104 protein-coding genes and 3 pseudogenes (1 of these 107 running past the window's edge) are annotated in these 111,962 nt (G+C 73.7%); 51 read left to right on the top strand and 56 right to left on the bottom strand.

What is annotated here, in order from left to right; all coding sequences use genetic code 11:
- Positions 1-48: the 3' end of a phosphocholine-specific phospholipase C gene (locus ACFYNO_RS28265; RefSeq protein WP_388018431.1), read on the top strand. It extends 2,022 nt beyond the left edge of the window; 48 of the gene's 2,070 nt are visible here — the last part of the coding sequence; the start codon falls outside the window, past its left edge; the stop codon is at positions 46-48.
- A 63-nt stretch (positions 49-111) separates the two neighbouring features.
- Here ACFYNO_RS28265 and ACFYNO_RS28260 read toward each other — a convergent pair whose 3' ends face one another.
- The 6 genes from ACFYNO_RS28260 to ACFYNO_RS28235 form a co-directional block, all read right to left on the bottom strand.
- The gene (locus tag ACFYNO_RS28260; RefSeq protein ID WP_388018550.1) at positions 112-1,365 is read right to left on the bottom strand and encodes a DUF5685 family protein; all 1,254 of its coding nucleotides are present in this window, start codon (positions 1,363-1,365) and stop codon (positions 112-114) included.
- A gap of 132 nt (positions 1,366-1,497) precedes the next feature.
- Positions 1,498-2,250: a GNAT family N-acetyltransferase gene (locus ACFYNO_RS28255; protein ID WP_388018428.1), complete on the bottom strand. Its 753-nt coding sequence runs from the start codon at positions 2,248-2,250 to the stop codon at positions 1,498-1,500.
- Positions 2,251-2,519: 269 nt separating this feature from the next.
- On the bottom strand, positions 2,520-3,200 hold the full coding sequence (locus ACFYNO_RS28250; protein ID WP_388018425.1) for a VC0807 family protein: 681 nt from the start codon (positions 3,198-3,200) through the stop codon (positions 2,520-2,522).
- Positions 3,197-3,790, bottom strand: a complete 594-nt coding sequence (locus ACFYNO_RS28245; protein WP_388018422.1) for a TetR/AcrR family transcriptional regulator — start codon at positions 3,788-3,790, stop codon at positions 3,197-3,199. The genes ACFYNO_RS28250 and ACFYNO_RS28245 overlap by 4 nt, the downstream gene beginning before the upstream one ends.
- Positions 3,791-3,844: 54 nt before the next feature.
- A complete protein-coding gene (locus tag ACFYNO_RS28240; RefSeq protein ID WP_388018419.1) occupies positions 3,845-4,537 on the bottom strand; it encodes a CHAP domain-containing protein in 693 nt (230 codons plus the stop codon).
- On the bottom strand, positions 4,534-5,160 hold the full coding sequence (locus ACFYNO_RS28235) for a hypothetical protein (RefSeq protein WP_388018416.1): 627 nt from the start codon (positions 5,158-5,160) through the stop codon (positions 4,534-4,536). The genes ACFYNO_RS28240 and ACFYNO_RS28235 overlap by 4 nt, the downstream gene beginning before the upstream one ends.
- 200 nt (positions 5,161-5,360) lie before the next feature.
- Between ACFYNO_RS28235 and ACFYNO_RS28230 the strand changes: the two genes are divergently transcribed.
- Positions 5,361-6,206 (top strand): pentapeptide repeat-containing protein, encoded by an 846-nt coding sequence (locus ACFYNO_RS28230; protein WP_388018413.1) that lies wholly within the window; start codon positions 5,361-5,363, stop codon positions 6,204-6,206.
- 22 nt (positions 6,207-6,228) lie between these two features.
- Here ACFYNO_RS28230 and ACFYNO_RS28225 read toward each other — a convergent pair whose 3' ends face one another.
- The 3 genes from ACFYNO_RS28225 to ACFYNO_RS28215 all read right to left on the bottom strand — a co-directional run bounded on the left by ACFYNO_RS28225 (position 6,229) and on the right by ACFYNO_RS28215 (position 9,207).
- The gene (locus ACFYNO_RS28225; RefSeq protein ID WP_388018547.1) at positions 6,229-6,915 is read right to left on the bottom strand and encodes a 4'-phosphopantetheinyl transferase; all 687 of its coding nucleotides are present in this window, start codon (positions 6,913-6,915) and stop codon (positions 6,229-6,231) included.
- Between the two features lie 103 nt (positions 6,916-7,018).
- On the bottom strand, positions 7,019-8,407 hold the full coding sequence (locus ACFYNO_RS28220) for an MFS transporter (protein WP_388018410.1): 1,389 nt from the start codon (positions 8,405-8,407) through the stop codon (positions 7,019-7,021).
- The gene (locus tag ACFYNO_RS28215; protein ID WP_388018407.1) at positions 8,404-9,207 is read right to left on the bottom strand and encodes a glycerophosphodiester phosphodiesterase; all 804 of its coding nucleotides are present in this window, start codon (positions 9,205-9,207) and stop codon (positions 8,404-8,406) included. Before ACFYNO_RS28215 ends, ACFYNO_RS28220 begins: the two co-directional genes overlap by 4 nt.
- A 661-nt stretch (positions 9,208-9,868) precedes the next feature.
- On the opposite strand from ACFYNO_RS28215, the pseudogene ACFYNO_RS28210 reads away from it, so the two are divergent.
- The 3 genes and pseudogenes from ACFYNO_RS28210 to ACFYNO_RS28200 all read left to right on the top strand — a co-directional run.
- Positions 9,869-10,048, top strand: a pseudogene (locus ACFYNO_RS28210) (fumarylacetoacetate hydrolase family protein); the annotation flags it as partial.
- Positions 10,045-10,815 carry an enolase C-terminal domain-like protein gene (locus tag ACFYNO_RS28205; RefSeq protein WP_388018404.1) on the top strand — a complete coding sequence of 257 codons (771 nt, stop codon included), beginning with the start codon at positions 10,045-10,047 and terminating at the stop codon, positions 10,813-10,815. The pseudogene ACFYNO_RS28210 and the gene ACFYNO_RS28205, both read left to right, overlap by 4 nt.
- A gap of 282 nt (positions 10,816-11,097) precedes the next feature.
- Positions 11,098-11,406, top strand: coding sequence for a hypothetical protein (locus ACFYNO_RS28200; RefSeq protein ID WP_388018401.1), 309 nt, complete (start codon positions 11,098-11,100; stop codon positions 11,404-11,406).
- A 78-nt stretch (positions 11,407-11,484) separates the two neighbouring features.
- Here ACFYNO_RS28200 and ACFYNO_RS28195 read toward each other — a convergent pair whose 3' ends face one another.
- Positions 11,485-11,778: a transposase family protein gene (locus ACFYNO_RS28195; protein ID WP_388018399.1), complete on the bottom strand. Its 294-nt coding sequence runs from the start codon at positions 11,776-11,778 to the stop codon at positions 11,485-11,487.
- A gap of 149 nt (positions 11,779-11,927) precedes the next feature.
- On the opposite strand from ACFYNO_RS28195, the gene ACFYNO_RS28190 reads away from it, so the two are divergent.
- The gene (locus ACFYNO_RS28190) at positions 11,928-14,372 is read left to right on the top strand and encodes a SpoIIE family protein phosphatase (RefSeq protein ID WP_388018396.1); all 2,445 of its coding nucleotides are present in this window, start codon (positions 11,928-11,930) and stop codon (positions 14,370-14,372) included.
- Between the two features lie 114 nt (positions 14,373-14,486).
- Here the strand turns inward: ACFYNO_RS28190 and ACFYNO_RS28185 are convergent, their stop codons facing one another.
- A complete protein-coding gene (locus ACFYNO_RS28185) occupies positions 14,487-15,053 on the bottom strand; it encodes a heme-binding protein (RefSeq protein WP_388018393.1) in 567 nt (188 codons plus the stop codon).
- Positions 15,054-15,368: 315 nt separating this feature from the next.
- Between ACFYNO_RS28185 and ACFYNO_RS28180 the strand changes: the two genes are divergently transcribed.
- Positions 15,369-16,529 carry a sensor histidine kinase gene (locus ACFYNO_RS28180; RefSeq protein WP_388018544.1) on the top strand — a complete coding sequence of 387 codons (1,161 nt, stop codon included), beginning with the start codon at positions 15,369-15,371 and terminating at the stop codon, positions 16,527-16,529.
- Positions 16,526-17,185: a response regulator gene (locus tag ACFYNO_RS28175; RefSeq protein ID WP_388018390.1), complete on the top strand. Its 660-nt coding sequence runs from the start codon at positions 16,526-16,528 to the stop codon at positions 17,183-17,185. Before ACFYNO_RS28180 ends, ACFYNO_RS28175 begins: the two co-directional genes overlap by 4 nt.
- Before the next feature lie 64 nt (positions 17,186-17,249).
- Here ACFYNO_RS28175 and ACFYNO_RS28170 read toward each other — a convergent pair whose 3' ends face one another.
- The gene (locus ACFYNO_RS28170) at positions 17,250-17,999 is read right to left on the bottom strand and encodes a dienelactone hydrolase family protein (protein WP_388018387.1); all 750 of its coding nucleotides are present in this window, start codon (positions 17,997-17,999) and stop codon (positions 17,250-17,252) included.
- 422 nt (positions 18,000-18,421) lie between these two features.
- On the opposite strand from ACFYNO_RS28170, the gene sigJ reads away from it, so the two are divergent.
- From sigJ to ACFYNO_RS28155, 3 genes are all read left to right on the top strand, one after another.
- Positions 18,422-19,399: an RNA polymerase sigma factor SigJ gene (sigJ, locus tag ACFYNO_RS28165; protein ID WP_388018384.1), complete on the top strand. Its 978-nt coding sequence runs from the start codon at positions 18,422-18,424 to the stop codon at positions 19,397-19,399.
- Positions 19,400-19,504: 105 nt separating this feature from the next.
- Entirely contained in the window at positions 19,505-20,467 is a 963-nt protein-coding gene (locus tag ACFYNO_RS28160; RefSeq protein WP_388018381.1) for an NAD(P)H-binding protein, read from the top strand.
- A 46-nt stretch (positions 20,468-20,513) separates the two neighbouring features.
- Positions 20,514-21,299, top strand: a complete 786-nt coding sequence (locus ACFYNO_RS28155; RefSeq protein WP_388018378.1) for an NAD(P)-dependent oxidoreductase — start codon at positions 20,514-20,516, stop codon at positions 21,297-21,299.
- A 35-nt stretch (positions 21,300-21,334) separates the two neighbouring features.
- Here the strand turns inward: ACFYNO_RS28155 and ACFYNO_RS28150 are convergent, their stop codons facing one another.
- Entirely contained in the window at positions 21,335-22,723 is a 1,389-nt protein-coding gene (locus tag ACFYNO_RS28150) for a hypothetical protein (protein ID WP_388018375.1), read from the bottom strand.
- 427 nt (positions 22,724-23,150) lie between these two features.
- On the opposite strand from ACFYNO_RS28150, the gene ACFYNO_RS28145 reads away from it, so the two are divergent.
- From ACFYNO_RS28145 to ACFYNO_RS28130, 4 genes are all read left to right on the top strand, one after another.
- A complete protein-coding gene (locus ACFYNO_RS28145; protein ID WP_388018372.1) occupies positions 23,151-24,074 on the top strand; it encodes an acyltransferase domain-containing protein in 924 nt (307 codons plus the stop codon).
- Between the two features lie 392 nt (positions 24,075-24,466).
- The gene (locus ACFYNO_RS28140) at positions 24,467-26,203 is read left to right on the top strand and encodes a hypothetical protein (protein ID WP_388018369.1); all 1,737 of its coding nucleotides are present in this window, start codon (positions 24,467-24,469) and stop codon (positions 26,201-26,203) included.
- Positions 26,200-27,318, top strand: coding sequence for a 3-oxoacyl-ACP synthase III family protein (locus tag ACFYNO_RS28135; RefSeq protein ID WP_388018366.1), 1,119 nt, complete (start codon positions 26,200-26,202; stop codon positions 27,316-27,318). Before ACFYNO_RS28140 ends, ACFYNO_RS28135 begins: the two co-directional genes overlap by 4 nt.
- On the top strand, positions 27,315-28,172 hold the full coding sequence (locus ACFYNO_RS28130) for an SDR family NAD(P)-dependent oxidoreductase (protein WP_388018363.1): 858 nt from the start codon (positions 27,315-27,317) through the stop codon (positions 28,170-28,172). The genes ACFYNO_RS28135 and ACFYNO_RS28130 overlap by 4 nt, the downstream gene beginning before the upstream one ends.
- A gap of 73 nt (positions 28,173-28,245) precedes the next feature.
- On the opposite strand, the gene ACFYNO_RS28125 is transcribed toward ACFYNO_RS28130, so the two are convergent.
- Genes ACFYNO_RS28125 through ACFYNO_RS28115 form a run of 3 tightly spaced genes read right to left on the bottom strand, consistent with a single transcriptional unit; the run spans position 28,246 to position 30,217 of the window.
- Positions 28,246-28,728: a macro domain-containing protein gene (locus tag ACFYNO_RS28125; protein WP_388018360.1), complete on the bottom strand. Its 483-nt coding sequence runs from the start codon at positions 28,726-28,728 to the stop codon at positions 28,246-28,248.
- A complete protein-coding gene (locus ACFYNO_RS28120; RefSeq protein ID WP_388018357.1) occupies positions 28,725-29,975 on the bottom strand; it encodes a beta-ketoacyl-[acyl-carrier-protein] synthase family protein in 1,251 nt (416 codons plus the stop codon). The genes ACFYNO_RS28125 and ACFYNO_RS28120 overlap by 4 nt, the downstream gene beginning before the upstream one ends.
- Positions 29,972-30,217 carry an acyl carrier protein gene (locus tag ACFYNO_RS28115; protein ID WP_388018354.1) on the bottom strand — a complete coding sequence of 82 codons (246 nt, stop codon included), beginning with the start codon at positions 30,215-30,217 and terminating at the stop codon, positions 29,972-29,974. The genes ACFYNO_RS28120 and ACFYNO_RS28115 overlap by 4 nt, the downstream gene beginning before the upstream one ends.
- A gap of 155 nt (positions 30,218-30,372) precedes the next feature.
- On the opposite strand from ACFYNO_RS28115, the gene ACFYNO_RS28110 reads away from it, so the two are divergent.
- Entirely contained in the window at positions 30,373-30,873 is a 501-nt protein-coding gene (locus ACFYNO_RS28110; protein ID WP_388018351.1) for a GNAT family N-acetyltransferase, read from the top strand.
- A gap of 79 nt (positions 30,874-30,952) precedes the next feature.
- Here the strand turns inward: ACFYNO_RS28110 and ACFYNO_RS28105 are convergent, their stop codons facing one another.
- Entirely contained in the window at positions 30,953-31,861 is a 909-nt protein-coding gene (locus tag ACFYNO_RS28105; RefSeq protein ID WP_388018348.1) for a glutaminase, read from the bottom strand.
- 33 nt (positions 31,862-31,894) lie between these two features.
- The gene (locus ACFYNO_RS28100) at positions 31,895-32,746 is read right to left on the bottom strand and encodes a MerR family transcriptional regulator (protein WP_388018345.1); all 852 of its coding nucleotides are present in this window, start codon (positions 32,744-32,746) and stop codon (positions 31,895-31,897) included.
- 393 nt (positions 32,747-33,139) lie between these two features.
- On the opposite strand from ACFYNO_RS28100, the gene ACFYNO_RS28095 reads away from it, so the two are divergent.
- The gene (locus ACFYNO_RS28095) at positions 33,140-35,128 is read left to right on the top strand and encodes an Ig domain-containing protein (protein WP_388018342.1); all 1,989 of its coding nucleotides are present in this window, start codon (positions 33,140-33,142) and stop codon (positions 35,126-35,128) included.
- A gap of 66 nt (positions 35,129-35,194) precedes the next feature.
- Here ACFYNO_RS28095 and ACFYNO_RS28090 read toward each other — a convergent pair whose 3' ends face one another.
- The 3 genes from ACFYNO_RS28090 to ACFYNO_RS28080 form a co-directional block, all read right to left on the bottom strand.
- Positions 35,195-36,430: a styrene monooxygenase/indole monooxygenase family protein gene (locus ACFYNO_RS28090; protein WP_388018339.1), complete on the bottom strand. Its 1,236-nt coding sequence runs from the start codon at positions 36,428-36,430 to the stop codon at positions 35,195-35,197.
- 204 nt (positions 36,431-36,634) lie between these two features.
- The gene (locus tag ACFYNO_RS28085; protein WP_388018336.1) at positions 36,635-38,239 is read right to left on the bottom strand and encodes a cellulose binding domain-containing protein; all 1,605 of its coding nucleotides are present in this window, start codon (positions 38,237-38,239) and stop codon (positions 36,635-36,637) included.
- A 198-nt stretch (positions 38,240-38,437) separates the two neighbouring features.
- Positions 38,438-40,846, bottom strand: coding sequence for a glycoside hydrolase family 2 protein (locus tag ACFYNO_RS28080; RefSeq protein WP_388018541.1), 2,409 nt, complete (start codon positions 40,844-40,846; stop codon positions 38,438-38,440).
- Between the two features lie 170 nt (positions 40,847-41,016).
- On the opposite strand from ACFYNO_RS28080, the gene ACFYNO_RS28075 reads away from it, so the two are divergent.
- A complete protein-coding gene (locus ACFYNO_RS28075; protein WP_388018333.1) occupies positions 41,017-42,045 on the top strand; it encodes a LacI family DNA-binding transcriptional regulator in 1,029 nt (342 codons plus the stop codon).
- A 7-nt stretch (positions 42,046-42,052) separates the two neighbouring features.
- Here ACFYNO_RS28075 and ACFYNO_RS28070 read toward each other — a convergent pair whose 3' ends face one another.
- A complete protein-coding gene (locus ACFYNO_RS28070; RefSeq protein WP_388018330.1) occupies positions 42,053-43,081 on the bottom strand; it encodes a LacI family DNA-binding transcriptional regulator in 1,029 nt (342 codons plus the stop codon).
- 379 nt (positions 43,082-43,460) lie between these two features.
- Here ACFYNO_RS28070 and ACFYNO_RS28065 point away from each other — a divergent pair, with 379 nt between their 5' ends.
- The 5 genes from ACFYNO_RS28065 (at position 43,461) to ACFYNO_RS28045 (ending at position 48,604) form a co-directional block, all read left to right on the top strand.
- Positions 43,461-44,375, top strand: a complete 915-nt coding sequence (locus ACFYNO_RS28065) for a carbohydrate ABC transporter permease (RefSeq protein ID WP_388018327.1) — start codon at positions 43,461-43,463, stop codon at positions 44,373-44,375.
- Positions 44,376-44,446: 71 nt separating this feature from the next.
- Complete coding sequence (locus ACFYNO_RS28060) at positions 44,447-45,766, top strand: extracellular solute-binding protein (RefSeq protein WP_388018323.1); 1,320 nt, start codon at positions 44,447-44,449, stop codon at positions 45,764-45,766.
- A complete protein-coding gene (locus ACFYNO_RS28055; RefSeq protein ID WP_388018320.1) occupies positions 45,763-46,620 on the top strand; it encodes a carbohydrate ABC transporter permease in 858 nt (285 codons plus the stop codon). The genes ACFYNO_RS28060 and ACFYNO_RS28055 overlap by 4 nt, the downstream gene beginning before the upstream one ends.
- On the top strand, positions 46,613-47,326 hold the full coding sequence (locus ACFYNO_RS28050; protein ID WP_388018317.1) for an HAD family hydrolase: 714 nt from the start codon (positions 46,613-46,615) through the stop codon (positions 47,324-47,326). Before ACFYNO_RS28055 ends, ACFYNO_RS28050 begins: the two co-directional genes overlap by 8 nt.
- 9 nt (positions 47,327-47,335) lie before the next feature.
- The gene (locus ACFYNO_RS28045) at positions 47,336-48,604 is read left to right on the top strand and encodes an MBL fold metallo-hydrolase (RefSeq protein ID WP_388018315.1); all 1,269 of its coding nucleotides are present in this window, start codon (positions 47,336-47,338) and stop codon (positions 48,602-48,604) included.
- A 25-nt stretch (positions 48,605-48,629) separates the two neighbouring features.
- Here ACFYNO_RS28045 and ACFYNO_RS28040 read toward each other — a convergent pair whose 3' ends face one another.
- From ACFYNO_RS28040 to ACFYNO_RS28015, 6 genes are all read right to left on the bottom strand, one after another.
- A complete protein-coding gene (locus ACFYNO_RS28040; RefSeq protein ID WP_388018313.1) occupies positions 48,630-49,661 on the bottom strand; it encodes a LacI family DNA-binding transcriptional regulator in 1,032 nt (343 codons plus the stop codon).
- 20 nt (positions 49,662-49,681) lie between these two features.
- Complete coding sequence (locus ACFYNO_RS28035) at positions 49,682-50,305, bottom strand: SGNH/GDSL hydrolase family protein (protein ID WP_388018310.1); 624 nt, start codon at positions 50,303-50,305, stop codon at positions 49,682-49,684.
- Between the two features lie 165 nt (positions 50,306-50,470).
- Positions 50,471-51,511, bottom strand: a complete 1,041-nt coding sequence (locus ACFYNO_RS28030; protein WP_388018307.1) for a LacI family DNA-binding transcriptional regulator — start codon at positions 51,509-51,511, stop codon at positions 50,471-50,473.
- Positions 51,508-52,362 carry a carbohydrate ABC transporter permease gene (locus tag ACFYNO_RS28025; protein WP_388018304.1) on the bottom strand — a complete coding sequence of 285 codons (855 nt, stop codon included), beginning with the start codon at positions 52,360-52,362 and terminating at the stop codon, positions 51,508-51,510. The genes ACFYNO_RS28030 and ACFYNO_RS28025 overlap by 4 nt, the downstream gene beginning before the upstream one ends.
- Positions 52,359-53,321, bottom strand: a complete 963-nt coding sequence (locus ACFYNO_RS28020) for a carbohydrate ABC transporter permease (protein ID WP_388018301.1) — start codon at positions 53,319-53,321, stop codon at positions 52,359-52,361. Before ACFYNO_RS28020 ends, ACFYNO_RS28025 begins: the two co-directional genes overlap by 4 nt.
- Positions 53,322-53,355: 34 nt before the next feature.
- Complete coding sequence (locus ACFYNO_RS28015; RefSeq protein WP_388018298.1) at positions 53,356-54,672, bottom strand: ABC transporter substrate-binding protein; 1,317 nt, start codon at positions 54,670-54,672, stop codon at positions 53,356-53,358.
- A gap of 322 nt (positions 54,673-54,994) precedes the next feature.
- Here ACFYNO_RS28015 and ACFYNO_RS28010 point away from each other — a divergent pair, with 322 nt between their 5' ends.
- From ACFYNO_RS28010 to ACFYNO_RS27980, 7 genes are all read left to right on the top strand, one after another.
- Positions 54,995-55,954: an ROK family protein gene (locus tag ACFYNO_RS28010; protein WP_388018295.1), complete on the top strand. Its 960-nt coding sequence runs from the start codon at positions 54,995-54,997 to the stop codon at positions 55,952-55,954.
- Positions 55,955-56,193: 239 nt separating this feature from the next.
- Positions 56,194-57,240, top strand: coding sequence for a substrate-binding domain-containing protein (locus ACFYNO_RS28005; RefSeq protein WP_388018292.1), 1,047 nt, complete (start codon positions 56,194-56,196; stop codon positions 57,238-57,240).
- A gap of 218 nt (positions 57,241-57,458) precedes the next feature.
- Positions 57,459-57,623 (top strand): hypothetical protein, encoded by a 165-nt coding sequence (locus ACFYNO_RS28000; protein WP_388018289.1) that lies wholly within the window; start codon positions 57,459-57,461, stop codon positions 57,621-57,623.
- A 123-nt stretch (positions 57,624-57,746) separates the two neighbouring features.
- Complete coding sequence (locus ACFYNO_RS27995; protein ID WP_388018286.1) at positions 57,747-57,959, top strand: hypothetical protein; 213 nt, start codon at positions 57,747-57,749, stop codon at positions 57,957-57,959.
- A gap of 45 nt (positions 57,960-58,004) precedes the next feature.
- Positions 58,005-59,474 carry an MFS transporter gene (locus ACFYNO_RS27990; RefSeq protein WP_388018283.1) on the top strand — a complete coding sequence of 490 codons (1,470 nt, stop codon included), beginning with the start codon at positions 58,005-58,007 and terminating at the stop codon, positions 59,472-59,474.
- A gap of 77 nt (positions 59,475-59,551) precedes the next feature.
- Positions 59,552-60,040: a MarR family winged helix-turn-helix transcriptional regulator gene (locus ACFYNO_RS27985; protein WP_388018281.1), complete on the top strand. Its 489-nt coding sequence runs from the start codon at positions 59,552-59,554 to the stop codon at positions 60,038-60,040.
- A gap of 2 nt (positions 60,041-60,042) precedes the next feature.
- Positions 60,043-60,483, top strand: coding sequence for a MarR family transcriptional regulator (locus tag ACFYNO_RS27980; RefSeq protein WP_388018279.1), 441 nt, complete (start codon positions 60,043-60,045; stop codon positions 60,481-60,483).
- A gap of 21 nt (positions 60,484-60,504) precedes the next feature.
- Here ACFYNO_RS27980 and ACFYNO_RS27975 read toward each other — a convergent pair whose 3' ends face one another.
- From ACFYNO_RS27975 to ACFYNO_RS27965, 3 genes are all read right to left on the bottom strand, one after another.
- Positions 60,505-61,047, bottom strand: a complete 543-nt coding sequence (locus ACFYNO_RS27975) for an MOSC domain-containing protein (protein ID WP_388018276.1) — start codon at positions 61,045-61,047, stop codon at positions 60,505-60,507.
- Complete coding sequence (locus ACFYNO_RS27970) at positions 61,044-61,574, bottom strand: GNAT family N-acetyltransferase (protein WP_388018273.1); 531 nt, start codon at positions 61,572-61,574, stop codon at positions 61,044-61,046. The genes ACFYNO_RS27975 and ACFYNO_RS27970 overlap by 4 nt, the downstream gene beginning before the upstream one ends.
- A gap of 88 nt (positions 61,575-61,662) precedes the next feature.
- Positions 61,663-62,697 (bottom strand): hypothetical protein, encoded by a 1,035-nt coding sequence (locus ACFYNO_RS27965; protein ID WP_388018270.1) that lies wholly within the window; start codon positions 62,695-62,697, stop codon positions 61,663-61,665.
- 78 nt (positions 62,698-62,775) lie between these two features.
- Here ACFYNO_RS27965 and ACFYNO_RS27960 point away from each other — a divergent pair, with 78 nt between their 5' ends.
- Together ACFYNO_RS27960 and pip are read left to right on the top strand one after the other, a co-directional pair.
- Positions 62,776-63,414, top strand: a complete 639-nt coding sequence (locus ACFYNO_RS27960; protein WP_388018267.1) for a TetR/AcrR family transcriptional regulator — start codon at positions 62,776-62,778, stop codon at positions 63,412-63,414.
- Positions 63,415-63,470: 56 nt separating this feature from the next.
- On the top strand, positions 63,471-64,439 hold the full coding sequence (gene pip / locus ACFYNO_RS27955) for a prolyl aminopeptidase (protein ID WP_388018264.1): 969 nt from the start codon (positions 63,471-63,473) through the stop codon (positions 64,437-64,439).
- A gap of 103 nt (positions 64,440-64,542) precedes the next feature.
- On the opposite strand, the gene ACFYNO_RS27950 is transcribed toward pip, so the two are convergent.
- A complete protein-coding gene (locus ACFYNO_RS27950; protein ID WP_388018261.1) occupies positions 64,543-65,271 on the bottom strand; it encodes an ArsR/SmtB family transcription factor in 729 nt (242 codons plus the stop codon).
- A 67-nt stretch (positions 65,272-65,338) separates the two neighbouring features.
- Between ACFYNO_RS27950 and ACFYNO_RS27945 the strand changes: the two are divergent.
- Positions 65,339-65,770 (top strand): annotated as a pseudogene (locus ACFYNO_RS27945) (flavin reductase family protein); the annotation flags it as partial.
- Positions 65,769-66,471 (top strand): annotated as a pseudogene (locus ACFYNO_RS27940) (IS701 family transposase); the annotation flags it as partial. The pseudogenes ACFYNO_RS27945 and ACFYNO_RS27940, both read left to right, overlap by 2 nt.
- A 24-nt stretch (positions 66,472-66,495) precedes the next feature.
- Here the strand turns inward: ACFYNO_RS27940 and ACFYNO_RS27935 are convergent.
- Positions 66,496-67,569, bottom strand: coding sequence for a VanZ family protein (locus ACFYNO_RS27935; RefSeq protein ID WP_388018538.1), 1,074 nt, complete (start codon positions 67,567-67,569; stop codon positions 66,496-66,498).
- Between the two features lie 265 nt (positions 67,570-67,834).
- Complete coding sequence (locus ACFYNO_RS27930) at positions 67,835-68,293, bottom strand: hypothetical protein (RefSeq protein ID WP_388018258.1); 459 nt, start codon at positions 68,291-68,293, stop codon at positions 67,835-67,837.
- Positions 68,294-69,228: 935 nt separating this feature from the next.
- Here ACFYNO_RS27930 and ACFYNO_RS27925 point away from each other — a divergent pair.
- Positions 69,229-69,768 (top strand): GNAT family N-acetyltransferase, encoded by a 540-nt coding sequence (locus tag ACFYNO_RS27925; RefSeq protein WP_388018255.1) that lies wholly within the window; start codon positions 69,229-69,231, stop codon positions 69,766-69,768.
- 85 nt (positions 69,769-69,853) lie between these two features.
- Here the strand turns inward: ACFYNO_RS27925 and ACFYNO_RS27920 are convergent, their stop codons facing one another.
- The 6 genes from ACFYNO_RS27920 to ACFYNO_RS27895 all read right to left on the bottom strand — a co-directional run bounded on the left by ACFYNO_RS27920 (position 69,854) and on the right by ACFYNO_RS27895 (position 74,666).
- Positions 69,854-70,183: a hypothetical protein gene (locus tag ACFYNO_RS27920; protein ID WP_388018252.1), complete on the bottom strand. Its 330-nt coding sequence runs from the start codon at positions 70,181-70,183 to the stop codon at positions 69,854-69,856.
- A 10-nt stretch (positions 70,184-70,193) separates the two neighbouring features.
- A complete protein-coding gene (mftF, locus tag ACFYNO_RS27915) occupies positions 70,194-71,627 on the bottom strand; it encodes a mycofactocin biosynthesis glycosyltransferase MftF (protein WP_388018249.1) in 1,434 nt (477 codons plus the stop codon).
- A 605-nt stretch (positions 71,628-72,232) separates the two neighbouring features.
- On the bottom strand, positions 72,233-72,829 hold the full coding sequence (locus ACFYNO_RS27910; protein WP_388018246.1) for a nucleotidyltransferase family protein: 597 nt from the start codon (positions 72,827-72,829) through the stop codon (positions 72,233-72,235).
- Between the two features lie 25 nt (positions 72,830-72,854).
- Entirely contained in the window at positions 72,855-73,703 is an 849-nt protein-coding gene (locus ACFYNO_RS27905; protein WP_388018243.1) for a GntR family transcriptional regulator, read from the bottom strand.
- On the bottom strand, positions 73,700-73,978 hold the full coding sequence (locus tag ACFYNO_RS27900) for a hypothetical protein (protein WP_388018240.1): 279 nt from the start codon (positions 73,976-73,978) through the stop codon (positions 73,700-73,702). Before ACFYNO_RS27900 ends, ACFYNO_RS27905 begins: the two co-directional genes overlap by 4 nt.
- Before the next feature lie 16 nt (positions 73,979-73,994).
- Positions 73,995-74,666 carry a DNA polymerase beta superfamily protein gene (locus tag ACFYNO_RS27895; RefSeq protein WP_388018535.1) on the bottom strand — a complete coding sequence of 224 codons (672 nt, stop codon included), beginning with the start codon at positions 74,664-74,666 and terminating at the stop codon, positions 73,995-73,997.
- A gap of 203 nt (positions 74,667-74,869) precedes the next feature.
- Here ACFYNO_RS27895 and ACFYNO_RS27890 point away from each other — a divergent pair, with 203 nt between their 5' ends.
- Positions 74,870-75,709 (top strand): hypothetical protein, encoded by an 840-nt coding sequence (locus ACFYNO_RS27890; protein ID WP_388018237.1) that lies wholly within the window; start codon positions 74,870-74,872, stop codon positions 75,707-75,709.
- Between the two features lie 18 nt (positions 75,710-75,727).
- Here the strand turns inward: ACFYNO_RS27890 and ACFYNO_RS27885 are convergent, their stop codons facing one another.
- A complete protein-coding gene (locus ACFYNO_RS27885) occupies positions 75,728-76,282 on the bottom strand; it encodes a GNAT family N-acetyltransferase (RefSeq protein ID WP_388018234.1) in 555 nt (184 codons plus the stop codon).
- A 101-nt stretch (positions 76,283-76,383) separates the two neighbouring features.
- Here ACFYNO_RS27885 and ACFYNO_RS27880 point away from each other — a divergent pair, with 101 nt between their 5' ends.
- A complete protein-coding gene (locus ACFYNO_RS27880) occupies positions 76,384-76,719 on the top strand; it encodes a YciI family protein (RefSeq protein WP_388018231.1) in 336 nt (111 codons plus the stop codon).
- The gene (locus ACFYNO_RS27875; protein WP_388018228.1) at positions 76,716-78,014 is read left to right on the top strand and encodes an RNA polymerase sigma factor; all 1,299 of its coding nucleotides are present in this window, start codon (positions 76,716-76,718) and stop codon (positions 78,012-78,014) included. Before ACFYNO_RS27880 ends, ACFYNO_RS27875 begins: the two co-directional genes overlap by 4 nt.
- Before the next feature lie 233 nt (positions 78,015-78,247).
- On the opposite strand, the gene ACFYNO_RS27870 is transcribed toward ACFYNO_RS27875, so the two are convergent.
- The 3 genes from ACFYNO_RS27870 to ACFYNO_RS27860 all read right to left on the bottom strand — a co-directional run bounded on the left by ACFYNO_RS27870 (position 78,248) and on the right by ACFYNO_RS27860 (position 80,707).
- On the bottom strand, positions 78,248-79,078 hold the full coding sequence (locus ACFYNO_RS27870) for an HAD family hydrolase (RefSeq protein ID WP_388018225.1): 831 nt from the start codon (positions 79,076-79,078) through the stop codon (positions 78,248-78,250).
- The gene (locus ACFYNO_RS27865; RefSeq protein ID WP_388018222.1) at positions 79,075-79,518 is read right to left on the bottom strand and encodes a GNAT family N-acetyltransferase; all 444 of its coding nucleotides are present in this window, start codon (positions 79,516-79,518) and stop codon (positions 79,075-79,077) included. The genes ACFYNO_RS27870 and ACFYNO_RS27865 overlap by 4 nt, the downstream gene beginning before the upstream one ends.
- 229 nt (positions 79,519-79,747) lie before the next feature.
- Positions 79,748-80,707: a patatin family protein gene (locus tag ACFYNO_RS27860; protein WP_388018219.1), complete on the bottom strand. Its 960-nt coding sequence runs from the start codon at positions 80,705-80,707 to the stop codon at positions 79,748-79,750.
- Positions 80,708-80,759: 52 nt separating this feature from the next.
- On the opposite strand from ACFYNO_RS27860, the gene ACFYNO_RS27855 reads away from it, so the two are divergent.
- Positions 80,760-81,482 carry an SDR family oxidoreductase gene (locus tag ACFYNO_RS27855; protein ID WP_388018216.1) on the top strand — a complete coding sequence of 241 codons (723 nt, stop codon included), beginning with the start codon at positions 80,760-80,762 and terminating at the stop codon, positions 81,480-81,482.
- A gap of 156 nt (positions 81,483-81,638) precedes the next feature.
- Here the strand turns inward: ACFYNO_RS27855 and ACFYNO_RS27850 are convergent, their stop codons facing one another.
- Together ACFYNO_RS27850 and ACFYNO_RS27845 are read right to left on the bottom strand one after the other, a co-directional pair.
- Positions 81,639-85,610, bottom strand: coding sequence for a Pls/PosA family non-ribosomal peptide synthetase (locus ACFYNO_RS27850; RefSeq protein WP_388018213.1), 3,972 nt, complete (start codon positions 85,608-85,610; stop codon positions 81,639-81,641).
- Positions 85,611-86,129: 519 nt separating this feature from the next.
- On the bottom strand, positions 86,130-86,873 hold the full coding sequence (locus ACFYNO_RS27845; protein WP_388018210.1) for an NUDIX hydrolase: 744 nt from the start codon (positions 86,871-86,873) through the stop codon (positions 86,130-86,132).
- Positions 86,874-87,445: 572 nt separating this feature from the next.
- Between ACFYNO_RS27845 and ACFYNO_RS27840 the strand changes: the two genes are divergently transcribed.
- The 5 genes from ACFYNO_RS27840 to ACFYNO_RS27820 all read left to right on the top strand — a co-directional run bounded on the left by ACFYNO_RS27840 (position 87,446) and on the right by ACFYNO_RS27820 (position 96,506).
- Positions 87,446-88,825, top strand: a complete 1,380-nt coding sequence (locus ACFYNO_RS27840) for an ABC transporter substrate-binding protein (RefSeq protein ID WP_388018207.1) — start codon at positions 87,446-87,448, stop codon at positions 88,823-88,825.
- A 32-nt stretch (positions 88,826-88,857) separates the two neighbouring features.
- The gene (locus ACFYNO_RS27835; RefSeq protein WP_388018204.1) at positions 88,858-90,660 is read left to right on the top strand and encodes a glycoside hydrolase family 36 protein; all 1,803 of its coding nucleotides are present in this window, start codon (positions 88,858-88,860) and stop codon (positions 90,658-90,660) included.
- A 52-nt stretch (positions 90,661-90,712) separates the two neighbouring features.
- A complete protein-coding gene (locus ACFYNO_RS27830) occupies positions 90,713-91,732 on the top strand; it encodes a LacI family DNA-binding transcriptional regulator (RefSeq protein ID WP_388018201.1) in 1,020 nt (339 codons plus the stop codon).
- Between the two features lie 42 nt (positions 91,733-91,774).
- Entirely contained in the window at positions 91,775-94,174 is a 2,400-nt protein-coding gene (locus tag ACFYNO_RS27825; RefSeq protein ID WP_388018198.1) for an RICIN domain-containing protein, read from the top strand.
- Between the two features lie 301 nt (positions 94,175-94,475).
- Complete coding sequence (locus ACFYNO_RS27820) at positions 94,476-96,506, top strand: Ig domain-containing protein (RefSeq protein ID WP_388018195.1); 2,031 nt, start codon at positions 94,476-94,478, stop codon at positions 96,504-96,506.
- Positions 96,507-96,610: 104 nt separating this feature from the next.
- Here the strand turns inward: ACFYNO_RS27820 and ACFYNO_RS27815 are convergent, their stop codons facing one another.
- From ACFYNO_RS27815 to ACFYNO_RS27805, 3 genes are all read right to left on the bottom strand, one after another.
- Positions 96,611-97,654: a methyltransferase domain-containing protein gene (locus ACFYNO_RS27815; RefSeq protein ID WP_388018192.1), complete on the bottom strand. Its 1,044-nt coding sequence runs from the start codon at positions 97,652-97,654 to the stop codon at positions 96,611-96,613.
- Between the two features lie 218 nt (positions 97,655-97,872).
- Positions 97,873-98,667 (bottom strand): class I SAM-dependent methyltransferase, encoded by a 795-nt coding sequence (locus ACFYNO_RS27810; RefSeq protein WP_388018189.1) that lies wholly within the window; start codon positions 98,665-98,667, stop codon positions 97,873-97,875.
- A 227-nt stretch (positions 98,668-98,894) separates the two neighbouring features.
- Entirely contained in the window at positions 98,895-99,521 is a 627-nt protein-coding gene (locus ACFYNO_RS27805; protein WP_388018186.1) for an MSMEG_1061 family FMN-dependent PPOX-type flavoprotein, read from the bottom strand.
- Positions 99,522-100,127: 606 nt separating this feature from the next.
- On the opposite strand from ACFYNO_RS27805, the gene ACFYNO_RS27800 reads away from it, so the two are divergent.
- Positions 100,128-100,862 (top strand): DUF4118 domain-containing protein, encoded by a 735-nt coding sequence (locus tag ACFYNO_RS27800; protein ID WP_388018183.1) that lies wholly within the window; start codon positions 100,128-100,130, stop codon positions 100,860-100,862.
- A 7-nt stretch (positions 100,863-100,869) separates the two neighbouring features.
- Here the strand turns inward: ACFYNO_RS27800 and ACFYNO_RS27795 are convergent, their stop codons facing one another.
- Complete coding sequence (locus ACFYNO_RS27795; protein WP_388018180.1) at positions 100,870-101,142, bottom strand: helix-turn-helix domain-containing protein; 273 nt, start codon at positions 101,140-101,142, stop codon at positions 100,870-100,872.
- A 78-nt stretch (positions 101,143-101,220) separates the two neighbouring features.
- On the opposite strand from ACFYNO_RS27795, the gene map reads away from it, so the two are divergent.
- On the top strand, positions 101,221-101,988 hold the full coding sequence (map, locus tag ACFYNO_RS27790; protein WP_388018177.1) for a type I methionyl aminopeptidase: 768 nt from the start codon (positions 101,221-101,223) through the stop codon (positions 101,986-101,988).
- 24 nt (positions 101,989-102,012) lie between these two features.
- The gene (locus tag ACFYNO_RS27785; RefSeq protein WP_388018174.1) at positions 102,013-103,362 is read left to right on the top strand and encodes a cytochrome P450; all 1,350 of its coding nucleotides are present in this window, start codon (positions 102,013-102,015) and stop codon (positions 103,360-103,362) included.
- On the opposite strand, the gene ACFYNO_RS27780 is transcribed toward ACFYNO_RS27785, so the two are convergent.
- Both ACFYNO_RS27780 and ACFYNO_RS27775 read right to left on the bottom strand, forming a co-directional pair.
- Positions 103,351-104,115: a nucleotidyltransferase domain-containing protein gene (locus ACFYNO_RS27780; RefSeq protein ID WP_388018171.1), complete on the bottom strand. Its 765-nt coding sequence runs from the start codon at positions 104,113-104,115 to the stop codon at positions 103,351-103,353. The two genes, ACFYNO_RS27785 and ACFYNO_RS27780, sit on opposite strands and share 12 nt — an antisense overlap.
- On the bottom strand, positions 104,112-104,969 hold the full coding sequence (locus ACFYNO_RS27775; protein ID WP_388018168.1) for a DUF3626 domain-containing protein: 858 nt from the start codon (positions 104,967-104,969) through the stop codon (positions 104,112-104,114). Before ACFYNO_RS27775 ends, ACFYNO_RS27780 begins: the two co-directional genes overlap by 4 nt.
- Before the next feature lie 92 nt (positions 104,970-105,061).
- On the opposite strand from ACFYNO_RS27775, the gene ACFYNO_RS27770 reads away from it, so the two are divergent.
- Positions 105,062-106,303, top strand: a complete 1,242-nt coding sequence (locus ACFYNO_RS27770; RefSeq protein ID WP_388018165.1) for an aromatic acid exporter family protein — start codon at positions 105,062-105,064, stop codon at positions 106,301-106,303.
- On the opposite strand, the gene ACFYNO_RS27765 is transcribed toward ACFYNO_RS27770, so the two are convergent.
- From ACFYNO_RS27765 to ACFYNO_RS27755, 3 genes are read right to left on the bottom strand one after another with little or no spacing between them, the layout of a single operon-like run.
- The gene (locus ACFYNO_RS27765; RefSeq protein WP_388018162.1) at positions 106,289-106,918 is read right to left on the bottom strand and encodes a hypothetical protein; all 630 of its coding nucleotides are present in this window, start codon (positions 106,916-106,918) and stop codon (positions 106,289-106,291) included. The two genes, ACFYNO_RS27770 and ACFYNO_RS27765, sit on opposite strands and share 15 nt — an antisense overlap.
- On the bottom strand, positions 106,911-107,648 hold the full coding sequence (locus tag ACFYNO_RS27760) for a class I SAM-dependent methyltransferase (protein ID WP_388018159.1): 738 nt from the start codon (positions 107,646-107,648) through the stop codon (positions 106,911-106,913). The genes ACFYNO_RS27765 and ACFYNO_RS27760 overlap by 8 nt, the downstream gene beginning before the upstream one ends.
- Before the next feature lie 41 nt (positions 107,649-107,689).
- Positions 107,690-108,685 (bottom strand): ArsR family transcriptional regulator, encoded by a 996-nt coding sequence (locus ACFYNO_RS27755; protein ID WP_388018156.1) that lies wholly within the window; start codon positions 108,683-108,685, stop codon positions 107,690-107,692.
- A 92-nt stretch (positions 108,686-108,777) separates the two neighbouring features.
- On the opposite strand from ACFYNO_RS27755, the gene ACFYNO_RS27750 reads away from it, so the two are divergent.
- From ACFYNO_RS27750 to ACFYNO_RS27740, 3 genes are all read left to right on the top strand, one after another.
- Positions 108,778-109,698, top strand: coding sequence for an aldo/keto reductase (locus ACFYNO_RS27750; protein WP_388018153.1), 921 nt, complete (start codon positions 108,778-108,780; stop codon positions 109,696-109,698).
- Positions 109,699-109,859: 161 nt separating this feature from the next.
- Positions 109,860-110,312, top strand: coding sequence for a hypothetical protein (locus ACFYNO_RS27745; RefSeq protein ID WP_388018150.1), 453 nt, complete (start codon positions 109,860-109,862; stop codon positions 110,310-110,312).
- A 125-nt stretch (positions 110,313-110,437) separates the two neighbouring features.
- Positions 110,438-111,103 carry a beta-glucanase gene (locus tag ACFYNO_RS27740; protein WP_388018147.1) on the top strand — a complete coding sequence of 222 codons (666 nt, stop codon included), beginning with the start codon at positions 110,438-110,440 and terminating at the stop codon, positions 111,101-111,103.
- Positions 111,104-111,155: 52 nt separating this feature from the next.
- On the opposite strand, the gene ACFYNO_RS27735 is transcribed toward ACFYNO_RS27740, so the two are convergent.
- Positions 111,156-111,962, bottom strand: an 807-nt coding sequence (locus ACFYNO_RS27735) for a carbohydrate-binding protein (RefSeq protein ID WP_388018144.1), incomplete at its 5' end; no start/stop codon positions are given.

Here is a 111,962-nt window from a genome sequence, read left to right as displayed (position 1 = left end):
CGCGCCACCGGCCACCTGGAGACCGGCAGCGCCAGCGTCAGCGGCTGACGCCCGCGGCACCGGCCGCCGCTCTCCTGACCCAGCGCCAGGAGAGCGGCGGCTCTTGCTCTTTCAGTTGCAGTCGCAGGCGTCGCAACAGCACTCGCACCCGCACTGGCAGCAGCAGTCCGACGGGTCACAGTCGCAGCACCCGTCGTGCCGCTCGCAGAAGCCCTTGCGGCGCTCGCGGGTGAACGGGTGGCTGTGCTCGCAGCAGAGCAGCTGGCAGGTGCAGGCGAGCAGCGCCCACATCGCGCAGCCGGCCAGCGGACCGCGCGGCGGCTTGCCGGGCGGCTGCGGCGGGAGCAGCGGCGGTTCGCCGTAGCCCGGCGCGCCCTGGTAGTGGTACGGGTTGCCGCCCTGCACCGGCGGCGTGCCCTGGTACGGGTTGCCGCCCTGGTACGGGTTGCCACCTTGGTACGGGTTGCTCAGCTCGGGCGTCCGGGTCGAGCAGTTCGCACCGTGGCCGCCGTGGAAGACCCGGTCCACCGCCGCCCCGGTCTCGTGCGCGAGCAGCACATGGGTCAGCGCCCGGTCGGTCAGCTCGACGTCACGCAATGCCAGCCGGATGCCGCGCACGGCGTCCCGGCAGAGCCGCTCCGCCTCGGCCCGCGAGGTGCCGGTCGCGGTGAGCGGGTTCCACGCGCCGCTCGCCTCGTCCTCGGCCTGGTCCTCGGCGGCGTCCAGCAGGTGGGCCAGCCGTCCGAACAGCCGGCCCGCCTCGGTGAGCGCTGCGACGTTGCCGGGGCGGTCGGCGAGCACCGCGGTGTGCGCGAAGGCGGCGGCGGTGGCGGTCTCGGTCGGCCCGGTGACCAGCAGCACCGAGCTGCCGAGCCCTGCCGCCCGCTCCACCTCGCCCTGCCGCTCGGCCGCGTCCAGCAGCACCGCGGTGTCGAAGCCGACCACCGCGCCGCCGCCCGCGCTCTGCCGGTCCCAGCGCCCGGCCACCCGCCGCGCGCCGGCGGCCACCGGGCGGCGGGCGAAGAGGCCGTCCGCGTCCAGCACGTGGTCGCGCATCTTCACCGAGGCGAGCGCCAGCGAGACGGCCGCGGCCAGCTTGGCGCCCTCGCCGCGGGCCACCTCGGCGCTGCGCATGCCGCGCAGCGGGCAGGGCCCTGCGGTGCGGCGGCCGGCCGCGCGGGCCTCGGCCGGGCGCTGGGCCTCGACCAGCACGGAGATGATCAGACCGTCGTAGTTGGTCGCGGTGCGGGCCAACTGCCCGTGGTCGTCCCGGAGCGCGAGGCAGAGCCCGCACAGGTGCGCCATCCAGGAGCTCCGCAGCTTCTCCGACAGCCGGTGCTGACACGGTCTGATGATGCCGAACACGATCCACCCCTCGTTCGCGCCGACGAGGGCGCCCCCATGATCGGGCGTCATCTTACTGATCGTATGCCGGTCGGATCGGACGGACGGGGGCGCCGGACCCGGCACACCCGTCACTGGCGGTTCGGTTCCGGATCAGCCTTCGAGCGAGATGTAGAGCCGGGTCCCCTTGGGCTGGAAGCCCACGCTCTCGTAGACCCGGCGGGAGCCCTCGCCCGAGTACTCCAGCCAGACCGACTCGGCCCCCTGCTCGAACATGGTCCGGGCCAGCGCGGCGGTGACGGCGCCGGCGATCCCCTGCCGGCGGTACTGCGGCCGGGTGCCCACGCCCGCCAGCTCGGCGGTGCCGACCGCCGGTGCCGAGCAGCACGCCCCGCCCGCGCACCCGCCGTCCGGCGAGCGGACGAAGCGGACGGCCCCGCCGCCGTTCTGGGTGCGCCGCAGCCGGTCCGCACCCTCGCTGGATGAGGCGAACTCCCCGGAGAAGGCCTCGGCCAGTGCGGCGTCGATCGCGGTGAACTCCTCGTCGGTGCCCGGGGTCTCCACCAGCGGGCCGCCGACCGCGGGCGCGGCCAGCGTCTGCGGCGTGCAGACCAGGTACTCGTGCGTCTCCTCCACGGTGAACCCGGCCGCGAGCAGGGCGGGCGCCACGGCCGGCGCGGTGTCGGGCGCGAACTCCAGCCGGGGCTTGAGCCCGCGCTCGCGGAACGCGGCGACCAGGGCGGCCACCTCGGCCGCGCCGGGCGCCGTCCCGGGCCGCGGGGTGGCGTAGTTGATGTAGGGGCTGGCCGTGCCCGGGTCGAACCCGATGACGAAGCCGCCGGTCTCGACGACCTCGGGGCGGCGGCGCAGGTTGGCAACGGCGAACTGCTGGACCAGGGTGTCCATGGTGATGATGACCTCAGAAGTCAGGAACGAAGACAGTGGGCTTGACGGAGCGTCAGCGGAATGGACGCGTCAAATTGCCGTCACGTGGAGCCACCGTGCGATCGGTACCGCTGTCGCCGCGACCCGGTCGGGTGCGGTTCAGTACCGGCGGCGGCCGCTGGGGGACGCCGAGGCCATAGGTCTTCAGTCCTTCGACACATCAGGGAGATCGCCCGCGAACCGCGGACCCGGTGATCTTCGCACCCGCACGGCCGGGGGCGCAAGGGCTTTCACCCGCTGACCGGCCCGGCCGGCTCCGCCTGCGCGAGCGGGGCGTAGAGCCGGGAGCGGCGGTCGTAGAGGCCGGCGCCGACGTAGTAGATGTTGGTGATCACGATCAGCACCAGGCTGGTGACCAGGTAGAGCACATTGCCGAGGGCCGGCACCAGGTTGGCCGGCAGGGTGTAGGCCATCACCACCCGGGCGGCGGAGTCGCCGAGCAGCGAGATCCCCCACAGGATGCTGCCGATCCGCCAGATCCGGCGGAACTTGGGCAGCCGCTCCCAGAGTTCGTCCCAGTCGCCCGGTATCGAGACGATCCGGGTGCGGTGCTCCAGCACCGGGCGGGTGTAGTGGAAGGCCAGCGGTCGGGTGGCCCAGGCCGAGCCGATGAACCAGAAGCCGGCGATGCCGGTCATCCAGGCGCCGCGGGCGAGCAGGAACTGCGGACTGCCGTCGATCAGCGAGACCACGGTGCTGATCAGCATCACGCTCATCATGAAGAGCGCCAGCCCCTCGATCTTGCCCGAGCGCAGCAGCCGGACCACGGCCACGGCCGCGGGCAGCACGGCGGCGATCACCAGGGTCAGGTAGATCGAGAGCCCGAAGGCGCGCAGCCCGTAGAAGAGCGCGGTCGGGATGCCGAGGTCGACCACGATCCGGATCCCCCTGACCACCCAGGGCCGCTTCACCTGGCTCTCCTGGTGGCGAAGTCGAAGAGCGAGACCAGTTCCTCGGCATAGTGGTCGAGGTCGAGCTCCGGGTCGGTGCGCAGCAGGAACGGCAGCCCGTCCAGCGCGCGCTGCACGGTGGCGGCCATCACCTGGGTGTCGAAGGTGCGGAACTCGCCGCTGCGCTGGCCGGCCCGGAGGATCCGGCCGACCGTCTCGGGTCCGGTGCGGGCCTCCCGGCTCGCGCCGCGGTGCTCCGGGAAGACCGAGAGCAGCGCCTGCATCTGCGGCCGGTGGCTGCCGCTGAAGGCCACCACGGCGCGGATGTACTCCGCCAGCGTGCTGCGGGCGTCGGCGCAGTTCGCCAGCCGGTCCCGCAGGTGGCGGGCCATGTTCGCGCGCACGTCGGCGACCACCGCTTGGATCAGCTCGCCCTTGCCGGCGAAGTGGTAGGAGATCAGCCGGGTGCTGCTCAGCCCGGCCCGCTCCGCGATCCGGGCGAACGAGGCCTGCGCGTAGCCGAGTTCGGCGATGGTCTCGACGGTGGCGGCCATGATCTGGGCACGCCGGGCGGTGGCCGTGACGGATCGGCCCGGGTCCCTTACTGGCACGGGTAAAAGTTACGGCGGCCGAGTAAGGCCGACAAGGAGCCGGCTGGCGAACTGTCAGCGTCCGTTGGGTGCCGTGACGGGAGTGACGTAGGCGGTCGCCGTGTAGTGCTGGGACTGCTGGTAGGCGCCGACCGGCACCTGGGCGGCGGGCACCGTGTTGGTGACCACCCGGGAGGTCGCGCCGAAGTGCGCCTCCTCGGCGGCGGCCGACAGGCCCTGCAGGTCCTCGCCGCCCCAGTCGCCGTTGGTGATCTCGATCGTGCCATCCGGGTCGACGGCGGTGACGATGGCCACGTGGTGCGTCGAGTAGACCACCGCGTCGCCGGGGTGCGGGCGGTAGCCGGGGTCGGTGTGCACGGTGGAGCCGTTCTGCGGGGCCGCGTCCACGAAGGTGTGCGCCCAGGCGGTCAGGCCGGTGGCGTCGGCGCCCGCGTGCCGCCAGACCCACTTGGCGAAGTCGGCGCACCAGTACTCCGGGGCGCCGGAGTTGCCGGTGCAGCTGTCGTCGAATGCGGTGCCGCCCAGGCTGTTGCGCTCGGGATCGACCTGGGAGCAGGTGCCGGCGCCCTTGCCGTCGTTGGCCCGGGCCAGCTGGGCGGCGAGCAGGCCGGTGGCGAGGTCGGGCAGACCGGGCCAGTCGGCGCCCAGCGGCGAGTCGGCGTGCGCGGCGGTCGCGCCCGTGCCGAGCGCCAGCACCGTGGCGAGCAGCACGGCCAGCCGCCGGGCTGCGGCCGTCCGGCGGCTCACGGCTGCGCCGTCCGGCGGCCGCGGATCCAGACGGCGGCAGCGACCGCGGTCAACGCGGCCAGCACCCCGCCGGTCCACCAGGGCCAGGCCGGCCGCTCGTCGTGGCCCGCCACCGCGAGCGCGCGGCGTCCGGCGGGCAGCAGGTCGAGGTGGCTGGCGCAGACCAGCGGGGTGGTGGAGTCCCCGGCGAAGGCGCAGGCGCTGCTGGAGGAGCGCAGGGTCTCCGGGCCGGTCGGACCGAGGTCGGCGGTGGAGCTGAGGGTGGTCGGGGCGCCCGGTCCGACGGTGATGTGCTCCCAGACCGGGTTGCCGTCGCGCAGCACGGCGTCGGCGGAGCCGGCGGGCTTGGCACCGTCGGGCAGCCGCTGCTCGATCCGCAGGTCGGTCACCGGTTCGCTGCCCAGGTCACGGACCGTCAGCTTCCAGGTCACCCGGTCGCCCGGGACGGCGCTGGCGCGGCCGTCGTCGATCGCGATGGCCAGGTGCGGGGCGGCGGGGGCCGGGGGCTGCGGGGCCGCGCTGCCGTCGGCGGCCTGCGCGAGCGGTGCCGCGGGAGGTGCCGCGAGCGGGAGACCGGCGAGCGCGATGCCCAGGGCTGCGGCCGCGAGCAGACGGCGGGACATGCGCACAGTGCGCCTCCGGTCGGCAGTGGGCACGGGACGGAACCAGCGGGTGACCATACGATCACCTGCGGTTCGCGGCATTGGGCCGACTGGCGCGGCCCGCGGCGGCTTTCACCCGTTCGGATGCGGGGTGGCGGTTCTGGGAGAATGGACCGTCCGACCGGCCCAGGTCCGCGGTACCCGTCAGGAGAGCACGCACGTTGTCCCAGCAGCAGCACGACCACGCCGCCCCCACCGCCCCGCGCGCCGACCGCCCGGACCTGCGGGCCGACTGTGCGAACTGCTTCGGCCTGTGCTGCGTCGCCCTGCCGTTCGCCCGCTCGGCCGACTTCGCGGCCAACAAGGCCGCCGGGCAGCCCTGCCGCAACCTGCGGACCGACTTCCGCTGCGGCATCCACGCGGAGCTGCGCCAGGAGGGCTTCGCCGGCTGCACCGTCTTCGACTGCTTCGGTGCCGGCCAGCAGGTCTCCCAGGTGGTCTTCGGCGGCACCAGCTGGCGGGAGCGCCCGGAGACCTCGGAGCGGATGTTCCAGGTCTTCCCGGTGGTCCGGCACCTGCACGAGCTGCTCTGGTACGTCGCCGAGGCGCTCGACCTGCCGCAGGCCCGCCCGGTCGAGCCCGCGCTGCGCCGCGCCCGGACCAAGGTGGAGGGGCTGGCCCAGGGCACCCCGGAGCAGATCCTGGCGGTCGACGTGACGGCGCTGCGCGGCGAGGTCAACGAGGTGCTGCTGAAGGCGAGCGAGCTGGCCCGCGCCAAGGTGCCGGGCAAGAAGCGCAACCACCGCGGCGCGGACCTGATGGGCGCCCGGCTGGCCGGCGCGGACCTGCGCGGGGCCAGCCTGCGCGGGGCACTGCTGGTGGCCGCCGACCTGAGCCGGGCCGACCTGCGCTGGGCCGACCTGATCGGCGCCGACCTGCGGGACGCCGACCTGCGCGGCGCCGACCTGACCGGCGCGATCTTCCTGACCCAGGCTCAGCTCAACGCGGCCAAGGGCGATGCGGCCACCAGGCTGCCGACCACCCTGGCCCGGCCCGCGCACTGGTGACGCGGGCCGCGCCGGGAGGCGGTCAGGCCACGGTGCCGTCCGCGTGGACGGCGATCGCGGTGCCGACCAGGCCGCCCGCCACCCGCCAGCGGCCGCGGAAGCCGGGCAGCTCCACCCCGTTCACCACCGGGCCCGGTACCAGCAGGCGGGCGGCGAAGCTGCCGTCCGCCGCCGGGATCAGCTCGCACTCCTCGAAGCCCAGCCAGCGGTCGGTCAGCGGGAACCAGGTCTTGAAGACGCTCTCCTTGGCGCTGAACAGCAGCCGGTCCCAGTGCACCTCGGGCCGCTCGGCGGCCAGCCGGGCCAGCGCCTCGCGCTCCGCGGGCAGCGTCACCACGTCCTCGACTCCCTCGGGGAGCGGGCCGTGCGGCTCGGCGTCCACACCGACCGAGGCGATCTCGCCGACCCGGGCGACCACCGCGCCCCGGTAGCCCTGGCAGTGCGTCATGCTGCCGACGATCCCGTCCGGCCAGCGCGGCGCCTTGGCCGCCCAGCCCGGGCCCTCGCCGCGGTGCAGGAGCGGCTGCGGCGGCACGCCCAGCCGGCCCAGCGCCGTGCGGGCGCACTCGCGCACCCCGGCGAACTCCTGCCGCCGCTTCTCCACCGCGTTCGCCACCTCGGCGGCCTCCTCGGGGAACAGCCCCGCCTCGGACGCCTCCCCGAATCCCTCCGCCACCTCGGTTACTCCCGGTAGCAGCCCCACCAGCAACCGCTCCACGCCCGCCTCCCGAACAGCCGTCCCCTGTCTGATGACCTGCCAAGCCTGCCGTCAGACCCCCGGTCCGATCAAGGCCGGTCCGGGGAGCGGCAGGTCAGAGCCGTTCCGGGACCGGGTTGCCGACGGCCTCGATGGCGCGCCGGACCGGCACCCGCAGCAGCACCGCGAAGCCGATCACGAAGAAGACCAGCAGCGAGATGATCGCCGAGCGGTAGCTTCCGGTGGTCTGGTAGGCGATGCCGAAGACCAGCGGGCCCATCCAGCTGGTGCCGCGGTCGCTGATCTTGTAGACGCTGAAGTACTCCGCCTCCCGGCCGGCCGGGATCAGGTGCGAGAAGAGCGAGCGGGAGAGCGCCTGGCTGCCGCCGAGCACCAGCCCGATCATGCAGGCCAGGCCGAAGAACCAGACCGGCTGGTGGGCGGGCATCAGGTAGCCGAGCGCCAGGGTGGCCACCCAGCCGACCAGCGAGCCGAGGATGGTCCGCTTGGCGCCGTACTTGCTGGCGATCCGGCCGAGCAGCAGGGCCCCGCCGATCGCCACGATCTGCACCAGCAGCACGGCCCCGATCAGTGCGGTCTTGCCCATGCCCAGCTCCTCGCTGCCGAACAGCGAGGCCTGCGAGACCACGGTCTGGATGCCGTCGTTGTAGCAGAGGAAGCCGGCCAGGAAGAGCAGGGTGAGCGGGTAGCGCCGCATGCCGCGCAGGGTGTGGGCCAGCTCGCGAAGGCTGCCGGCGGTCGGCCGGCCGGGGTCGGCGGGCTGCCTGGCGGCGATCGGTGCGGCGCCGGCCCGGGACGGCAGCCGGAAGAGCGGGACCAGGGTGAACAGCGCCCACCAGAGCCCCGCGGAGGCCAGGCAGATCCGCACCGAGGTGCCCTCGGCGAGCCCGAGCGCGCCGTGCCCCTCGAACAGCGCCAGGTTGGCGATCAGCAGCAGCCCGCCGCCGGCGTAGCCGACGGCCCAGCCCTTGGAGGAGATGGCGTCGCGCTCGTCGGCGGTGGCCAGGCCGGGCAGGAAGGCGTAGGAGAGCGCCACCGAGACCGCGTAGCAGATGTTGGCGGCCACCAGCAGCAGCCCGCCGAGCAGGTAGCGGTCGTCACGCAGGAAGAACATCCCCATGGTGGCCAGCGCGCCCAGGAAGGCGAAGCCGCACATCAGCTCCTTGTGCCGCCCGGTGCGGTCGGCGACGGTGCCGGCCACCAGCATCACGGCGACCGAGACGAGCACGGAGAAGGAGACGGTGTAAGGGAAGAAGGAGCCGGCCCGGATCGACAGGCCCAGCGGGTGGACGTCACCGTGCGCGTCCGCGGCGGCGTCGGCCACGGAGGTCAGGTAGGGGCCGAGGAAGACGGTCAGCACGGAGGCCGAGAAGGCGGCGTTGGCCCAGTCGTTGACGTACCAGCCGAAGCGCATCCGGCCGATGGCGCGGGCGTCGGCCGCGGGATCGGTCGCCTGGTCGGGCCGGTCGGTTGCGGTGCTCATGCTCGGTCACTTCCGCTGGTCGTTCCGCGGCCGCCTCCGGTCCAGCTGCCGCGCTCGGCAAGGACGTCGCGCAGGACGTCGATGCGGTCCGCCATGATGCCATCCACCCCGAGGTCGAGGAGCGCCCCGATCCGCACCGGGTCGTCGACGGTCCAGACGTGCACCTGGAGGCCGAGCCGGTGGGCGGTGCGGACGAACGCCCGGTCCACCACCCGCACGCCCCGGTGGGTCTCGGGCACCTGGGCGCAGATCCCCGGTCCGGGCGCGCGCCGCCCGCGGGCAAGCGGGCCGGCCAGCGAGCGCAGCCGCAGGCGCAGCACCTCGCGCGGGCCGAGCGAGGTGGCCAGCCGCGGGCCGGCGGCGGCGCGGACCGCGGCCAGCCGGGTGTCCGAGAAGCCGCCGACGCAGACGCGGTCCCAGGCGCCGGTGCGGCGGACGGCCGCCACCAGCGGTTCGACGGCGGGCGCGGCCTTGACGTCGATGTTGAACCGGGCCTCGGGGAAGGCGGCCAGCAGGTCCTCCAGCAGCGGGATCGGCTCGGTGCCGCCGATCCTGGCCCGGCGCACGGTCTCCCAGGGCAGCTCGGCGATGGCGCCGCCGCCGTCGGTGACCCGGTCCAGTCGCTCGTCGTGGAAGGCGATCAGCACGCCGTCGGCGGTGGCGTGGACGTCCGTCTCCAGGTACCGGTAGCCGAGTGCCACGGCCTGCTCGAAGGCCGCGAGGGAGTTCTCGGGTGCGCCGAGCAGGCCGCCGCGGTGGGCGAAGGCGAGTGGACCCGGATGGTCCAGGTAGGGGTGCATCGGGGGTACTCCGAGAGGGTAGGTCGCCCGCCAGGCCGGGGCTCCCGGGTGGGATCGGCATGATCGTCGCAACGACTGTGGGGGTCATGGTGCCAGAAGAACCTACCGAGCGGTAACGCCCGGGCGACATCCAAGTGAAGCGGCCCCCGGCCGACCAGGGGGCGTCGCGCAGCGTGGCGCGGGAGAGCCTGCGGTTCTCGGCGTTCGCCCTGGTCAGCCGCATGGCGCGGACGCACCGGCGGCCGCCCGTCCGACCCTCGCCCCAGGACGGGCGGCCACCGCCGCGGGTGCGGTGCTCCGCGGACGCGGTGACGGACGCACTGCCACATTCATCGGATGACTAGCGACAGAAGGAACCTTACGAGGCCCAGCGCAAACGGGCAAGGAGCACCCTCCGACATCCATGGATAGCCCAGTTCAAGAAGGTCAAACCGAGAACATCAGAGCAATTCCTTGTGATCACCCAGGGCCGTGCATATCATCTGAGCGGGCCACAGAGATCCGATGTATCCGCGAGGGCGCACCGCGTGCTCCGGAGCGACGGGAGTTGAGAAATGAAGCTGCTGCAGCTGGGCGCTCCGGGAGCGGAGGTGTCTGCGGTGTTGGCTGAGGCCGGGCGCACTTATGCGCTCTCCGGGCGCACAAGATCTTCGACGTGGCCCACGTGGTCTGGTACCTCAGCCAGTACATGGTCCTCGACCCCGGCGACGTGATCAACACCGGCACCCCGGCCGGCGTGGCCCTGGGCCTGCCCCACACCCCCTACCTGCGGGCGGGCGACACCGTCGAGCTGTCCATCGACGGCCTGGGCACCCAGCGCCAGACCCTCGTGACCGCGTGAAAGGCACCACGTTGTCCGTCATCACCGCCATCGACACCCACGACGTCCGCTTCCCCACCTCACGGGAGCTGGACGGGTCGGACGCGATGAACCCCGACCCCGACTACTCCGCCGCCTACCTGGTCCTGCGCACCTCCGACGACAGCCACCAGGGCCACGGCTTCACCTTCACCATCGGCCGCGGCAACGACGTACAGCTGGCCGCCTTCGACCCGTACTGGATCGAGGAGCCCACCAGCCCCGACGACATCCTCGGCCACGCCTCCATCCGCCGCGGCGTCGCCCCGGTCAAGCTCGCCACCGGCGAGCACGTACAGAACCGCATCGTCTTCAAGCAACTGCTCCAGGCCGGCGCGATCGACATCCTCCAGCTCGACTCCGCCCGCGTCGCGGGCGTCAACGAGAACCTGGCGATCCTGCTGCTGGCCGCCAAGTTCGGCATGCCGGTCTGCCCGCACGCCGGCGGCGTGGGCCTGTGCGAACTGGTCCAGCACCTGTCCATGTTCGACTACGTGGCCCTGTCCGGGACCACCGAGAACCGGGTCATCGAGTTCGTCGACCACCTCCACGAGCACTTCCTGGACCCGGTCGTGATCGAGCACGGCCACTACAAGGCGCCCACCCTGCCCGGCTTCTCCGCCGAGATGCACCCCGCCACCATCACCACCTTCGAATACCCGAACGGCGAATTCTGGACCACCGACCTGGCCGCCACCCAACTGCCCGCCCAAGCCGCCGATACCGCCGAGAAGGAGCTGACCGCGTGAGCACTCCCGAACTTCGCGGACAACAACGAGGAGCAGTGGCACCGGGTCCTGGACGTCAATGAGCGGCTTTCATCCTGAAGTTGCAGGTTACGGGGCTGGTGTGGGGCGGGGCCGGAGTGCTCGTGCCGATCAAGGGCGTGATCGCTAGCAGGTGATCGACTGTCGGCGAGCGACCTTGGCTGTTCAGCGCGAGGAGGGCCCGCAGACCTCCGCACCCCAACGGTCCCCTCCGGCATAGGTGGAGGAGAATGCTCCGGCGGCGCTGCACGAAGGGAGCAGGACGTGGACTGGTACGGGGTCCGGTGCGTGTTCGAGTGGACGACCCGGGACGGAAGGACCTACGAGGAGCGGATCACGCTTTGGCGGGCCTCATCGGCTGAGGAAGCGATCGCCCTCGCCGAGGCGGAGGCCGAGACGTATGCGGCCACCATCGGCGTCGGCTACCTGGGTTTCGCCCAGTCCTACAACCTGGCCGGCACACCGGGCTCGGGCGCCGAGGTCTTCTCCCTGCTCCGGGACAGCCCGCTGGAGCCGAGCGCCTACCTCGACGCCTTCTTCGACACCGGCACCGAACGCCAGCAGCACCACTGAGTTTCATTCTACTTTGCAGATCGCGGGGCTGGGGTGCTCGTACGGGGCGAGGCGTGATCGTCGGTAGGTCATCGTCCGTCAGCGCTGTACTTCCGCGTTGGTCAGCACGAGCACGACCCGCAGGAGCATGGTCGCGTGCCGGGCGTTCATGCGGACCTTGCTGAGGATCCGCCAGTTCTCGAGGTCGGCGAAGCCGTGCTCGTTCGCTGCGCGCTCGCGGCTGACCAGCCGGTTCGCCTCCTTCTGCGCGGCGGTCAGCGGCTTGCCCCAAGCCGGGCAGGGGCACCCAGCTCGGGCAGGTCGAGCCGGCGGCCGGGCTTCGGCTCTCCGGTCCAGCCCCGGATTCCTCGCCGAAGTCCGAGCCGCAGCCACCTCGCACTCGCCCCAGGCTCCTTACCCCCTGCTCCGACCCGACGGGCGGCCCCTCCCAGGAGCCGCCCGTCTCGCGTGGCCGGACCGGGCGCGACGCTTCGGCGGACGGGCGGGATGATTGAGGAGGGGTGCGGAAAGCGAGGAACTGTATGCCGTCGCAGCACGGGCTGCCCCTGGAGCTCCCGGTCACCGATCCCTTCCGCTCAGGCGGTCCGGTCGGCGCGGTGGCGGTACTCGATTCGGCCGGCCTGGTCAGCGGCTGGAGCCCGGCTGCCGGGGAACTCCTCGGATTCGGGCCGTCCGAGGTGCTCGGCCGGCCGGCGACGGACCTGCTCGCCGACCCGCGGGACGCGGCCAGGGCCGGCGCGGCCGCCCGGCGCTGCCGCTCCGGACGCAACTGGAGCGGCATGCTCACGCTGCGGCACCGCGACGGCCACCGGATCGACGTCGGACTCCGGTTGACCGCGCCCTTTCGGATCGACGGCCGCATCCGGATCCTGGCCGTGGCGGTCGACCTGGCCGACCAGCCGTCCTGGGCGGTCAGCGGGCCGGTGCTGGAGGCCTTCCTGACCCGGTCCCCGGTCGGCATGGCCATCCTCGGACCGGACCTGCGCTACGCATGGATCAACGACACCCTGGAGCGATTGGGCGGCGTGCCGCGCGCCCAGCGGATCGGCCGCCGGATGCGGGACTCGATGCCGGGCCTGGACACCGACGCGCTGGAGGACCAGATGCGCGCGGTGCTGGCCACCGGCGAACCGGTGATCGACTACGAGTACCAGGGCTGGACCGACGCCCACCCCGGGCAACAGCGCTCCTACTCCACCTCCTTCTTCCGCCTGACCGACGGCGACGGCAATGTGCTCGGTGTCTGCTACATGGGCATGGACGTCACGGACCGCTGGCGGGCCCGCGAGCGCCTCGCTCTGGTGACCCGGGCCGGCACCGCGATCGGCACCACTCTGGACGTTTCCCGCACCGCCCAGGAGCTGGCCGACCTGGCCGTCCCGCTGTTCGCCGACTTCGCCGCCGTGGACCTCCTCGACTCAGTACTCCGGGGGGACGAGCCCGCCCCCGCCGCCGTCTCCGCACACCCCTCGATGACCCGGGCCGGCCTCGCCTCCGTCCGGGCGGGCGTCCCGGAGGCGCTGGCGGCCGCGGGCGAACCCGTCAATGTGATCCCGCCCAACCAGGACGGGCGCTACCTGATCCACGGCGAACCCCTGCTGATTCCCGAACTCGATCCCATCGACAACGCCTGGACGGTGGAGCAGCCGGCCACCGCCGCGAAGATCCGCGAGTACGGGCTGCACTCGCTGATCGCCGTCCCGCTCCGGGCCCGAGGCGTGGTGCTGGGCCTGGCCACCTTCATCCGCTCCGCCGACCCCACCGCCTTTGAGCCCGACGACCTGCTGCTGGCAGAGGAGTTGGCGACCCGGGCCGCCGTGTGCGTGGACAACGCCCGCCGGTACACCCGGGAACACGCCGCCTCGCTCTCGCTCCAGCACAGCCTGCTGCCAACGTCCCTGGCCAGCGGCAGTGCGCTGCGCGTCGCCTCGCGCTACCTGCCGGCGGCCCAGGACGGCGTCGGCGGAGACTGGTTCGACGCCATTCCGCTCTCCGGTGCCCGGATGGCGCTGGTGGTCGGTGACGTGGCCGGGCACGGGATCACCGCCGTGGCGACCATGGGTCGGCTGCGCGCCGCCGTGCACACCCTGGCCGACATGGACCTCCCGCCCGAGGAGGTGCTGGCCCATCTGGACGACCTGGTGATCCGGCTGAGCGACGAGGAGCCGAGCGCCGCCGCGGCCGTGCTGGGCGCCACCTGCCTCTACGCGGTCTACGACCCGGTCAGCGCCCGGTGCACCATGGCCCGGGCCGGGCACCCGCTGCCCGCCCTGGTCACCCCGGAGGGCACCGTCACCTTTCCTGACCTGCCGGCCGGGCCGCCGCTCGGGCTCGGCTCGCTGCCGTTCGAGTCGGCCGAGTTCGAACTGCCGGAAGCCAGCGTGATCGCGCTCTACACCAATGGACTCCTCTCCTCCTTCGATCAGGACATCGACATCGGACTGGACCTACTCAGCCGGGCCCTCGCGCTGCCCGGGCTCACTCCGGAGGAGCAGTGCGACGCGGTGGTCGCGGGCCTGCCGCCCGGCCCACCGGCGGACGACATCGCCCTGCTGCTCGCCCGCACCCGCGTCCTGACCGGGGATCAGGTCGCGGCCTGGGACATCACCCCCGACCCGGCCCAGGTCGCCGTGGCCCGTCGACTGGCCACCGCACAACTGGAGCAGTGGGGGTTGGCCGAGCTGGCGACCACCACCGAACTGATCGTCAGCGAGCTGGTCACCAACGCGATCCGCTACGCACCCGGCCCGGTCCGGCTGCGGCTGATCCGACACTCCGTACTGATCTGCGAAGTCTGCGACAGTGGCAGCACCGCCCCTCATCTACGGCACGCCCGGACCACTGACGAGGGCGGGCGCGGCCTCTTCCTGGTCGCCCTGCTGACCCGGCGCTGGGGCACCCGGTTCACCCCCGCCGGCAAGTTGATCTGGACCGAGCAGGCTCTCCCCGCGGGCGAGGACGGGTAGCCTGCCGGACCCGGACGCCGCTGTCCGAGTGGTCCGATCCGGTTCTGCCGGGTAGGCCGGGGCGGTACCTGCCCTGCCCGCACCGGCCGGGGCGGCGCGCTCGGCCCCCGCTCCTCAGCCGCCGATGGCCGCCACCCCGGCCTGGGCGAACTGCTCGTCCTGGTCGCCGCTCGGCGCACCGGCCACGCCGATGCCCGCGATCGGCGCACCCTTGCTCTGCACCGGGGCACCGCCGGCCAGGAACAGGGTGTTCGGGATGTCCTTCAGACCGGGGGCCTGGACGGCGCGCTTGGCCAGGTCCGAGGTGGTGGCGTTCCAGGAGACCGCGGTGAAGGCCTTGCGGGTGGCGGACTCCGGGGACTGCGGGCCGGCGCCGTCGCCCTTCAGCAGGACCCGGGTGACGCCGTCGCGGTCGACCACGGCGACCGTGACGTGCTGGCCGGCCTTCTCGGCGGCGGAGAGCGTGGCCTCGGCCGCCTTGGTCGCCGCCTCGATGGTGAGCACCGGCACGGTGTTCACGTTCTTGTCCGAGGCGTTCGCCTTGGCGGCGGCGGCCACAGCCGGGGTCTCGGGCTGGTCGGCGCTGGCGGAGACGGCACCGACGGTGACCATGCCGGCGACGGCGACGGCGACCGCTCCGGCGACGATGCGGCCCCGGGTGCTCATGTTCTTGACGCTCATTTCTCGCTCCTTCTGCCTCTGCGGCTGTCTCTACGGCTCGGTATCGGCTGGCGGTCCGGCCCGTTCGCCGGCTGCCTGACTCGATCATCGGGCCGGACACCGCCCTCGCGGATCGGCGATCCGGCTGCCCTGGCCAGGCAAAATGGATGACACGAGGGTCAACCGATCGGCTGATGTGCGGGGCGGGCGTCCGGGGCAGGATGCGAGTGCACACACCTCACGAGCGCGGACAGGAAGGAGCGAGCCGTGTGGAACCCGACCGATCCGGCAGCCGATCGCGACCGCGATCCGGTGGCCGGCCGAGCCGCCGGTCCGATGACCGAGCGTGATGCCGATCCGGATGCCAAGTGGCTGGCGATCGCCCTGCAGTCGGCCTTCGTCCTGCTGCTGACGGCCTCGCTCACCCGCTTCCTGAGCCACCACGGCGGCTCGGCGCTCGCCCCCTGGGTGATCGCGCTGAGCGCCGCGCTCGCGGCCGTCCAGCTGGTCGGCGCGCAGCGCCGGAGCCCGGCCCGGCTCGCCGCCGTGGTCGTCCTCTGGGCGGTGCTGGTGCTGCTGGCGCCGAGCTTCGCCTGGTGCGCGGTCCCGCTGATCTACACCGCACTGCGCACCCTGCGGGCCCGGGCGGCCATCCCGCTGGTCGCAGCGCTCACCTCGCTGGTGGTCGTCGCCGAACTGCGGCTGGCGCACGGCTTCGACCCCACGGCGGTGCTGGTCGCGCCTGCGGTTGCGGGCCTGGCCACCGCGGTCTTCCAGTACATGGAGCGCCAGGCGCAGCGCCAGCGGCGCCTGATCACCGATCTGACGCTCACCCGCCGGGAGCTCGCGGCCACCGAGCGCCGCGAGGGCACCCTGGCCGAGCGGGAGCGCCTGGCCGGTGAGATCCACGACACCCTCGCCCAGGGCCTCTCCAGTCAGCGGATGCTGCTGCAGGCGGCCGACCGCACCTGGGACCGCGATCCGGCGGCCGCCCGGCAGCACGTCCGCACCGCCCTCCAGATCGCCGCCAGGAACCTGGCCGAGGCCCGCCGCTTCGTCCGTGACCTGGCGCCGGCCGAGCTCGCCGACGGCAGCCCGCTGGAGGCCGCGCTCCTGGCCCTGGCGGCTCGGGAGACCGCGGAGAGCGGCCTGCCTGTCCGCTTCCAGCTCGACGGGACGCCGGTGCCGCTGCCGGCGGCCGCCCGCTCCGCCCTCTTCCGAGTGGCCCAGGGCGCCCTCGCGAACGTCCGGGAGCACGCGGCTGCCTCCACCGCCGCGCTCACCCTCTCCTACCTCGGCGACCAGGCCGTGCTGGACATCATCGATGACGGCCGCGGCCTTCCCACCATCGAGGTCGGCCCTTCGGACAGGCACCGCGGGTACGGCCTCCCCGCGATGCAGGCCCGCCTCAAACAGGTGGGCGGCACCCTGGCCATCGAGAGCACGCCGGGTGACGGCACCGTTCTGTCCGCGACGATCCCGTTGGAGGTTCCATGACGATGAACTCGCCGGCCGGAGAGCCGACGACGCGTCTGCGGTTGCTGGTCTGCGACGACCACGCGGTGGTCCGGGCCGGGCTGCTGGCCCTGCTCTCCAGCGACGAGCAGATCGAGGTGGTGGGTGAGGCCAGCAACGGGGAGCAGGCCGTCAGGCTCGCCGCGCAGCTCCGCCCGCAGGTGGTGCTGATGGACCTGCAGTTGGGCCCCGGCATCGACGGGGTCGCCGCCACCCAGCAGATCACCTCCGCCCCCGACTCCCCGTACGTCCTGGTCCTCACCACCTACGACACCGACGCGGACATCGCCCGCGCCATCGCCGCCGGTGCCTCCGGCTACCTGCTCAAGGCCGAGCAGCCCGAGGAGCTGTTCAGCGCCATCCACGCCGCCGCCCGCGGCCACACCGCGCTCTTCTCCCGCCCGGTCGCCTCCCGGGTGATGGCCCAGATGCGCTCCCCGTCCCCCCAGCTCACCCACCGCGAGGAGGACATCCTCAAGCAGCTCGGCCAGGGCCTGGGCAACCGCGAGATCTCCCGGGCCCTCTACATCAGCGAGGCGACCGTCAAGACCCACTTGAGCCGGATCTACACCAAACTCGGCGTCGACACCCGCGCCGGCGCGGTCGCCGTGGCGAAGGAGCGGCGTCTGCTCCGCTGAGCCCGCGCAGCGGAGCAGACCAACCGGACCGGCCGATCGAGTCAATGGCTCAGCCCGTGCGCAGTCAGCCCTTGCGCACGGTGCGGTCGAGGAGCGGGAGCAGGCGGTCCCAGTGCCGCCGCGTCCCGGAGGGGCTGAAGGCGTCGGTGTCGGACATCGTGTAGCCGTGGATCGTGCCCGGGTAGATCTCGCTGGTGTAGGCGGTTCCCGCGTCGTCCAGGGCCTGGTGCAGTGTGTGGAGGGATTCGGCCGACATGTCCCCCTCGGAGAGACCGAGGTGGACCTCTGCGGTCAGCTCCGGGATCGAGCGGTGCGGGCTGTCAGGAGCCTTGGTGACCAGGAATCCGGGGTGGAAGCAGGCCAGGGCGGAGACCCGGTCGGGGTGGGCCGCCGCCGTGCGCAGCGCCAGGACGGCGCCGAAGCAGTAGCCGAGCACTCCGACCGGCCCGGCAGCAATCTCGGGGCGGTCGCCGAGGAAGCCGAGGTAGGCCTCGGCATCGCGCAGCACCCGCTCGGTGCCGTGCGCATCGACCAGCGGCATCAACTGGGCGATGACTGCGGGTCGGACCTCCTCTCCGATGTAGGCGGGGAGTTCGACCACCGGTGCCGGACGGTGCCGGTAGAAGATGTTGGGCACGAGGACGTAGTAGCCGTGTTCGGCCAGCTCGCGGGCCCGGGTCTCCAGCTCGGGCCGCAGGCCGAACGCATCCGGGTACAGCAGCACCCCGGGGTGCCGGCCACCGCCCGCGGGAAAGGCGGCGAAGGCATCGGCCCGGCCGTCGGCGGTGGGGATCATCAGGTTCTGGGTGGGCATGGTTCCTCCGGTCGTGGTTGACGAATCGCATGCGTTGTCAAGCACGACGGAGGCGGAGCGCGAGTGGCTGCCGAGCCACGCCCTCGGTCGGGGAGCGGGTCGGTGCCCGACCGCACGGTGCTCAGCGGAGCACCGGGTCACCCATCCGTGTGTGGCTCAAGGCCGTCCCGGTAGTCATCGCCAGACAGGCTAGCCCATCCCTTGGACCGCGGCCAATGCCAGCCAGGTCAACCACGACTGACGAATCGTCATCACCACAGTGACTCCAGCGGCGGCCCGCCCCGCCGGGCCGGCGGGGCACCGGAGCGGACACGGCCGTGCGGCGCTACTCCGGGGACCCTTCCGGGATTCTCCGTCCGCCGGATGTCACACTCTCCCGCCGCTGACACTCCCAGGATGCGCCCGCGAAAGGAGCACCACCGATGACCGACGACCACACGCCTGCCGGGACGACCCCCGTCCCTGCCTCTGCCCCTGCCACTCCCGCACCGGGCGATGGCCTCGACGAGGCGACGCGGGTCTTCACCGAGCACCGCGAACTGCTCTTCTCGATGGTCTACAACCTGCTCGGCACGGTCGCCGACACCGAGGACGTGCTCCAGGAGGCCTGGCTCTCCTGGGTGGCCCGCAACCGGGAGCCGACGGCCGGTCCGATCGAGCACCCGCGCGCCTACCTGGTCCGGGTGGCCGTCAACAAGGCGCTGTCCCGGCAGGCCGAGGTCACCCGCCGCCGGGAGAGCTACTTCGGCCCGTGGTTGCCCGAACCGCTGGTGGCCCGGCTGGACTCCGACGGGCTCGCCATGCCCGCCGAGGACCCGGTGGAGCACGCCGAGGCGGTCTCCATCGCCCTGCTGGTGGTGCTGGAGACGCTCACCCCGCTGGAGCGCGCGGTCTTCGTGCTGCACGAGGTCTTCGGCTACCAGCACACCGAGACGGCCGCGGTGCTCGGCCGCAGCCCGGCCGCCGTGCGCCAGCTCGCGCACCGCGCCCGGGAGCACGTGCAGGCCCGCCGGCCGCGGTTCCGCGCCGACCCGCAGGTGCGGCAGCAGGTGACCGAGCAGTTCGCCGCCGCGGTGGCCGGCGGCGACCTGGCCCGGCTGTTCGACCTCCTGGCGCCCGAGGTGACGCTCTGGGCCGACGGCGGCGGCAAGGCCACGGCCGCGGGCGCCCACCCGGTGATCGGCCGCGACAAGGTCGCCCGGGTGCTGGCGGGCGGAGCAAACCGCGCCCCGGAGGGTGTCCGGGTGCGCTGGGGGACGGCCAACGGCGACCCCTCGGCGGTGCTCTTCGCCGGCGACACGCCGTTCGCCGTGCTGGTCCTCGACCTGGCGCCGGATGACGGGCGGATCACCGGCGTCTACTTCGTCACCAACCCCGACAAGTTGGTCCGGGTCCGCTGAGCCGGCCTCCGGACACCTGCCCCGACCGAGAGCACAGCACGGTCCGGCAGGTGAGCACTTCAGCAGCCCAACAGCTCAGAAGATCAGCAGTTGAGAGGACGTCAGATGTACCTGATCACCGGGGCGACCGGGACGACCGGCCGCCGACTCATCGCCCACCTGCTCGACGCCGGGGTGCCCGTGCGGGCCGTCACCCGAAACCCGGGGCCGGCGGCCGCACTCGGGCTGCCGGCCGGGGTGGAGCTCGCCCGGGCGGGCGAGCCCGGCATGCTGCGGGGCGTGACCGCGCTCTTCCTCCACCCCCGGGCGGTCGGCGAGCGGTCGGCTCAGCTGGTGGCCGCGGCCCGGGAGCAGGGCGCGCGCAAGGTGGTGGCGCTGTCCGCGATCAACGTGGACGAGCCGCTGGACGAGCAGCCCTCCCGGTTCCGCGGCGACCGCAACAAGGAGGCCGAGCAGGCCGCCGTCCACAGCGGCCTGGCCTGGACCAGCCTGCGGGCGGCGACCTTCGCGAGCAACGCCGCGCTGGCCTGGGGCCCGCAGATCCGGATGGGCGACGTGGTCCGCTACCCCTATGCCCGGTTCCGGGAGGCCCCGGTGGACGAGCGCGACCTGGCCGAGGTGGCCGCCCGGGCGCTGCTCACCGATGAACTGACGGGCCGTCGGCTGGACCTGACCGGGTCGGAAGCGCTGAGCCACGAGGAGTGTGTGGCCGCCATCGGCAAGGCGCTCGGCCGGCCGCTGCGGTTCCAGGAGGTGCCGCCGCAGGCGGCGGCCGAGCAGATGATCGCCCGAGGCATGCCCGCGCCGTTCGTCACCGCGCTGATGGCGCGTTACGCCCGCCTGGTCGACGAGCCCGGGCAGGTGACCGCCGGTCAGGTGTCCGCCGTGCTCGGCAGGCCAGCGCGCGGCTTCACCGACTGGGTCACCGACCACGTCGCCGCCTTCCGCGGCCCCGTCGACCAGCTCACAACGCACCAACCCACGGCCGACCAGCCCGCAGTCGACCGGCCCACCGGCACCGGGCCCGCCGCCACCCAGCCCGCTGACCACCGCACCGCCGCGGTCTGAGGGCCGAGAGAACAGCCGAGAGTCCAGAGGAGTCCGAGGAGTCATCATGAAGCTCACCATTCTCGCCGCCAGCGGTGGAATCGGCCGCCACCTGCTCGACCAGGCCCTGGCCGCGGGGCACGAGGTGACGGCCGTGGTCCGACAGCCTGCCAAGCTCGCGGACCTGACCGGGAGCCGGGCCGTCCAGGCCGACCGGGCGGTCCAGACCGTCCCGGCCGGGCGGACCGACCGCACCCGCCGGCCCGACCCCGCGTCCCAGCCCGAGTCCCGGCCCGAGTCCCGGCTGCTGCGCGTCGTCCAGGCCGACCTGGCGACCGCCGACGCGGCCGCCCTGCTCCCGGCCGTGACCGGTGCGGACGCGGTGCTCTCGGCGCTCGGCGCCGTCGGCAAGTCCGGCATCGGCGTGGCCGAGCACGGCACGCTGGCCGTGCTGGAGGCCATGCGTACCGCCGGGATCGGCCGGATCCTCGTGGTCAGCGCCGCGCCGATCGGCACCGTCGCCTCGCCCGCGCGTCCGCACCCGCCGCGCCACGACCCGGGCGACGGCTTCCTGATGCGCCACCTGCTCAGCCCGGCGGTCAAGCGGGTGCTGCGCGCACACTACGCCGATCTGGCCAGGATGGAGGACGCGCTGCGTGCCTCCGATCTGGAGTGGACCTCGGTCCGGCCGCCGCAGCTGACGGACCGTCCGCTGACCACGACCTACCGGATCGCCCTGGACCAGAACCTGCGCGGCGGCAGCAAGATCTCCCGCGCCTCGGTGGCACACTACCTGCTGCGTGCGCTGGACGACCCGTCCACCATCGGGCACGCCGTCGGTATAGCCGACTGATCCGCCCGGCACGCCAGCCGCCACACCCGGTCCGCTCACTCGGCCCGCAGCCGCGCCAGCAGTGCGCGCGCCGCGGGCGAGTGCGGGAACCGGGTGAGCGCGGTCCGGAAGGCGGCGCGGGCGGCGTCCAGGCGGCCGGAGGAGATCCGCGGGCGGGCGTCGAGCAGGCCCTGCCAGACCTCGCAGGCGCGGTCGAGCCGGCCCTGGGAGAGCAGCAGTTCGGCCAGTCTGGCGTTGGTGATCGCGGCCGCCCGCCGCTCGCTCGCCGGGCGTTCGCGGGCGGACCGGACCAGGGCCCGGATCGCGGCGTCGGTCTCGCCCAGGGCGGCGTGCACCTCGGCGAGTTGGTGGGCGTAGGCGGCCCAGTCGTAGCCGCCGATGCCGGGGGTCGGCGGTCCGGCCCGGTCCAGCAGGTGTTCGGTGCGGGTCAGCAGCTCGAACGCGGTGGCCCGGTCGCCGCGCCCGGCCGCCGCCAGCGCCTGCTGCCCGCGGACGAAGGCGGCCTGCCGCGGCGGCAGCGAGCCGATCCGGGCCCCGGCGGCGTCCGCGAGGTCCTGGGCGTAGCGGCGGTGCCCGAGTCCGTACGCCTGCACGCTGGCGGCCCGCAGCACCAGGGCGTGCAGATGTGGATCGGCGCCCTCGGCGGCGAGTTGGGCGGCGGTCCGGTACCAGGCCTGGGCCGCGCCCTGCCGGCGCAGGTCGAAGTAGGCGAAGCCGGCCAGGTAGCAGAGTTCGGCCGCCCGGCAGAGCAGGTCGCGGCGCACCCCGGGTGCGGCGGGCGCGTCCAGCCAGCCGGCCAGCACGGTGGTCAGGTAGCCGACCAGCGCTTTGCGGCAGTGGCCCGGCCCGAGCAGGCTCTCGCCGGCGAGGACGGCACGCAGGAAGTCCTCGGCGGCGACCAGGTGGGCCGGCCCGACCCGGACCGGCCGCCCGGTCCGCGCCGTCGGGGCGGTCAGGGCGGCCGGCACCGAGAACGGCAGGATCGCGTCGCCGACCGCCGAGTAGACGAGCAACCCGGGCGCCCGTTCCACCCCGGCGAGCGCCAGGAGTCCGCTGGGCCCGGGAAACCCGGCAGCAGGCCCGGCGAGCCCGGTGCGTCCGGCCGACCCGGCTCCCCCGATGCCGCCGCTGCGCTGCTCGGGAACGCCCTCGGCCGCGGCCTGCGCCACCCCCAACCCCGTCTCCGGCACGGTGACCCGCCGGCCGAGCGCCCGGGAGAGGACCTCGGCGACGATCCTCGGCACCGGCTCGGCGGGACGCGAGCCGTTCAGCCAGTGGGCCACCGAGGTGCGGTCGTACCGGTACGCGTGGCCGTCGGCGCGGCCGGCCCGGTTGACGGCGCGGGCGAGTCGTTCACCGGTCCAGGCGGCCTCCCGCAGCAGGGCGCGCAACTGGTGGTTGGGCGCGCGGTTGTGGGCGGTCATGGTTCCCCCTTGCGGTCGGATCGTCGACGATCCACTGCTCCCCCGTGGCAAGGTAGCGGTCAGCCCCCAGGCCGCACGGGTCTTCGCCGCTGCCGGCAGGGGCTCATTTGGCTGTTCCGGTTCGTATGCGCCCGCCGCCGCGACGCTCCGGCGCCGGCGCGCGAGGCCCCGGACCCGCGCGTGTCGTGCCCACGCGCCGCCCGACCGGCAAACCCCGCCCGACCGGCAACCCCACCGGACCGGCAAGCCCCGTCCGACCGGCGAACCCCACCCGATCAGCAAGCCCCCGCCGCCGTGCTTCACCCAGCAGCGCGCGCAACACCCCGGAAGGCTCAACATCTCCCCGCCCTCGCCCGGTTACCGGCACCGCCGCCGCTCCCGTTGACTGGCCTCAGCCACCACCTCGACGCGTGAAGGGGGGATCGCCGTGGCAGGGCAGCTGGTGCACGCTTTCCCTGGTCAGGGGGACTTTTCGCCGTCGGCGCTGGCTGCCGCGCTGCCCCGGGTTCCGGGGCTGCGCGCGGCCGTGCGGGAGGTGTTCGAGGCCGTCGACCGGGCGGGGGCGGAGCTGGGGGCGGTGCCGCTCGGCCCTCGGCTGCTCGGCGCCGCGCCGCCCTCGGGTGCGGAGCTGGCCCGGGAATTGCCGGGCACTCAGCAGCTCGCCCTCTACGGTGCCGCGTTGGCCGTCCACCGGGTGTCGCCCGCTCCGGACGCGCTGCTGGCGGTGAGCTTCGGCGAGATCCCCGCTCTGGTGGCGGCCGGCTGCCTCTCCGTGCCGGACGGCGCCCGGCTGGCCGGACGGCTCGGCGCGCTGCTGCAGAGTGCGCCCGGTGCGCTGACGGTGCTGCGCTGCGGTCCCGAGCGGGCGGCGCGGCTGGCCGCGGTCGCGCCGGAGGTGGTGGTCGCCTGCGTCAACGACGACCAGGAGTGCGTGCTGGCGGGCCCGGTGACGGCGATCACCGCGGCGGAGCAGGCGGCGCGGGCGGCGGAGGTGCCGGTGGCCCGGCTTCGGCTGCCGTTCCTCGCCCACCATCCGGCGCTGGCCGGCCAGTCGGCGGAGTTCGAGCAGTACGCCAGGACGCTGCGGTTCACCGCGCCCCGGCTGCCGGTCCACTCCGCCGTCTCGGGCACCACGCACACCGCCGCCACCGACCTGCCCCGCGCCCTGGCGGACTGCCTGGTCCGGCCCGCCATCCTGCCGCCGGTGGCCCGCGCCGCACTGCGTCCGCGCGCCACCGTCCTGGAGGCGGGCACCGGGCGAGCGCTCACCGACTGCCTGCGGCGGCTCCTGCCCGGCCTGCGCGTCCGCACACCGGTGGCCGCCGCGAGCCGCCGTCAACCCCAGCACTAGCCCCTACGGCCGCTCCGCCTGCAACGTCCGCTCCGTCCCCTACGCAGCTACGTCCACTCCAACCGCTCCGTCCACGCCGTCCGCTCCGTCCACGCCGTCCGCGACACCCGGTACCGAGTCGTACCCAGCACCGAGGAGGGCCGATGCCCCCCGTTCCCCCGACCCCGCTGCCCGCCCGCGCAGCCACGCTGCTGGCCGGGCTGACCTCCGGTCAGCCCGGCCGGGCGGGCCCCCCCCCCCCCCCCCCCCCCCCCCCCCCCCCCCCGGGCCCCCCGCCCCCCCCCGGGGGGGGGGGGGGGCCCCCCCCCGGCCCCCCCGCCCGCCCCGCCCAGCCCACCCCCGCGCACCTGACGCTCCGCCGGCTGGCCGCGGCCCTGCCGCCTGCCGCCGCCGTGTACGCCGACAGCGCGCTGCTCGGCGCGCTGAGCGAGGCGGTCGCGCTGGCTGATCCCCCGCTGTACCAGACCTTCCTCTCGCACTACGTCCTCTGCGTCGGCTCGGTGGCCGAGCTGGGCAGCCCGGCTGCCGACCCGGCCGGCGGGCTGGACCACGCCCGGACCAAGGGATCGTTCATGGTGACCGAACTGGGCGATGCCAGCAGCCACCTGGGTCCGCGCACGGTGGCGACGTACGAACCGGCGACCGGCGGCTTCCTGCTCACCACCCCCGACCCGGGCGCGGCGAAGTTCTCCAGCGTCGGGACGGCGGGAGCCGCCGGCACACCGCCCCAGCAGGCCGTCGTCTGCGCGCGCCTGCAGGTCGGGGAGAGGGACGGCGGCGTCTTCTCCTTCCTCGTCGACATCACCGCCGAGTCCGGCAAGCCCGCCCCCGGTGTCGCGCTCTCCGACCCGCTCGACCTCGCCGATCTGCCGCTGCCCTACGCCGCCGTGGAGTTCGCCGAGGTCCGCCTGGACCGCGCCCGCTGGCTGGCGGACGGCGCGCGGATCGACGCGGACGGCCTGCTTCAGGACCCGGCCGGTTCCCCCGCCGCCCGCCTGCAGCGCACGCTCGGGGTGGGCCGGGCGCTCTGGGGCACACTGCCCCGGGCGATGGCGGCCACCGCCCTGCGCGGGGCCGCGCTCGCCTGCCGGTTCAGCGCCCGACGCCCCTCGCACGGCGCGCTCGCGGCGGGCGCGCCGGTGCTCGCCTACCGCACGCACTGCTATGCACTGGCGAGCGCCCTCGCCGAGGCCTACGCACTCCGCTGCGCCGCCGACCGCGCCTGGACGCGATGGGCCGCGACCCGCGAGCAGCCCGCGCCCGGCGGGACATCCGGCGGGACATCCGGCGGGTCCGCCGGGTCGCCCGGCCGGCCGGCCGGGCCGATGGCCTTCTCCCCGTGGGCGGCGGTGGACGGCACCCTGGCGGTCCACAAGGCGCTGGCCACCCGGGGCGCCGCCCGGGTCCTGACGGAGTGCCAGCACCGTTGCGGAGTCTCGGGGTTCTGGGCGGCCAACCGGCTCTCCGGCTACCTCGGCCTGGCCCGGGCCTTCGAGAATGCCGGCGGCGACAATACGCTGATCCTGCTGGACGCCGGCCGGGCCCTCGCCGAGCAGCCGCCCGGTCCGCCGCCGCCCGCCCCGCCGCAGGACCCGCTCGACCCGGCCTGGTGGCCCGCCACCGCCGCCCTGCTCCGCCACCGGCTGCACGCCGAGCTGCACCGGGCCGCGGCCGCCACGGGTGGTTCACCGCCGCCCGACCCATTCGCCCACTGGAACCCGCTGCTCCCCCAGGCACTGCGCCTGGGAGAGGTCCTGGCCCAGTGCCACGCCGCCGACGCCCTGACCGAAACGGCAGCCGACGCCACCCTCGTCCCGCCGCCCGACGCCGCCCGCCTCCTCGCCGCCCTGCACGGCATCGTGCAGGCCCGCCGCTTCGGCACCGACCTGCTCGGCGCCGGCCTGCTCGACCGGGCCGGCGTGCACCGCCTCGCCACCGCCGCGGACCGGCTCTGCGCACTCCTCGGTCCCGACCTCGCCGAGCTCGCCGCCACGCTCGACCCGGGTGTGACGCAGTGCCAGGTCCCGATGCTCGCCCGCCCCAGCGGCGCCGGTACCACGCACCCCGAAGCCGGAGCACCCGGCGCCGACGCCGGAACACCCCGCGCCGCGGCCGGAGCCCCCCGGTGACCGCCCCGCGCGCCATCGGCATCCTCGGCATGGGCAGCTACCTGCCCGCCCGGGTGCGCGGCAACGAGGAGGTCGCCCCGGCCGCCGGGGTGACCGCGGAGTGGATCGTCGAGCGGACCGGCGTCCGCCGGCGCCACGTGGCCGCGCCCGGCGAGGCCGCCTCCGACCTGGCGGCCCGCGCGGTGCTCGCCGCCTGCGAGGCCGCCGGGATCACCCCGGCCGACCTGGAGCTGCTGGTCTGCGCCGGATCCACCCCGGACGAGCTTGGCCCGGCCACCGCCTGCCGCGTCCAGGCCGCGATCGGCGCCACCAACGCCTGTGCGCTGGACGTCAGCGCCGCCTGCTCCGGCTGGCTCTTCGCCGCCCGGGTGGCCCGGGACTGGCTGCGCGCGGAGCCCGCCGTCCGGTACGCGGCGGTGGTCGGGGTGGAGGCCTACTCCAAGTTCCTCGACCCGGCCGACCGGGCCACCGCCGTGCTCTTCGCCGACGGCGCCGCCGCGGCCGTGCTCGGCGAGGTCCCGGCCGGCGGCGGCTTCCGCGACCTGCGGCTGGGGTCCGACGGCACGGGCGCGCACCACGTGCTGATCCCGGCCGGCGGCAGCCGGCTGCCGGCCGGCCCGGCGACGCTGGCCGAGGGGCAGCACCGGATCCGGATGGACGGCCGGGCGGTGCGCGACTTCATCGTCGAGGTCTTCCCTCGGCTGGTCGCCGAGCAGCTGACCCGGCACCGGCTGACGGTGGACCAGCTCGACGCGGTGGTCACCCACCAGCCCAACCCGGTGCTGCTGCGCCGCCTCGGCGCGGAGCTCGGCATCCCGGCCGACCGGCTGGTGGTGACGGGCGATCGCACCGGCAACATCGGCGCCGCCAGCGCCCCGTTCGCGCTGGCCGCCGCCGCCCGCTCGGGCCGGCTGCGGCCCGGCTCGCTGGTGCTGCTCTGCGTCTTCGGGGCGGGCCTGACCTGGGGCAGCGCGCTGCTCTCCTGGACCGGCGCGCCGAGCCTCAGCGCCGACCCACCCACCGCCGACCCCGACCCCGGCCCCCTCACCGCCGATCCCCTCACCCCCGCCGACCCCCTCACCCACCCCCCGCTGCTCAGGAGGAGCGACCGATGAACACCCTCGACACCTTCCGGCTCGACGGCGCCCGCATCCTGGTGACCGGCGCCTCCCGCGGCATCGGCCGGGCCATCGCGCTCGCCCTCGCCGAGGCGGGCGCCCGCCTGGCCCTCGGCGCGCGCACGGCCGAGGCGCTGAAGCCGGCCACCGACCAGCTCTCCGCCCTGGGCGCGGAGGCCTTCGCGGTGCCGGGCGAGCTCGCCGAGCCGGGCCGCCCGGCGGCGGTGGTGGACCGGGCGGCCGAACTGCTCGGCGGTCTGGACGCGGTGGTGGCCAACGCGGGCATCCTGCCCACCGGCCCGGACGGCGCGCCGCTGCTGGTGCCGCTGCAGGAACTGCCCGAGGCGGCGCTCGCCGAGGTGCTGGCGGTGAACCTGCACGCCACCGCCGCGCTCTGCCAGCGCGCCCACCACCACCTCCGGGCGGCGGGCGGCGGCAGCGTGCTGATCGTCTCCTCGCTCGCGGGCGTGCTCGGCACTCCACTGCTGGAGTCGTACGCCGCCACCAAGGCGGCCCAGGTCTCGCTGGCCCGCAGCCTGGCGGTCGGCTGGGCCCGCCAGGGCATCCGGGTCAACGCCCTCTGCCCGGGCTGGACCCGCACGGACATGACGGCCTTCGCCTACGACACCGCGCCGCTGAACGACTGGCTGCTGGCCCACGTGCCGCTCGGCCGCTGGGCGGAGCCGCCGGAGATCGCCGCGGCCGCCCTCTTCCTGCTCTCCCCCGCCGCCGCCTACCTGACCGGCCAGGCGGTGCTGCTGGACGGTGGCACCTCGGTGGCGGACGGCGGCCTGGCGGGCATCCCGAAGCCGCCCTCCCCCTTCGCCTCCGCCTCCGCCTCCGCCGACTGACGCGGCGTCCGCCGGCCGCGAAGCGGAGGCCGCCCCTGCTGGCGGGTCAGCGGAGGCCGCCCCCGACCGCGGGTCAGTCGAAGTCGTACACCGTGACCTCGATGCCCCGGCCCGCCAGCCGGTCGAGCAGCAGCGGCTCGATCCGCTCCCACCGCCCGCCGGCCAGTCCGCAGCCGATCCGCGGCAGGTGCACCGAGGCGCCGAGGTCCAGCACGGGTCCGGCGAGGCGGTCGAGCGCGCGGTCGATCGCCTCGTACCGCACCGGCACGCCGGAGGACCGGCCGGTGCGGATGCCGCGCTGGCCGACCAGGTTGGCCACCCAGACCTCCCGCTCGACCTGCACCAGCTGCATCGCGCCCAGCCCGAAGTCGTTCCCGGCCCGCTCCCGGTGCCAGCGGCGGTACGCGGCCTCCGGTTCGGGCCAGCGCTTGGAAAGCGCCAGCACGAAGCCCTTGCCCCAGCCGCCGAGGTCGTTGCAGACGTGGGCGATCACCTTGGGCCCCTTGGCCTGCGGACTGCTGGCATCGCCCTTGAGGTACCGGATCGCGCTCGTCATGCAGGCAGCGTATGCCCGCGATCAAATGATTGACCGACCAGCGCGGCAGGCCCGGAGGCGGGCCCGAAGAGCAGGGCGGCGTTCTGCCCGCCGAAGCCCGCCGAGGTGGAGAGCGCCAGCCTGCTGCGCACCCGGCGCTCCGTCCCCCGCACCAGGTCCAGCTCGATGGCGGGGTCCGGCCGGTCCAGGTGCGCGATGGGCGGGACGATGCCTTGAGCCACCGTCAGGACGGTGACCACCGCCTCGATCGCCCCGGCCGCGCCCAGGGTGTGCCCGAGCGCGCCCTTGGTCGCCGTGACCACCGCCTCCGGGCCGCAGACCCGCCGCAGCGCTCGGGCCTCGGCGAGGTCGCCCAGGCGGGTGCCGGTGGCGTGGGCGTTGACGTGGTCGACGTCCCCCGGCGCGGCGCCGGCCTGCTGCAGGGCCCGGCGGACGGCCAGTTCCAGCCCGCTGCCGTCGGGGTGCGGGGTGGTCAGGTGGTGGGCGTCGGCCGAGCTGCCGGCGCCGAGCAGCAGGGCGTGCGCCCGGGCGCCCCGGGCACGGGCGTCGGCGGCGCGTTCGAGGACCAGCACGGCGGCGCCCTCGCCGAGCACGAACCCGGTGCGGGCCCGGTCGAAGGGGCGGCAGGGGCCGTCCGCGAGGGCGTCCATCCGGGCGAAGGCGGCGGCCGTCAGCGGGTCGACGGGGGCCTCGGCGCCGCCGGCCAGCACCAGGTCGCAGGCGCCGGAGCGCAGCAGGTCCCGCCCGAGGGCGAGCGCGGTGGCACCGGAGGCGCAGGCGGTGCCGACGGCCAGGCTGGGTCCGCGGGCGCCGAGCAGCAGCGAGAGCTGACCGGCGGCCATGTTGGTCATCATCAGCGGGACGGCGAGCGGTCCGACCGTGCCGCCCCGGGCCAGTCGGCGGCCATGCTCGGCCCAGCCGGCCGCGCCGCCGAAGGCCGAGCCGATCAGCACGGCCACCCGGGCGCCGTCCCAGCCCTGCGGGTCGAGGCCCGCGTCCCGGACCGCCTCGGCGGCGGCGACCAGCGCGAACTGGCTGAACCGGTCCGCCCGCCGGGCCACCGCGGCGCCCAGCAGCGCGCCCGGGTCGAAGCCGGGCACCCGGCAGGAGCAGCTTGCCTGCCCGGCGAGCCGCGGGTCCGGGCGCTCCAGCCCGCGGCCCGCCCGGACCGCCGCCCAGCAGGCGGCCACGCCCGCCCCGGCCGCGGTCACCGCGCCGAGGCCGGTGACCGCCACCTCCTCGGTCATGCCACGCCCGGCTTCCCGGCCAGCAGCTCCCCCAGCTGACCGAGGGTCAGCTCGGGGGTCAGCTCCTCCTCGGGGAGGGCGAGCGCCAGGCGCTCGGCGAGGATGTCGGCCAGTTCCACCAGGGCCAGCGAGTCGAGGCCGAGCTCGTCGAGGCTGGCCTCGGCCCGCAGGTCCGGCTCGGGCACCTGGAAGGCGCCGATCAGGATCTCCGCGAGGACGGGGTGGACGACGGGACTGTTCATGGCGCGCCTCCGATTGCCGCCCGGACCGGTGGCACCTCCACGGCCCGCGCCACCATTACCCCGCACCGGCCCGCCCCGGCCGGGCGCTCCCTGGTCACGGCCCTGTTGAAGACCGGCCCGCGTTGCACACCGCCCGTCGGGGGTAGGGTCGGCCGGTGCCCGAACTGACGTCACTCCACGCCGACCACGCCCCGGCCGTGCTGGCCTTCGAGCTGGCCAACCGCGCCTACTTCGCCGACTCCGTCTCGGACCGCGGCGACGAGTACTTCGCCCGGTTCGCCGAGCGCTTCGCCGATCTGCTGGCCGAGCAGGAGGCCGGCGTCTGCGCCTTCTACCTGCTCTTCGACGCGGACGGCTCGGTGCTCGGCCGGTTCAACCTGATGGACCTCGTGGACGGCGGCGCCAGCCTCGGCTACCGGGTCGCCGAGCGGGCGACCGGGCGGGGCGTGGCGACGGCGGCCGTCCTGGAGCTCTGCCGGCTGGCGCCGCTCGCCCATGGGCTGCGCGAGCTGCGGGCAGCGGCCGCGGACACCAACCCGGCCTCCCAACGGGTGCTGGCCAAGGCCGGCTTCACCCCCGCCGGCCCGGCGGGCCCGGCCGACCTGGGCGGCCGCACCGGCAGCTGGTTCCACCGCACCCTGGTCGCCGCGCCCTGACTCCCGGTGCCTCGCGCGGGCCCGGCCACCACGCCCGGCAGGCCCCATCGCCCCACGGCCCCACGGCCCCACGGCCCTGTCAGAACACCGACCACCCGGTCGCCGTGGTGAACGCGTCCAGCGCCGCGACGGCGCCCACCGAGTTGCCCGCGCGGTCCAGCGCCGGGCCCCAGGCGCAGAGCGTGCCGCGGCCGGGCACGACGGCGAGGATGCCGCCGCCGACGCCGCTCTTGCCCGGCAGGCCGACCCGGTAGGCGAACTCGCCGGCCGCGTCGTAGGTGCCGCAGGTGAGGAGCACGGCGTTGACCCGCTTGGCGTCGCTGCGCGAGAGCACCCGGCTGCCGTCGCCGCGCAGGCCGTGCCGGGCCAGGAAGAGCCCGGCCAGCGCCAGGTCGCGGCAGGAGGCGGCGATCGCGCAGTGCGCGTAGTAGTGGCCGAGCACCGCCTCGACCGGGTTCTCCAGGTTGCCGTAGCTGGCGATGAAGTGGGCCAGCGCGGCGTTGCGGTGGCCGTGTTCCGCCTCGGAGGCGGCCACCGCCAGGTCGGTGTCCAGCGCCGGGTTTCCCGACTCGGCGCGCAGGAACTCGCGGACGGCACCGGCCGCGTCGCCGGTGAGGCTGAGCAGCCGGTCGGTCACCACCACGGCACCCGCGTTTATGAACGGGTTGCGCGGGATGCCGTGTTCGGCCTCCAGCTGCACCAGCGAGTTGAACGGGGTGCCGGAGGGCTCGCGGCCGACCCGGTGCCAGACCGGCTCCCCGGTGGCCAGCGCCAGCGCGAGGGTGAAGAGCTTGGAGATCGACTGGATGGAGAACCGGGCCTCCCAGTCGCCCACCCCGTGCACCTCCCCGTCCACGGTGGCGAGCGCCAGGCCGAAGGCTCGGGGGTCGGCCGCGCCGAGGGCCGGGATGTAGTCGGCGACCCGCCCGGTGGCGAGCACCGGGCGGGCCGCTTCGTGGGCGCGCTGGAGTTCGAGCTGGTAGTCCACCCGGTCACCCTAGACGGGGTGACCGGCGGCGGATCACAGCGGGAAGGCGATGTCGCACACCTCGTCCTGCGGGCCGGCCGCGTCCCAGTCCGCGAAGTAGATCTCGCGCGGGCCGGCCGAGGCGGTCTCGCCCCGCTCGCGCAGCCACTGGGCCACGGTCTCGAAGGCGGAGAGGATCTGCGGGAACTCCACCTGGGCCTTGGCGATCCGCAGGTAGGCCTCGCGGTGCGCGGGCTCCTGACGGGTCGGCAGGTCGGCATGGCCGGCCAGCGCCGGGTCCACCGGGACACAGGCCTCCACCGGGCCGTCACTGTCCAGGTCGACCTCCCCGTGGTACACGACGAACGGCACGCCCACCGGCCCGCCGTACGGCGCGGCCGCGGCGATCAGCCGGGTGATCGAGGCGCCGATCCAGCCGGGCAGCTCCTCGGGGGTGAGGTGCCGCTGCTCGGTGAGCACCAGCTGGGCGGGCACCTCTCGGGTGCGTACGTTCTCGGTCATGACCTGGCCTCCTTCGTTGCCGGACACCAGCTCCCGCACGTGCGCCGCCAGGTGCCGCTGCGCCGCGAACCTGGCCTCGGCCGCGTCCCAGTGGGCCGCGACCAGCCCGGCCCGTTCGGCGGCGGGCGCCGCCAGCACCCGGGCCACCTCGGCCAGCGGCATGTCCAGACGGCGCAGCCAGACGATCAGCCTGGCGTCGCCGAGCCGGTCGGCCCGGTAGCGGCGGTAGCGGTTGGCGGCGTCCACCTCGTCGGGGACCAGCAGCCCCTGCTGTTCGTACAGGCGCAGGGCCTTGGCCGACAGCCGGGAGCGGCGGGCGAACTCGCCGCTGGAGAGCAGTTCCCCTTCGGGATCGGGCAGGGCGGGCATCGGCAGGGCGGGCATGGGCGGGGCGGTGTCCTCTTCGTCCGTTCCGGTTGGGGGCCGCACTCCCCTGTGGTGCGGCCCCGGGTTCCACCCTCGGCCCTGCCCCAGGGGCGAGGTCAACGGGGCCGTCCGGGCCCCGTTGTCCCTCGCTCCGACGAGGATGCCGCACCGGCGCTGCTCACGGCCCCGGCGACATGGCGGAAGCGCGGACGACGGGGAGCCCGCACCGTGCGACTCCTGACGATGACTCACTTCCAGACAGTTTCCAACAGGAAACATCAGGCACGGGGGCTTGACCAGTGTGACGGGTGACATGTGTCATTGCACAGGCAGCCGCTGACCCTCGCCCTGGACAGCCGGGTCGGCGGCTGCCGCCGTCCCCCACTCCTTCACAGAGAGTCAGGACCCCCTGTGCCCATCGCACGTTCACGCGCCGGCAGCACACTGAAGCGCCTCCTGCTGACCGGCCTCGCCCTGGGAGTCGCCACCGCCGGCTTCACCGGCACCGCCCTGGCCCAGGCCCAGCCGACCCCGTCGGCCAACGCCGCCAGCGCCAGCACCCACCCGGCCGGCGAAGGCTGGCAGCAGATCAATGGGATGTGGGTGCAGGTCGGCGCCACTCGTCCGCACGTGATGCCCAACGCCGACACCTTCGCCAAGCAGCAGGCCGCACTGGGCAGGAGCGGCGGCGGCAACGGCGTCGCCACCCCGCAGGGCGCCAAGGCGGACGGGATCGTCACCCCGGACAACAACTACGACCTGCAGATGACCTACCGCGGCGGCCAGGACTCGATCGGCGTCACCACCGGTGCGCCCAAGGTCTACCTGGTCTACTGGGGAAACCAGTGGGGCAAGCAGAGCACGGACCCGGCCTCCGGCGACGTCGGCTTCACCGGTGACCCGGACCAGGCCGCGCCCTACCAGCAGGAGTTCTTCAAGGGCCTGGGCAGCAGCACCGACACCTGGTCCAAGGTGCCGACCCAGTACTGCGAGGGCATCGCCCCGGGCTCCGACTACTGCCCGGCGAACGCCAACCACGTCGGCTACCCGCAGGCCGGCCAGACCCTCGCGGGCGTCTGGTACGACGACGCGGCGCCCTCCCCGGACGCCGCCACCGAGCCGCAGATCGCCGCCGAGGCGGTGGCCGCCGCCAAGCACTTCGGCAACACCGACCCGAACGCGAACCGCAACGTCCAGTACGTCATCAACGCCCCGCAGGGCACCGATCCGGACAAGTGGAAGGAGCTGGGCTACTGCGCCTGGCACACCTTCACCCGGACCGCGTCGGCCGGCACCCTGGCCTACACGATCATGCCGTACCTGACCGACGTGGGCCCGTGCGGCACCAACTGGATCAACCCGGGTCCGCGCGGCCGCCTGGACGGTTACGGCATCATCGGCGGTCACGAGTACAGCGAGACCATCACCGACCAGAACCCCTCGGGCGCCTGGACCGACGCCACCGGCCAGGAGAACGCCGACAAGTGCTCCTGGATCCCGGTCGGCCGCAACGGCGGCATGTTCGACCTACAGCTCTCCACCGGCAGCTTCCCGGTGCAGACCACCTGGTCGAACTACGACCACCTGTGCACGGGCGACGACCCGCTCTTCTCCAATGCCGCCCTGCTGGTCACCAAGCCCTGTGACCAGACGGTGCAGACCGGCGTGCCGGTGAACATCCCGGTGATGGCCTCCGACGCCGCCGGCCGCCCGATCACCTACAGCGCCAAGGGCCTGCCCGCCGGCCTGTCGATCAACGCCACCACCGGCCGGATCGGCGGCACCACCAAGGTGACCGGCGGCAAGACCATCACGGTCACCGGCAAGGACGACCAGGGCAACACCCAGAGCCAGACCTTCACGGCCAAGTTCGCCAAGGGCCCGCAGATCGGCTGCACCCCGATCGAGCAGCTGAACGACGCCGGCTTCGAGAACGGCACCTCCGACCACTACGACTGGAACCCGTCGGGCTACAACATCGTCACCCCGTCCTCGGCGCACCAGGCCCACACCGGCAGCGGCTACGCCTGGCTCGGGCAGAACACCGCCACCGACGACTCGATCACCCAGTGGATCGAGACCACCCCGGGCTACACCCAGGAGCACTTCTCCTTCTGGCTGAACATCACCGGCAACGCCCAGGGCACCCCGGCCGCGACCGGCGCCCCGCAGGACACCCTGTCGCTGGAGCTCTACGACCAGTACAGCGGCAACTACATCGGCACCGTCCGCACCTGGAACAACCTCAACGCCACCAAGGGCTACCAGCTCCAGACCCTGGACCTGACCCCCTTCGTGTCGCCGGAGTTCGGCTCCACGGTCGGCATCAAGCTGGTCGCGCACGAGACCAGCGGCAAGACCGCCTTCCTGATCGACGACGCCTCGGTGAAGCTCACCTGAGACCGCTGAACGGCCGCGGCCCCGTCCTCCTCGCGGAGGGCGGGGCCGTCGGCTCGTGACGGGGTGTCAGGTGGCGCCGAGCTGCGCCAGGTAGGCCTCGGTGAGGGCCGGTTCGGCCAGCCAGTTCGCGTAGTCGGCCGGCTCGGCGTAGGTGTTGGCGAACCGCCGGGCCACCGCGGGCCGCTGGGGCGCGGCCGCGAAGACGGCCTGGAGGTGGTCCGGCATGGTCAGCATCGCGGTGGTGAAGTCCACGGTGTGGCGGGCGTGCTGCTGCCAGAACTCCTCGAAGACGGCGTGCATCCAGTCCTCGTCGAAGGGCCCGGCGCCACGGGCCCGGATCGCGCCCAGGTAGTGCTCGGCGGCCCGGGCCGCGCTGTTGGCGCCCTGGCCGGTGATCGGGTCGTTCAGCACCACGGTGTCGGCGATGCCCAGCACCGGCAGCCCGGGCGCGGCTTCGGCCACCGGGCGGCGGACCGTCGGGGTCACCGCGCCGTACAGCCCCGCGCCCCGGTCGGTGGGCACCGCGCCGGCCCACAGCTCGGCCTCCCAGGGCAGGTACTCGGCCAGCACCTGGCGGATCCGGTTGACCTGCTCGCGCGGACCCGGGCGGTCGGCGAAGCAGTCCAGCGCACTGCCCGGCAGCGCCTCCCAGAGCAGGATCGAGCAGGGCCCGGTCCGGGTCAGCGCCGGCTGCAGGTAGAGCTCGCCGAGGCCGGGCAGCGCGTGCATCCGGGCGGCCGGCTCGGTGGCCGGGTCCGGCGAGCCCACGCCGTGCGCGTAGAGGCAGGCGATGGTGCGCAGCGGCGCCTCGTGCCGGGAGCGCCGCGGATCGCGCTCGAAGAGCGCGGCGGGCTCGCCGCCGCGGCCGGTCGCCACCACGGTCAGCTCGTGCCGGGCGGCCAGCCGGGCCAGTCCGGCGGCGTCCAGCGTGCGGTACTCCACCCGGCCGCCGCGCTCCTCCAGCAGCTCCAGCCAGCTGGCCATCTTCACCCGCTGGTCCACCGACTCGACCGGCTCGTCGGGCCGCATGGTGAACTCCAGCGTCCGCTCGCCGGGCTGGGCGACCAGCACCGAGCGGACCGCGCCGACCCGCGGCACCTGGCCGGCCCACAGGTCCAGCCCGGCCGCGGCCTCGATCCGCAGCGCCGGGCCGAACATCGCCTGGGTGGAGAGCACCGGGCCACCGCGCACCTCACCGGGTGTCCGGGCGGTCACCAGGGTGACCTCGTACCCGGCGGCCAGCAGTCCCAGTCCGAGTTGCAGACCGGCCTGTCCGGCCCCAGCGATCGCGATCCGCCGCATGCGCCCTCTCCCGGGTGATTGACGAAGTACCTGATGCTACGTCAGTGCGAGTCGGCCCGTCCGGGACTCGGCGATATGTGCCGGTGGCATAGTTCCGCGCCCGCGGCCCCGGGGGGGGTGGGTCGGACCGGCGGAACGGCGGGTGCCGTCCGGGCAGCCGACGAGGGCTGCCCGGACGGCGTTCAGGAGCGGATCAGGGTGCGGTCAGGAGGTGACGGCGCAGGCGGTGCCGTTCAGCCTGAAGCTGCTCGGCGCGCCGTTGGTGCCGGGGACGGAGGTGGCGCTGAAGCCGAAGTTGACGCTGGCGCCGGGGGCGATGACGGTGTCGTAGCCGGACGGGTTGCCCGCGGTGGCCTGCTTGCCGTTCTGGGTGTAGACGGCGTTCCAGATCGAGCTGATCGCCTGCGGGCCAGGGAAGGCGAAGACCAGGGTCCAGCCGTTGATCGTGCTGCTGCCGGTGTTGGTGAGGGTGACGCTGCCGTTGAAGGTGGTGCCCCAGTCGGACAGCTGGTACTGCACCGAGCAGCCGCCGGCGGGCGGGGTGCTGCTGGCCGTCGCGGTCGGCGTGGGCGTCGGGGTCGGCGTGGGCGTCGGCGTCGGCGTCTGGGTGGGCGTGGAGGTGCTGCCGCTCTTCGCCTGGTCCGCCCTGGAGTGCGCGGCGAAGGTGCTCAGCACCGGGTCGCCGTGCAGCACGCCGTAGGTGCCGTCCTTGCCGCTGTTCTCGTACCACCAGAAGGCGTCCGCGTCGCCGTTGCCGGACTCCATGGTGGCGTAGACGGCCGGCCAGTAGGTCGACCGGGTGCTGCTGCTGGTGTTGAACTCGCCCAGGAAGAACGGCTTGCCGGCCCCGGTGTGGGCGTCCGCGATGTACCTCCCGATCAGCGTCCGGGTGGCGCCGGCCGACAGGTTGGCCCAGGACTCGGTCGGGTAGACGTGCGCGGTGCAGAAGTCGATGTACGGCGACTGGCACTCGTAGGTGTAGGGCACGCCGTTGTCGCTGCCGTAGCCATAGGAGGTGCCCTGGCCCTCCTCGCCGTTGTCGATCATGTGATGGGGGTCGATGCTCTTGAGGTGGGCGCCGACCGTGTCCTCCCAGGCGCGGAAGACGGTGCCGGCGGTGTTCTCGGCCGTCGTCTCGTTCTGGTAGCGGGGCTCGTTCATCAGCTCCCAGGCGAAGACGGTCGGGTCGTTCTTGTAGGCCACGCCGGTGTAGTGGTTGACCCGGTTGAGCGCGTAGTCGGCGTAGTACTCGTAGTCGGCCAGGCAGCCCGCGCACTTGGCCGGGTCGAAGAAGTCGCCGGAGTTGCCGGTGGCGGCGCCCTCCCAGCCGAGCAGGGTGTTCACGCCGCCGTACGCGGTCCAGTAGTTCTCCAGCGTGGGGATGACCCTGAGGCCGTGCTGGGCGGCGGAGTAGAGGATGTAGTCGAACTCCGCCCACTGCTGGTCGTTCATGGTGTTCTTGGCGGTCTCGAAGCCGTGCCAGCTCTCGTGGTCGAACATCCAGGTGCGGACCACGGTGACGCCGTCGGAGGCCATGTCGGCCATCTGCCGGTCGATCGCGGCCTTGTCCATGTACTGGGTCTCGGTGTCGCCCGAGCCGCTGCCGTAGGTGAACAGGTCGTAGGAGTTGGCGCCGGCGAAGTAGCTCACCTGGCCGTTGACGCAGAAGTGGGTCCCGCAGCGGCTGACGAAGCCGCCGGGGGTGGCGGCGGCCGCGGGGGTGGACCGGGTGAAGGCCAGGCCTGCGGCGGCCAGGGCCAGCACGAGGAGCATGACCAGCGGCCAGGCCTGTCCTCGGTGCTGCCTCACATCGTGTGGGTGGCTCGGAAGGTGGTGCACGCGTGTTCCCTTTCGTCCCGAGTGGGTGGGGGTGGTGGTGCAGCCCTTGGCCGTGAGGGAAGTCGGCGGGCCCGGCCCGGGCGCCGGGCTTGGCGGGGGCGACGGTGCGGACGGAGAGCTGTCGGGGCATCCGTCCGCACCGCGTCTGTGGGGGTGTCCGGCGGGGCGTCAGCCGGCGGTCGGGCGGATCTGGTTGACGCAGCGCAGCACGGGCGCGCCGACCAGCTCGTCCGGGTCGAGCCGGCTGCCGGTGCTGACCTGGAAGGTGGCGCTCTCGCCGGGCAGCAGGGTGACCAGCATCTCGTCCACCGCGGCGTCGCCGGCCAGCCGGTCCGGGAAGAGCGCCAGGTCGCGCAGCAGCGTGTGGGCGGTGACGGTGACCTGGTAGCCCCCGGCGGTCCGGGTGACGGTGGAGTCGAACTCGGCGGGCGGCAGCTCGGCCGCCAGGTCCTCGGTGAAGAGCCGCACGGCGCGCTGCCCGCCGAGGGCCGCGGTGAGCAGCTCGCTGCCCGGCTGTCCGGCGGTGGCCAGTTCGGCGGGCAGCTCGACCCGCACGGTGGCGCCGGCCGGCACCGCGACGGTGCGGGACTCGCCGGCCAGCAGCTCGCCGTCGAACCGGTGCCGGGCCAGTCGCAGTTCACCGCTCCACTCCTCGGTGGAGTCGTTCACCAGCACCGCCTCGCCCTGCTGCAGGGTGATCAGCCGGTCGGCGTAGACCCGGCGCAGCGCGTACCAGAGCGGCTTGCGCCGGCCGTCGCCGTCCACCGCGGACCAGGAGGTGACGGGCCAGCAGTCGTTCAGCTGCCAGACGATGGTGCCGCGGCAGAGCGGGGCCAGCGAGCGGAAGTGCTCCACGCCGAAGGCGATGGCGCGGGCCTGGTTGAGCTGGGTGAGGTAGTGCCAGTCGTCGTAGTCGTTGGGCAGCGGCAGGTGGCCCTTGAGGCCGAGCAGCAGCTTGGCGTTGCCGTCGATGGCCTTCTGGTGGTGCAGCACCATCGGCGCGTCGGCGGCGAGTTCGCCGCCGACCGAGCGGCGCAGGGTGCTGTGCGCGGGGGGCGCCTGGAAGCCGAACTCGGAGACGAACCGCGGGTGGTACTCGGCGTACCGGGTGTAGTCCTCGCGGTTCCAGACGTCCCAGATGTGGATGGTGCCCTCGGCCGGGTCGTTCGGCGGCAGGTCGGGGCGGCCGGAGTACGGGCTGCCGGGCCAGTAGGGGCGGGTCGGGTCGAGTTCGGCGAGCAGGCCGGGCAGCAGGTCGTAGTAGTAGCCGGCGCCCCAGCTGCGGCCGGCCAGCTCCTCGGTCCAGCCCCAGTCGGCCCGGCCCTCGATGTTCTCGTTGTTGCCGCACCAGAGCACCAGGGAGGGGTGCGGGGCGAGCCGGGTGATGTTCTCCCGCGCCTCTGCGGCCACCTCGGAGTGCAGCGGCTCCTCCTCCGGGTAGGCGGCGCAGGCGAACAGGAAGTCCTGCCAGACCAGCATGCCGGTGGCGTCGGCGAGCCGGTAGAACTCCTCGCTCTCGTAGAGGCCGCCGCCCCAGACCCGGAGCAGGTTGATGTTGGCGCCGGCGGCCTGCTCGAAGCGCTGGGCGAGCCGGTCGGGGGTGACCCGGTTGGGGAAGCAGTCGTCCGGGATCCAGTTGGCGCCGCGGACCTTGACGGGACGTCCGTTGACCGAGAGGGCGAAGGCCGCGGTGTCCAGTTCGACCCGGCGGAAGCCGATCTCCCGGCTCCAGCGGTCCAGCGTGCCGGGGCCGGCCAGCTCCACGGTCAGCTCGTGCAGCCGCTGCTCGCCGAGGCCGCGCGGCCACCAGAGCTCCGGATCGGCCACCCGCAGGGCGAGTTCGGCGGTGCGGGCGCCGGGGGCCAGCGCGGCGCTGACCGACTGCCCGGCGACGGTGGCGGTGACGGTGAGCGGGCGCTCGTCGGCGCGCTGCACCCGGACGGCGACCTTGACCAGGCCGTCGGCGGAGCCGGCTGCCCGCTCCGGGTCCAGGGTCGCCTCGGGGCGGACCTCGGCCAGCCGGGCCGCGCTCCAGCTCTCCAGGCCGATCGGGCGCCAGATGCCGGCGGTGACCACGGTCGGGCCCCAGTCCCAGCCGAAGTTGCAGGCAGACTTGCGAATGAAGGGGTAGGGCTCGCGGTAGGCGCCGGGGCGGTGGCCGAGCGCGGCGCGCTGGGCCTCGGCGTAGCCGTAGGCCGAGTCGAACCGGATGCTCAGGGTGTTCTCGCCGGCCTTCAGCAGGTGGCGGACCGGGAACCGGTAGGAGCGGTGCTGGTTGGCGGTGCGGCCGAGCAGGGTGCCGTTCAGCGTCACGGTGGCCACGGTGTCCAGTCCGGCGCAGACCAGGTCGGTGTGCTCCTGCTGGTCCGGGTCCCAGCGGAAGACGGTGTCGTAGCGCCAGTCGGTGCGCCCGATCCAGGAGAGCCTGGTCTCGTTGTCGTCCAGGTAGGGGTCGTCGATCAGGCGGGCGGCGAGGAGGTCGGTGTGCACGCACCCGGGCACGTTCGCGGGAACCGCCTGGAACCGGGTGCCGCCCGAGACGGCGGTCAGGGTCCAGCCCTCGTGCAGGGGTCGCATCACGGTCACGGTGTCGCTCCTCGATTAACCGGTTAACTACCGGAACGTTAAAGGGGGTCGCTTTCCCCTGTCAACGGGCGGTTGACCGTTCTCGTAGGCGCCCGTGATCAGTGGTGCTGTAGGTTGAGGACGAGGCAGTTCACCTAACCGGTTCAGCGCAGAGGAGTGCCGTGAAGCAGGGGACCCGGCGGCCGACCATCGCCGACATCGCCAAGGTGGTCGGCGTCTCCAAGGTGTCGGTCTCCAACGCGCTCAACGGCCAGCCGGGGGTCTCCGAGGCCACCCGGGCCCGGGTGCGCGCCGTGGCCGAGGAGCTGGGCTTCGTGCGCAACAGCGCGGCCCGCGCGCTCAGCGGCGCCAAGGCGCACGCGGTCGGCCTGGCGCTCTGCCGGCCGGCCCGGATGCTGGGCACCGAGCCGTTCTTCATGGAGCTGATCGGCGGCATCGAGACGGTGCTCTCCGAGGGCGCCTACTCGCTCGCGCTGCAGGTGGTCGCCGACCACGACAAGGGCCTGGAGGCCTACCGCCGCTGGTGGGGCGAGCGGCACATCGACGGCGCGATCCTGGTCGACCTGCGCCAGGACGACCCGCGGATCCCGGCGATGGAGGAGCTCGGCCTGCCCACCGTGGTGATCGGCCACCCCTCCGGCTCCGGCAGCCTGACCCCGGTCTGGTCGGACGACGCGGCGGCGGTGCGCGAGACCCTGGAGTACCTGGCGGCGCTCGGCCACCGCGCCGTCGGCCGGGTGGCCGGCCTGCCCGGGCTGGTGCACACCGCGATCCGCGACGCCGCCTTCGCCGAGTCCTGCGCGCAGCTGGGCCTGCAGCCACTGCCGACCGTGCACACCGACTACACCGGCGAGGAGGGCGCCCGGGCCACCCGGCGGCTGCTGGTCTCGCCGGCGCGGCCGACCGCGATCGTCTACGACAACGACATCATGGCGGTGGCCGGGCTCTCGGTGGCCCAGGAGCTGGGCCTGGAGGTGCCGCGCGACCTGTCGATCGTGGCCTGGGACGACTCGCCGCTGGTGCAGGTGGTCCGACCGGCGCTCACCGCGCTCACCCGCGACATCCACGCCTACGGTGCCAACGCCGGGCGCACCCTGCTCTCGCTGATCGCGGGCGAGCGGACCGCCGGCTTCGAGGACGCGGCGCCCCGGCTCACCCCGCGCGGCAGCACCGCCGCCCCCGGCGCCTGAGGAGCCGTCAGATCCGGGCGGTGGGCGGCCCGGTGGTCCCCCGGGGCACCAGCACCGGGGCGGGTACGATCCGGGGTGCGGCCCGGCCGTGGTCCAGCAGCTCCAGCAGGCAGCGGGCGATCTCGGCGCCGTGCGAGAACGGGTCGTGGCTCATCGCGGAGAGCTGCGGCCGGGTGATCCGGCTCAGGTCGGAATCGTCCCAGGCCACCATCGAGCAGTCGCCGGGCACCCGCAGCCCGAGCTCGGCGGCCACCGCGAGTCCGGCCACCGCCATGATGTCGTTGCCGTAGATGATCGCCGTCGGCCGGTCCGGGCCGGCCAGCAGCGAGCGGGTGGCCCGGGCGCCGTCCTGCGCGGAGAGGTCGGTGGTCACCGACCGGGCGCTCACCAGGTCGAGTTCGCGCGCGGTCGCCTCGAAGGCCCCGGCCCGCACGATGCTCTGGCCCAGCCGGGCCGGGCCGCCGACCCGGGCGATCCGCCGGTGCCCGAGCACCGCCAGGTAGCGCACGGCCTCCGCCATCGCGGCCGCGTCATCGGCCCAGACCGCGGGGAACGGCCCGGCCAGCGAGGGGTGCGCCAGCGCCACCGCGGGCATGCCGAGCTTGTGCAGGGCGGGGATCCGCGGGTCGTCCGCGGTCACCCCGGGCAGCACGCAGCCGCTCACCCGGCCGGACTGCCACCACTGCCGGTAGAGCGCCGCCTCCGTCTCCGGATCGCGGACGGTGTGCAGCAGCAGCGACCAGTGACGCTCCGCCAGCACGCTCTCGATGCCGCCGATCATCGCCATGTAGACCGGCGCGAGACCGGCCAGTTCGGCCGCCGGGGGCACCATCAGGCCGATGCTGCCGCCGGTCGCCGCGCCCGCCAGCGAGCGCGCGGCCTGACTCGGCGTCCAGCCCAGTTCGCCGGCGGCGGCCAGGATCCGCTCCTTGGTGGCGGCGGACACCCCCGGCCGGCCGTTGAGCGCGAGCGACACCGCACCCGCCGACACCCCGGCCCGCGCCGCGACGTCCCGGATCGTCACCCGCGCCCCCATCGCACCCGTCCTCTCCCGCCCGTCCCGCCAACCCCGCCATCCTGCCAGGCCCCCCGGGGACCGGACCGTCGGATCCCGAACGGCGCGGCGTACTCCACCAGGTCGGCCTCCTCCGCGCTCGGGAAGGCGGCGAGGTTGATCGCACGGACGGCCTCGCGGTCCCCGGCGGCCTCGGCACGGGTGGTCCACAGCCGGGTCATGAAAGTGGTCAGCCTTTCAGGCTTTCACACTCAACTGATCGTCAGACGGTACTTGTTCAACTGTTCACCGATCAGACATCAACGCGCTATCTACGCGCGTTTCACTCTCACCCGTCACGAACAACCACGTACGGCACACCAACCCCGTACGACGCACGAGCCCCAGAAGAGACGGTGCCATGGCTCAGGTGAGCGAGCGGGTCCGGCGGCGCAGCCGCCCGCGTGAGGGATGGGCCGGGTGGCTGTACTCGGCCCCGGCGCTGCTGATCTTCTCGGTCTTCATCATCGGGCCGACCGCCTACACGGTGTACATCAGCACGTTCCACTGGAACACCCTCAACCCCGCGATGTCGAGCTTCATCGGCGCGGACAACTACCGGCAGCTCTTCCAGTCCAGCACGCCGGACTTCCTCACCAGCGCGGGCAACTCGCTGGTCTACTGCGCCGCCATGGTGATCGGCGGCACCGCGCTCTCGCTCGCCCTGGCGCTGCTGCTGCAGCGCGGCGGCCGGCTGCTGACCGCCACCCGGGTGGCCGTCTTCGCCCCGCACGCCACCCCGGTGGTGGCCACCTCGCTGGCCTGGGTCTGGCTCTTCAACCCGCAGTTCGGGCTGCTGGACATGGTGCTGAAGGCCCTGCACCTGCCCACCTCGCAGTTCCTCTTCTCCCCCACCTGGGCGATGCCCTCGGTGATCGCCTACAGCCTCTGGCACGAGGTCGGCTTCACCGTGGTGCTCTTCCTCGGCGGACTGGCCGTCACCTCCGGCGAGCTGAGCGAGGCCGCCCGGACGGACGGGGCCAACGCCTGGCAGGAGTTCTGGTACGTCACCTGGCCGCAGCTGCGCCCCGTGACCCTCTTCTCCGTGGTGATCACCAGCATCACCTCGCTGCAGGCCTTCACCCAGTTCTACGAGATGGGGCGCGGCGGACCCGCCTACGCCACCACCACCCTCAGCTACCTGCTCTACCAGGAGGCCTTCGTGCTCTTCGACACCGGCTACGGCGCCGCGCTGGCCGTCGTGCTGTTCGTCGTGACCGCGGCCTTCACCCTGCTGCAGCGCCGGATCGGCGACCGGATCGCCGCCGACCTGTGACCCCTCCCGCACCTCCGCCCCGTCCCGTCCCCACTGGCACAACGCCACCTCGCTCGGCAAAGGATCCAGCAATGTCCTCGAAGTCCCCGGTGCGCCGCACCGCCGCCACCGTCCTGGCCGCCGCCTGCGCCCTGGGTGCGCTCGGTGCCTGCTCCTCCGGCTCCTCGAAGTCCACCGCGGCGGACGCCGGTTCGGGCGGCACCACCACCATCTCGTTCATGCAGATCATGATCAGCGGCACCCAGAAGAGCACCCTGGTCGCGCTGACCGACGCCTTCCAGAAGGCCAACCCGAACATCAAGGTCGACCTGCAGTACCAGCCCGACTACGGCACCCTGCACGCCAAGGAGACCGCGGGCGTGGCGGCCCACAACCCGCCCACCATCGGCCAGGTCTACGAGAGCTGGGCCGCCGAGTACGCCAAGAGCCAGGTGATCCTGCCGGTCTCGCAGTACGCGGGCAGCGACAAGCCGGCCGGCCTGGGCGACTTCTACCAGGGCGTGCAGAAGGACCTGCGGCTGCCCGACGGCAAGCTGTGGATGTGGCCGTTCAACAAGAGCGTCCAGGTGATCTTCTCCAACCAGAACATGCTCCAGGCCAAGGGCATCAACCCGCCGACCACCTGGGACGAGTTCGCCACCGCCGCCAAGGCGGTCTCCGGCAACGGCGTGACCGCGATCAGCGTGGACCCGGGCACCACCGCCTCGCCGGGCGGCGGCACCATCCTCTTCCAGGCGCTCTGCGCCGCCAACGGCACCCCGGACTTCGCACCCGACGGCACCCCGCAGATCAACAGCCCCGCCGCCGTGCAGGCGATGAGCTACCTCGCCGACCTGAAGAAGGCCGGCGCGCTGGCGGTCGGCACCAACTTCCCGGGCGAGACCGCGCTCGGCGCCCAGAAGGGCGCCTTCGACATGTCCAGCGCGGCCGGCTACTACTTCGAGAACCAGGCGGTGGGCGGCAAGTTCACCCTGGCCACCCAGGTGCTGCCGAGCGGGTCCAGCGGCAAGCCGGCCAACGTGCTCTCCGGCACCAACATCGCGATGTTCGCCTCGGCCTCCAAGGCCCAGCAGGCCGCCGCCTGGAAGTACATGCAGTTCCTGGCCTCGGCCGAGAGCCAGGCCCAGTGGTCCAGCACCACCGGGTACCTGCCGGTCACCCCGAAGGCGCTCGACCAGATGGGCGACTTCCTGGCCAAGAACCCGTACATGAAGACCGCCGCCGGCGCGCTGGACTACGCCTTCGCCCAGCCCGCGCTCCCCTGGGTCGCCAAGGCGCAGGGCGAGGAGGTGGTCGCGCTGCAGAAGGTGCTGGAGCAGGGCACCGACCCGGCCGCCGCGCTGAACGCCGCCCAGCAGGCCGCCGTGGCCGACCAGAAGGCGGGCCAGTGACCCTCGCACCACCGCCCGTGCCGCGCGGCCGGGGCTCCCGGCCGCGCGGTGCGGTGCGCCGCACCGCGGCCGTGCTGATCGGCCTGCTCTTCCTCTTCCCGTTCTACTACGTGCTGGTCACCTCGCTGAACTCGGCCTCGCAGTCCACCACCCTGGCCGACGTGCTGCTGCCGCACTGGCACTTCGAGAACTACGCCCGGGCCTGGGCGGCCGCGCCCTGGCCCCGGCTCTTCCTCAACACCCTGCTGATCGGCGCCTGCACGGTGGCGCTGGCACTGGCCACCTCACTGCTGGCCGGCTTCGCCTTCGGGGTGATGAGGTTCCGCGGCCGCGGGCTGCTCTTCACCCTGGTGATGGCGGTGATGATGGTGCCGGGCACGGTGCTGCTGATCCCCGACTACATCATCGCCACCGACATCCACTGGCTGGACAGCTACTGGATCCAGATCGTGCCCTGGGGCGCCAGCGTCTTCGGCATCTTCCTGGTCCGGCAGTTCTTCCTCGGCCTGCCGCCCGAGCTCTTCGACGCCGCCGAGCTGGACGGCGCCGGGCGGTTCCGGATGCTCTGGTCGATCGGCCTGCCGCTGGTCCGCCCGGCCATGCTGATCATCGCCCTGCAGATCTTCCTGGCCAGCTGGAACTCCTTCCTCTGGCCGTTCATCATGACCCAGAACCCGGACGTGCAGCCGGTCGAGGTCGGCCTGGCCGCGTTCGCCGGCGCCGACGGCACCGACTACCCGGGCCTGGCCGCGGCCGTGGTCTTCACCACCGTGCCGGTGCTGGCCTTCTTCCTGGTGCTGCAGCGGCACTTCGTCACCGGCGCGATGTCCACCGCGGGAGGCGTCCGTGGCTGACGAACCCCTGGTGCTGGTCACCGACTTCGACGGCACGCTCTACCGCGGTGACGCGCCGATCCGGCACTACGCCGAGCAGGCCGCCCGCGCCCTGGCCGCCGGCGACCGGGCCCGGCTGCTCGCCGGCGTGGAGGAGTTCCTGGCGCTCGGCGCCGCCGCCGGACCGGCCACCGCCGAGGCGGTGGACGCCTGGGAGGCCGTCGCCGTGCTCGGCCGCTCCGCCGGACTCGACGGCGACCAGCTGCAGCGCGCCTTCCTGGCCACCCGTGAGCTGATGCTCGATCCGGTCCGCTGCCCGCTCGAGGTGCCGGCCGGCTACGCCGAGCTGATCGCCGAGCTGCGCGCGGCCGGGGTCCGGGTGGTGCTCGCCACCAACAGCCCGGCCGAAGGGCTGGACGCGCTGCTGCGCCGGCTCGACCTGCCCCCGCTGCTCGACGCGGTGGTGGCCGGCACCGGCAAGCCCGCCGGCCTGCGCCGGCTGCTGAGCGCCGAGGCGCCCGAGGGCGCCGGCCGGCTGCTCTGCGTGATCGGCGACCACTGGCGCAACGACATCGAGCCGGGCCTGGCGGTGGGCGCGCACAGCGCCTACATCGACCGCTTCGGCCGGGCCGACGGTCCGGCCGGCGCCATCGCCCCCGCCGTGGAGGGGCTGCTCGACTCCATCCGGACCTGGTCCACGGGCCGGGCTCCGATCGAAAGGAACTGAACACCCCGCATGGCCACCATCGAATTCTGGGGCGGCGTCGGCGTCATCGGCGGCAGCAAGGTCCTGGTCCAGCAGGACGGGTACCGGGTACTGCTGGACATCGGCATCGACATCCCGTCCGGCGGCGACCTGTTCCGCCTGCCGGTCCGCCCCCGGCCCGGGCGCGAGCTCGCCGACCGGCTGCGGCTGGGTGCCGCCCCCGCACTGCCCGGGCTCTTCGACCCGGCGGCGCTGGCGGCGGGCTCACCGCTGGCCGACCCGCAGGGCGAGACCGCCGTCTTCGTCAGCCACCCGCACATCGACCACGTGGGCCTGGCCGGCTTCGTCCGCCCCGAGGTGCCGGTCTACGCGCACACCGACGCGGTGGACGTGCTCACCGCGCTGGCCGCCACCGGGCAGGGCCTGACCCACGGCGAGCCCGACTGGCGGCGGCTGGCCTCCGGCCAGAAGGTGGCGGTCGGCCCGCTGGAGGTCGAGTGCCTGCCGGTGGACCACGACGTCCCCGGCGCCAGCGGCTACCTGGTGCACACCCCCGACGGCACCCTGGTCTTCACCGGCGACTACCGCTTCCACGGCCACCACCCGGAGCGCTCCTGGGAGTTCGTCGACCGGGCGGCGGGCAGCGCGGTGCTGGTCACCGAGGGCACCACGCTGGGCTGGGACAGCTCCGGCCGCCGGCGCGACGAGACCGACGTGGCCCGCGACTTCGCCGCCGCGCTGGAGCGCACCCCGGGCCTGGTGCTGCTCTCGCTCTACCCGCGCGACGTGGACCGGGTGCGGGACTTCCTGGAGATCGCCGAGGCGGCCGGGCGCCGGATCGTCTTCACCGCGCCGATCGCCGCCTTCCTGCGGCTGGTCGGCGTGCCGGAGGCGCTCTCGCCCGCCGAGGTGCCGGCCGGTGAGCTGCACGCCGAGCCGGGCCGCTACGTGCTGATGCCCGATCCGGACGACCTGGCCTCGCTGCTCGACCTGCCGGTCGGCGACGACTTCCCGCTCAGCTGCCTGGTGCACGCCAACGGCGAGCCGCTGGGCCCGTTCGAGCCGCGCTGGGCACCGTTCACCGAGTGGCTGACCGCGCTGGGCATCCCGCTGCTCCAGATCGGCTGCTCCGGCCACGCCTCGCAGGACGACCTGCACCACATGCTGGAGCGGATGCGCCCGGAGGTGGTCTTCCCGATCCACACCACCGCGCCGACCCGGCTGCACCCGCCGCGCGGCATGCGCCGGGTGCTGGCGGCCCACGGGACCGGCTACTCCTTCGACGGCGAGCAGGCCTGACGGGCCTGACGGGCCTGACGGTCCGTCAAGAGGGCCCGGTCTCCCCGGTTCCGCGGACGATCAGCCGGGTCGGCACCTCGACCCGGCGGACCGGCCCGGGCCCGTGCCGCAGCCGTTCGAAGAGCAGCCGGGCCGCGGTGGTGCCGAGTTCGGCCGGGTCCTGGGCGACCACGGTGAGGCCGGGCCGCAGCAGGTCGCCCAGTTCCAGGTCGTCGAAGCCGACCAGGGCCGGGCGGTCCGGCCGGGCCGCCAGCGCGTGCAGGACGCCCACGGTGATCCGGTTGTTGCCGCTGAAGAGCGCGGTGACCGGCTCCGGGCCGTCCAGCAGCCGCTGCACCGCGGCCGCCACCCGCGCGCGGTCGGTCGGCCCGGTGCGTACCCAGTCCGGCTCGACCGGCAGCCCGGCCGCCGCCATCGCCTCCCGGTAGCCGCGTTCCCGCTGCCGGCAGGTGTGCAGGTGCGGCAGGTCGCCCAGGAAGCCGATCCGCCGGTGGCCGTGCCGGATCAGGTGGGCCACGGCGGTGCGGGCGCCGCCCGCGTTGTCGCTGAGCACGGTGTCGGCCGCGATGGTCTCGGCCGGCCGGTCCAGGAAGACGATCGGCAGCCCGGAGCCGGCCTCCGGCTGCAGGTAGCGGTGGTCCCGCCCGGCCGGGACGATGATCAGCCCCTCCACCCGGCGGGCGCAGAAGGCCAGCGCCAGCTCGCGCTCCCGGTCGGCGCTCTGCGCGCTGGAGCCGGTGAAGAGCAGGCAGCCGTGCTCGGCGGCGACCGACTCCACCGCGCGGGAGAGCGCGGAGGAGAACGGGTCTCCGATGTCCTCCAGCAGCAGTCCGATGCTGGCGGTGGTGCCGGTGCGCAGCAGCCGGGCGCTGTCGTTGCGGCGGAAGCCCAGCTGCTGGATGGCCCGCTGCACCCGGCCGGCCATCTCCGGGCTGACCCCGGGCTCGCCGTTCACCACCCGGGAGACGGTCTTCAGCCCGACCCCGGCGACGGCCGCCACGTCCTTCATGGTCGGCCGGGGCGGGGTGCGGTGGCCGGCGGTCGGGTCGGTGCTCATGGCCCGAGCTTAGGTGCTGGTCAGCGGCCTATGACCAGGGAGGTCCAGGCATCGGCGAGGATGCGGTGGCCCAGTTCGGTGGGGTGCACGCCGTCGAGGGCGATCAGCTCGGGGCCGCCGGCCGTGCGGGCCGCCTGGTTGAGCAGCCCGTCGGCGGCCAGCAGCCGGGCGCCGAACTCGGCGGCCAGCCGGCGCACCGCGTGGATCCGCGGGTCCAGGTCCTCGCGCCACTCCCACTGGTCGGCGCTGACCGGCAGCAGGAACGGCTCGACCAGCACCAGTTCGGCGCCCAGCTCGTCCCGGGTGCGGGTGAGCAGGTGGCGGTAGTCGCGCTCGAAGTCGGCGGTGCTGGTCGGGTCGTCGTTGTCGTAGCGGCGCCAGGTGTCGTTGATGCCGACCAGCACCGAGACCAGCCGGGGGCCGTGCTGCACGGTGTCCGCGGTCCAGCGCCGGCGCAGGTCGGCGACCCGGTCGCCGGCGATCCCGCGGTTGACCACCCGCAGGCCGGGGTGGCGCTCCGTCAGCCGCTCGGCGGCCATCCTGACGTAGCCGTAGCCGAGTCCGTCGGCGTCCTCCAGCCGGGCGGCGTCGGTGACGCTGTCGCCCTGGAAGAGCACGGTGCTGCCGGCGGTGAGTGCGGTCACGGCTGTCCTGCCTTTCGTGGTGGGGGCTGCCAGTCTGCCGTGGATCACCCGGCCTGCGCGAGGACCTTCGTGTGGTCGCCGAACAGCTGAGCGGGATCCGGCCCGCTCCGCGGTCGTCTCTACCCTCAAGGGGGACGCGGAGCGGACCGGAGTCGTGGGGTGCCGTCAGAGCGGCGCCGGGCCGGTGCTCCCCCGGGGGAGCAGGACCGGTGTGGTGGCGGCGGTGCGGGCCGCCGGGGTGCGGCGCTCGATCACCTCGAAGAGCCGCTGGGCGGCCTGCGCGCCGAAGGCGTGCACGTCGTGGCTGAGCGCGGAGAGCGCGGGGTGGGTGAGCCGGCAGAGCTGGGAGTCGTCCCAGGCGACCAGCGAGAGGTCGGCGGGCACCCGCAGTCCCATCTCGGTGGCGACGGCGAGGCCCGCCACGGCCATGATGTCGTTGTCGTAGACGATCGCGGTGGGCCGGCTGCCGGGCGGTGCGGAGAGCAGGGTGCGGGTGGCCCGGGCGCCCTGGTCACCGGAGAAGTCGGTGGTCAGGTCGCGGGGTTCGGGCAGTTCCAGCTCGGCGGCCGCCCGGTGCAGCGCCCGGCTGCGGATCGCGCTGTGGCCGAGCCCGGGGTCCCCGCCGACCCGGGCGATCCGGCGGTGGCCGAGCATCGCCAGGTAGCGCACGGTCTGCTGGAGCGCGGCGCCGTCGTCGGTCCAGACCGCGGCCGTGCCGGGCCCGACCAGGTCGGGGTGGCCGGCGGCGGCCAGCGGGATGCCGAGCCGGCTGAGCACCGGCACCCGGGGGTCGTCCTCCACCAGGTCGACCAGGATCGAGCCGGCGATCTGCTGGCCGCGCCACCACTGGCGCTGCACGGCGGTCTCCTGCGTCCGGTCGGCGACCAGGCGCAGCAGCAGCGAGCTGCCGCGCTGCTGGAGGACGGTCTGGATGCCGGAGATGAACTCCATGTAGAACGGCTCCAGGCCGAGGTGGCGGGCGGGCCGGGTGATCACCAGGCCGATCGCGGCGGGGCCGGGGCGGCGCACGGCCAGTCGGCGGGCGGCGCCGTCCGGGGCCCAGCCGAGCTCGTCGGCGGCGGTGCGGATCCGCAGCCGGGTGGCCTCGGCCAGTCCGGGCCGGTTGTTGACGGCCATCGAGACGGCGCCCGGGGAGACGCCGGCCCGGGCGGCCACGTCGCGGATGGTGATCCGGCTCCTGGTCACTTGGTGGAGCCCGCCGCGAAGCCGCTGTAGATGAACCGCTGCAGCAGCAGGAAGACGGCCAGGGTGGGCAGGATCACCAGGATGGTGCCGGCCGAGATGGTCTCCCAGTGCGCGCCGAACGGTCCCTTGAACCGGAACAGCGAGGTGGAGATGGTGCCCAGGTCGCTGTCGGGCATGTAGAGGAACGGGATGTAGAAGTCGTTGTAGACCGCGATCCCCTTGACGATCACCACCGTGGCGATGGCCGGCCTGAGCATCGGCAGGATGATCCGCCAGTAGATGGTGAAGGAGTTGGCGCCGTCGAGCCGGGCCGCCTCGTCCAGCGAGATCGGGATGGACCGGATGAACTGCAGGAAGATGTAGATGGAGAGGATGTCGGTGCCCAGGTAGAGCATGATCGGCGCCCAGCGGGTGTTGAAGGCCCCGAGGTTGCTGATGATCTGGAAGGTGGCGACCTGGGTGGTCACCCCGGGCACCAGGGTGGCCAGCAGGAAGAGGCCCATCACCAGCTTCTTCAGCGGGAACTCGAAGCGGTCCAGCGCGTAGGCGGTCATCGAGCCGATCAGCACGGTGCCGGCGGTGGAGACGACCAGGATGATCGTGGTGTTCACGAACGCCTGGAGCATCTTCCCCTTCTCGAAGGCGGTGGCGTAGTTGGCGAAGTTGAACCAGTTCTCCGGCAGGCTCAGCGGCCCGCTGCCGGCCATCTCCTGATCGGTCTTCAGCGAGGCGAAGACGATCACGATGAGCGGGACCAGCACCACGGCGCCGGCCAGCACCAGCGAGAGGTACTTCAGCCCGGTCGCGGTGGCCCGCCGGGCCTTGATCCGGGTGTCGGGAGCGGTGGTCATGAGAGTTCGATCCTCTCCTCCGGCACGAGCCGGCGCTGGATCCAGGTGACGAGCAGGATGAGGAGGAGCAGCACGACCGCCGCGGCGGAGGCCAGCCCGACCTTGTCGAACTGGAAGGCCTGCTTGACGGTTTGGATCACGAAGGTCTGGCTGCCGTTGGCGCCGCCGGTCATCACGTACGGGATCTCGAAGACCGAGAGCGAGCCGGAGACGGCCAGGATGGCGCTGAGGCTGATGATCGGCTTGATGCTCGGCGCGATGATGTGCCGGAACTGCTGCCAGCGGTTGGCGCCGTCCAGCGCCGCGGCCTCGTAGAGGTGCTCGGGGATGGACTGGATCGCCCCGAGGAAGAGCACCAGGTTGAGCCCCAGGTAGCGCCAGACCGAGACCCCGGCCAGCGACTTGTTGATCAGGTCCGGGTCGCCCAGCCAGAGGTGCCTGCCGTGCATCCCGGCCAGCTTCAGCACCGCGTCCAGGGTGCCGCCGGGCTGGAAGAAGTAGAGGAAGACGAACCCGATCGCCACCCCGTTCATCAGGTACGGGAAGAACAGGATGCCCTTGAAGAGGTTGCGGAACCGGGTCTTGAAGCTGAGCACGGTGGCGAAGTAGAGCGCCGCCGCGATCTGCGCCGCCGCCGCGATCAGGTAGACCCCGCTGACCAGGAAGACCTTGAACAGCTCCGGCCTGGTGAACAGGTCGGTGTAGTTCTTCAGCCCGACGTTGTCGCTGGTCGGGCTGATGCCGTCCCAGTCGGTGAAGCTGTAGCCGACCATGTCGGCGATCGGCAGGTAGGTGAAGACCGCCAGCAGGGTCAGCGGCACCAGCAGGTAGAGCCAGGGGGTGAACCACCGGTACCTGCGGGTCCGGTGGCGCCGGGAGGGCCTCCGGCGGGTGCCGGGGCCGGGCCCCGGTGTCTGCTCGGACAGCGGCCTGGTGCTGTCCTGTCGCACTGCGGTCATCTCGTTCCTTCGTTCTGCCGATCGCCCGGCCGGGTCAGCTGCCGCTGGACTTCTGGGCGTCGGCCCACTTCTTGTTCTGGTCGGCGAGGACCGAGCTCAGGTCGCCGCCGGCCGCGCCGCGCGCGACGTCGACCAGGTGCTGGCGGTAGTCGGGGGCGTAGAGGCTGGTCTCGGCGGCCTTGTCGATCTTGCCGACCAGGTCGGCCTTGTCCTGGGCCTGCGGGATCAGCCGCACGCCCTGGTCCTCGAAGGGCTTCAGGCTGGTCGGCAGGGCGCTGCCCTTGACCGAGGAGATGCCCTGCTCGGCCTGGGCGTCGCCGGACTTGTTGATGAACCAGTCGATCCAGGCGCGGGCCGCGTCCTTGTGGCTGGAGTGCACGTTGACGGCGTACTTGTAGTCCGGCTCGACCACCGTGCAGAACCTGCCGTCCGTCTGCTGCGGGAACGGCATGAAGGCGATGCTGTTCGGGTCCTTGCCGGCCGACTTGGCCGCCGCCTGCATCTGCGGGATGGCCCAGGAGCCGAGGAACATCGCGCCGATCTGGCCGTTGGCCAGCAGGCCCTTGGACTTCTCCCAGTCGGTGGTGGTCGGGTCGGCCTCGGTCAGCTTCTGGTGCACGGCGTCGTAGAGCAGTCCGTCCAGTACGCCGAGGTCCTTGCCGGCGGCCCAGGGCGCCGGGTCGGCGGCCATCGTGTCGGTGGCCTTGGCGTCGCAGCCGGGCACGCCGATGCCGTCGGTCCACTTCTCCATCGGCCAGCCGTCGTGGTAGTTCGTGTAGTACGGCGTGGCGCCGGTCCTGGACTTGATCGCCGTCAGGTCCTCGAGGAACTGCTGCGGGGTGGTCGGCCAGCTGGTGACGCCGGCCTGGGCCCAGAGGTCCTTGTTGTAGACGAAGCCGACCGCGTTGCCGAGGTTGGCGATGCCGTAGACCTGGTCGTCGACGGTGGCGTAGTCGGTCCAGCTGTACTTCTGCGAGAGGTCGGCGGAGCTGCCCAGCGAGGCGAAGAAGGTCGGGTACCGGCTCTTCGGCAGGTTGTTGGGGATCAGCAGGACGTCACCGTAGTTCTTGGTGTTCATCCGGATCTTGGTCTCGCCCTCGTAGTCGGTGATCCCCTCGAAGTTCACCGTGACGTGGGGGTAGAGCTGGTTGAACTGCTCCGCGTAGTTCTTCAGGGTGCCGTCGGAGATCTCGTCGGTGCGGTTGGTCAGCACCGTGATGCTGCCGGAGACCCTGGACGGGTCGGCGGCCGGCGGGGCGGAGCTCGTGGCGGAGCCGCTGCCACCCTGGCCGCTACACGCGGTGAGCAGGCCCATGGTGGCGGCCGCGGCGGCCAGCAGTCCTCTTCGCATCGTTGCTCGTCCTTCGCGCTGTTCGGTCGGGCCCGGCCCGCGGGGACAGGTGCGGCGCAGCCACCTTGCGGGCCGGGGGGCGATTAACCCTGGCGTCACATTGCCGCCACCTCCATAGACCGGTCAATACCTACCGCCAGGGGAAAGTTAGGCGAATAAGGCGAGTTTGACTAAACGTTTACTTTATCGATTGACGATTCAGTCTCATTACGTCCATGTGACCAGTGCGACGTGGACAACGTTGTCAAAGAGAGCCAGAATCGAGCGGCTCACGCCTGCGGCGACCAGGCCGGAGCCGGCACCTGCAACCAGAGGATTCACTGTGAGTAATGACCTGAATGGCGCCGCCATCACCCCCGCCCCCGTGGTCGCGGCAGTGGACATCGGCGGGACCAAGATCGCCGCGGGCCTGGTCGACGGAACGGGCGAGCTGCTGCACCGCTGCCAGGTGGCCACGCCCGCGAAGGAGGCGGCCGAGACCGTCTTCGCCGCCGTCGCCGAGGCGCTGGACGGACTGGCGGAGCACCCGCTCTGGGCCGCGGCGGGCGCCATCGGCGTGGGCAGCGCCGGCCCGGTGGACGGGCGGCGCGGCACGGTCAGCCCGGTGAACATCCCGCACTGGCGCGACTTCCCGCTGGTCGAGCAGGTGCGCAAGCACCCGGCCGCCGGCGACCGCCCGGTGGTGCTGGGCGGCGACGCGGTGGCGATGGCCGCCGCCGAGCACTGGCTGGGCGCGGCCCGCGCCTACCGGAACGCGCTCTGCATCGTGGTCTCCACCGGCGTCGGCGCCGGGCTGGTGCTGGACGGGCGGGTGCGCCCGGGCCCGAGCGGCAACGCCGGCCACCTGGGCCACATCAGCCTGGACCCGGACGGCGAGCCCTGCCCCTGCGGGTCGCGCGGCTGCCTGGAGCTGCTGGCCAGCGGCACCGCGATCGCCCGGCAGGCCCGGGCGGCCGGCTGGCGGCCGGCCGGCGACGACTCCGCCGCCGGGGTGGCCGGGGCCGCCCGGGCCGGCGACCCGGTCGCCCTGGCCGCCTTCGACCGGGCGGCCCGCTCGCTCGCGGTGGGCATCGCCAACACCGCGGCGCTGGTCGACCTGGAGGCCGTGGTGGTCGGCGGCGGGGTGGCCCAGGCGGGCGAGCTCTTCTTCGCCCCGCTCCGCCGCCACCTGGCCGACTACGCGACACTTTCCTATACCCGTGGCCTGGTGGTGCTGCCCGCCGAGCTGGGCACCGATTCGGGAGTGATCGGCGCGGCCGCACTGGCCCTCCAGCAGCGCTGACGCACCGTCACCCGCCCGGCCGCCCCCCGGGGTTGGCCGGACGGGTGATTTCTTGCCACTCTGTGACATGTCACCGATGACATAACGACCGCGTCTCGAATGCGGTCGGAGCTGTCGGAGATCTTGACGCTGGGCGTCACCGTGCGTTTTCTAGTGTGTCATCTCGTTTGATCGCTGTTACTTCTGTTCGGTTGTGTCACAGGGCCCTCAGGGCTCGTCCCATCCCCCCAGGAACCCTCATGCCCTCCTCGCTCCCCCGCCGCCTGGTCCCCAGCGCGGCTGCCGGCCTCACCGCCGTGCTCGGCCTCTGCGCCTGCTCCACCGGTCAGCCCGCCGGCAACGGCGACTCCGTCAGCACGATCTCCGGCAAGATCTCCCTCACCTACCTGCAGAAGCAGGGCGACCAGCAGTACTTCATCGACGAGGCCGCCGGCGCCAAGGCCAAGGCCGCCGAGCTCGGCATCGACCTCAAGGTGGTGAACCTGGGCACCGACGCCAACAAGGCCGTCGGCGAGGCCCAGTCCGCCATCGCCCAGAAGACCAACGGCCTGATCACCGTGCTGCCCGACCCCTCGGTCGGCCCGCAGGTGGTGCAGACCGCCAAGGACGCCAAGGTGGCCCTGCTCACCTCGGACGACCAGGTCTGCTCCTCCGGACCGGAACCCGCCGCCTGCGCGCACCAGGACCTGGTGCCCCGGGTCGGCTTCTCCGGCGAGCAGATGGGCCAGCAGGTCGGCAAGGAGGCCGCCGCGCTCTTCAAGCAGAGCGGCTGGAACGCGGCCGACACCCGGATCATCTCCGCCTGGCAGCAGGACGTCTCGGTCTGCAGCGACCGGGTCAAGGCGGCCGACGAGGAGTTCGCCGCCGACGCCGCCGCCCGGGTCCAGGTGATCGACGTGGCGACCGACAACACCCCCACCGGCGCGCAGGACAAGGTCTCGGCGACCATGACCGCCAACCAGGGCGTCAAGCACTGGATCCTCTGGGGCTGCAACGACGAGAACGTCCAGGGCGGCGTCACCGCACTGCAGAACGGCGGCGTCAGCCCGGACAACATCATCGGCGTCGGCCTCGGCGCCTACCTCGCCTGCAAGGACTGGGGCAGCGGCAAGCCGAGCGGGATGAAGGCGGCGCTCTTCATCAACGGCAAGGACGTCGGCGCGCTGGCCGTCCAGACCATGTACGACAAGCTCAAGAACGGCAAGGACTTCCCCCAGGAGGCGTTCGCGCCGACCAAGATGGTCGACCCGGGCAACTGGCAGACCTCCGGTCTCAGCTGCACCTGACGGGGGATCGGGCCGGCCGCCGACGCCGGTCGGCGGCCCTGACTCCCGTGGGGCAGCGGGGGCGCCGCACCACGGGGACCGCCCCCGGCGCGCGAAGTCGGGTCGCGCGCCGGGGGCCTCGCCATGTCCGGGCTCCTCGGCTCCGATCCGTCGGTGATACCCCATGGGGTATTGTCGGAACTGTCAGCACCGACGTCCCCCACCCCGAGGAGCCCCCCATGTGTCGACGCACCGTCTGCCGGACCTGCGGCAAGCCCGGCTACGCCGGGTGCGGCATGCACGTCGAGCAGGTGCTGGCCGGCGTGCCGCGCTCCCAGCGCTGCTCCCGCGACCACCAGCCGGAGAAGTCGGGGTTCTTCCGCAGGCTCTTCGGCCGCGGCTGACCGGGCCGACCGGCCACTGCCGCTGCCGCTGTCACTGCCCACTGCGGGTGCCGCGCGGCGCGGAGCGTGCTTCGCTGCGAGTACGGGCATGTCACTCGGACACCGCCGTCCCGGGAGGCCGTGATGAGCAGCAGCGAGGACGGCAGCAGGCACGGCCCCGGCCGCACCGGCGCCGCCCACCGCACCGGTCCGCCCGCCGTGCCGGTGCCGTGGCTCTGCCGCTGGCAAGCCGCCATCCGGGTCAACCGCAGCCGCCGGATCACCCGGACGGCGGATGGCGCGACCGGCTACCGGCACTGCGGCTACCACCCCCGCCGCTCCGGACGGGGTGAGTGACACGCCCGGCACCCGCAGGCACCACCCGCCCCGCCGGAGGCCGCCATGAGCCCCACCCCCCGCCCGCCCGCCGCCCCGGGCACGGAGAGCCCCGACGCGGACGACGTGTCCGCCGCCGCCCAGCGGGCCGAGCGGCGGCGCTGGCAGGCACTGGCGGTCTGCCTGCTGGTCGGCTTCATGAGCCTGCTCGACGTCTCGATCGTCAACGTCGCGCTGCCCTCGATCGAACAGGGCCTGCACGCCACCCCGGCCGACCTCTCCTGGGTGCTCTCCGGCTACGCGCTCACCTTCGGCCTGACCCTGATCCCGGCCGGCGTGCTCGGTGACATCTGGGGCCGGCGCACCGCCTTCCTGACCGGCCTCGTGCTCTTCACCGCCGCCTCCGCCGCCTGCGGCCTGGCGCCCAGCGCCACCGCGCTGGTGGTGGCCCGGCTGATCCAGGGCGCGGCCAGCGGCCTGCTCGGCCCGCAGATCTCCGGGCTGATCCAGGAGATGTTCACCGGCGCCACCCGGGCCCGCGCCTTCGGCTACTTCGGCACCACCGTCGGCCTGGCCACCGCCGTCGGCCCGCTGGCCGGCGGCCTGCTGATCAACGCGGCGGGCAGCGAGGACGGCTGGCGCTGGGTCTTCTTCGTCAACCTGCCGATCGGCGTGATCGCCTTCCTGCTGGCGCTGCGGCTGATCCCGACCCGCGGCAGGGCGGTGGAGTCCGCCCTGGACCGGCGGATCGACCTGGTGGGCGTAGCCCTGCTGGCCGCGGGCCTGCTGGCGATCCTGCTGCCGCTGGTGCAGGCGGAGCAGTGGCACGGCGACACCAAGTGGGCGCTGATCCCGGTCGGGCTGGCGCTGCTGACCGGCTTCGTCGCCTGGGAGCGCCGCTGCCGCTCGCCGCTGGTCGACCTGACGCTCTTCCGGCTGCGCTCCTACACCTTCGGCGCGCTGCTGGGCCTGCTCTACTTCGCCGGGTTCACCACGATCTTCTTCATCTTCACCCTCTACCTGCAGCGCGGGCTCGGGTACAGCGCGCTGCAGGCGGGCGCGGCGATCACGCCGTTCGCGCTGGGCTCGGCGGTCTCGGCGGCGCTGGGCGGGCGGCTGGTCAGCCGGCACGGGCGGCTGGTGATCATCGTCGGGCTGGTCACCGTGATCACCGGCACCGCCTTCGCCGCGCTCGCCGTGCACCTGGTGCCGGGGCACGGCGCGGCCTACGCCACCGCCGGGCCGCTGCTGGTCGCCGGGATCGGCTCCGGTCTGGTGATCGCGCCGAACCAGAGCCTGGCGCTGGCCTGCGTGCCGGTGGCCCGGGCGGGCACGGCGGGCGGCATCCTGCAGACCGCCCAGCGGCTGGGCACCGCGACCGGGGTGGCCTGCGTGGGCGCGGTCTTCTTCGCGCACCTGGCGGCGCACGGCAGTTGGGCGGGCGCCTTCCAGCTCGGGGTGCTGGTGGCGCTGGTCTTCGAGGTGTTGGCACTGGTCTGCGCGCTGGCCGACGCCCGGCAGCGCGGCGGGCACTGAGCGGGCTTCGCGCGGGCTTCGCGGGGTGGTCCCGGATTTAGTAGCCATGGACATAGTAGCCATGTACTCTATTTCTCATGAGCGAAGCACAGCCCGGCCCGACGGCCGGCTACCTGGTCTGGAGCCTCTCCACCAAGTGGCGGGTCGCCGTGGACCGCGCCGTGGCCCCCCTGGGCCTGACCCACGCGCAGTACGTCGTGCTGGCCACGCTGTACGGGCTGCGGCGCAGCGGGATCCGCCCCAGTCAGCGCGAGTTCGCCGAGCGGTCCGGCCTGGAGGCGCTGTACGTCTCCAAGCTGGCCCGGGCCCTGGAGTCCGCCGGGCTGCTGGACCGGACCCCCGATCCGGCGGACAGCCGGGCGGTACGGCTCTCGCTCACCGAGTCCGGCGCCGCCGCCGCGCGGCAGGCGATCGAGCGGGTTCAGCAGCTGCTGGACCAGCTGCTCGAACCGCTCGGCGGCCTCGGCAGCGAGCGCACCGCGGCCTTCACCCGCGACCTCCAGGCACTGCTGAACGCACCGCTCGACCTCGACGCACCGATCAACCGACCACCGCAGAAGGAGTAGCCATGTCCAGCACCCCCGCACTCAACGGCCAGGTCATCGGCCGGGCCCACCACGCCACGCGTGCCCTGCTGGAGCGCGAGCTGGCCCGCACCGGAACCAGCTTCCAGCAGTCGCTCGCGCTCAACGCGACGCACGCCGCGGGCGGCGAGATCGCCCCCGAGCAGCTGGCCGGCCAGCTGGTGGCCGGTCTGAAGATCGCCCGTCCGGCCGCCGAGGCCGTGGTGGCCGAGCTGGTCGCGGCCGGCCTGCTGGCCCCCGCCGAGGGCGGCCGGCTGCGGCTCAGCGAGACGGGCACCGAGCTCGGCCGCTCCATCCGGGAGGCCACCGCCGCGCTGGTCACCCGGCTCTACGCCGGGTTCCCCGCCGACCAGCTGGAGACCGCCGCGCGCCTGCTGACCGCGATCACCGAGCGGGCCGACGCCGAGCTGGCCGCGGCCGCCTGAGCCCCACGCCCTGGCGTCGGGTCAGACCATCTCCAGCGGCCGATGCGGCCCGGCCGGCAGCTCGGCCCGGATCGCGTCGCCGGGACGGACCTCGCCGCCCACCCGCACCACGCCCATGATCCCGGCCAGCCGCACCACCGCGCCCTGCTCGTCCCGGTAGACCACCCGCTTCATCAGCCCGCGCTGGAAGGCGTCGATCTGCGGGCAGGGGTTGCGCAGGCCGGTCACCTCGACCACGGCGGACGCGCCGAGGTGCAGCAGGGTGCCCTCGGGCAGGCCCAGCAGGTCGATCCCGGCGGTGGTGATGTTCTCCCCGAGGTCGCCCGGGCGGACGGCGAACCCGTCCGCGGCCACCTCGGCGAACAGTTCCTCGTGCATCAGGTGGACCTGCCGCAGGTTCGGCACCGAGGGGTCCCGCGCGACCCGGGAGCGGTGCTTGACGGTGACCCCGGCGTGCACGTCGCCCTCGACGCCGAGCCCGGCCAGCAGGGTGATCGCCGGACGGGTCGGCTTGGTGAAGGTGTACTCGCCGCTGCTGCTGACGGCCCGGACCGTGCCCCTCACCGGGTCGCCGTCCCTGCGGTGAGGGCCCAGCGCTCGTGGTCGCGCCAGGCGCCGTCGATGAAGAGGAAGTCGGGCGAGATGCCCTCCAGCCGGAAGCCCAGCCGCTTGGCCAGCGCGATCGAGGCGGTGTTGCCCGGCTGCACGTTGATCTCCAACCGGTGCAGGCCCATCGGCCCGAAGGCGTGCCGGAGCAGCAGCCCGATCCCCTCGGTCACCAGCCCGCGCCCGGACACGAACGCGCCGTAGCCCAGCGCCCCGCTGCGGAAGGCGCCCTGCACGATGTTGTTGATCGCGACGTAGCCGGCCAGCGCGTCCGTCTCCGGGAGGCAGATCGCGAACCCGGCGCGGGACGGATCGGCGAACCGGGCGACGTAGGCGTCGAACTCCTCCAGCGTGGCCGGCGGGGCGAGCCAGGGGTGGTGCAGCTCGCGATTCTCCCGGGCGAGGCGGGTGTACTCCTGCCGGTCCGTGATGCGCAGATACCGGAGGGCGACGCGTTCGCCGCGCTGGAGGTAGTCGATGGCCACCCGATGATCTTATCGGGACGTGCTCGCACGGCTCGGGGATTATTCTCCGGCCGCCGCCCGTCCCCACACCGCACGGTCCGACGGTGCCTCAGTCCGCCCGGCGGGCGCGGCCGAACTCCGCGAGTGCGTGGAAGGCGGCCTTCGGCTCCCAGCGCAGACCCGGGTGGGTGGTGCTCTCGCGGCCGGGGGCGAGGACCCTGACGATGCCGAAGGAGGCGCGGTCGAAGTCGAGCCCGTCGACGTCCGGGTCATGAGCCAGGTCGTAGCGGGCGAAGGTGTAGACGAAGGCCGCGTCCAGGCCGGAGCGGTCGAAGACGCCGAGCAGGTCGCGCAGGTGGGCGGCCTGCTCCTGCTCGTCGCGGACCAGCGGGCGGGTGAGGCGGACCGGGCGGCCCCGCTCGTCGTACTCGACCGCCGTGTCGCCGCGGCTGCCCTCGGCGCCCGCGCCCCGGTAGCTGCCGCAGCCGAACTCGGTGACCGCGGCGGGGCGCCCGTGCGAGCACAGGGCGCGGATGCCCGGGTCGAGCTGGTCGGCGTTGCCCGCGTCGCGGTAGCCGGCGTCGGTGGCGACGAGGTCGAAGGGCGTCCAGTCCACCCCTTCGAACGGCAGCGAGGCGTAGCCGATCCGGCCGTCGAACCGCTGCCGGGCCGCCGCCAAGGCGCGGGCGAGGAAGGCGTTGAGCCGCTGGTGCAGTTCGGGCAGCACCGTCCGCAGCCGCGCCGGGTCGGTGAGCACGGCGACCCGCTCGTCGAGCGTGCCGCCGGGCAGGAAGCCGTCGGTGAAGAGCGAGATCTCCGAGCCGGTGAGCAGCACCACCTCGGCCCCGGCGGCGCGCAGCCGCTGCGCGCGCTCGGCGCAGTCGGCCAGCAGGGCGAGCAGCTGATCCGCCGTCAGCCCGTTGGTGAACGGCGAGAGCCAGACCTCCAGGCCCGCCTCGGCCGCGCACCGGCCCGCGGTCTCCAGCCGGCCGGGGTCGGCGCCGGTGATCCGCACGGCGTCGCAGTGCAGTTCCTCGCGGATCACCCGCATCTCCCGGCGGACCTGCTCGGGGTCGAAGGGCTCGTGCGTGGTGGTTCCGCCGGTGCTGAAGCCGGCGTCGTAGTTGATGCCGAACGCGCGCATGACTGCCCCCTGGTATCGTGCCGGACGCTTTACGGTACGGAGCGTACCCTAAGCGGTGGGCGGGCGTACGATGCCCCGGTGAGCAGCGGATCTCGGCAGGACTCGGGGCAGGCGGCGGCGACCCGGCGGCGCGGGGCGGCGCTGGAGGAGGCCATCCTGGGCGCGGCCGTCGGGATCCTGCTGGAGTCCGGGGTGCCCGGGCTGACCATGGACGAGGTCGCCCGCCGCGCGGGCACCAACAAGAACGCCGTCTACCGCCGCTGGCCCAACCGGGTCGCCCTCGGCGTCGCCGCCTACCGCCGGCTCGCGGACGAGCGGACCGCCCCGCCCGACACCGGCGCGCTGCGCACCGACGCCCTGGAACTGCTCCGGCTCGCCAACCGCACCTGGTCCTCCCCGCTCGGCGAGATCCTGCGCGGCCTGCTCGCGGCGGCCGGCGGCACCCCCGGACTGCTCGCCGAGCTGCGCGACCCCGACGGCGGCCCGACCGCGCACGACACCGCCTGGCTCACCGTCATCGAACGCGCCGTGGCCCGCGGCGAGGCACCTCCCGGGGCCCGCCACCCCCGGGTGGCGGCCCTGCCCAGTGCCCTGCTGCGCAACGAGTACGTGCTCCGGGGCGAGCCCGCGGTGCCCGATCCGGTGCTGGTGGAGATCGTCGACGAGGTGTTCCTGCCGCTGGTCCGGGGCCGCGGAAATCCCGGCGACATCTGCTAACTGCTCCCCTACGCTTGGCAGTTTGTGCCCGAGCGCATTTCCTGGAGGAGCACACCATGGTTCAACTCTTCCCGCTGGACCCGCCGACCGAGGAGGGCCTGCTCGACGTCGGAGACGGCAACCGGATCTACTGGCAGACCCGCGGCAACCCCGCCGGCAAGCCCGTGGTCATCGTGCACGGCGGCCCCGGCGGCGGCGGGCGGCACGGCGACACCTCCTCGCTGGATCCGGCCGCCTATCGGATCATCAGGTTCGACCAGCGCAACTGCGGCCGCAGCCTGCCGCCCGCCTCGGACCCGGCGGTGAGCCTGGAGCACAACACCACCGGGCACCTGATCGCCGACATGGAGCTGCTGCGTGAACACCTGGGCGTGGAGCGCTGGTTGATCTTCGGTGGCTCCTGGGGGCCGACGCTCGCCCTGGCCTACGCGCAGCGCTACCCGGAGCGGGTGACCGAACTGGTGCTGGTCAGCGTCTTCACCGGCCGGGCCGACGAGATCGACTGGCTCTACCGCGGCGTCGGCCGGCTGCTGCCGGGCGCCTGGGAGGCGTTCCGCGACGCACTGCCGGAGGCGGACCGCGGCGGCGACCTGCTCGCCGCCTACGACCGGCTGCTCAACGCGCACCCGGACCCGGCGGTGCGGATGCAGGCCGCCCGCGACTGGTGCACCTGGGAGGACGCGGTCATCGCCCACGAGGTGAACGGCCACCCCGGCGCCTACAGCAACCGCCCCGACGACGCCCTGCTCACCCTGGCCCGGCTCTGCGCCCACTACTACAGCCGCGGCGCCTTCCTGGAGGACGGCCAACTCCTGCGCGACGCCCACCGCCTGGCGGGCATCCCGGGCGTCCTGGTGCAGGGCAAGCTGGACCTGGGCCTGCCGCTGCAGGCGGTCTGGGACTTGGCGAAGGCCTGGCCGGACGCCGAGCTGACGATCGTCGACGACTCCGGGCACACGGGCAGCGACGCGATGAGCGAGGCGGTGGTGGCGGCGCTGGCGCGGTTCGCGAAGACCGGATTCTGAGCCGCCCACCGCTGACGGCCGCCGCCGGACACGCCCGTTCGGCGGCGGCCACCGCCGAGACCGGAACGGGGAGCGCACCAGGTCTCCCTGACGCTCCGCCAGGCTACTCCCCCGCCGCCCAGCTCAGGCCGATCCCCTCCGCCAGCACCCGCTCGCCGAGCGTGGTGAGCGCCACCGCGCGTCCCGTGCCGACGGGCTCGACCCAGCCCGCCGCGAAGGCGTGGGCGCAGAGCGCGGCGCCCGCGGCGCCGGCCAGGTGGGGGCGGCGTTCGGTCCAGTCCAGGCAGGAGCGGACGGGTGGGCGCCGGGTGGCGGGGGGCAGGGCGATGCCGAGGCCGGTGAGCCAGGCGGCGCCCGCCGGGGTCAGGCTCAGCCCGTGCTCCCAGCTGAGCAGTCCGCGGCCGGTCATCGCCGTGGTGATCGCCACCCCGAGGGTGCCGGCCAGGTGGTCGTAGCAGGTGCGGGCGCGGGCCAGGGCGCGTCCGCGGTGGACGGCGAGCAGGGAGTTCGGCGGGTCGGCGCGGCGGGGTGCGCGGGCGGCGAGGTGCTCGATCAGGTCGGCGGTCTCCGGGTCGGCGAGGCGGACGTAGCGGTGCCGGCCCTGCCGTTCCTCGGTGAGCAGGCCCCCGGCGACCAGCCGGTTCAGGTGCCCGGTGGCGGTGGAGGGCGCCACCCCGGCGTGCCGGGCGAGTTCGTTCGCCGTCCAGGCGCGGCCGTCCAGCAGCGCCAGGCAGAAGGTGGCGCGGGTGCCGTCGGCGAGCAGCCCGGCCAGGGCGGCGAGGTCGGGGCCGTCGGTGTGCGGCGGCCGGCGGTGGGGGTCGTGGCTGTTCATCGCCTCCCATCCTGCACCCGGGATGCTTCGGCCGGGGCCGAAGCATCCCGGCCCTACCGTCGGCCCCATGAACACCATCGCGCCCGCCGCCCACCTGACCGTCGCCCCCAGCATCCTGTACTTCGGCACGCCGGTCGTGCTGCTCGCCACGGAGAACGCGGACGGCGGCGCCAACCTCGCGCCGATGTCCTCGGCCTGGGCGCTGGGCCGGGTACTGGTGCTCGGCATGGGCGCGCAGTCGCAGAGCGCGCGGAACCTGGCCGCCCGCCCGGACCTGGTGGTCAACCTGCCCGGCCCCGAGCAGTGGCCGGCCGTGGAGCGCCTGGCCCCGCTGACCGGGCGCGACCCCGTCCCGGCGGGCAAGCGTGCCGTCTTCCGGTCCGAGCCGGACAAGTTCGGCGCCGCCGGCCTGCACCCGCGCCCGGCCGAGCTGGTCCGGCCGCCGCGGGTCGCCGAGTGCCCGCTACAGCTGGAGGCCCGGGCCGTCCGGGTAGCTCCTGCTGCACCGTGCGAAGTGGGACGCCGACGCGGTCCGCGACGACGTACGCACCTGCGTGGTTGACACCTGCTCGACGATGCGGCGGTGCTCGTGGTCGACGAGACCGGCGACCTGAGGAAGGGCACCGCCACGGTCGGCGTGGACGCGGGGACACCCGCCCGCTGGGTCGCGGGCGACGAGGTCTACGGCGACAACCCGCATCTGCGAGCCGCACTCGAAGCCCGCCCGATCGGCGACGTGCTGGCCGTCTCCAGCACCCACCAAGTCATCACACGCGCTGGGAAGTTCGCGGCGAAGGCCCTCGTGGCGAAGATCCCCAAGCAGGCCTGGCAGCGACACTCGGCCCGAGCGGGCGCCAAGGGCGAACTCGCCTTCTATCGCTGCTTCTCACCCAGACCGGTACCTCTCTCCGAGCTGGTGGGATGGCCGGGCGGCGCTGGACTTCCTGGCACCGCTGGGTCACCCTCGCCATGCTCACCCACGCCTTCCTGGCCGTCACCACGGCCGCCGAACGTCACGACCGGCCAACCCTCGACGGCCTGATACCCATGACCGGCAACGAGATCCAGCACCTGTTCGCAGCCGTGATCTGCCCCGTCCAAGACCTCGCACACCGACTGCGCTGGTCATACTGGCGACGACCTCACCAGGCCCGTGCGCGCCAGTGCCACTACCGGCGGCAGGCCGCACTCCAACCATGAAAATCATGATCTAGGGCTGGAGTATTAGGCGCTGACTACGGCGCCCGACAGGCCATCGATGTAGACGCTGGGAGAGGAAGACTGATCCTGCCCGGAACTTGACAGGCTGACAAACCAACAGGGGCGCCACTGGCCGCCGATTTGCTTGGCAAGCAGAAAGGCGTCAGTCGCACGGCTTCCCGGGTTTTCTCTTACTGCCTGCTGTTCGGCGATCTCCTGAGAGACAGTGGGGTGCGGGAGTTGGGGATCGGGAGTCAACAGCGCCCTGGCGGACATCACCCGACCCCCGGCGGAGATCATGACATCGAGGCGCAGAGGCATCAGCACGCCATCGGCATTGTGGCGACGATACGAAATCGCTCGGGCTTCGCCTTGCTTTCCGGCGGGACTGGCCGTTCGCTGCGCGTCACCGATTCCATTCGGGAACCAGGTGCTGATGAACTGGTTGCCGATCGCCTCCATCTGACTGGCAGTCAGATTTCCGTCATCAGCCCGGAGGTTCGCGGAAGCCATCTCGGCCAATTGCTGGCTCGGCCACAGCAACTGGAAACTTCCCGCATCGGTCGTGACTGCGAGACGTGGGCCCGGGCCGACCGAAGGGTCCGGTGCCAGCTTTGTTGTTTCGACGTGGACCTGGGGACCGAATAGCTTTTCGGCAGCCTGGCGGGCGACGGCAATGTCAGGATGCGGAATGCTTGGCATCACTACGTCGGAGTAGATACGAATTGGCGATGCGAGGAAGACGGCAGCGACTGCCGCTAGTCCAGTTCCGAGAATCACCGCCCCTTGCAGGGCGCTTCGCATATTTGCTCGCATGCGGCGGTGGTGCAGCACGATCCAGGCGATGGCTGCCGCCACCCCTACGGCGGCACCGGCGGAGTTGTCGAGGAAGTCGGCGAGGTCACATGCCCTGCCGGTGCCGGCGAGCGTCTGCGTGACCTCGGTTGCAGCTGACAAGACGACATAGGCAGCGAGATTCGCTTCCCATCGGCCGAACGCCCATACGCCGCAGAACGCCAGTGGTACGTACAGGGCGATGTTCATCCACCCCTGTTCGTTGAAGGCGTCTGTGAATGATGCGCTCCCGATGGAGCACATCGGATGACCCCGGTCCCCCGAGTTCGATGGGGTCAGTGTTGCGGCTACCTCTAATGCGAGGAATAGGCCCCAGCACACTGCAGGGATCACGGGCCGGCCAATCCGGCGAGCAAGCAAGGCCGCCGCCACAGCGAACAGTAGGGCGAGCCCAGCGAAGACCGGGCCGATCGTAGGGACAGCGCGCCAGATTGCGTCGATCATGGTTCAGCTTTCATGCGGGAACGCCCGGAGCCACAGAAGTGGCTCCGGGCTGGAGGGCAAGTGCTCAGCAGGCCCAGACCTGCGGGGTCAGGAAGTCGCCCTGGCCCACGACGCTCAGGCCGCCGTAGATGTTGCAGTTGTACGGGTTCGAGCGGGCGGGCCACTGGTAGGACCTGGTCTGGCCCGAGGACTGGGTGAAACCGCCCAGGTCCCAGTTCTGCCCGCCGTCGGCCACGTAGTAGAACTCCGCGTTGATCGTGCCGCCACCGGTCTTCTGGTACTGGATGTTGGGGCTGTAGGTCCCGTTCCCGTTGGGGTTGGCCCAGAACGACAGGACACCGTTCGAGAGCTGCGTGCTGACGTTCGGGATGACGCCGCCGTGGCTCACCGACGAACCGTCGTTGACCGCGATGCTGACGCCGCCCTTGGCGGGCGTGGGCGTGGCCGCCTGAGCAGAGTTGGTGCTGAAGACTGCGGCGAATGCCGCCGCGGTGACAATGAGGGCCGCTGCGCGACGCATCATTTTCTTCTCCTGAGTTCTAGGGCTGTTGGTGTGCCTGTCCTCGAAGAGGTCCGGATTCCCCCCGGTCGGCTTAACCAAGAACCTACGCCCACAAATCGATGTGACTCAGCTACTTCCTTTCGGACACGTAAGTCATTGTGCAAGCATCCTGACGGTACGTCAGTTCCACTTTAGGACATGATCGGATATACCCGGAACGACCGTGACGACAAGGTCACAAACTGCGACTATGGCGTGTGTCACATGGGCTTGACCTGGGTGTATCCCGGCAACTGTGACACCATCCGTCACTCCCAGCACACTTCCCGTCCCACCCACATTCGTGAGCAACGAGTAGATCCAGCACTCGCGACGTGTCATCAACTCGCCGGCGGACCGGTGCCTGCGGCCGAAGGAGAGTCGTCGCGGCGCTCTCCCGCACCTAGGCGGTGTGCGCCGTCGGCCTGCTCCCTCACGGGCGCGGCGGCGCTCACCGCCTACCGCACCGCTTGAGCCGCCGACGCCCGCACCGACCAACTCGTCCTCCAGCAGCTCCGCCAGAGCCCCGGTCACGACGCCGCCGGCCTCGCCGCTGCCCTCGCACTGCGCCCCGCCGCCGCCCGGCTCAGCCTCCACCGGCTCTCCCACAACGGCACTCTGCCCGCGCCCGACAGCCCGGCCGACGCCAGCCACTGAACATGTCACAGCGAAGGGGGGCCGCCACCTGTGACCGAGTACTTCAGCTGGCGAGTTGAGCGTCGGCTGAAGCAGGTGCCGTCGGCCTCGGGTGACGTAATATGTGCCCTGTAGTAATGGCTATTACATTGCCGATGGTGGGGTCACAGCTTCGGGAGGGCTTGATGGTTGGGGACATAGTCACGACCTGGGTGGCGGGCTGGGCAGTGTCCCGACGGACGCCCCCGCCGGTCGAGAAGCTCTGGGGGTACTACATCGAGGTGGCCGACAACCCCGACGAAGTGGGGCGCCATGTTCTCCCCGAGGCCGAGGAGTCATTGGTCCGCAGCGCCGCTGCCTCCGTGTCCGCACCGCGGACCTGGATGAAGATGCCCGCGGAACCGGAGGAGATCGAACCCTGGCTGCCCCGTGCATGGGTGGTGGCTTGGAAGGAGACCGGACATCTGATGGCCGTTGACCTGATGGCCACACATCCGGCCCCACCCGACGGGTACACCACGACTGTCGAGACCATAGGAGCCGTCACCTGCATCCGGGTGCTGGATGCGGCAGGCGAGCAGGCTGCCAAGGGACAGATGGCCGTCCTTGGGGAGGCCGTGGTCGTGGACCGGGTGGTGACGGAGGAGACCCACCGGCGGCGCGGACTGGGCGGCTTCGTGATGCGTTCGCTCGCCGACCACGCCCTGCGGGAGGGCGCGGTTCTCGGCGTTCTCGGCGCAACGGACGCCGGGCGCGCGCTGTACGAGACGCTGGGCTGGAAGAAGCACGCAACGCTCGCGGAGTGCATCTACCGGCCCTGAGGCCAGAAGCACCCCTCTTACAAGTAGGGGGCTCAGAGCGGGACAACGACAGCAGCGAGATTCGATCTGACCTGCCATCACGATCTCAGCGAAGGTCAGCACCTCGCTGGTCGTCACCGGCGACGGCCACCAGTGCGCCGAGTACGCGCTGACCGGTGGTCAGGCCCTGACCGTCGCCGGGCAGGTCGGCATCCTCGCGGCGGCGCTCGGCCGCCCGATCGAGGTCCGCCCGGCGGCGAGCCCGGAGCAGGCGCTGCGCTCCCGCTTCCCCGGCGGCACGCCCGGGCCGCTGGCGGACGCGCTGATCGAGGGCTTCGCGCTGATGCGCGCCGACACCACCGGCTTCCGCACCGCCACCGCACGGCAACTGCTCGGCCGCGAGCCGGGCAGCTTCGCCGACTGGCGCGCGCGCCACGCCGCGGCGTTCAGCGGCCCCAGCCGCCCGACGGGGTGACGCCGTCGCGGGAGTGCCACCAGAGCCGGGTGCGGATCGGCCGGGTGGTGCGCTCCCGCAGGCAGCTGCGCCAGAGACCGAGGCTGAAGGCGACGTCGTCGGTCAGCCGGACCGCCGCCCAGGGCAGCAGCGGGAGCGCGGGCCGGGTGCGGCGGTGCGCCAGCACCGTGGGCAGCACGGCCGCGGCGGCGAGCGGCAGGCGCAGCCGGGGTACGGCGGCGGCGAGCGGGACGGCCAGCGGCCACCAGGCCCTGGTCACCGTCCGGCCCAGCACCTCGACCGTGCGCAGGGTGCTGCCCGTGCCGATCAGGGCCGCCTGCTGCCAGGGCCGGTCGCTCCACTCCGACAGCCGGTGGGCCACCAGCGCGGTGGTCCCGGCGGTGAGCGCGGCGGCGGCGACCGGGCGGCGGGCCACCAGCAGCGCCCAGGCGGCCGCGCTCGCCGCGGGCACGGCGACGGCGGGCAGCTTGTCGGGGTGGCGGACGGCGAGCGGTCCGGCCGAGCCGCCGTACTGGATGCGCTGGGCCAGCCACTGCCGGGGCCGGGTGCGGTGCTGGTGGCCGACCGTGACCGAGGGGTCGTAGCGGACGTGGTGGCCGTCGGCGGCCAGCCGCCAGACCAGGTCGACGTCCTCGCCGACCCGGATGCTCTCGTCGAAGCCCGCCCCGACGGCCGCACGCCGGACCAGCAGGGCCGCGCTGGGCAGGTAGCTCACCACGGCGCCGGGGCGGACGATCGACTCCCGCGGGCCCATGTCCAGCGCGGAGTGCTCGTTCTCGTACCGCGCGAACAGCCCCTGGCCGGGCCGGTCGGCGGTGATCCGGGGTGCGGCGACGGCCACGGCGGGGTCGGCGAAGTGCGGCAGCAGGCCCTCGATCCAGTCGGGGCCGGGCACGCAGTCGGAGTCCAGGAAGGCGACCAGGTCGGTGCCGGCGTGCGCGAGCCCGGTGTTGCGGGCGGCGGCCGGGCCGCCGTTCACGGGGCGCCGGACCAGCCGGGCGCCGGCCGCCCGGACCACCTCGGCCACGGCCTCCGGGTCGGCGGAGGCGTCGTCCACCACGATCACCGCCACCCCGCCCGGCAGTCCGGCCAGGCAGCGCGCCAGCTCCCCCGCCCGGTCCCGGACCGGCACCACCACGGTCACCGCCGGCCGAGGCCCGTCCAGCGGCGGCACCGGGTGCAGCAGCCCGGCCCGGACCAGCCGCCGGGCCAGCAGCCCGGCCGCCCGGCCGTCGCCGACCGGCTTCCCGGCCAGCCACTCGCCGACCAGGGCGGCCGCGGGCCCGGCCAGCCGCACCAGCCGGTAGGGGGCGCCGCCGAGCAGCACCCGCCCATCCTGATGCACCGTCAGATTATCGTCGGCCCGCAGCCGGAAGGCAGCGGGCAGCGGCAGCTCGTCAGTCACCGGGTGTCCTCGAACATCGCGGGGGGCCGACCAGCCGGGGCGGCACGGGAGGGTAGCCGGATCAGCATGGCGGCTCTGCGGGTCCGGCGACAAGACCCAATATCGTTTGTACAGACTGCTGTTGAGGGAACGTCAGTCGCCCCCCGGGGGGGGCGACGAAGCCGGACTCGTGGGCGGCGATCACCGCCTGGGCGCGGCCAGTCCGACCAGGGCCAGCAGCGGGACCGGCGCCAGCAGCGGGTAGCAGCTCCGGGCGGCGCCGGCCGGCAGCGCCAGCCCGTTGATCCGGGTCGGGCCGGGGCGGCGGGCGCGGTGCAGAGGGCGCCGACGGCGCCGACCGCGTAGGCCACTACGCGCTGCGCTTCACCGACCCTCCGCCCACGGCCTACGGGCACTGGACCGGCCTGGCGCTGCTGGCGCTCTGGGCGGGGGCGGCGGCCCGGGCCGGTGGACGGGCGCTGGCGGGGCGGGTCGCCCAGCGGGCGCGAATCCCGCCAGCGGTGAGCCAGAATTAAGACATCACCAGTTCTTCGTTCATCGTACAACGGGGGCTACGAAGCGGACGTGACGGTGGAGTGCCACGCGAAGCCCACCGGCCCCTGAAGTCACGCGGGCCAGTCGAGCACCGTCACCTCGGGCCACTGCTGGCGCCAGCGTGCCGTCTTCGCCTCATAGACGGCACGCGGCGCGAGCACCGGGTTCGGCCGCACGACCAGGTTGAAGACATCCGCCAACCCGTGCGGCGCGTACACCCGCCACCGCCCGTCCGGCTCCTGCCGCACACCGAGGCAGCAGGTGGTCGCGGCGAAGCTGTCGATCGCCGCCTCGGTGGAGGGGTACGGAGCGCACGGGACACCGAACTTCTGCTCGTACCAGAGGTGCACGCGCGCTTCGTTACGCACCTCGACGTGCACGGGCAGATCGGCGAAGGCCTCGGCGGCTGCACGGATGACGGCATCCTCGGCTTCCCAGGAGAGGTCGGTGGCGTCGAAGTAGAAGACGTCGTAGTCCTTGATGCCGTGCGTGGGCGGGCGGTCCGTGACCACGTTCCACACAGTCTGGAACAGGCACCCCGCCGTGACGTACCACCCGGGTAGCCCGAGCACCCCGACCCGGTCCAGCACCTCCAGCAGCACGTCGTTGCGGGCGAGCGCGGCTTCCAGCGCGGCGAGCTGCTCATCGAGGGGGAGGCGACCGATCACCGGTCATGCCTACCACGAGGGGCCGTCACACCCCGTACTCGTAACCGATCGTCAGCCGCGTCGGCAGGCACCACTCGGTGTACTGGATGAGTCCGGTGTCGTCGCTCCAGCGCGTCGCACCGGCGAGGATCGGCGCCCCGGCGGCCAAGCCGAGCGCCGCCGCCTCGCGGGCGTCGGCGGCGCGGCCGTGCATGTCGTCGCGCGCCGAGGTGATGGAGCGTCCGGTGGCCTCCAGCACCCGGGCCGTCAAGCCGTCGTTCTTCCCGGGCGCGGTGCTGAGCAGGTCCGGGACCAGCACGGCGAACGGCGCGGGGAACCAGTCGACGGCGAAGAGCGTACGGACGCTGCTGCGCCCGGCGACGTACTCGCGGCGCACCACCTGGTCACCGTGGTCCAGGTCGAAGAGGTCGGCCACGTAGACCGGCGGCACCACCAGCTGGGCGGCGGCCACCAGCGAGGTCTCGCCGTCCATGAAGCTGCGCATCGTGTTCCGCACCGCCGCCAAGCGGTCCGCCGGGCTCGCCGTCGCCGGCGTCTCGTCCGCGACGAAGGTGCCGCGCGGGCTGGTCCGGATCAGCTTCTCCACCTGGAGCTGCGACGACGCCTTGCGCACCGTCTCGACCGCCACGCCCCAGCGGGCGGCGAGCTCCTTGTTGCTGGGCAGCCTACTGCCGGCGGGGAGTGCGCCGGTCAGTATCTGGCGACGGTAGTGGTCGGTGATGCGAGTGAACGCCTGCTGCCGCTCAGTGCTGCACAGCGCGGCGCGTACGGCTTGATCCTCGCGCGGCCGAGTTCGGAGCGGCTGATGCACGCTCGCCTCGACGAGAGCGGCGGCGCCGTCGAGCTGCCGTTCGTGGTGGGCGACGCCTCTCATCCGGTGTGGATCCGCCGCGTGTGATGGTCGCCCTCAGTCTGCCCCGTCCGGGCGTCGGCTTCGTGGGCGCGGACGCGGTCCCGCCGGATCAGCCATGCCGCCGACGGGATGCCCAGCAGGCTGATCGGAACCATCGTGAACGGCGCCGGGACGAAAGCAACGCTGAGGGCGGCGAGGCACAGCACCAACCCCACCACCTTCACCAACGTCGGCGGGCGGCGGGCCAGCCGTCGCAGGATCTCGCTGGTGGTCTCGTCATCGCGCCCGTCTCGCATGCCGCCATTCTCCGCCCTACCCGTAGAACTCCGCCCGCACCTTGCGCAGCCATGCCTCCGCCGGGCGTTCGTCCGGCTGGGCCGGGAGTACGCCGGGGGTGGTGAACTCCGCCTCCGCGCGGGCCAGGTGGGCCTCGCCGAGGGGCGGCTCGGCGACGATGCGTTCGGCCTCGGCGCGCAGGGCGGCCGGGTCGGAGAGGCGGATCGTCAGTTCGCCGGTGCGGTGCAGGCCGACGCCCTGGTGGAGCAGGCGCAGGACGTGGCGGGCGTGCTTGGCGGAGCGGGCGCGGGCCTCGTCGTCGAGCGGGCGCTGGGCGCGGGACTGGAGTTTGCGGATCTGGTGGGTGGCGTAGCCGAGGTAGGCGTTGCGGACGGCGTTGGCGGAGAGGAACGAGTCGCGGATGGCGATGAGTTCGTCCCCGAGCGGGGTTCGCACCTCGTACAGCTCCGCCGGCAGCCAGGCCAGCTCCATCGCGGTGGGGTTGCAACTCAGCGCCAAGCGGCACCACTTGGCTGCCTCGTGCAGGGTGCGGTCCGGCTTGGTGGTCACCTTCGACTCGGTCGGCCGGTGCAGGCCGTGCAGGTCGGCGGTCGCCACGGCGAAGAGGCCGAGCCGGTCGATGTCGGAACCGGCGTGCGCCAGGCCGTAGGCGGTGGAGCCGACGATGCCGGAGAGCAGGATGTTCATGGGCACGACGCTCCTTCGCTGTGGTGGTGCCGAGGATCGTAGGTCGGCGGCGCCGGGCCGCGCCAAGGAGTTTTGCGACCGCAGGGGTAGCAGTGACGCCAGGCGTCCGGTCAGGGAAGAATGGCCCCCGCACAGCGAGGTGTCGGGCGCTGGCGTGGTCGTGCTGGTTCGTTCGCGTAGATCGATGAGGTTTGCCTGTGTCCGTGTCCGCTGAGTCGTCCGGTTCGTTCGGTCCGGCCGAGCCCGAGGATTCCGTGCCCGCCGATGACGCCCTGCGAGAGGTGCTGATACGTTTCCGCGACGCCGCGGCCGACGCCCCGTCGGAGGCCGCGACCCAGTACCTGCTGGACCTGGTGGCCCGGGAGATGACGGCGCGGCTCGGGCGGTTCGACCGGGAGACCCTGGTGACCTGGCGCGAGCTGGGGACCCAGCAGGACGCGGGCGGCAAGTCGGCTGCGGCCGTGCACCTGCTGGGCCAGGTGGTGACCGACATGGCGCAGGAGCTGGGCCCGTCCGACCCCGACACCCTGGTCGCGCACCTGGAGCTGGCCACCGCGATCGGCAACAGCGGCGACCCGCGCACCGCCTCGCAGCGGTTCCAGGAGCTGCTGCCCGCGCTGACGGCGGTCCACGGCACCTACGACGCCCGGGTGCTGACGGTCCAGGTGCGGCTGGCGGCCAACCAGGCCCGCGCGGGGGACGTGCTCACCGCCGTGCAGCAGTTGCAGGGCCTGATCCCGTGGCTGCAGCAGAACCTGCCGGTCGGCCACCCGCTGGTCGGCGAGGCCCGGTGCGCGCTGGCCCGGCTGGTACCGACCTTCCGGCACCTCACCGGCACGCCCAACGGCACCGGGCTGGGCCCGATCGAGGCCGTCGCCATGGTGCACCGGCTGCTGGTCTGGGACTTCGCCAACGACGCCGAGGCCAAGGCCTGCATCGACGACCTGGGCCGGTTCACCGGCAAGCGCGGCATCGCCGGCAAGCTTTCCAGCGTGCCGGAGAACATGCCCGCCGAGCAGGCGACCGCGGTGCTGCTCGCCTGAGCGCGACCGGACCGGGCGTCAGTCGCCCCGCACCAGGGCGTGCAGGTGCTGGTCGTGCCAGCCGTCCTGGTGGCGCAGGGCGTCGCGCATGGTGCCCTCGTACTCGAAGCCGGCCCCGACGGCGACCCGGCAGGACGCCTGGTTCGCCACCGCGTGGCAGAGCCGGACCCGGTGCAGCCCCAGCTCGCCGAACGCCCAGTCGCTGAGCGCCAGCACGACGGGCACGGCGAGGCCGGCGCCCCGGGCGGCCGGGAGCAGCCAGTAGACGAGCTCGCCGCCGCGGACCGCCGGATCGAGGTCGAGACCGTTCAGGCCGATCAGCCCGACCGCTCGCCCGCCCCGGTCGACCGCCCAGACCGCGCCCGTGCCGGCCCGCCAGCGCTCGCGCATCCGCGCGATCCGGCCCCGCGCCGCCTCCGCCGAGGCGACCTCCAGCAGGTTCCACTGCCGGATCGCCAGGTCCTCCCCCGCCGCGAGCAGCGCCCCGGCGTCCTCGGGCTGCCAAGGCCGCAGCAGCAGCCCGGCCTCCGGTAGCGGGACCACGGGCTGCTCGTCGGTGCACGGGTTGATCATGGACCTCACGGTATCCGGGAATTCCTCCTGCCCCGGGTGTCCGGATCGGCTGTCCCCGTTCGTCACTACGGTAGAACCGTACGAACCAGGGAGGCACCGCCATGAAGTACATGATGTTCGTCTGCACCGACCCCCGGCCCGACACCGACCCCGCGCCGGAGACCGACATCGACGTCTGGGTCGACACCAATGACGCGGCCGGCCGCCGGCTCCAGGGCATGGTGCTGGCGGGCAAGGAGGCGGCCACCACGGTGCGCGTGCGCAACGGCGAACTGCTGCTCTCGGACGGCCCGTTCGCCGAGACCAAGGAGTTGATCGTGGGCTTCGACCTGCTGGACTGCAAGGACCTGGACGAGGCCATCGAGGTCGCCCGGACCCACCCGATGGCGCGCGGCGGCCGGATCGAGCTGCGGCCGCTCGCCGACTTCGAGCAGTGAGCCCGCTCTCCGGCGCAGGTCCGGCGGCCCGCTCCGCGGCGGCTTCGGCCGCCGCGGAGGCGGCGCGGGAGGGGTACCAGCGGATCGTGGCGGCACTGATCCGGGTCACCGGCGACTGGACGCTGGCCGAGGACTGCGCGCAGGAGGCGCTGGCGCAGGCCCTGGCGAGCTGGGCGGTGGACGGGGTGCCGGGCAATCCGGGCGGCTGGCTGATGACGGTGGCGCGCAACCGGGCGCTGGACGTGCTGCGGCGGGCGACTGTGGAGCGGGCCAAGCTGGCCGAGTTGGCGCTGCTCGCCGAGCGGGCGGAGGGGGCGGAGGGGGCCGCGGCCGCGGCTGAGGCGGCGACAGAACAGGACGTCGAACTGGCCGACGACCGGCTCCGGCTGATCTTCACCTGCTGCCACCCGGCGCTCACCCTGGAGGCCCGGGTGGCGCTGACCCTGCGGACGATCTGCGCCGTGCCGACCGCCGATATCGCGCGCTACCTGCTGGTCGGCGAGTCGGCGATGACCCGGCGGCTGACCCGGGCCAAGACCCGGATCGCCCAGGCCGGCATCCCCTACGCGGTGCCGACCGGCGCCGCGCTGGGCGAGCGGCTGCCGGGCGTACTCGCCGTGCTCTACCTGCTCTTCACCCACGGCTACGGGCCGGACGGCGAGCCCGCGTTCGCCGAGGAGGCGGTCCGACTCGCCCGGCTGCTGGCCAGGTTGATGCCCGGCGAGCCCGAAGTCCCGGCACTGCTGGCGCTCTTCCTGCTCCAGCACTCCCGCCGCGACGCGCGGCGGGACGCGCAGGGGCGGCTGGTCACCCTGGACCGGCAGGACCGGTCCCGCTGGGACGGCGCCGCGATCGCCGAAGCGCTCGGGCTGCTGGCCGACTCGCGGAGCACCGGGCCGTACGCGCTGCAGGCCCGGATCGCTGCCTGCCACGCCACCGCGAGCTCGCCCGGGGCCACCGACTGGGTCCGGATCGCCGACTGCTACGACGAGTTGGCCCGGCTGCAGCCCAGTCCGGTGATCGAGCTCAACCGCGCCGTGGCGCACGGCTACGCGCACGGCCCGGCCGCCGGGCTGGCGCTGCTGGCGGCCGCGCGGGCGGGCGGCGCGCTGGACGACTACCCGCTGGCGGTGGCCGCCGAGGCCGAACTGACCGCCCGGGCGGGCGACGGCGAGCAGGCGGCGCGGCTCTTCCGCACCGCCGCCGAGCGCGCCCGTGGAACGGCGGAGCGGGAGGCGCTGCTGGAAAGGGCGGAAACCTTGCGGAAATCCGTGGGCAGTGGTTCGGCGGGGTGATTCCGGCTGCCGGTGTTCCGGGTCGGTGGACCGGTTCGTGGTGGTGCGGCGGTATTCCGCTGGGATGGTCGGGGGTGGATGGAGTGGGGGGCAATACCCGGAGCCCGGTGGAATGCGGAGCGGGGCGCGCGGAAAACGTTCTCGGGTGCCCGCAGGATAGCCGGTGTGATGAGTTGACGGTCATTCAATCGGGCGGCGAGGCAGAGTGCCTGACGGACCTTTGCAAGGCAGCGTCAGTGCCCAAGGGAATCGCAGTGCGCCGTCACTCCCCCGAGATCGAGGGCATGACGTACACCAGTACGGTCGGCATCCCGGCAATTCTCCGGAGTGCAGATGTGCAGAGCGTCCCAACCGCCGAAGGAGGCCAGCAGCAGATCGGTGGCGGTGCCGTCGCCGACCAGTTGGCAGACCGATCGGCCGGTGCGGGCCAGTTGGGAGAGCAGCAGTTCGGCGAAGAGCGGGTCGGCCTTCTCGTAGCCCAGTTCGCCGGAGACGAAGACCCGGGCGAAGCGCGGGGCGAGGCCGGAGAGCGCCAGCTTGCGGCGCTGCAGGGTGCGGCAGCCCTGGGTGACCAGCCACAGCTCGTGGCGGGCGGCGAGCCGGTCCAGGTGCGCGGGCACGCCGGGGAGGGGGCGGGTCAGCTCGGCCCGGCGGTGGCGGAACCGGGCGGCGGCCTCGGCGGCATCGGAGCCATGGGAGCCATCGGAGGCCTCGGGCGCTGAGCGTGCGTCAGCGGAGAGCTGGTGCAGCGCCGCCGCCCAGGCCCGCTCGTCGTGGCGCAGCAGCCGCTCGCGGACCCGCTCGGGCAGCTCGTCCAGGGTGCCGTAGTCCACCCAGAGCGACTCCCAGGAGCTGACCTGGGCCAACGCGGGATGCCGGCGCGCCGGTTCGGCGCGCCAGACGCGGCGGACGGCGGCGAGCACGCCGTCCACGGCCTCCGCTGTCGCCGGAAGGCCGAGACTGCCGAGACTGCCGAGGGTGTCGGCGATGGCCCGGCGGGCGGCGGGGACGTCCGGGATCAGCGTGTCGTCGAGATCGAGCAGCAGGACCGGCGCGCCGGTCACCTCGCGGGCTGCCGCACCAGGTAGACGTCCACCGGGTCCTCGCTGTCCAGCACGAACCCGAACCGCTCGTAGAGCCGGCGGGCCGGGCTGCCCTGGAGCACGTTCAGCCTGGTCAGGAGGGAGTCGCGGTCGCAGCGCGCGAGCAGCTCGCGCAGCACGCCGGTGCCGACGCCGGCGCCCTGGAGGTGCTCGGCGAGGTAGAAGTGCTCCAGCCAGTGGCCGTCCTCGGCGGGCCGCAGCGCGACGCTGCCCGCGAGCGCGCCGTCCACCTCGATCACCCAGGTGTGCGAGGCGTCGAACCCGTCCCGGAACCGCTGCCGCACCCGCTCGGGGTCGTAGCGGCCCAACCGCTCCAGGTCCGGCCGCATCACCACGGCCCGGATCTCCGCCAGGGGCTCCACATCCGCCGCCGTCGCCTCGCGCAACACCCGGTTCACCATGATCGCGAGGCTAGCGTGCCGGGCACGCGGCCCGACCAGCGGGGATGCCGGAGGCGGGCTGGCGGGGGCGGCGGAGTGCGCAGCGGGCGGGGGTGGAGGGGCGGGGCTGCTGTCCGGCAAGGGAGCCGGGGATGGCTGGGCCACCTCCCCGTCGGGACGCCGGGTGCGGAGCAGCCGAGACACCGCGCCCGCCCCGCACCGGGAAGGCCGACGACGTGCGAGGAGCCCGTTACCCAGCCACCCCCGCCAGCGCCCCCTTCGCCGCCGCCCGGCCCGCTTCGAAGCCGCGGATCAGGACGTCGCCGTCCCGCGCCAGCCGGCTGACGTGCGGGGTGTCCGCCCCGGGGTGGACGGTGAGCACCGCCGGGCCCGTCGGGGGGCGGTGCAGGAAGGTGTCGTCGGCGTGCAGGCGGGCGCCGCGGGAGAGGTAGGAGTGCCGCAGCGGCGCGGGGTAGCGGCGCAGTGCGGTGCCCGCGATCATCCGGGAGCCGCGGGACGGACCCACGGGAGCCGTGGCCGCAGCCCCCGGACGGCGGGAGCGCAGCACCAGGACGTGGCTCGCGCCCTGGTGGAGGGCGGTGCGGAACGGGACCGACTCCGCCAGTCCCGCGTCGAACCATCGCCGGCCGCCCAGTTCCACCGGCGGCCCGGCCAGCAGCGGCAGGGCGGCGCTGGCCCGCAGGGCGAGGCGGAGTTCGGCGGGGCCGGTGAGGTAGGGGCGCAGGTCGGTGGACTCGCCGGTCAGCACGTCGGTGGCCAGCGGGTGCAGGGTGATCGGGTTGGCCAGCACGGCGGCGAAGTCCATCGGCGCGACTTCCACGTAGAGCCGCTCGACCAGGTCGCGGACGTCCACCACCGGCCGTCCGAGCCAGGCGTTGCGCAGCTTGATCATCGCCTTCGCGTAGGCCGGCTCGGCCCAGCCGCGCAGCAGTTCCGGGGAGCTGCTGAGCAGCCAGGCGCCGGTGATGCCGCCGGCCGAGGCGCCGTACACGGCGTCGAAGGCGGGCAGCAGGCCGCTCTCGTGCAGGCCCAGTGCCATCCCGGCGGAGATCGCGCCCCGCATCCCGCCGCCCTCGACGGCCAGCGCGATCCGGTGGCCGTCGGTGCGGGCGCCGGGCCGGCTGCCGGTCCGCGCGCGTTCGGCGAGCGCGGCGAGGACCGGGTGCGGATCGGGAAACTGCTGGGTCATCGGCGGGTGCTTCCTGCGAGGATGGCGAGGCCACGAACGAACGGAGGGGACCGTGATACAGGGTAAGGCGGCTGTGGTGACCGGGGGTTCGCGCGGGATCGGGCGCGCGATCGTCGAGCGGCTGCGGCGCGACGGCGCCGAGGTGGTGTTCGGTTACGCGAACAACGAGGCGGCGGCGCGCGAGGTCGAGAAGCTGACCGGTGCGGTGGGACTGCGGGCGGACCTGTCCGACCCGGCGCAGACGGAGCAGCTGATGGCGGCGGCCGAGGAGCGGTTGGGCGGCCTGGACGTGCTGGTGAACAACGCGGCGGCGTCGTTCGCGCCGGCCTCGATCGCCGAGACGGAGCTGGCGGACTTCGACCGGGTGCTGACGGTGAACGCCCGCTCGGCGTTCCTGACCATCCGGCACGCGGCCCGGACCATGCGCGAGGGCGGACGGATCGTCAACGTCTCGACGGTCAATACGGTGCGCCCTTCGGTGAAGATCGCGCCGTACGCGGCGAGCAAGGGGGCGCTGGAGCAGTTGACGGCGGTGGCGGCGAAGGAGCTGGGCGCCCGGGGGATCACGGTGAACACCGTCTCGCCGGGGTTCACCGACACCGACCTGCTGCGCGGGCTGAACCCGGCCGAGGTGCTGGAGGCGGCGGCCGCGCTCTCGCCGCTGGGGCGGCTGGGCCAGCCGGCGGACGTGGCCGATGTGGTGGCCTTCCTGGTCGGCCCGGACGGCCGCTGGATGACCGGCCAGAACCTGCGCGCTTCGGGCGGGGTCGGCTGACGGAGGTCCGACGGGCGGGGCCGGCTGACACCACGTCAGTCGGCCCCGCCCGGTTAATAATGGGCAGCATTACCGCAGGCCCTACGCCCACCACCGGTTAATAATGCGCAGCATTACCGCCGCTCCACACTCACCGCCGATTAATAATGCCCAGCATTACCGCTGCACCGCCTGCCGCCGCCCTCCCGCGCCCCGGTGCCGTCCGCGGCTCTGCTGCGGGACGCCTGCCGCGTGCGCGGTCGGCCAGGCGGCCACGGGGTTGCCGATCCACCGGGTGCTCGCCGGGATCGACTCGCCGCGCATCGCCAGTGAGGCTCCGCCGATCGAGGCGCCGGCGCCGATCGTGGTGCCGGGCAGCACGATGGAGTTGGGGCCGAGGGTGGCGCCCTCGTCGAGTCGCACGGTGCCCAGCCGCATCACCCGGTCGTGGAACAGGTGGGTCTGCAGCACGGTGCCGCGGTTGACGCTGGCGCCGGGCCCGACGGTGACCAGGTCGGCCTCCGGCAGCCAGTGGGTCTCGCACCAGGCGCCGCGCCCGATCTTGGCGCCCAGGCTGCGCAGCCACAGGTTGAGGTAGGGCGTGCCGAGCAGGGCCTGGCCGCCCCAGGGCATGGCCAGCTCCTCCACGAAGGTGTCGTACAGCTCGTTGCGCCAGACGAAGCTTGACCAGAGCGGATGCTCACCGCTGCGGAACCGGCCGACCAGCAGCCACTTGGCGAGCGTGGTGACCAGGCAGGCGGCCAGCGTGGCGCCGGCCAGCACCACGCCGCCGACGGCGAGCGCCGCGGCCACGCCGTCCCGGTCGATCACCGCCTCCAGCGCGCCGAAGACCAGGTCGCCGAGGATCACCGTGAGCACCACCGGCAGCAGCCGGCAGAGCTCCACGCAGGCCCGGGCCAGCATCAGCCGGCGCGGCGGGTCGTAGGTGCGGCCCTCGTCGGCCTGGTCGGCCACCCGGGGCAGCTCGATGCCGGGCCGCCCGAGCCAGGAGGAGCCGGGCGCGGCGTTGGCCGGAGCGTCGGAGAGCACCCCGACCAGCGCCCGGTCGGGCAGCTCGCGGTCGGCCCCGACGATGCCGGAGTTGCCCACGAAGGCGCGCCGGCCGACCCGCGACGGTCCGACCCGCAGCCAGCCGCCGCGCACCTCGAACGGCGCGATCAGGGTGTCGTCGGCGAGGAACGCACCGTCGTCCACGGACATCTGGCCGGGCAGCGCCAGCACCGTGGAGGCCTCCACCCGGCTGCCGATCCTGGCGCCGAGCAGCCGCAGCCAGACGGGGGTGAAGAGGCTGGCGTAGAACGGGAAGAGGGTGCGCCGGGCGGTGTCCATCAGCCGGTTGACGGCCCAGACGCACCAGGCGACCTTGCCGTGCGCGGGGTGGTACCCGGGTTTGACCGGCAGGCTGCAGATCCGGATCAGCAGCACCAGCAGCAGCGCGTAGACCAGCACGGTGACCAGGGTGAGCACGGCGCTGGCCGGCAGCAGCTGCAGCAGCACGGTGCCGAGCGTGCGGTCGGCGTCCAGCATCGGGTAGAGCACCAGCAGCGCGGGCAGGGCGGCGAGCAGCGGCAGCGCGGTGAAGCCGAGCAGGCCGAGGCCGTAGGCGAGGTTCCAGAAGCCCCGGCCACGCGTCCGTCCCCCGCCCGGCCAGGGGTCGCCGGGTTCGCTGCTGGGCCGGGCGGGCGCGCCGTGGTAGCGCTGGCCGGCCGGCACGGCGTCGAGCACGCAGCTGCCGGGGGCGACCTCGGCGGCGGTGCCGATCCGGGCGCCGGGCATCAGGGTGGCCCGGGTGCCGATCCGGGCTCCGGCACCGATCTCGATCGAGCCGAGGTGCAGCAGGTCGCCGTCCAGCCACCAGCCGGCCAGGTCCACGCCCGGTTCCACCGAGCAGTCGGCGCCGAAGCTGGCCAGGCCGGTGATCGGCGGCAGGGCGTGCAGGTGGGCGCCGCGGCCGACCCCGCAGCCGAGCAGCCGGGCGTAGTGCCGGGCCCACGGGGTGCCGATCAGCTCACCGGCGCCGAACGCGACGGCGGCCCGTTCGGCGGCCCAGAGCCGCAGGTGCGCCAGCCCGCCGCGTGGATAGCTGCCGGGTCGCAGCCGGGCGGTGAGCAGCCGGGCGCTGAGGCCGGTGAGCAGCAGCCGGCCGAAGGGGCTGGAGAGCACCAGCAGCCCGCTGATGATCAGCCACCAGGGGGTGTGCGGCGCCCAGCTGAGCCGCCCGCCCATCAGGTTGTCCACCCCGGCGACGGCGAGCACCCAGCGCACGCTGGTGACGGTGTAGAGGACGGCGAGCACCAGGGTCTGGCCGATCGCGGCCCGGCGCGGGGTGCGGCGGACCCGGCGCTGCCGGTCGGGTCCGCCGTCCTGGCCGTCCAGCATGGCGGCGAGGTCGCCGAGCACCGGGTTCGCGTACAGGTCGGCGACCGAGAGGCCGGGGTACTTGGCCCGCAGCACCGAGATCAGCCGGGCGGCGACCAGGCTGGAGCCGCCGAGCGCGAAGAAGTCGCTGTCGGCCTGGACCGGCAGGCCGAGGGTGGCCTCCCACTGCTCGGCCAGCCAGCCGGCGGTGCCGGTCAGCCGGGACCGGTCGCCGCCGTCCCCCTGGCCGAGGCCGGGCAGCGGCCAGGGCAGGGCGTTGCGGTCCACCTTCCCGGAGGTCTTGGTGGGCAGCTGGTCGACGACGGCGAGCAGCGGGACCAGGGCGGCGGGCAAACGTTCCTGCAAGTGTTTCCGGGCCAGCGTGAGGTCGGGCTCCACCCCGGGGTGCGGCACCAGGTAGCCGACCAGCAGCTGGCTGCCGGCCGGGTTGGTGCGCACGGCCGCGGCGGCGGCCCGGACGCCGGGCAGCGCCTGCAGGGCGGCGTCCACCTCGCCGAGCTCGATCCGCCGGCCGCCGAGCTTGACCTGTTCGTCGGCGCGGCCGACGAAGAGCAGGCCGCGCGGGTCGGCCACGACCAGGTCCCCGCTGCGGTAGACCCGGCCGCCGGGCAGCACGGGGTGCGCGGTGAACTTCTCCGCGTCCTTGACCGGGTCCAGGTAGCGGGCGGTGCCGATGCCGCCGATCAGCAGTTCGCCGGTCTCGCCCCAGCCGACCGGGTGGCCGGCCTCGTTGACGACGGCGATCCGCCAGCCGTCCAGCGGGGCGCCGATCCGCACCGGCTCGCCGGGCAGCATCCGGGCGGCGGTGGCGACCACGGTGGTCTCGGTGGGGCCGTAGGTGTTCCAGAACTCGCGGTGCGGGGCCGCGATCCGGTGCACCAGGTCGGGCGGGCAGGCCTCGCCGCCGACGATGACCAGCCGGACCCGGTCCAGGCACTCCTGGGGCCAGAGCGCGAGCAGGGTGGGCACGGTGGAGATCGCGGTGATGGCGCGCTCGACCAGCCAGGGGCCGAGGTCGGTGCCGGCCTTGACCAGCGCGCGCGGGGCCGGGACCAGGCAGGCGCCGTGCCGCCAGGCCAGCCACATCTCCTCGCAGGAGGCGTCGAAGGCGACCGAGAGGCCGGCCAGCACCCGGTCGCCGGGACCGAGCGGGTGGTGCTGGAGGAAGATCCGCGCCTCGGCGTCCACGAAGGCGGCGGCGGAGCGGTGGGTGACCGCGACGCCCTTGGGGCGGCCGGTGGTGCCGGAGGTGAAAATGATCCAGGCGTCCTCGTCCGGCGCCGGACCGGCGGCCCGGCCGGCGGGCGGGACGCCGTGCTTCAGGGCGAGCCGGCGGTCGGCACCGATCACGGCGCAGACCCGGGCGTCCTGCCAGACCAGTTCGGCGCGCTCGTCGGGGTCGTCGGCGTCCACGGGTACGTAGGCGGCGCCGGCGGCGAGCACGGCCAGGATCGAGACGTACAGGTCGGCGCTGCCGGAGGGGACGCGGACGCCGACCCGGTCGCCGGCGCCGATCCCGCGTTGGTTCAGCCAGTTCGCCAGGGTGCCCACTTCGTGGAGCAGGGCCTGGTAGTCGAGCACCGCGCCGCCGGCGTCCAGGGCCGGGGCATGGGGGTGGGCCTGCGCGGTGCCGATGAGGATGTCGAGCAGGGTGCGCGCCTGGGGCGCCGGGGTCACGGGCCAGACGGCGACCTCACGAGCGGACCGGTGCGGATGCGTGGGGGGCACCGGGTCGTGGCTCGCAGCCATTGGGGATCTCCTCGAGTCTTTGAACTGTCGAGTACGAAGCTGGCGGGGCCGTGTACTGCACCGGAATGAGGGTAGGTGATCTTCCGGGATCGACAGCGTGCTCGTTCACCTTGCCCGAGAACGACGCTTGCCCGAGTGGGCAAGCATAAAATCACAGCAAATTCTCATCCAATGGTCAGAGTTCTGTAGTGACCCGCCGGGCCGGGTCGATGGGTCGATAACGTGCCTGTTCAGCACAGCACCACCGCAGCCCATTGAGGGATCTGAACAGTCGTGGAATTCTGATGGAGTCCCGGTTCGGCATGGCGGAAGCGGCGACCGGCACCTGAATGTCGCCTTTACGCGTGATCAGGATTCGATGAAACGCGGCCGGATCTCCTTAAGGGAATCTCAAGTGGGCCCGCGCCACAAGGGGGATTCGTATACCGCCCGTCCGTACGGCAACGGCCGCCGGCCGGCGCTCGAGGGAGCGGCGAGGGCGGACGGCCCGCCGGACCTGGGGCCCGCACCCGGCGGCGGTCAGCGCCGGCCCAGCCCCCAGGCCGCGACCGGAACCAGGTAGTCCACCAAGGTGCCTTCCAGGCCGAGGAGTTCGGCCGGATCGGCGATCAGCGCCAGCCGCTCCAGCTCGGGCTCGCGGCCGGCGGCCCGCTCGGCGGCGGCCAGCTCCGCGTGCCGGGCCAGCAGCTCGGCGGCCGGACGGGGCGGCGCCAGGAAGTGCACCCCGGTGTTGCCGTGCGCGCCCCGGGTGACGAAGGCCGGCGCCAGCTGCCGGGCCGGGGTGCGGATCCCCAGCTCCTCGGCCAGCTCGACGGCGGCGTGCCGGGCCAGCGCGGCCAGGTCCAGTTCCGCACCGGGCGCGGGCGGCTCGATCAGGCCGCCGGCCGGCTGCCAGCGGCCGGGCGCGGCGGTGTCGCCGGACTGCCGGCCGACCAACAGCCGCCCCCGCTCGTCGCGCTGCAGCACGGTGACGAAGAAGGAGGACCACTGGCCGGCGCCCGGCACCTGGCACAGCGCCCGGTGGCGGAAGCTGCTCCGGGCCCAGCTCAGCTCCAGGGTGCCCGGTTCGGCCCAGCGGGCGCCGGTGCAGATGGTGACCGGCCCGTCGAAGAAGGCCGGATTGGCCCGCACCTCCGCGGCCCAGACCCGCTCCATCGCCACCCGCTGCGCGGCGGACGGCTCGGGCGGCGCCGTCTCGACCAGCCGCACCCGCCGGGCCTCCAGCAGTTCGACCGGCGCGGGCGCGGGCTGACCATGGTTCACCGGACCATCCTGGCACGGGCCGTGCTACCCGAGCTCGGCGGCCTTCCGCGCGGCCTGCTCGACCCGGTCGCGGTGGGCCCGCCACCCATCGCGCGCATCCTGTAGGTACCAGCGGAGTTGGCTCTTGGTGGGTGAGTCGGTCATCGCCCAAGTCTGCTGGGCGGGCCCCGGACCGCCAATCGAATTCCGCCCGACGACGGCGAGCCCGCTGCGGCCGCCCCTCGCGCAGCGGCCGCAGCGGGTCGTGGGGCCCTCGCCCACCCAACATGATCGAACACAATCAACCCTGAGTCAACAGCCGGGACGTGACCACCTCTGCCTCTTTCGGTCGACCGGCTGACGATCGCACCAACCACTCCCACCAGCACGGGAGTGGAATCGACCCGCCCGGCTGGGATGATGCGTGCACGCTGTTTTCGCTTCGTGTATCGAAAATCTGGCGAAAACCATTGTTCAGATCCGTTCGGTTGACTACATTCCTGATCGGTCCTCGGCGAGCCGAGCGGCCGAGGCATGCGCGCCGTCCCCGCTGACGCGGCACCGCGGCGCGCCTCGAGGGAGGTAGACCGGGCATGAGTGGCAGAGTCATGGGCGAGCCGAGTCGGCGCGGGTTCCTGCGGGGCCTCGGTGCGGCGGCGCTGACCGCCGGCGGCGCCGGCACGCTGGCCGCCTGCGGCGGCTCCGGCGGCTCGGGCGGGAGCGGCGGGAGCGGCGCCGGTGACTCGGGTGAGCTGTCGGGTTCGGTCACGGTCTGGAGCTGGAAGAACCCGGCGGCCGAACTGCGGTCACTGGTCCCGGCGTTCAACGCCGTGCACCCCAAGGTGAAGGTCACCGTCCAGGACATCGGCAACCCGGCGATCTGGGACAAGATCACCATCGGGATGGAGGCCGGCGGCCAGGGCCTGGGCGATGTGCTGCACCTGGGCGTGGACTACCTGCCCAACTACATCGAGAAGTTCCCCGGCGGCCTGGCCGACCTCTCCAAGCTCGGCGCCGGCCAGTACGCCAACGCCTTCGCGCCCGGCATGTGGCAGACCGTCTCGCGCGCCGACAAGGTCTACGCCCTGCCCTGGGAGGCCAACGCGGCCGGGTTCTACTACCGCGACGACCTCTTCAAGAAGGCCGGCGTGGACCCCGCGACGCTGGGCACCTGGGACGACGTGATCGCCGCCGGCAAGAAGGTCAAGACCGCCACCGGCACGGCACTGCTGGCCCTCGACACCTCCGCCTCCGTCGCCGACTCCGCCAACCTGCTCCAGCTGCTGATGCAGCTGCAGGGCGTCTTCTTCTTCAACCTGGACGGCAAGATCACCATCAACTCGCCCGAGGCGGTCCGGGCCCTGACGGTGATCAAGGAGCTGAACGACGCCGGCCTGGTGGTCGACGTCCAGGGCTCCCCCGGCACCTCCACCTACGACGCCGCGGTCAAGGCCGGCAAGGTCGCCCTCTGCCCCGACCCGGCCTGGTACGGCGGCTCGATGGCGGCCTCGGACACCGAGACCAGCGGCGACTGGCGGGTCATGCTGCCGCCCGCGGTCACCGCCGGCGGCTCGCGCTCGGCCATCGTCAACTCCACCCACCTGGCGGTCGCCGGGACCAGCAAGAACCAGCGGGCCGCCTTCGCCTTCGCCGAGTTCGCGCTCACCCGGCCCGAGTCCCAGGTGCAGATCTTCAAGGACAAGGGCATCTTCCCCGCCCTGCTCAAGGCCTACGACGACCCGGTCTTCCACCAGCCCGAGCCCTTCTTCGGCGGCCAGAAGTACGCCGAGGTGTTCATCCAGGAGCTCACCCAGCCCTCCGCCCCCACCAACTACACCTCCGACTACCCGCGGGCCCTGAAGCTCGTCGACGACGCCCAGACCAAGGTCCTGCTCCAGGGCGCCGACCCGGCCACCCTCCTCAAGGACGCCGCCAACCAGCTCGCCCAGCAGACCCGCCGGGCCCAGGCATGACCGCACCACCCGCTCCCGCAGAAAGGCCTCCCGTGGAGACCGGCTCCATCGACACCGCCGCGCTGCCCACCTTCACCCCGGACCACTGGCACCCCGGTGCCGCGAGCCTGGACCTGCACGGCGCCCGGGTCACCGTCCAAGCACCGGAGGGCACCGTCGAACTGACGGGCAATCAGAACATCGTGCTGGTCGCCGCGACCGAACCGGTGGAGCTGACGGTCCGGTTGGACGTGCCGCTCGGCGACGCGGCCGGCTACTGGCACCCCGACGCCGGCTGGCACCGCACCCTGCCCGCCGACTGGTCGCCCTGGCGCGCGGTCTCGCTGATCGACTCCGCCCCCGCCGGCGTGCTCTACGACACCCACGGCAAGGCCCAACTCGCCTTCGCGGCGGACCGGACCGTCCAGCAGACCGCCGTGCGGTTCGGCGTCTCCGAGGAGCACAAGCGCTTCGGCGTCTGGCTGCGCTGCCGCCTCACGCCCGACACCCCGCTGCGGATCCGGCTGGCCGTGCCGCGCCGCACCCTCGCCACCGCGCTGCGCGAGCTGCGCGACTGGTACGCCACCCTGCCGGGCCACTCCCCGCTGCCCACCCCCGAGTTCGGCCGCACCCCGGTCTACTCGACCTGGTACGCCTTCACCCAGGACGTCAACGCGGCCGACGTCGAGCGCGAGGCCGAGCTGGCCGCCGAACTCGGCTGCGGCCAGCTCTACCTGGACGACGGCTGGCAGCTGCACGCCAGCGGCCGCGGCTACTCCGGCTGCGGCGACTGGCGCGCCGACCCGGCCAAGTTCCCCGACCTGGCCGCCCACGTCGCCGCCGTCCGCGAGCTCGGCCTGCGCTACAGTGCCTGGATCGCCCCCCTGCTGCTCGGCGAACGCTCCGCCGCCCACGCCGAGTGGGCCCGCCTCGCCCCGCACTACAACCGCACCCTGGACTGCCGCATCCTCGACCCCCGGCACGCCGAGGTGCGCGAGCACATCGTGCGCGGCTGCCGCGAGGTGGTCGAGCGCTACGGCCTGGACGGCCTGAAGATCGACTTCCTGGACGAGGCCGCCGCGGCCTACACCGGCGCTCCCCTGCCGGACGAGCTCGGCGCCGGCTATCTGCACGACGTGGGCCAGGCGATGGCCGCGCTGCTCACCCGGCTACGCGAGGAGCTGCACGCGCTGCGCGGCGACGAGTTCGTCATCGAGCTCCGCCAGCCCTACACCGGCCCGGCGATGACGGCCTTCGGCAACCAGCTGCGCGCCTGCGACTGCCCCGCCGACCCCGTCGCCAACCGGATCCGCACCCTGGACATCGCGCTGCTCGCGCCCGGCGGCGCCGCCCACTCCGACATGCTGATGTGGGATCCGAAGGCCACCCCGGTCGCCGTGGCCCGCCAGCTGCACGGCGCGCTGCACTCGGTGCCGCAGCTCTCCGCCCGGCTCTCCGAGCTCTCGCCGCTGCACCGCCGGACCCTGGCCTTCTGGCTGACCACGTGGCGCGAGCTGCGCGAGGTCCTGCTCGGCGGCCACTACGAGCCCGGCCGCCCCGACGAGCTCTACCCGCAGATCACCGCCCGGCACGGCGACCGCCTGGTGGTCACCAGCTTCACCGACCGCCCGGCCCCGCTGACGACCACCGGCTGGCGTTCCCTCACCCTGGTCAACGCCTCCGCCGCCCGCCGCCTGCTGCTGGACGTCAGCGGCCCGACCCGCCGGGTGCGACTGGCCGTGTTCGACGCCGCCGGCCGGCCGCAGCCCGGTCTCGCCCTCGTCATGACCCCTGGCCTGCACGCCGTGGCGGTTCCGCCGGGCGGACTGTGCCGGGTCCTCGAAGACGCGGAGTGACATAGTTACGGCCGATCAGGCAGCAACTGTCACCGACGCATCGAGGGCTGGTATGGAGCAGGAGAAGGTCAAGATCACCGAGGTCGCCCAGCGGGCCGGGGTGAGCCTGGCGACGGTCAGCCGGGTGCTGAACCGCAAGAGCGGCGTCTCGCAGAAGACCCGCCAGGTGGTCGAGCAGGCGCTGGAGGAGATGGGCTACGAGCGCAGCATCACCGGCGGCGGCATCGTCGGGGTGATCACCCCGGGGCTGGCCACCCCGATCTTCAGCGAACTCGCCGAGAAGATCGGGCTGGCGCTGGCCCCGCACGGGCTGCGCGCGGTGGTCTGCCCCTCGCTGCCCGGCGGGGTGCAGGAGCGCGACTTCCTGAAGTCGCTGCTCGACCTGGGCGCCGTCGGCATCGTCTTCTGCTCCGCCAGCAACACCCTGGATCTCTTCGACCCGGAGCTGCTGCACCTGCTGGAGAGCCGCGCCGTCCCCTACGTCTGCGTCAACGGCCGGTTCCAGGGCGGCGAGTCGATCGCCTACTCGACCGACGACGTGTACGCGGCCGAGCTGTCGGTGCGCCACCTGCACCAGCTGGGCCACCGCCGGATCGGCATGGCGGCCGGCCCGTCGGGCAACCGGCCCGCCGACCGGCGGGTGGCCGGCTACCTCGCCGCCATGGCCGCCGTCGGCCTCGGCGGCCAGGACGAACTGGTGGTCCGCCAGACCTACTCGGTCGAGGGCGGCCAGTTCGCCACCGAGCAGCTGCTGGCCCTCGGCGCGACCGCCGTGGTGGCCTGCAGCGACCAGATGGCGCTCGGCGCGATCCGCGCCGTGCGCCGCCAGGGCCTCGCCGTGCCCGAGGACGTCTCCGTCATCGGCTACGACGACGGCCCGCTGATGGAGTTCACCGACCCGCCGCTGACCACCGTCCGCCAGCCGGTGGACAAGCTCTCGGCCGAGGTGGCGCGCGGCCTGGTCGGCCTGCTGTCGGGCCGTCAAGTGCCGCCCGGTGAACTGATGTTCCAACCCGAGGTGGTCGTGCGCGGCACGACCAGCCCCCACCACGACCGGCGCCCTCCCGCCTGAGGGCGCCGGGGCACTCCCCCAACAACGCTGTCGGAGGAACCCTTGCCGCACTACCGCCGCATCCACGCCCACCTGGGCCTGGTCTCCCTGGCCGCCGGAGCCGTCACCCTCCTGCCGGCCGGCCAGGCCGGCGCTGCGATCAGCGACGCCGTGATCCCGGGCAGTTCGTATGTCATCGCCTCGGACGCCTCCGGGCAGTGCCTGGGCGGCCAGTGGGCCGGCACCACGGCCGGCACCGCTGTCGCCCAGCAGCCGTGCCAGAGCCTGCTGGGCCAGCGCTGGCAGTTCACCTCCGACGACAACGGCGGCTACACGATCAGCGACCGCGCCGCGGACGGGCTCTGCCTGACCCCCGCCGGCGGCTCGACCGCCTCCGGCGCCGCCCTGATCGAGGCCGCCTGCGACGGCAGCGCCGGCCAGCGGTTCACCACCGCCCCGGCCGGCGACGGCAGCACCGTGCTGCACCCGCAGAACGCGGCACTCTGCCTGGACCTGCCGTACGGCTCCTTCACCCCCGGCACCGCCATCCAGCAGTGGACCTGCAACGGCGGCAGCAACCAGGCCTGGCTGCTCACCCGGGCCGACCCGCTGCAGTACGCCAACCCCGCCTTCGAGCAGGGCACCGGCGGCTGGACCTTCTCCGCGCACACCGGCATCGCGAGCAACAACCCCCACCTGGGCGGCTCCGCGGCCTACCTGGACGCCGGCACCGGCTACACCGTCAGCCAGACCGTCACCGCCCCGCAGAACGGCAGCTACGACTTCAGCGCCTGGATCGCCACCGGCGCTGCGGGCGGCAACCTCACCGTGCTGGTCAACGGCAAGGCGGCCGGCAGCGTCGCGCTGCCCTCGCAGTCCGTCTACGCCAAGTACACGGTGCCGCGGATAGCGGTGAAGGCGGGTGACCGGGTGGCCCTGTCGGTCGGCTCCTCGCCGAGCGGCTGGGTGAACGCCGACGACGTCTCGGTGGCCGTCTCCGCCGCCAACGACCCGCGGATCAGCACCGACAACGCCACTCTGGCGGCGCTCTTCGACTGGGCCAAGGTGAAGGCCAACTCCTTCGCCAGCCAGCCCGGTTCGACCGGCCCGATCAACGCGGACGAGAACAACACGGCCGGCACCTCGCAGGGCGTCTACGGCAACACCTACTGGGCCGGCTACCCGTTCCGCTCGGACTTCTACTCCCGGGACTTCGCCCACCAGCTGGCCGGCGCCCACCTGTTGGGCCTGGACGCCGACAACAAGACCATGCTGAAGGCCTTCGCCGCCTCGGCCACCCCGGCACAGAACTACGACCCGTACTGGTCCGTCAACTTCGACGGCACCACGCCGGGTTCGATCGACTACCACGGCCCGACGGACTTCGTCCGGGAGCTGCCCGCGCCGTTCGAGCTGGCCCAGAAGGTCGACGACGCCTACCAGTGGACCGGCGACCGCGACTACCTCGACGACCCGACGCTGTCGACCTACGTCGCCAACACCGTGGGCCCGTTCATCGACGGCCACACCGGCCCGCTGAACGACAACGGGCACCGGATCGCCCAGGCGAGGAGCGGCGACATCTTCCAGGGCGTGGCCAGCTACAACGAGAACGGCGCCACCCTGGCCGAGTCCGGCGACTCCGTCGGCTCCCAGTACGCCGCCTACCTGGCCGCCGCCGCGCTGGCCACCGCCAAGGGCGACACCGCCGGCGCCGCCAAGTACACCCAGGCCGCCACCGACCTGAAGGCGTACTACAACAGCGGCTGGAGCGGGAACCCGAACAACTGGAACACCGTGGTGCGGGCCTACGACACCAGCGCCCGGGCCTACACCGACTTCGGCCGGGAGAACTCCTGGTTCATGCCGCTGAAGAACATCATGAACCCGGGCTACCGGGAGACCAACTACCTCAACTTCATCGACACCCAGGCCTCCGGCGCGGGCGCACCGGGCAACCTGGAGGCGGACACCTACCTCCCGGACGTCTTCTTCGCGCACAACATGGGCGCCACCGGCTGGAAGTGGATGCAGCACATCTTCGGCCAGATCAACGCCGAGCACGCGGGCGGCTTCCTGAACGCCGACTACCCCGAGGTCTCCTTCACGCTGCTCAGCCAGACCGTGCAGGGCCTGCTGGGCGTGCAGCCGGACGCGGCGGGCCACGCGCTCACCACGCACTCCGAGCTGCCGGGCCAGATCGGCTACCTCCAGGTCTCCTCGATCCCGGTCGGCTCCAACACCGTGACCGTGCGGCACGACGGCCTGACCAAGTCGACGCTGACCAACACCTCGGGCGGCTCGCTCACCTGGACCGCGCAGTTCACCGGCGGCCACACCGGCATCACGGTGAACGGCGTGGCGCAGCCCGTGCGGACCACCCCGGTGGACGGCAACACCTACACCTACGCGACGGTGACGGTGCCGGCCGGCCAGACCGCGACGGTGCAGGTCACCGGCTGACTTCCGCGCCCGGCCCGGTGACCGTCCCGGTGGTGATCCCCTGACGGGCCATCAGGGCTGGCCCGGGTGACGTGTCTTGTGCGCTGCGACACAGCTGGTGCAATATGCCATTGCACATAACGTCCGCGTAAGCCTCAGTTCCCCGAAGGCCAGCACGGTCCCCCGAGCCTCCACGCGTGGTGGCGCCGCAGTCCGCGGCGCCTCCACGCGTTCTGCTCCCGGCCCTTCGGCTGCACGCCCGGCACCAGGCGACTGCGCTCCGCGCAGCCGTCGCCCCCCACCCAGAAGTGGACAGTGTGACGTGAGCAGACTCGGATCAGGCATAGTCCGGCGCGGCAGGCACGCCCTGCTCGCCGGGATCGTTCTGGCCACCGCCGCCGCCGGGCTGAGCAGCCCGTTCGCCGCCGTGGCCGACCCCCATCCCGCCGACCACGTGGCGGCGGCCAGGCCGGGCACCCCCCTCGCGCCGGCCAAGCCCGCGGGCGTCACCGCCACCGCCCGGGACCAGGCGCACGGCAAGCACGTGGCGAAGCTGGCCGCCCCCGGTACCGGCAAGGCCGGCGCCAACGGCAAGGCCACCGGTCAGACCGCCGGCCAGGACGGCGCCGAACCGGGCACCGGCGAGAACGGCGACGGCTACGTGGCCAACCAGTACGACCTGCCGATGACCTACAACGGCAGCCAGGACTCCGCCGGCATCGAGATCGGCCCGCCCAAGGTCTACCTGGTGCTGTGGGGTTCGCAGTGGGGCACCGCCTCCACCAACTCCACCGGCGACGTGATCGCCTCCGGCGACCCGGACGGCGCCGCGCCCTACCAGCAGGACTTCTTCAAGGGCCTGGGCTCGGCCGGCGACGGCTGGAGCGCGGTGCTCACCCAGTACTGCGAGGGCATCCAGACCGGCCGGATGCAGTGCCCGGCGAACGCCCCGCACATCCCCTACCCGCAGCAGGGCAGCGTGCTGGCCGGCGTCTGGCTGGACAACGCGGCCGCCGCTCCGGACGCCGCCACCGAGCCGCAGATCGGCGCCGAAGTCATCGCCGCCGCCCAGCACTTCGGCAACACCACCGAGGCGCAGAACCGCAACGTGCAGTACGTCATCGACTCCCCGCACGGCACCAACCCCGACCACTGGATGAACAACTACTGCGCCTGGCACGACTTCGAGCGCTCGCAGTACGGCCAGCTGGTCTACAGCAACATGCCCTACCTGCCGGACCAGGCGGGCTGCGGCGCCAACTGGTTCGGCGAGAACACCCCGCGCGCCCTGCTGGACGGCTACGGCATCATCGGCGGCCACGAGTACGCCGAGACGCTCTCGGACCCCAACACCCCGGGCGGCTGGACCGACGCCACCGGCCAGGAGCTGGGCGACAAGTGCGCCTGGATCCCGAAGGGCGCCAACGGCGGCCTGTTCTTCGAGAACCTCTCCACCGGCTCCTTCCCGCTGCAGACCCTCTGGTCCAACCAGGACCACCTCTGCATGGCGAGCGACCCGATCGCCCCGAGCGCGCCGGTGACGCTCAGCACCATGTGCGACCGGACCGACGCGCCCGGCACCCCGGTGAACATCCCGGCGGTGGCCTACACCGACAACGGCGGCACGGTGCGCTACAGCGCGACCGGCCTGCCGAACGGCCTGACCGTCAACCCGAGCTCCGGCGTGATCTCCGGGACCGGCTCCGGCACCTCGAACTGGCAGCGGGTCACCGTGACGGCCGCCGACTCCTCCGGCCACAGCACCAGCACCGGCTTCTGGGAGAACGTCACGGCCAGCGGGCACACCGGCTGCAACACCGGGCCCGAGCAGCTGGTGGACCCGGGCTTCGAGAACGGTTCGGCCGACGTGGACCACTCCGTGATGACCGACGCCTGGAGCCCGACCGGCGGCAGCGACAACCCGGGCGGCTACAACTTCATCACCCCGTCCAGCCGGTACGGCGCCCACTCCGGCCAGTGGTACGCCTGGCTCGGCCAGGACGGCTCGGCGGCCGACGACTCGATCGCCAGCCAGCTGAACACCTACCCCGGCTACAGCAACGCGACCTTCTCGTTCTGGCTCGACACCGAGACCACCAACACCACCGGCACCCCGGACACCCTCTCGCTGGAGGTGGTGGACATGTACAACGGCCAGGTCCTCGGCACCGCCGCGACCTGGAGCAGCGCCCACCCGACCGGCGGCTGGCAGCAGCAGTCGGTGGACGTCAGCTCGTTCGTCAAGCAGGTCGGCTGGGGCACCACCGTGGACCTGAAGCTGGTCGCCCACGAGAGCGGCGCCACCCCGGGCACCGCCTTCCTGGTCGACGACGCCTCGGGCAGGGAGTACTGACCCCGCCCGTACTGACCCCGCCCGTACGGCTCCCGCCCGAGGGCTGAGACGCCGTCAGCACCCCGGCCCGTCCCGCGGATCCCCTCCGGTCCGCGGGGCGGGCCTCACTCCGGCTGCGGCAGGTCCGCGGTGGTGATGTGCAGGGTGACGGTCGCGAAGACCGGGCCCTGGATCAGGTGGCCGAGCAGCGAGTCGGCCTGCTGGCGGGTCAGGTACCCGGCGGCGACGGCGCGTTCGGTGTTCCGCTGGATGCCGAGGATCTGGTCCGCGGCCCGCAGCTCGCGCAGCACCGAGGTGACCGCCGTGACCTGCTGGACCACGAAGCCCTGCTCGGCCGCCAGGCGGTGCAGCTGGCGCCCGATCACCGCGTTGCGCACGATCCGGTCCGCGATGTGCCGGGTGTAGGCGCGGGCGATCTCCAGGTCGGGGTGGTCCAGGGTGAGGGTGTCCCAGTCCGGCTCGGCCATCACCAGCCGGCCGCCGGGCCGCAGCACCCGCTGGGCCTGCTCCAGCACCGCCGGCACGTCCTCGACGTGCTGGAGCAGCCGGTCGGTGTGCACCCGGTCGGCGCAGCCGTCGGGCAGCGGCAGGGTGGCCACGTCCGCCTGCAGCACCTCGACGACGCCGATGCCGGCGGTGCGCTCGCGGGCCAGCCGCACCATTCGGGGGTCGTTGTCGATCGCGACCACCCGGCCCTCGGGGCCGGCGGCGGCGGCCAGTGCGGGCAGGTCGGCACCCGGGCCGCAGCCCAGGTCCAGCACCAGGCTGCCCGGGCGGATGTCCAGTTCGGCGAGCGCCAGCTCCTTGTAGGAGCGGCCCGGGTCGCTGGCGGCCAGCCGGTCCAGGTAGCCGGCCCGGTCGGGCACGGCGGTCTCGAACATCCGGCCGGTGACCTCGGCCAGCGCGGCCAGCTCCCGCTCCAGGGTGGCCCGGCCGTCCTCGGTCAGCCGCAGCGGCCGGCGGCGGCCCTCCCCCTCCAGCTGCTCGACCAGCCCCTTGTCCCGCAGCCGGGCCAGCGCACTGGAGAGGCTGCCCCGGCCCAGCCGGGCTCCGGTCATCCGCTCGATGGTCGCGTTGACGCCGTAGCCGTGCAGCGGCCCGTCCGCCAAGGCGGAGAGCACCAGCATCTGGGCATCGTTGGTACGCACGGTCGCTCCTGCTCGGTAGCGTGCGGGCTCTGACGATAGCACGTGACACGTGCTATCCAGGGGCAGCCGTCCGGCGACAGCCGCACGTACCGGCGGAGACGAGCCGGCCGCCCCCACCGACGGCCGGCTCTGCCACCCCATGAAGGGAGACGATACAATGTCACACGTCAGATTTCATTCCCCGTGCGCTTCCGGGTTCAGATTGCCCGGCGGGCCGTTCAGACCGCCCGGCGGGCCAGGAAGAGGTCGTTGACCTGCAGCACGTCGACGCCTCCGCCGTTGGCGTCCAGGACGGCGGCGATCTCGTCCAGCACCAGCTCGCGGGTGGCGGCGGAGAGGATCCGGTAGGCGGAGATCGAGGCCTGCAGACCCACGTACTCCTCGGTGCTGTACCGGACGGGCGCGGCGAACCGCAGCGAGCGCGGCTCGGTGAACCGGCCGTCCCGCAGGCACTCGGCCAGCGGCCACTCCTCCCGGTCCTCCGGAAGGCCGGCCATGTCCTCGGCCGCCTCGAACAGGCCGTCCAGCACGCCGTACCGCTGGTTCACCTCCTGCAGCGCGGCGAACACCCCGCCGTCCACGATGCCCTGCGGGTTCCAGCAGAGCGCGATCGTGCCGCCCGGCCGCAGCGCGCCGTGCACCAGGTCCCAGCGCTGCTCCGGGTCGACCCAGTGCCAGCAGGTGGCGGCCAGCAGCACGCCGAACTCGCGGCCCTGCGGCCGCCACTCCTCGAACCCGCCGACCGCCACCTCGACCTGCGGCCAGGACCCGGTGTTGCGGCGCAGCACCTCGGCCATCCGCGGGTCCGGCTCCAGGCAGAGCACCGGGCCGCCCCGCTCGGCCAGTCCGGCGGTGGCCTTGCCGGTGCCGGCGCCGATCTCCAGCACGGGGTACGGCTGCGGGCCCGCGTAGTCGAAGAGCGCGGCATAGAGCTCCGGCTGGTAGCCGGGCCTGGCCCGGTCGTACAGCTCCGCCACCTCGCCGAAGACGCGGCTGCGCGGTGCGCTGGTCATGACTCCCCCTCAGGTCTGCTGTGTCAGAGCGGCGTCAGGACGGCTGCCGCCGGGATCAAGGACCCGTCAGGAGCCGCCGTGGGGGCGGGCCGCCGGGCGTAGCGTCGTGAGCGCGCCCGGACGGACCGCTCAGCCGGTCCGGGCCTCACCGATCGCCCCTCGGGCTGCCGCCCTCCTCCCTGCGGCAGCGGCCCGGGGGGCGACGGCCGGGAGGCGCCTTCGAGCGGTCAACCGTACATCCGCTCCTGGTACCGCGCCCCGTAATAATCCTCCAGCTCCTCGACGCTCTCCGGCCGCTGCTCCAGCAGCTTGGCGATCCTGGCCCGGGACGGCGCCGCCTGCGGCTGCCAGCGCTCCGGGCTCCAGGCTCCGGCCCGCAGCAGCGCCTTGGGGCAGTGGTAGAAGACCTGCTCGATCTCCACCAGCAGGGCCAGTTCGGGCCGGTGGCCCTTCACCACCATCCGGTCGAAGAACGGGGCGTCGCGCAGGATCCGGGCCCGCCCGTTGATCCGCAGCGTGTCGGGGCGGCCGGGGATCAGGTAGAGCAGGCCGACCCGCGGGTTGGCCAGGATGTTGCGGAACCCGTCGACCCGGCGGTTCCCCGGGCGCTCGGGCAGCACGATGGTGGTGTCGTCGAGCACCAGGGTGAAGCCGGCCGGGTCGCCCTTGGGCGAGGAGTCGCAGCTGCCGTCGGCGGCCGCGGTGGCGACCACGCAGAGCGGGGAGGCGGCCAGGAACTCCCGGTCGTAGGCGTGCAGGCCCGCGCGCACCTTGTCCACCGCCGCCCCCGCCGGCTCGCCCACCACCCCGGTCAGCTCCGCCACCGAGGTCACCTCGACCCAGTCGGCCACCATGCCGCCCCCTCCGTCCGTACCCGATCGTCCGGCCCGAGCGTAGGCGACCCGACACCCGTTCGACCAGGGCCTGAGGGGCCGTCACGCCAGCAGGGCCACAGGGCCGAACCCGAAGCGGGCCCGGTGGTCGGCGGGGGTCACGAGGCCGCCGGGCACCGCGGGCGGCCGGGACCGGGAAGTCGGCCAGGTCGACCTCCTGTGTGGCCTCCTCCGGGTGCCCGGTGATCGGCCCCTGCCCGGCGGAGGCGGCGATGGGCCCGGATCGCCGATCTCGGCGAGTTCCCGGCGGCCGGCACCGTCGACCACAACACCATCGTCCACGGCGAGCCGGACGGGCCCGGCGCCGCCTTCGAGGCCATCGCTCCGCACCTCCCCGCGCCGGCCCCGCACCAGGTCCGGGTCGAGCAGCGTCATCTTCACCCTGCGCGAGCGGCGGATCAACGGGCAGCGCTGCGTCTCCGCCGGCCGGGCCTCTCCCTGCGGCTCGGCTGGGACCGGCCGACGGCCGGCCGAGGCGCGGGCGCCCCGCAAGGATCGCGTCAACAGCGGGCGCGGGCACTTGTCGCGGCGGGCGGGCGCGCCTACACCGGAGGCAGGAGGTGCACCATGCGACCGGTCCCCCTGCTCTCCGCGCTCCTCGGCCCGCTCGCGCTCTGCGCGCTGCTGCTGCCGGCCCGCGGCCACCTGGCCAACACCGATGCGGCGCTGCTGCTGGTGGTCGTGGTGGTCGCCGTCTCGACCCTCGGCCGGCGGTGGGCCGGCGCCCTGGCCGCCGTCAGCGCGGCGCTCTGGTTCGACTTCTTCTTCACCAGGCCGTACCAGACCTTCGCCATCACCAAGTCGGCCGACCTGGTCACGGCCGGCCTGCTGCTCGCGGTCGGCCTGGCCGTCTCCCAGCTCGCCGCCCGCGCCCGGCGGTACCGGCTGACCGCCGTCACCGGCACCGACCACCTGGCCCGGGTCCGGGACACCGCCGTGCTGGCCCGCTCCGCCAACTCGGCGCTCACCGTGGTCGACCACGTCCGCGCGCAGCTGATCGAGCTGCTGCAGCTCGACGAGTGCCGCTTCGAGTACGGCGCACTGCTCGGCCACCCGCCGCGCCTGGCGCCGGACGGCTCGGTCACCGTCGACGGCGTGCCCTGGGACGCCGACCGCCTGGGCCTGCCGCCCGGGCCGGTGGAGCTGCGGCTCTTCGGCACCGGCCGCTACCTGGGCCGCTTCCTGGTCACCGGCACCCCGGGCACCGTCCCGACGCGCCAGGCCCGGCTGGTCGCCGCCACCCTCGCCGACCAGGCCGGCGCGGCCCTGGACGCACTGCAGCGCCCGGTCCGCGCCGCCTGAGCGGCCGTCAGGCCACCGCCGCGGCGCCCTCCGCCGCCACCAGCGCGCAGGCCTGCGCCAGCTCGTCCATCGACAGCCCGAGCGCGCCCGCCAGCGCCGCGATGGTGAAGAAGGCCGGCGTCGGCGCCCGCCCGGTCTCGATCTTGCGCAGCGTCTCGGTGGAGAGCCCGGCCGCGGCCGCGATCTCGACCATGCTGCGCCCGCCGCGCGCCTGCCGGAGCAGGGAGCCGAGCCGTTCGCCGCGTTCGCGTTCCTGAGGGGTCAGTGGAGTTCGCACCATACCCGTGATACTAATACCGGGATACAAATACCGGTATAAGAATTGGTCCCACTCGGGGCCGTACGGGAGGCCCCGACCATGGTGGAGATCAAGACCGACCGCGCACTGGACGCCATGCGGGAGGCCGGGCGGGTGGTCGGCGAGGCCCTCGCCACCGTCCGCGCGAGCGCCGCCGTCGGCGTCACACTGCGCGAGCTCGACGCCGTCGCCCGCGAGGTGCTGCGCGCCGCCGGCGCCGACTCGCCGTTCCTCGGCTACCGCCCGGGCTTCGCCGGCACCCCGTTCCCCGCAGTGATCTGCACCTCCGTCAACGACGCCGTGGTGCACGGCATCCCCACCGACTACCGGCTGCGCGACGGCGACCTGGTGAGCGTCGACTGCGGCGCCCGGCTCGGCGGCTGGACCGGGGACGCGGCGGTCAGCTTCATCGTCGGCACCCCGCGCCCGGCCGACCTGCGGATGATCGAGACCGCCGAGCGCGCGCTGGCCGCCGGCATCGCCGCCGCCGTGGTCGGCGCCCGGATCGGCGACATCGCGCACGCCATCGGCACCGTCGCCCGCGGCGCCGGCTACGGGCTGATGGAGGGCTTCGGCGGCCACGGCATCGGGCGCGCCATGCACGAGGACCCGCACGTGCCCAACGACGGCTGCCCCGGCCGGGGCATGCGGCTGCGCCACGGCATGGCGCTCGCCATCGAGCCGATGCTGCAGGCCGGCGGCCGCGACCAGTACCGCACCGCCCCCGACGGCTGGACCCTGTGCACCGCCGACGGCAGCCGCGCCGCCCACGTCGAGCACACCGTGGCGATCACCGACGCGGGTCCGCGGATCCTGACCATCCGCTGACCCGCCGTCAGCTACCGTGGCCCCGTGGACGGCCGAGCGCGGACGACGGTGCCCCTCGCCCCCGGGGCGCTGCCGGGGCTCGGGCACACCCTGCCGATGCTCCGGGACCCGCTCGGGTTCCTGCGCGGGCTGGACCGCGCGGCGCCGCTGGTCCGGCTGCGGCTCGGGCCGCTGCCGGTGCTGCTGGTCCGCGACCCGGAGCTGGTCCGCCGGCTGCTGCTGGACGACCGCGCCTTCGACAAGACCGGCCCGATCGCCGAGCGCAGCAAGGACCTGATCGGCGACGGCCTGGCCGGCTGCCCGCACGCCCGGCACCGCCGCCAGCGCCGGCTCTGCCAGCCCTCCTTCCACCCGCACCGGCTGCCCGACTACGCCCCGCACTTCGGCGAGGCGGCGCAGCGCACCGTCGGCTCCTGGCGGGACGGCCAGCTGCTGCGGGTGCCGGAGGAACTGTTGACCATGACCATGCGCAGCACGGTCACCGCGGTCTTCGCCGCCCGGCTGCCGGAGGCGACGGGGCGTCAGCTGCTCGCCGACCTCGCCACCCTGCTGGACGGCTCGTTCCGGCAGGTCCTCACCCCGCCGCCGTTCGACCGGCTGCCCATCCCGGCCAACCGCCGCTACCGGGAGGCCACCGAGCGGTTCGGGCGGACGCTGGGCGCGCTGGTGGACGACCGCCGACGGCACGCGGCCGGGCCCGGCGGCACCGACCTGCTCTCCGCCCTGCTCGGCGCGGTGGACCCGGAGAGCCCGACCGGCGCGCGGGCGCTCGGCGACACCGAGGTGACCGACCAGCTGCGCACCTTCTTCGTGGCCGGCACCGAGACCACGGCCGCGGCCCTGGGCTGGGCGCTGCACCTGCTCGCCCGGCACCCGGGCATCCAGCGGCGGGTGCGGGCGGAGGTGGCGGAGGTGCTGGGCGGGGCGCCGCCCGCCCTGGCCGACCTGCCGGCGCTGCCGCTGGTGCGGCAGACCGTCACCGAGGCGCTGCGGCTCTACCCGCCGGCCTGGATGCTCACCCGGGAGGCCGGCGCCGGCGCCGAACTGGGCGGCCATCGGGTGCCGGCCGGGTACACCGTCGCCTGGAGCCCGTACCTGCTGCACCACCGCGCCGACCTCTTCCCCGACCCGGAGCGCTTCGACCCCGACCGCTGGCAGCACACCAAGCCGGACCGGACCAGCTACCTGCCGTTCGGCAGCGGGCCGCGCAAGTGCATCGGCGAGCAGTTCGCGCTGACCCAGGCGGCGCTGTCGCTCGCCACCGTGCTCGGCCGCTGGCGGCTCTCCCCCGACGGCCGCTCCCCCGTCCGGGCGGCGGCGCGCAGCACGCTGACGCCGCGCGGTCTGCGGCTGCGGGTCCACTCAGCCGGGTGACTGCGCCAGGGCCTCGTCGAAGAGCCGCCGCGCGGCCCGGACGGCCTGCGCCAGCGCGGCGGGCTCCGGGGCCAGCCCCGTCAGGATCGCGTCCAGCCCGCGCAGCCCGGCCTGCTCCAACAGCCGCTTCTCGTTGGTCACCCACTCGCCGCGCGCGGCCAGCACCGCGTGCGCGGTCTGCAGGGCCGCCTCCGCCAGCAGCCCGGCCAGCTCCACCAGCCGGCCGTGCTCCGGGTGGGCGGCCTCCGCGTAACCCAGCGTCAGCCCGGCCCGCTCGCGCCACCACGCGGCGGCGGCCGTGCGCAGGGCCGGCGGGTAGCCGGGGTGCGGCAGGGTGCCGTGCAGCACCCGGTTGACGGCGAGTTCGGCGAGCAGCAGGTAGCTGGGGATGCCCGCCAGGTGGAACAGCAGCGGTTCCCAGTGGAACCGGCCCTGCCCGGCCTCGGCCAGCTCGTGCTCCACCACGGCGAGGTCGCGGTAGTGCACGTCCACCCGGCGGCCGTCGATGGTCAGCCAGGCGCCGCCGTTGAAGACCCCGCCGCCCCAGGCGCCCAGCTCGCAGACCTCGCCCGCCCAGCCGACCGCCCGCAGGTCGCCGGGGTCGAACGGGCCGCGGTAGTAGACGGCCAGGTCCCAGTCGCTGTCCGGCGCGTGGGTGCCCTGGGCGCGCGAGCCGCCGAGCGCGACGGCCTCGACGGCGGGCAGCGCGGCCAGCCGCCCGGTGACGGCGGTCAGGAAGTCCTCGTCGCTCACCGCTGCTCCGCTCCGCCGAACCGGGCCAGGTAGTGCCAGACCCGCTTCAGGGCCTGCGGGTCGTACTGCCCCGAGCGCTCGGCCTCGCCGATGATCCGGGCGTCCAGCAGGCCGTCCACCGCGATCTCCTCGCCGAGCGCCACGAACTCCGGTCCGCGGAACTCGGGGTGACGGCGCAGCACCTCGACGGTCAGCCGCCAGCCGGCGTGCCACTCCACCGGGCAGGGCAGCCGCTCGGCGGCGGCCGCCACCGGCGTGCCCCGGTAGCAGGGGTCCAGCACCAGCGCCTCGACGTCCCGCGCCAGCCGGACCGGGCCGTGTACCTGGGCCTCCACGTAGTCGTCCAGCGGGTCGCGCCGGCCGGCCCGGGCCAGGGCGACCAGGGCCATCCGCTCGGCGGTGCCGAAGTCGGAGGGCTCGGTGAAGCTGTCCGGGTAGCAGAAGGTGGTGCGGGCCGACGGCTCCGGGCGCAGCCGGAAGTGCGCCGAGCCGAACCGGGGCGCGGCGCCGAAGGGCTGGTGCCGGAAGTTCAGCGCGCCGTAGACCGGGCGCTGCTCGGCGGGCGCGCCGTCGTAGGCGCCGCCGAAGATCCGGCTCTCCCAGCGCCAGCGGTCGCCGCCGGGGTGGGCGGTCAGGCCGCCGTTGCTGGTGCCGGTGGTGAACTGCGAGCGGTAGACGCCGTCGGCGGCCAGCCGGTGCAGGATCGGCTCGCCGTCACGGGTCAGCCGGTCGGGGTGGAAGTTCAGCGTGACCCGCCAGCCGGGGTCGAACGGGCCGGCGGCGGCCAGCCCGGCCACGTGCCGCAGGGCCAGGTCGGCGGCGGGTCCGTAGGGCTCGTGCGGCTCGGCTCTCATGCGGGCCAGGATGCCGCAGCCCCGCCGCCGGTCGCAGGTGGTTTTCCGCCCCGGGGTTTCCCCCCGCGCACCCGCCGGGAAGAAGAGTGATCATGCGCCTTGCTCATGGTGGACGCGGTGGTGGACGGGGCCCGGCCGAGCTGCTGGCGGCGGGGAAGCGCCGGCTGCGGGAGCCCGTGGTCGACCAGGCGGTCCGGGCCACCGCCGCCGCGACCATCTCCTACGTGGTGGCCGTGCACCTGAGCAGCGAGCCGGCCCCGCTGACGGCACCGCTGACCGCACTGCTGGTGGTGCAGGTGACGGTCTACTCGACGCTGACCACCAGCATCCGCCGGGTGAACTCGGTGGTGGTCGGGGTGCTGATCGCGACCCTGTTCAGCTCGGTGGTCGGGCTCTCCTGGTGGAGCCTGGCGCTGACCATCCTGGCCTCGCTGACGATCGGCCACTTCGTCCGGGTGGACGAGTTCGTCAACGAGGTGGCGATCAGCGCGATGCTGGTGCTGGGGGTCACCCGGCTGGCCTCGCAGGCCTGGGACCGGGTGCTGGAGACGCTGATCGGCGCGGTGGTCGGGCTGCTCTTCAACCTGCTCTTCCATCCACCGGTCTGGGTGGACACGGCGGGCGAGTCGATCGAGGACCTGGCCCGCCGGGGCCGCCACCTGCTGCTGCGGATCGCCGAGGAGCTGGGCGAGCCGATCCCGGTGGCCCGGGCGGCGGCCCGGCTGCACGAGGCCCGCGAGCTGGACCAGGCGATCGCCGACGTGGACGCGGCGCTGCGGCAGGCCGAGGACAGCCTGCGGTTCAACCCGCGGATCCGGGAGGGGCTGCTCTCCCGGATCGTGCTGCGCACCGGGCTGGACACCCTGGAGATCTGCGTGGTGGTGATCCGGGTGCTGGCCCGCTCGCTCACCGACCTGGCCAAGCGGCGCGGCGAGGGCGAGCGGCTGCTGGCGCCGGAGGAGGCGCTGGCGATGGAGGAGCTGCTGGCCCACCTGGGCGGGGCCCTGGTGAGCTTCGCGGTGCTGGTCAGCACTCAGGTGGAGCGCAACGCCGAGGAGGCCGAGGCCCGGCTGGCGTCCGAGCTGGCCGCCGCCTGGGCGACCCGGGAGAACGCGGCGCAGCTGCTGCTGCGCCGGGTGCAGCAGCAGCCGGACGCCTGGCAGCTGCACGGCTCGCTGCTGGCCGAGGTGGACCGGATCCTGGACGAGCTGGACCTGGAGCACCGCTCCCGCCGCCTGATGGAGGAGCTGGACCGGGCGGCGATGGCCAACCGGGCCCGGCTGGAGCGCCCGCGCCGGCTGGCCGACCGGGGCCGGCAGCTACTGCGCCGGTAGAGCCGTGAACAGGTCGGTGCGCCGCGCCCGACGCACCACCGACCCCAGGGCGACCGCCCCGAAGCCGAAGGCCAGGAAGAGCCCGTCCAGCCGGACCAGCTCGGCGCTCCAGTGCCGGTACTCGGCCGGCGTCAGCGGCTGCCAGCCGGCCGTGCCCTGGACGGAGAGCTGGTAGCCGCTCGCCGCCGTCCCCCGCACCTCGCCCTTGGCCGCGCCCGCCACGAAGCCGCCGGCCACGATCACCACGCAGGCCAGCAGCAGCCCGCCGAGCGCCGCCCCCGCCCGCGCGGTCGGCGCGTACGCACGGCGGAACAGCACCCGCTTCGACAGCCGGTGCTCGGGAGCGAGCGCCCCGTGCCGGACCACCACGGGAGCCAGCGAGACGATGAGCCACAGCCAGACCGGGGGCAGCACCCACCCCATCGTCCCCGCCAGCCTGCGGTGGTCCAGCAACACCCGGTCCCCGAACCACGAGACCACGTCGTCCACCCCGACGACCAGCACGATCACCGCCCCGACCGCCACCACCACGGCATCCCCCACCGCCGCCACCCGGGACCGCGCCCGCCAGTCGTCGAACCGCTCCGCCGTCTCCAGCAGTCCCGGGCTAAGCATCGCCGCGTCTCCTCGTCACCGTGATGATCTCCGGGCTCTCCGCCGTCAGCGCCGAGCCGTCCCAGTCCCCGTACCGCTCCGCCACCGCCAGGAAGCCGTCCAGCGCCTCCGTGTCGAGGAAGCGCAGCGTGCTGCGGGCGGTCCGTGGCTCCGGCCAGCCGGGTCGGGTGAAGGTGTGCGAGAAGCTCACCAGCTCACCGGCGACCGGCAGTTCCACTTCGCGCCAGTAGTCGACCGGCTGCCCCTCGGCGTCCAGCGCCCGGTCGACCGCCTCCGGCGTCCAGCGCTCCCACTCGCGGGCGGCCGGGTTGCGGGTCTCGAAGGCGAACCGGCCGCCGGGCGCGAGCAGCCGCTCCACGGCGGCCAGCGCGGTGCGCAGTTGCTCGTCGCCGGTGAGCACCTGGAAGGCGTTGCCGGTCATCACGATCAGCTCGAACTCACCCGTGGGCAGCGCCGATGCCAGGTCGCCGAGCTGCCACTCCAGCTGCGGCGCGGCCCGCCGGGCCACCGCCAGCATGGCCGCGGCCGGGTCCAGGCCGGCCAGCCGCCCGGGGTGCCCGGCGGCGGCCGCCCGGCGCAGCAGTTCGCCGGTGCCGCAGCCCACGTCGAGCACGGAGCCGGCGGCCAGCACCAGTGGCAGGTAGTAGTCGAAGTCCTGGCGGCCTTCGCAGAACGGGTCGTAGAGCTCGGCGAGCACCGGGTCGGAGAACAGCTGGTCGACTTCTGTCACTGCGCTGGTGTAGCACCAGGGCGGGTGGCCCGCCAGTGAATTCAGCGGGCGGCCGCCAACACCGCCTCGCCGGCCGCGGTGCGGGCGTAGAGCACCGAGCGGCCGGCCCGGTGGGCGCTGGTCAGGCCCGCGTCGCGCAGCGCGGTGAGGTACTTGGAGACGGCGGCCGGCGACAGGCCGGTGCGGGCGGCGAGTTCGGTGGTGGAGGCGGGCAGGTCGAGCTCGGCCAGCAGCCGGGCCCGGGAGCGGCCCAGCACCGGGCTGAGCGCGGCCAGTCCGCTGCACGGCCGGGCCGTCCAGAGGGTGCCCGCGCCGCGGGCGGGGTAGCCGAGCAGCGGCGGGTCGGGCGGTCCGGTCCGGGTGCGCAGCCGCTCCCCGCCGAAGGCCAGCGGCACCAGCACCAGTCCGGGCGCCGCTCCCGGCCGGCCGAGCGGCTGCTTGCGGGCCCGCAGCCGCAGCCCGGCGCCGTCCCAGCTCATCGAGGTGTGCAGCTCGTCGAGCAGCCGGCCGATGCCGTGCTCGGCCGCCTGCCGAGCCCGGTGCAGCACGTCGGCCTCCGACAGCGCCTCGATCCGCGCCCAGTAGGGGGCCAGCGCCAGCTCCCAGTAGGCGGCCAGCTCGGCCGCCAACCGCTCCAGCCCGGCGGCCGGTTCGGCCCGCAGCGCGCGCAACCGGGGCCCCAGCGCGCCCTGGTGGCGGGCCAGGTGGTCCAGGTCGGCCCGGACCTGCTTCTCGGGGGTGGCCGCGAGCACGGCCAACTCCTCGGCCAGCCCGGGCGCGTGGCCCGGCGGGACGGGGTTGAGGAAGTCCGGCGCGTAGCCCGGGCAGCCCAGCAGCTCGGTCAGCCAGCCGTCCGCCAGCAGCCCCGCGCCGACCACCCGGGGCCGCACCTGGGCGATCCACCGCCCGTACACCGGGTGCTCCGGTCCGGCCCCGCGCAGCAGCAGCCGGAAGCTGGTGGTCAGCTCCCAGACCGGCGAGACGGCGAACCGCACCTGCGCCAGGTCGGCGGTGGAGAAAGCCAGTTCAGTGGGCATCGCAGCCCCGCCCCCGTGGTCTCGCGAACCGCTGGATTCGCAGATGTTCGAATCAGTTCCGGTCCAGCCTATCGGCCGGTGAGGATCACGCCATGACCTACGACACCACGCCCGGCGGCAGCCGGGACACCGGCCGGATCGGCGGCCTGACGGTCCGCCGGATCGGCCTGGGCACGATGCGGCTGCCACAGCACGGCCCCGCCTTCGACCCGGCCTCGCCGCCGCGCGACCGGGCGGCGGCGATCCGCCTGCTGCGCACCGCCGTCGACCTCGGCGTCGACCATCTGGACACCGCCGCCTTCTACTTCTCGGCGCTGCGCTCCGCCAACGAGCTGATCAACAGCGCCCTGAATCCGTACCCCGAGCACCTGGTGATCGCCACCAAGGTCGGCCCCAGCCGCTCCCCCGCCGGGGATTTCCTGCCGCACGCCCGGCCCGAGCAGTTGCGCGGGCAGGTCGAGCAGAACCTGCGCCAACTCGGCCGCGACCACCTGGACCTGGTCTACCTCCGGGTGCTCGGCAGCGACTCGCTCGCCGAACGCTTCGGCGCGCTGGCCGAGTTGCGGCAGGCCGGGCTGATCCGTGAGCTGGGCGTCTCCAACGTGCTGCCGGAGCAGCTGGCCGAGGCCCGCCGGATCGCCCCGGTGGCCGCCGTGCAGAACCTGTTCGGGCTCGGCGCGCCCGCCGCGCAGCGCGAACTGCTGCGCCGCTGCGGCGAGCTGGGCATCGCCTTCGTCCCGTTCTACGCCCTGGCGGGCGCCGCCCGGGCGACCGGGCGGACGGCGCGGAGCGACACCGCCGAGCCGGCCGGACTGCTGGCCCTGGCCCGCGCGCACGGCGTGAGCCCGGCCCAGCTGCGGCTGGCCTGGACCCTGCACCAGGGCCCGCAGGTGCTGGCCATCCCCGGCACCGGCGACCCCGCGCACCTGGCCGAGAACCTGGCGGCGGGCGCGCTGCGGCTCACCCCGGCCGAGGTCGGCGCGCTGGACGCGCTGGCGGAGGCGGAGAGCTGATGAGCCGTCGGCGTTGTCCGCCCGCGGCGGTGACGGGCCGCCGGAACAGCATAGGGCCCCGCCCGCCCCCGGGTGGCGGCCCCGGCCCGCACGTCACGCTCCCCGGTGACGTCGACCGATTCCGGTCCCCTCCCGGCGCCGGATGCGTACCGTTGCGGAGCATGACGGACAGTGAGATGGACCTGACCCAGGACGAGACCCTGCGCGCCCTGGCCGCCCTGGAGGCCTCCTGGCACCGCGACGAGCAGGCACTGGCGGCGCTCGTCGCGGCCACCGAGTCCGAGCAGCCGCTGCCCGTCCTGCTCGCCGACTACGGGCACCGGACCTTGCAGGCGCTGCTGACCATCGCCTTCAGCGGCGGCGACGACACGCCGGAGGACGCCGCCAGGCAGACCGAGCAGATGCGGGAGAACGCCATCTACCGGCTCAGCGAGGTGCTCGGCGAGGCGCTGGAGGTGTGGGCGGCGAACGCCGGGGAGGACGTGGCGGCGGCCGGGCAGATCGGGCGGCTGGTGGTCGCGGCGATCGTGGCGGTCAGTCAGAGCAGCACCGGCGACGAGATCCTGCCGCTGCTGGCGGCCCTGCGGGCGCACACCCTGAAGGACACCCGCTAGCCCCGCTCCCCCGAGTCGGCGGCGCCGACTTCCGGCGCAAGCGGAGCGGGCCCCGACGGTTATCACGCAAGGCGACCGGGCAGACACCGTGCGGAAACGGTTGCCCCAGGGAGAGACGGTGCCAGATGGCTCTGGTGTTCCAGGCGGACTTCGGCTCGGCGGAGCAGTGGGTGGCGGGCCGGACCAGCGCCTATCCCGACATGGGGCCCACCAACCGGTCCGACCACAAGCTGGACCGGCTGAACCGGAACTACTGCCCGGACGGCGTCTTCAGCGCGACCCGGCGCTACTTCGGCGGCCTGTGGAGCTGCAACCTGCTGACCACCGAGAACAGCCCGGAGGGCTTCCAGCTGCGCACCGGCGACCTGCTGCACGCCCGGATCCGGCTGCCCACCGCACTCGGCGCCTGGCCGGCGATCTGGACCTGGCGCGACGGCGGCAACGAGGTGGACGTCTTCGAGTACCACGCCGACCACCCGGCGATGCTGGAGCTCTCCAACCACGTCCGCGACACGCACCTCTACTGGGACGGCTCGGCGGCCGGCATCGCCCCCGGCGCCGCCTTCGACCTGACCACCCGCTTCGGGGCCGACTCGGTGGACTGGACGGTCAACGGCACCCCGGTCTTCCAGGACGCCCAGGGCGTCGGCCCCGACTGGCAGGCCTACCTGATCGTCAACCTCTCGGTGGCCGACGGTTTCTACCACCCGGCCCCGCTCCTGACCGGCCCGCGCCGGCTCAGCTGGAGCTGCCCGGAGCTGACGGTGGAGCGGGCGGCCGACTCCCGCTGAGTCCGCCGGAGCGGCCGCTCCCCGTGGGAGAGCGGCCGCCGGCGGGTGCGGGTCAGCAGGGGCCGTTGTCGGTCCAGACGCCGGCCGGGCCGCCCGGGGTGTCGTTGTAGGTCCACCACTTGGCGGTCCACTTGTGGCCGTTGTAGGAGACCACGGCGCCGCCGTTGTAGGCAGTGCTGGAGCTCCACGGGGCCGCGGTGCAGCTGCCGCCGGTGGGCGGGGCCGAGGTCGGCGGGGTGGTGGTCGGCGGAGCGGTGGTCGGCGGGGCCGTGGTGGGCGGCGGGCCGCTGGGCGGGGTGGCGCCGGCGAACTTCACCGTGTACTTGGTGAAGTCCCAGGGGTTCTGGGTGACTCCGGAGCAGGACCCGGACAGCCCGGGGTCCACCACGGGCGTGCACTGGCGGTCGCGGTTGACGGACCAGAAGGTGTAGCGGGCCAGCCCGTGCGCCGTGGCGAAGTCCAGCACGGTCTGGAAGTCCGCCTGGGTGAAGTACTCGGCGGAGTCGGTGCGGCCGTTCATCATCGAGACGCCCTCGTGGGCGTAGGCGGTGGCCGAGCTCCAGCCGAAGGTGTTCATCAGCAGCGTGTTGAACTGGGTGAGCGCGGCGGTCTGCGCGGAGGCGCCCGCGAAGCCGCCGTCGAACGGCATGATCGAGTAGTTGTTGGGCGTGAAGCCCTGTGACTTGGCCTCGTTGAGCATCTGCTGGCCGAACCAGCCGGTGCCCGCGTTGGTGCCCGCGGTGGTGATCGAGACGTACAGCCCCGGGTTGTTGGCCTGGAGGATCCGGGCCGCGCCGATCTCGTTGTGGATCGCCGCGGTGTTCTCGTACTCCGGCTCCTCCAGGTCGAAGTCGATGGC

Origin of the sequence: Kitasatospora sp. NPDC006697 (assembly GCF_042869935.1) — a bacterium.
Lineage (GTDB): Bacteria > Actinomycetota > Actinomycetes > Streptomycetales > Streptomycetaceae > Kitasatospora.
Note: the sequence above shows the minus strand (reverse complement) of the source record. Positions and strands in the feature narration are given on the sequence as shown.

Coding starts and splice junctions, on each gene's coding strand:
- ACFYNO_RS28255 (WP_388018428.1), bottom strand. CDS start 2,250: ATGGACACCCTGGTCCAGCAGTTCGCCGTTGCCAACCTGCGCCGCCGC.
- ACFYNO_RS27830 (WP_388018201.1), top strand. CDS start 90,713: ATGGAGCAGGAGAAGGTCAAGATCACCGAGGTCGCCCAGCGGGCCGGG.
- ACFYNO_RS28175 (WP_388018390.1), top strand. CDS start 16,526: ATGACGATGAACTCGCCGGCCGGAGAGCCGACGACGCGTCTGCGGTTG.
- ACFYNO_RS28070 (WP_388018330.1), bottom strand. CDS start 43,081: ATGGGGGCGCGGGTGACGATCCGGGACGTCGCGGCGCGGGCCGGGGTG.
- ACFYNO_RS28125 (WP_388018360.1), bottom strand. CDS start 28,728: ATGACGAGCGCGATCCGGTACCTCAAGGGCGATGCCAGCAGTCCGCAG.
- ACFYNO_RS28190 (WP_388018396.1), top strand. CDS start 11,928: ATGCCGTCGCAGCACGGGCTGCCCCTGGAGCTCCCGGTCACCGATCCC.
- ACFYNO_RS27805 (WP_388018186.1), bottom strand. CDS start 99,521: ATGGTGGCCGACTGGGTCGAGGTGACCTCGGTGGCGGAGCTGACCGGG.
- ACFYNO_RS28045 (WP_388018315.1), top strand. CDS start 47,336: ATGGCCACCATCGAATTCTGGGGCGGCGTCGGCGTCATCGGCGGCAGC.
- ACFYNO_RS28080 (WP_388018541.1), bottom strand. CDS start 40,846: ATGCGACCCCTGCACGAGGGCTGGACCCTGACCGCCGTCTCGGGCGGC.
- ACFYNO_RS27895 (WP_388018535.1), bottom strand. CDS start 74,666: ATGAACATCCTGCTCTCCGGCATCGTCGGCTCCACCGCCTACGGCCTG.
- ACFYNO_RS27860 (WP_388018219.1), bottom strand. CDS start 80,707: ATGACCCAGCAGTTTCCCGATCCGCACCCGGTCCTCGCCGCGCTCGCC.
- ACFYNO_RS28100 (WP_388018345.1), bottom strand. CDS start 32,746: ATGCCCGCCCTGCCGATGCCCGCCCTGCCCGATCCCGAAGGGGAACTG.
- ACFYNO_RS27750 (WP_388018153.1), top strand. CDS start 108,778: ATGACCTACGACACCACGCCCGGCGGCAGCCGGGACACCGGCCGGATC.
- ACFYNO_RS27745 (WP_388018150.1), top strand. CDS start 109,860: ATGACGGACAGTGAGATGGACCTGACCCAGGACGAGACCCTGCGCGCC.
- ACFYNO_RS27930 (WP_388018258.1), bottom strand. CDS start 68,293: ATGATGCGTCGCGCAGCGGCCCTCATTGTCACCGCGGCGGCATTCGCC.
- ACFYNO_RS28185 (WP_388018393.1), bottom strand. CDS start 15,053: ATGAGCGTCAAGAACATGAGCACCCGGGGCCGCATCGTCGCCGGAGCG.
- ACFYNO_RS27990 (WP_388018283.1), top strand. CDS start 58,005: ATGAGCCCCACCCCCCGCCCGCCCGCCGCCCCGGGCACGGAGAGCCCC.
- ACFYNO_RS27810 (WP_388018189.1), bottom strand. CDS start 98,667: ATGACCAGCGCACCGCGCAGCCGCGTCTTCGGCGAGGTGGCGGAGCTG.
- ACFYNO_RS28220 (WP_388018410.1), bottom strand. CDS start 8,407: ATGAGCACCGCAACCGACCGGCCCGACCAGGCGACCGATCCCGCGGCC.
- ACFYNO_RS27865 (WP_388018222.1), bottom strand. CDS start 79,518: ATGGTGAACCGGGTGTTGCGCGAGGCGACGGCGGCGGATGTGGAGCCC.
- ACFYNO_RS28180 (WP_388018544.1), top strand. CDS start 15,369: ATGACCGAGCGTGATGCCGATCCGGATGCCAAGTGGCTGGCGATCGCC.
- ACFYNO_RS27880 (WP_388018231.1), top strand. CDS start 76,384: ATGAAGTACATGATGTTCGTCTGCACCGACCCCCGGCCCGACACCGAC.
- ACFYNO_RS27755 (WP_388018156.1), bottom strand. CDS start 108,685: ATGCCCACTGAACTGGCTTTCTCCACCGCCGACCTGGCGCAGGTGCGG.
- pip (WP_388018264.1), top strand. CDS start 63,471: ATGGTTCAACTCTTCCCGCTGGACCCGCCGACCGAGGAGGGCCTGCTC.
- ACFYNO_RS27980 (WP_388018279.1), top strand. CDS start 60,043: ATGTCCAGCACCCCCGCACTCAACGGCCAGGTCATCGGCCGGGCCCAC.
- ACFYNO_RS28020 (WP_388018301.1), bottom strand. CDS start 53,321: ATGACCGCAGTGCGACAGGACAGCACCAGGCCGCTGTCCGAGCAGACA.
- ACFYNO_RS27885 (WP_388018234.1), bottom strand. CDS start 76,282: ATGATCAACCCGTGCACCGACGAGCAGCCCGTGGTCCCGCTACCGGAG.
- ACFYNO_RS28155 (WP_388018378.1), top strand. CDS start 20,514: ATGAAGCTCACCATTCTCGCCGCCAGCGGTGGAATCGGCCGCCACCTG.
- ACFYNO_RS28000 (WP_388018289.1), top strand. CDS start 57,459: ATGTGTCGACGCACCGTCTGCCGGACCTGCGGCAAGCCCGGCTACGCC.
- ACFYNO_RS28160 (WP_388018381.1), top strand. CDS start 19,505: ATGTACCTGATCACCGGGGCGACCGGGACGACCGGCCGCCGACTCATC.
- ACFYNO_RS28060 (WP_388018323.1), top strand. CDS start 44,447: ATGTCCTCGAAGTCCCCGGTGCGCCGCACCGCCGCCACCGTCCTGGCC.
- ACFYNO_RS28005 (WP_388018292.1), top strand. CDS start 56,194: ATGCCCTCCTCGCTCCCCCGCCGCCTGGTCCCCAGCGCGGCTGCCGGC.
- ACFYNO_RS28170 (WP_388018387.1), bottom strand. CDS start 17,999: ATGCCCACCCAGAACCTGATGATCCCCACCGCCGACGGCCGGGCCGAT.
- ACFYNO_RS27840 (WP_388018207.1), top strand. CDS start 87,446: ATGAGTGGCAGAGTCATGGGCGAGCCGAGTCGGCGCGGGTTCCTGCGG.
- ACFYNO_RS27905 (WP_388018243.1), bottom strand. CDS start 73,703: ATGAGAGGCGTCGCCCACCACGAACGGCAGCTCGACGGCGCCGCCGCT.
- ACFYNO_RS28120 (WP_388018357.1), bottom strand. CDS start 29,975: ATGACCGAGGAGGTGGCGGTCACCGGCCTCGGCGCGGTGACCGCGGCC.
- ACFYNO_RS28130 (WP_388018363.1), top strand. CDS start 27,315: ATGAACACCCTCGACACCTTCCGGCTCGACGGCGCCCGCATCCTGGTG.
- ACFYNO_RS27950 (WP_388018261.1), bottom strand. CDS start 65,271: ATGAACAGCCACGACCCCCACCGCCGGCCGCCGCACACCGACGGCCCC.
- ACFYNO_RS27965 (WP_388018270.1), bottom strand. CDS start 62,697: ATGCGCGCGTTCGGCATCAACTACGACGCCGGCTTCAGCACCGGCGGA.
- ACFYNO_RS28040 (WP_388018313.1), bottom strand. CDS start 49,661: ATGAGCACCGACCCGACCGCCGGCCACCGCACCCCGCCCCGGCCGACC.
- ACFYNO_RS27995 (WP_388018286.1), top strand. CDS start 57,747: ATGAGCAGCAGCGAGGACGGCAGCAGGCACGGCCCCGGCCGCACCGGC.
- ACFYNO_RS27935 (WP_388018538.1), bottom strand. CDS start 67,569: ATGTGCTCCATCGGGAGCGCATCATTCACAGACGCCTTCAACGAACAG.
- ACFYNO_RS28090 (WP_388018339.1), bottom strand. CDS start 36,430: ATGCGGCGGATCGCGATCGCTGGGGCCGGACAGGCCGGTCTGCAACTC.
- ACFYNO_RS27770 (WP_388018165.1), top strand. CDS start 105,062: ATGCGCCTTGCTCATGGTGGACGCGGTGGTGGACGGGGCCCGGCCGAG.
- ACFYNO_RS27740 (WP_388018147.1), top strand. CDS start 110,438: ATGGCTCTGGTGTTCCAGGCGGACTTCGGCTCGGCGGAGCAGTGGGTG.
- ACFYNO_RS28235 (WP_388018416.1), bottom strand. CDS start 5,160: ATGTCCCGCCGTCTGCTCGCGGCCGCAGCCCTGGGCATCGCGCTCGCC.
- ACFYNO_RS28215 (WP_388018407.1), bottom strand. CDS start 9,207: ATGCACCCCTACCTGGACCATCCGGGTCCACTCGCCTTCGCCCACCGC.
- map (WP_388018177.1), top strand. CDS start 101,221: ATGGTGGAGATCAAGACCGACCGCGCACTGGACGCCATGCGGGAGGCC.
- ACFYNO_RS28025 (WP_388018304.1), bottom strand. CDS start 52,362: ATGACCACCGCTCCCGACACCCGGATCAAGGCCCGGCGGGCCACCGCG.
- ACFYNO_RS27795 (WP_388018180.1), bottom strand. CDS start 101,142: ATGGTGCGAACTCCACTGACCCCTCAGGAACGCGAACGCGGCGAACGG.
- ACFYNO_RS27775 (WP_388018168.1), bottom strand. CDS start 104,969: ATGAGAGCCGAGCCGCACGAGCCCTACGGACCCGCCGCCGACCTGGCC.
- ACFYNO_RS27765 (WP_388018162.1), bottom strand. CDS start 106,918: ATGCTTAGCCCGGGACTGCTGGAGACGGCGGAGCGGTTCGACGACTGG.
- ACFYNO_RS27800 (WP_388018183.1), top strand. CDS start 100,128: ATGCGACCGGTCCCCCTGCTCTCCGCGCTCCTCGGCCCGCTCGCGCTC.
- ACFYNO_RS27985 (WP_388018281.1), top strand. CDS start 59,552: ATGAGCGAAGCACAGCCCGGCCCGACGGCCGGCTACCTGGTCTGGAGC.
- ACFYNO_RS27850 (WP_388018213.1), bottom strand. CDS start 85,610: ATGGCTGCGAGCCACGACCCGGTGCCCCCCACGCATCCGCACCGGTCC.
- ACFYNO_RS28150 (WP_388018375.1), bottom strand. CDS start 22,723: ATGACCGCCCACAACCGCGCGCCCAACCACCAGTTGCGCGCCCTGCTG.
- ACFYNO_RS27900 (WP_388018240.1), bottom strand. CDS start 73,978: ATGCGAGACGGGCGCGATGACGAGACCACCAGCGAGATCCTGCGACGG.
- ACFYNO_RS28015 (WP_388018298.1), bottom strand. CDS start 54,672: ATGCGAAGAGGACTGCTGGCCGCCGCGGCCGCCACCATGGGCCTGCTC.
- ACFYNO_RS28065 (WP_388018327.1), top strand. CDS start 43,461: ATGGCTCAGGTGAGCGAGCGGGTCCGGCGGCGCAGCCGCCCGCGTGAG.
- sigJ (WP_388018384.1), top strand. CDS start 18,422: ATGACCGACGACCACACGCCTGCCGGGACGACCCCCGTCCCTGCCTCT.
- ACFYNO_RS28115 (WP_388018354.1), bottom strand. CDS start 30,217: ATGAACAGTCCCGTCGTCCACCCCGTCCTCGCGGAGATCCTGATCGGC.